The sequence below is a fragment of the Mariniflexile soesokkakense genome (assembly GCF_039650365.1).
Lineage (GTDB): Bacteria > Bacteroidota > Bacteroidia > Flavobacteriales > Flavobacteriaceae > Mariniflexile > Mariniflexile soesokkakense.
The window spans coordinates 1-115343 of sequence record NZ_JAZHYP010000002.1; the positions used below are offsets into that span (position 1 = coordinate 1).

General features: G+C 33.1%; 112 protein-coding genes and 2 tRNA genes. 75 read left to right on the forward strand and 39 right to left on the reverse strand.

All coding sequences use genetic code 11. The annotated features are described in order from the left end of the window. Nucleotides 1–256: 256 nt before the first annotated feature. Nucleotides 257–331, reverse strand: a tRNA-Pro gene (locus tag VP395_RS04010). Between the two features lie 156 nt (nucleotides 332–487). On the opposite strand from VP395_RS04010, the gene VP395_RS04015 reads away from it, so the two are divergent. The 15 genes from VP395_RS04015 to VP395_RS04085 all read left to right on the forward strand — a co-directional run bounded on the left by VP395_RS04015 (nucleotide 488) and on the right by VP395_RS04085 (nucleotide 15275). After that, the gene (locus VP395_RS04015) at nucleotides 488–2785 is read left to right on the forward strand and encodes a TonB-dependent receptor domain-containing protein (protein WP_346240435.1); all 2298 of its coding nucleotides are present in this window, start codon (nucleotides 488–490) and stop codon (nucleotides 2783–2785) included. A 26-nt stretch (nucleotides 2786–2811) separates the two neighbouring features. Next, entirely contained in the window at nucleotides 2812–3936 is a 1125-nt protein-coding gene (locus VP395_RS04020; protein WP_346240437.1) for a PQQ-dependent sugar dehydrogenase, read from the forward strand. Nucleotides 3937–3950: 14 nt separating this feature from the next. Then, nucleotides 3951–4349 (forward strand): c-type cytochrome, encoded by a 399-nt coding sequence (locus VP395_RS04025; RefSeq protein ID WP_346240438.1) that lies wholly within the window; start codon nucleotides 3951–3953, stop codon nucleotides 4347–4349. 64 nt (nucleotides 4350–4413) lie between these two features. Then, complete coding sequence (gene udk / locus VP395_RS04030) at nucleotides 4414–5019, forward strand: uridine kinase (protein WP_346240439.1); 606 nt, start codon at nucleotides 4414–4416, stop codon at nucleotides 5017–5019. A gap of 2 nt (nucleotides 5020–5021) precedes the next feature. Continuing rightward, on the forward strand, nucleotides 5022–5345 hold the full coding sequence (locus VP395_RS04035) for an FtsB family cell division protein (RefSeq protein ID WP_346240440.1): 324 nt from the start codon (nucleotides 5022–5024) through the stop codon (nucleotides 5343–5345). Further along, nucleotides 5338–6726 carry a methylmalonyl-CoA mutase subunit beta gene (locus tag VP395_RS04040; protein ID WP_346240441.1) on the forward strand — a complete coding sequence of 463 codons (1389 nt, stop codon included), beginning with the start codon at nucleotides 5338–5340 and terminating at the stop codon, nucleotides 6724–6726. The genes VP395_RS04035 and VP395_RS04040 overlap by 8 nt, the downstream gene beginning before the upstream one ends. Next, nucleotides 6719–7363, forward strand: a complete 645-nt coding sequence (locus tag VP395_RS04045; RefSeq protein ID WP_346240442.1) for a hypothetical protein — start codon at nucleotides 6719–6721, stop codon at nucleotides 7361–7363. The genes VP395_RS04040 and VP395_RS04045 overlap by 8 nt, the downstream gene beginning before the upstream one ends. Continuing rightward, on the forward strand, nucleotides 7363–9486 hold the full coding sequence (scpA, locus tag VP395_RS04050; RefSeq protein ID WP_346240443.1) for a methylmalonyl-CoA mutase: 2124 nt from the start codon (nucleotides 7363–7365) through the stop codon (nucleotides 9484–9486). Before VP395_RS04045 ends, scpA begins: the two co-directional genes overlap by 1 nt. 108 nt (nucleotides 9487–9594) lie before the next feature. Further along, nucleotides 9595–10359, forward strand: coding sequence for a ParA family protein (locus VP395_RS04055; protein ID WP_346240444.1), 765 nt, complete (start codon nucleotides 9595–9597; stop codon nucleotides 10357–10359). A 2-nt stretch (nucleotides 10360–10361) separates the two neighbouring features. Beyond that, nucleotides 10362–11273: a ParB/RepB/Spo0J family partition protein gene (locus VP395_RS04060; protein WP_346240445.1), complete on the forward strand. Its 912-nt coding sequence runs from the start codon at nucleotides 10362–10364 to the stop codon at nucleotides 11271–11273. Continuing rightward, a complete protein-coding gene (locus VP395_RS04065; RefSeq protein ID WP_346240446.1) occupies nucleotides 11263–11877 on the forward strand; it encodes a DUF5683 domain-containing protein in 615 nt (204 codons plus the stop codon). Before VP395_RS04060 ends, VP395_RS04065 begins: the two co-directional genes overlap by 11 nt. 40 nt (nucleotides 11878–11917) lie before the next feature. Further along, nucleotides 11918–12622 (forward strand): 4-hydroxy-tetrahydrodipicolinate reductase, encoded by a 705-nt coding sequence (gene dapB / locus VP395_RS04070; protein WP_346240447.1) that lies wholly within the window; start codon nucleotides 11918–11920, stop codon nucleotides 12620–12622. A 60-nt stretch (nucleotides 12623–12682) separates the two neighbouring features. After that, entirely contained in the window at nucleotides 12683–14254 is a 1572-nt protein-coding gene (lepB, locus tag VP395_RS04075; protein WP_346240448.1) for a signal peptidase I, read from the forward strand. 89 nt (nucleotides 14255–14343) lie between these two features. Further along, on the forward strand, nucleotides 14344–14967 hold the full coding sequence (locus VP395_RS04080) for a WbqC family protein (RefSeq protein WP_346241001.1): 624 nt from the start codon (nucleotides 14344–14346) through the stop codon (nucleotides 14965–14967). Next, nucleotides 14967–15275 (forward strand): DUF6122 family protein, encoded by a 309-nt coding sequence (locus tag VP395_RS04085; RefSeq protein ID WP_346240450.1) that lies wholly within the window; start codon nucleotides 14967–14969, stop codon nucleotides 15273–15275. The genes VP395_RS04080 and VP395_RS04085 overlap by 1 nt, the downstream gene beginning before the upstream one ends. 156 nt (nucleotides 15276–15431) lie before the next feature. On the opposite strand, the gene VP395_RS04090 is transcribed toward VP395_RS04085, so the two are convergent. The 7 genes from VP395_RS04090 to VP395_RS04120 form a co-directional block, all read right to left on the reverse strand. After that, on the reverse strand, nucleotides 15432–16496 hold the full coding sequence (locus VP395_RS04090; RefSeq protein ID WP_346240451.1) for an endonuclease/exonuclease/phosphatase family protein: 1065 nt from the start codon (nucleotides 16494–16496) through the stop codon (nucleotides 15432–15434). Next, entirely contained in the window at nucleotides 16462–17322 is an 861-nt protein-coding gene (locus VP395_RS04095) for a rhomboid family intramembrane serine protease (RefSeq protein WP_346240452.1), read from the reverse strand. The genes VP395_RS04090 and VP395_RS04095 overlap by 35 nt, the downstream gene beginning before the upstream one ends. Continuing rightward, complete coding sequence (locus VP395_RS04100; RefSeq protein WP_346240453.1) at nucleotides 17322–18110, reverse strand: rhomboid family intramembrane serine protease; 789 nt, start codon at nucleotides 18108–18110, stop codon at nucleotides 17322–17324. Before VP395_RS04100 ends, VP395_RS04095 begins: the two co-directional genes overlap by 1 nt. A gap of 3 nt (nucleotides 18111–18113) precedes the next feature. Further along, nucleotides 18114–19964, reverse strand: a complete 1851-nt coding sequence (gene mutL, locus VP395_RS04105; RefSeq protein WP_346240455.1) for a DNA mismatch repair endonuclease MutL — start codon at nucleotides 19962–19964, stop codon at nucleotides 18114–18116. Between the two features lie 3 nt (nucleotides 19965–19967). Next, nucleotides 19968–20255, reverse strand: a complete 288-nt coding sequence (locus tag VP395_RS04110; protein ID WP_346240456.1) for a riboflavin synthase subunit beta — start codon at nucleotides 20253–20255, stop codon at nucleotides 19968–19970. Between the two features lie 395 nt (nucleotides 20256–20650). Beyond that, entirely contained in the window at nucleotides 20651–21136 is a 486-nt protein-coding gene (gene ribH / locus VP395_RS04115; protein WP_346240457.1) for a 6,7-dimethyl-8-ribityllumazine synthase, read from the reverse strand. A gap of 1 nt (nucleotide 21137) precedes the next feature. Then, nucleotides 21138–21908, reverse strand: a complete 771-nt coding sequence (locus VP395_RS04120; RefSeq protein ID WP_346240458.1) for a tetratricopeptide repeat protein — start codon at nucleotides 21906–21908, stop codon at nucleotides 21138–21140. Nucleotides 21909–22048: 140 nt separating this feature from the next. On the opposite strand from VP395_RS04120, the gene recF reads away from it, so the two are divergent. The 6 genes from recF (at nucleotide 22049) to VP395_RS04150 (ending at nucleotide 25047) form a co-directional block, all read left to right on the forward strand. Then, nucleotides 22049–23128 carry a DNA replication/repair protein RecF gene (gene recF, locus VP395_RS04125; protein ID WP_346240459.1) on the forward strand — a complete coding sequence of 360 codons (1080 nt, stop codon included), beginning with the start codon at nucleotides 22049–22051 and terminating at the stop codon, nucleotides 23126–23128. 94 nt (nucleotides 23129–23222) lie between these two features. Next, the gene (locus tag VP395_RS04130) at nucleotides 23223–23774 is read left to right on the forward strand and encodes a hypothetical protein (protein ID WP_346240460.1); all 552 of its coding nucleotides are present in this window, start codon (nucleotides 23223–23225) and stop codon (nucleotides 23772–23774) included. A gap of 4 nt (nucleotides 23775–23778) precedes the next feature. Then, on the forward strand, nucleotides 23779–24075 hold the full coding sequence (locus VP395_RS04135; protein ID WP_346240461.1) for a DciA family protein: 297 nt from the start codon (nucleotides 23779–23781) through the stop codon (nucleotides 24073–24075). A gap of 98 nt (nucleotides 24076–24173) precedes the next feature. Beyond that, nucleotides 24174–24365 (forward strand): cold-shock protein, encoded by a 192-nt coding sequence (locus VP395_RS04140; RefSeq protein ID WP_034044451.1) that lies wholly within the window; start codon nucleotides 24174–24176, stop codon nucleotides 24363–24365. A gap of 156 nt (nucleotides 24366–24521) precedes the next feature. Continuing rightward, on the forward strand, nucleotides 24522–24713 hold the full coding sequence (locus tag VP395_RS04145; protein ID WP_346240462.1) for a cold-shock protein: 192 nt from the start codon (nucleotides 24522–24524) through the stop codon (nucleotides 24711–24713). A gap of 142 nt (nucleotides 24714–24855) precedes the next feature. Continuing rightward, a complete protein-coding gene (locus VP395_RS04150) occupies nucleotides 24856–25047 on the forward strand; it encodes a cold-shock protein (RefSeq protein WP_117175436.1) in 192 nt (63 codons plus the stop codon). 183 nt (nucleotides 25048–25230) lie between these two features. On the opposite strand, the gene VP395_RS04155 is transcribed toward VP395_RS04150, so the two are convergent. Further along, a complete protein-coding gene (locus tag VP395_RS04155) occupies nucleotides 25231–25650 on the reverse strand; it encodes a nucleoside-diphosphate kinase (protein WP_346240463.1) in 420 nt (139 codons plus the stop codon). A gap of 178 nt (nucleotides 25651–25828) precedes the next feature. On the opposite strand from VP395_RS04155, the gene VP395_RS04160 reads away from it, so the two are divergent. Genes VP395_RS04160 through VP395_RS04180 form a run of 5 tightly spaced genes read left to right on the forward strand, consistent with a single transcriptional unit; the run spans nucleotide 25829 to nucleotide 29970 of the window. Then, nucleotides 25829–26848, forward strand: coding sequence for a DHH family phosphoesterase (locus VP395_RS04160; protein ID WP_346240464.1), 1020 nt, complete (start codon nucleotides 25829–25831; stop codon nucleotides 26846–26848). Further along, nucleotides 26841–27389, forward strand: a complete 549-nt coding sequence (gene gldI, locus VP395_RS04165) for a gliding motility-associated peptidyl-prolyl isomerase GldI (protein WP_346240465.1) — start codon at nucleotides 26841–26843, stop codon at nucleotides 27387–27389. The genes VP395_RS04160 and gldI overlap by 8 nt, the downstream gene beginning before the upstream one ends. 2 nt (nucleotides 27390–27391) lie before the next feature. Continuing rightward, complete coding sequence (locus VP395_RS04170) at nucleotides 27392–28519, forward strand: peptidylprolyl isomerase (protein ID WP_346240466.1); 1128 nt, start codon at nucleotides 27392–27394, stop codon at nucleotides 28517–28519. A 43-nt stretch (nucleotides 28520–28562) separates the two neighbouring features. Then, the gene (gene lgt / locus VP395_RS04175) at nucleotides 28563–29492 is read left to right on the forward strand and encodes a prolipoprotein diacylglyceryl transferase (protein WP_346240467.1); all 930 of its coding nucleotides are present in this window, start codon (nucleotides 28563–28565) and stop codon (nucleotides 29490–29492) included. Nucleotide 29493: 1 nt separating this feature from the next. Further along, entirely contained in the window at nucleotides 29494–29970 is a 477-nt protein-coding gene (locus VP395_RS04180; RefSeq protein ID WP_346240468.1) for a DUF192 domain-containing protein, read from the forward strand. A 34-nt stretch (nucleotides 29971–30004) separates the two neighbouring features. Here VP395_RS04180 and VP395_RS04185 read toward each other — a convergent pair whose 3' ends face one another. After that, nucleotides 30005–30685 (reverse strand): uracil-DNA glycosylase family protein, encoded by a 681-nt coding sequence (locus tag VP395_RS04185; RefSeq protein ID WP_346240469.1) that lies wholly within the window; start codon nucleotides 30683–30685, stop codon nucleotides 30005–30007. A gap of 60 nt (nucleotides 30686–30745) precedes the next feature. Here VP395_RS04185 and VP395_RS04190 point away from each other — a divergent pair, with 60 nt between their 5' ends. Next, complete coding sequence (locus VP395_RS04190; protein WP_346240470.1) at nucleotides 30746–30880, forward strand: 30S ribosomal protein THX; 135 nt, start codon at nucleotides 30746–30748, stop codon at nucleotides 30878–30880. A 3-nt stretch (nucleotides 30881–30883) separates the two neighbouring features. On the opposite strand, the gene VP395_RS04195 is transcribed toward VP395_RS04190, so the two are convergent. The 11 genes from VP395_RS04195 to VP395_RS04245 all read right to left on the reverse strand — a co-directional run bounded on the left by VP395_RS04195 (nucleotide 30884) and on the right by VP395_RS04245 (nucleotide 44982). After that, nucleotides 30884–31522 carry a hypothetical protein gene (locus tag VP395_RS04195; protein ID WP_346240471.1) on the reverse strand — a complete coding sequence of 213 codons (639 nt, stop codon included), beginning with the start codon at nucleotides 31520–31522 and terminating at the stop codon, nucleotides 30884–30886. Between the two features lie 94 nt (nucleotides 31523–31616). Continuing rightward, nucleotides 31617–32375 carry a peroxide stress protein YaaA gene (yaaA, locus tag VP395_RS04200; protein ID WP_346240472.1) on the reverse strand — a complete coding sequence of 253 codons (759 nt, stop codon included), beginning with the start codon at nucleotides 32373–32375 and terminating at the stop codon, nucleotides 31617–31619. A gap of 191 nt (nucleotides 32376–32566) precedes the next feature. Then, entirely contained in the window at nucleotides 32567–33016 is a 450-nt protein-coding gene (locus tag VP395_RS04205) for a GNAT family N-acetyltransferase (protein ID WP_346240474.1), read from the reverse strand. Between the two features lie 18 nt (nucleotides 33017–33034). Further along, entirely contained in the window at nucleotides 33035–34330 is a 1296-nt protein-coding gene (locus VP395_RS04210; protein ID WP_346240475.1) for a phosphoribosylamine--glycine ligase, read from the reverse strand. Nucleotides 34331–34739: 409 nt separating this feature from the next. After that, entirely contained in the window at nucleotides 34740–37724 is a 2985-nt protein-coding gene (secDF, locus tag VP395_RS04215) for a protein translocase subunit SecDF (protein WP_346240476.1), read from the reverse strand. A gap of 175 nt (nucleotides 37725–37899) precedes the next feature. Next, a complete protein-coding gene (locus tag VP395_RS04220; protein WP_346240477.1) occupies nucleotides 37900–38517 on the reverse strand; it encodes a hypothetical protein in 618 nt (205 codons plus the stop codon). 148 nt (nucleotides 38518–38665) lie between these two features. After that, on the reverse strand, nucleotides 38666–39586 hold the full coding sequence (gene mdh / locus VP395_RS04225; RefSeq protein WP_346240478.1) for a malate dehydrogenase: 921 nt from the start codon (nucleotides 39584–39586) through the stop codon (nucleotides 38666–38668). A 252-nt stretch (nucleotides 39587–39838) separates the two neighbouring features. Further along, a complete protein-coding gene (locus VP395_RS04230) occupies nucleotides 39839–40873 on the reverse strand; it encodes a DUF6588 family protein (RefSeq protein ID WP_346240479.1) in 1035 nt (344 codons plus the stop codon). A 99-nt stretch (nucleotides 40874–40972) separates the two neighbouring features. Next, complete coding sequence (locus VP395_RS04235; RefSeq protein WP_346240480.1) at nucleotides 40973–43516, reverse strand: TonB-dependent receptor; 2544 nt, start codon at nucleotides 43514–43516, stop codon at nucleotides 40973–40975. Continuing rightward, entirely contained in the window at nucleotides 43506–44411 is a 906-nt protein-coding gene (locus tag VP395_RS04240; protein ID WP_346240481.1) for a FecR family protein, read from the reverse strand. Before VP395_RS04240 ends, VP395_RS04235 begins: the two co-directional genes overlap by 11 nt. 55 nt (nucleotides 44412–44466) lie before the next feature. Continuing rightward, nucleotides 44467–44982: an RNA polymerase sigma factor gene (locus VP395_RS04245; protein WP_346240482.1), complete on the reverse strand. Its 516-nt coding sequence runs from the start codon at nucleotides 44980–44982 to the stop codon at nucleotides 44467–44469. A gap of 272 nt (nucleotides 44983–45254) precedes the next feature. Here VP395_RS04245 and VP395_RS04250 point away from each other — a divergent pair, with 272 nt between their 5' ends. The 3 genes from VP395_RS04250 (at nucleotide 45255) to VP395_RS04260 (ending at nucleotide 47852) form a co-directional block, all read left to right on the forward strand. Then, the gene (locus tag VP395_RS04250) at nucleotides 45255–46298 is read left to right on the forward strand and encodes a hypothetical protein (protein ID WP_346240483.1); all 1044 of its coding nucleotides are present in this window, start codon (nucleotides 45255–45257) and stop codon (nucleotides 46296–46298) included. A gap of 170 nt (nucleotides 46299–46468) precedes the next feature. Then, the gene (locus VP395_RS04255) at nucleotides 46469–47242 is read left to right on the forward strand and encodes a membrane metalloprotease (protein ID WP_346240484.1); all 774 of its coding nucleotides are present in this window, start codon (nucleotides 46469–46471) and stop codon (nucleotides 47240–47242) included. A 31-nt stretch (nucleotides 47243–47273) separates the two neighbouring features. Continuing rightward, nucleotides 47274–47852, forward strand: coding sequence for a porin family protein (locus tag VP395_RS04260; protein ID WP_346240485.1), 579 nt, complete (start codon nucleotides 47274–47276; stop codon nucleotides 47850–47852). Between the two features lie 66 nt (nucleotides 47853–47918). Here VP395_RS04260 and gyrB read toward each other — a convergent pair whose 3' ends face one another. Next, entirely contained in the window at nucleotides 47919–49868 is a 1950-nt protein-coding gene (gyrB, locus tag VP395_RS04265; protein WP_346240486.1) for a DNA topoisomerase (ATP-hydrolyzing) subunit B, read from the reverse strand. A 613-nt stretch (nucleotides 49869–50481) separates the two neighbouring features. Here gyrB and VP395_RS04270 point away from each other — a divergent pair. The 8 genes from VP395_RS04270 (at nucleotide 50482) to VP395_RS04305 (ending at nucleotide 60687) form a co-directional block, all read left to right on the forward strand. Further along, on the forward strand, nucleotides 50482–50751 hold the full coding sequence (locus tag VP395_RS04270) for a hypothetical protein (RefSeq protein WP_346240487.1): 270 nt from the start codon (nucleotides 50482–50484) through the stop codon (nucleotides 50749–50751). A gap of 2 nt (nucleotides 50752–50753) precedes the next feature. Then, on the forward strand, nucleotides 50754–52154 hold the full coding sequence (locus VP395_RS04275) for an amidase family protein (RefSeq protein ID WP_346240488.1): 1401 nt from the start codon (nucleotides 50754–50756) through the stop codon (nucleotides 52152–52154). Further along, a complete protein-coding gene (gene gatB/aspS / locus VP395_RS04280) occupies nucleotides 52154–55492 on the forward strand; it encodes a bifunctional amidotransferase subunit GatB/aspartate--tRNA ligase AspS (protein ID WP_346240489.1) in 3339 nt (1112 codons plus the stop codon). The genes VP395_RS04275 and gatB/aspS overlap by 1 nt, the downstream gene beginning before the upstream one ends. A gap of 61 nt (nucleotides 55493–55553) precedes the next feature. Continuing rightward, nucleotides 55554–55979, forward strand: a complete 426-nt coding sequence (locus VP395_RS04285; protein WP_346240490.1) for an HIT family protein — start codon at nucleotides 55554–55556, stop codon at nucleotides 55977–55979. Nucleotides 55980–56187: 208 nt separating this feature from the next. Further along, complete coding sequence (locus VP395_RS04290) at nucleotides 56188–57891, forward strand: hypothetical protein (RefSeq protein ID WP_346240491.1); 1704 nt, start codon at nucleotides 56188–56190, stop codon at nucleotides 57889–57891. Between the two features lie 218 nt (nucleotides 57892–58109). Further along, complete coding sequence (locus VP395_RS04295) at nucleotides 58110–58460, forward strand: hypothetical protein (RefSeq protein ID WP_346240492.1); 351 nt, start codon at nucleotides 58110–58112, stop codon at nucleotides 58458–58460. A 96-nt stretch (nucleotides 58461–58556) separates the two neighbouring features. Then, entirely contained in the window at nucleotides 58557–60014 is a 1458-nt protein-coding gene (locus VP395_RS04300; protein WP_346240493.1) for an FAD-dependent oxidoreductase, read from the forward strand. 139 nt (nucleotides 60015–60153) lie between these two features. Continuing rightward, nucleotides 60154–60687 (forward strand): DUF2911 domain-containing protein, encoded by a 534-nt coding sequence (locus tag VP395_RS04305; protein ID WP_346240494.1) that lies wholly within the window; start codon nucleotides 60154–60156, stop codon nucleotides 60685–60687. A 167-nt stretch (nucleotides 60688–60854) separates the two neighbouring features. Here the strand turns inward: VP395_RS04305 and VP395_RS04310 are convergent, their stop codons facing one another. Then, the gene (locus VP395_RS04310; RefSeq protein ID WP_346240495.1) at nucleotides 60855–61484 is read right to left on the reverse strand and encodes a 7-carboxy-7-deazaguanine synthase QueE; all 630 of its coding nucleotides are present in this window, start codon (nucleotides 61482–61484) and stop codon (nucleotides 60855–60857) included. A 175-nt stretch (nucleotides 61485–61659) separates the two neighbouring features. Here VP395_RS04310 and VP395_RS04315 point away from each other — a divergent pair, with 175 nt between their 5' ends. The 6 genes from VP395_RS04315 (at nucleotide 61660) to rluF (ending at nucleotide 67226) form a co-directional block, all read left to right on the forward strand. After that, nucleotides 61660–62436 carry a hypothetical protein gene (locus tag VP395_RS04315; protein WP_346240496.1) on the forward strand — a complete coding sequence of 259 codons (777 nt, stop codon included), beginning with the start codon at nucleotides 61660–61662 and terminating at the stop codon, nucleotides 62434–62436. A 119-nt stretch (nucleotides 62437–62555) separates the two neighbouring features. Continuing rightward, nucleotides 62556–64100, forward strand: a complete 1545-nt coding sequence (locus VP395_RS04320) for a helicase HerA-like domain-containing protein (protein ID WP_346240497.1) — start codon at nucleotides 62556–62558, stop codon at nucleotides 64098–64100. A 30-nt stretch (nucleotides 64101–64130) separates the two neighbouring features. Further along, entirely contained in the window at nucleotides 64131–65102 is a 972-nt protein-coding gene (locus tag VP395_RS04325) for a YitT family protein (RefSeq protein WP_346240498.1), read from the forward strand. Nucleotides 65103–65139: 37 nt separating this feature from the next. Beyond that, the gene (locus tag VP395_RS04330) at nucleotides 65140–65508 is read left to right on the forward strand and encodes a cupin domain-containing protein (RefSeq protein WP_346240499.1); all 369 of its coding nucleotides are present in this window, start codon (nucleotides 65140–65142) and stop codon (nucleotides 65506–65508) included. Further along, nucleotides 65509–66333, forward strand: coding sequence for an alpha/beta hydrolase (locus VP395_RS04335; RefSeq protein WP_346240500.1), 825 nt, complete (start codon nucleotides 65509–65511; stop codon nucleotides 66331–66333). A gap of 107 nt (nucleotides 66334–66440) precedes the next feature. After that, entirely contained in the window at nucleotides 66441–67226 is a 786-nt protein-coding gene (gene rluF / locus VP395_RS04340; RefSeq protein WP_346240502.1) for a 23S rRNA pseudouridine(2604) synthase RluF, read from the forward strand. Between the two features lie 4 nt (nucleotides 67227–67230). Here the strand turns inward: rluF and folD are convergent, their stop codons facing one another. The 4 genes from folD to VP395_RS04360 form a co-directional block, all read right to left on the reverse strand. Continuing rightward, a complete protein-coding gene (gene folD / locus VP395_RS04345) occupies nucleotides 67231–68109 on the reverse strand; it encodes a bifunctional methylenetetrahydrofolate dehydrogenase/methenyltetrahydrofolate cyclohydrolase FolD (RefSeq protein WP_346240504.1) in 879 nt (292 codons plus the stop codon). Nucleotides 68110–68240: 131 nt separating this feature from the next. Then, a complete protein-coding gene (locus VP395_RS04350; RefSeq protein ID WP_346240506.1) occupies nucleotides 68241–68558 on the reverse strand; it encodes a four helix bundle protein in 318 nt (105 codons plus the stop codon). A gap of 31 nt (nucleotides 68559–68589) precedes the next feature. Beyond that, a complete protein-coding gene (gene ffh, locus VP395_RS04355; protein WP_346240507.1) occupies nucleotides 68590–69918 on the reverse strand; it encodes a signal recognition particle protein in 1329 nt (442 codons plus the stop codon). Between the two features lie 194 nt (nucleotides 69919–70112). After that, the gene (locus VP395_RS04360) at nucleotides 70113–71894 is read right to left on the reverse strand and encodes a hypothetical protein (protein ID WP_346240508.1); all 1782 of its coding nucleotides are present in this window, start codon (nucleotides 71892–71894) and stop codon (nucleotides 70113–70115) included. A gap of 170 nt (nucleotides 71895–72064) precedes the next feature. On the opposite strand from VP395_RS04360, the gene VP395_RS04365 reads away from it, so the two are divergent. From VP395_RS04365 to VP395_RS04385, 5 genes are all read left to right on the forward strand, one after another. Continuing rightward, nucleotides 72065–72580 (forward strand): RNA polymerase sigma factor, encoded by a 516-nt coding sequence (locus VP395_RS04365; RefSeq protein WP_346240510.1) that lies wholly within the window; start codon nucleotides 72065–72067, stop codon nucleotides 72578–72580. 102 nt (nucleotides 72581–72682) lie between these two features. Continuing rightward, a complete protein-coding gene (locus VP395_RS04370; RefSeq protein ID WP_346240511.1) occupies nucleotides 72683–73579 on the forward strand; it encodes a FecR family protein in 897 nt (298 codons plus the stop codon). After that, the gene (locus tag VP395_RS04375) at nucleotides 73572–75926 is read left to right on the forward strand and encodes a TonB-dependent receptor plug domain-containing protein (protein WP_346240512.1); all 2355 of its coding nucleotides are present in this window, start codon (nucleotides 73572–73574) and stop codon (nucleotides 75924–75926) included. The genes VP395_RS04370 and VP395_RS04375 overlap by 8 nt, the downstream gene beginning before the upstream one ends. 87 nt (nucleotides 75927–76013) lie before the next feature. After that, nucleotides 76014–78161 (forward strand): cation:proton antiporter domain-containing protein, encoded by a 2148-nt coding sequence (locus VP395_RS04380; protein WP_346240513.1) that lies wholly within the window; start codon nucleotides 76014–76016, stop codon nucleotides 78159–78161. Between the two features lie 130 nt (nucleotides 78162–78291). Then, nucleotides 78292–79113, forward strand: a complete 822-nt coding sequence (locus VP395_RS04385) for a hypothetical protein (RefSeq protein WP_346240514.1) — start codon at nucleotides 78292–78294, stop codon at nucleotides 79111–79113. A 95-nt stretch (nucleotides 79114–79208) separates the two neighbouring features. Here the strand turns inward: VP395_RS04385 and VP395_RS04390 are convergent, their stop codons facing one another. After that, the gene (locus tag VP395_RS04390; protein ID WP_346241003.1) at nucleotides 79209–81845 is read right to left on the reverse strand and encodes a valine--tRNA ligase; all 2637 of its coding nucleotides are present in this window, start codon (nucleotides 81843–81845) and stop codon (nucleotides 79209–79211) included. A 314-nt stretch (nucleotides 81846–82159) separates the two neighbouring features. On the opposite strand from VP395_RS04390, the gene VP395_RS04395 reads away from it, so the two are divergent. Then, nucleotides 82160–82585, forward strand: coding sequence for a DUF1573 domain-containing protein (locus VP395_RS04395; protein WP_346240515.1), 426 nt, complete (start codon nucleotides 82160–82162; stop codon nucleotides 82583–82585). 16 nt (nucleotides 82586–82601) lie between these two features. Here VP395_RS04395 and VP395_RS04400 read toward each other — a convergent pair whose 3' ends face one another. Further along, nucleotides 82602–83978: a PDZ domain-containing protein gene (locus tag VP395_RS04400; protein ID WP_346240516.1), complete on the reverse strand. Its 1377-nt coding sequence runs from the start codon at nucleotides 83976–83978 to the stop codon at nucleotides 82602–82604. Between the two features lie 125 nt (nucleotides 83979–84103). Here VP395_RS04400 and VP395_RS04405 point away from each other — a divergent pair, with 125 nt between their 5' ends. The 11 genes from VP395_RS04405 (at nucleotide 84104) to VP395_RS04455 (ending at nucleotide 95262) form a co-directional block, all read left to right on the forward strand. Continuing rightward, the gene (locus tag VP395_RS04405) at nucleotides 84104–85294 is read left to right on the forward strand and encodes a pyridoxal phosphate-dependent aminotransferase (RefSeq protein ID WP_346240517.1); all 1191 of its coding nucleotides are present in this window, start codon (nucleotides 84104–84106) and stop codon (nucleotides 85292–85294) included. Beyond that, nucleotides 85294–86307: a UDP-N-acetylmuramate dehydrogenase gene (gene murB, locus VP395_RS04410; protein WP_346240518.1), complete on the forward strand. Its 1014-nt coding sequence runs from the start codon at nucleotides 85294–85296 to the stop codon at nucleotides 86305–86307. The genes VP395_RS04405 and murB overlap by 1 nt, the downstream gene beginning before the upstream one ends. 66 nt (nucleotides 86308–86373) lie before the next feature. Then, on the forward strand, nucleotides 86374–86904 hold the full coding sequence (locus VP395_RS04415; RefSeq protein WP_346240519.1) for an RNA polymerase sigma factor: 531 nt from the start codon (nucleotides 86374–86376) through the stop codon (nucleotides 86902–86904). Between the two features lie 10 nt (nucleotides 86905–86914). Next, entirely contained in the window at nucleotides 86915–87703 is a 789-nt protein-coding gene (locus VP395_RS04420) for an anti-sigma factor domain-containing protein (RefSeq protein ID WP_346240520.1), read from the forward strand. A 238-nt stretch (nucleotides 87704–87941) separates the two neighbouring features. Further along, the gene (locus VP395_RS04425) at nucleotides 87942–88145 is read left to right on the forward strand and encodes a membrane or secreted protein (RefSeq protein ID WP_346240522.1); all 204 of its coding nucleotides are present in this window, start codon (nucleotides 87942–87944) and stop codon (nucleotides 88143–88145) included. 6 nt (nucleotides 88146–88151) lie between these two features. After that, nucleotides 88152–89264: a glycosyltransferase gene (locus VP395_RS04430; protein ID WP_346240523.1), complete on the forward strand. Its 1113-nt coding sequence runs from the start codon at nucleotides 88152–88154 to the stop codon at nucleotides 89262–89264. After that, a complete protein-coding gene (locus tag VP395_RS04435) occupies nucleotides 89255–89800 on the forward strand; it encodes an RNA polymerase sigma factor (RefSeq protein WP_346240524.1) in 546 nt (181 codons plus the stop codon). The genes VP395_RS04430 and VP395_RS04435 overlap by 10 nt, the downstream gene beginning before the upstream one ends. Further along, the gene (locus VP395_RS04440; protein WP_346240525.1) at nucleotides 89801–91045 is read left to right on the forward strand and encodes an NRAMP family divalent metal transporter; all 1245 of its coding nucleotides are present in this window, start codon (nucleotides 89801–89803) and stop codon (nucleotides 91043–91045) included. 50 nt (nucleotides 91046–91095) lie between these two features. Continuing rightward, on the forward strand, nucleotides 91096–91977 hold the full coding sequence (lipA, locus tag VP395_RS04445; protein WP_346240526.1) for a lipoyl synthase: 882 nt from the start codon (nucleotides 91096–91098) through the stop codon (nucleotides 91975–91977). 2 nt (nucleotides 91978–91979) lie between these two features. Beyond that, nucleotides 91980–92996 (forward strand): type I glyceraldehyde-3-phosphate dehydrogenase, encoded by a 1017-nt coding sequence (gap, locus tag VP395_RS04450; protein ID WP_346240527.1) that lies wholly within the window; start codon nucleotides 91980–91982, stop codon nucleotides 92994–92996. A gap of 28 nt (nucleotides 92997–93024) precedes the next feature. Beyond that, entirely contained in the window at nucleotides 93025–95262 is a 2238-nt protein-coding gene (locus VP395_RS04455) for an ATP-binding protein (protein WP_346240528.1), read from the forward strand. Here the strand turns inward: VP395_RS04455 and lpxK are convergent. Next, the gene (lpxK, locus tag VP395_RS04460; protein ID WP_346240529.1) at nucleotides 95259–96263 is read right to left on the reverse strand and encodes a tetraacyldisaccharide 4'-kinase; all 1005 of its coding nucleotides are present in this window, start codon (nucleotides 96261–96263) and stop codon (nucleotides 95259–95261) included. The genes VP395_RS04455 and lpxK overlap by 4 nt on opposite strands. 136 nt (nucleotides 96264–96399) lie before the next feature. On the opposite strand from lpxK, the gene VP395_RS04465 reads away from it, so the two are divergent. The 4 genes from VP395_RS04465 (at nucleotide 96400) to VP395_RS04480 (ending at nucleotide 99760) form a co-directional block, all read left to right on the forward strand. Further along, the gene (locus VP395_RS04465; protein ID WP_346240530.1) at nucleotides 96400–97494 is read left to right on the forward strand and encodes a Nif3-like dinuclear metal center hexameric protein; all 1095 of its coding nucleotides are present in this window, start codon (nucleotides 96400–96402) and stop codon (nucleotides 97492–97494) included. 3 nt (nucleotides 97495–97497) lie between these two features. After that, nucleotides 97498–98280, forward strand: coding sequence for a zinc ribbon domain-containing protein (locus VP395_RS04470; protein ID WP_346240531.1), 783 nt, complete (start codon nucleotides 97498–97500; stop codon nucleotides 98278–98280). A 124-nt stretch (nucleotides 98281–98404) separates the two neighbouring features. Beyond that, nucleotides 98405–99061 carry a peptide-methionine (S)-S-oxide reductase MsrA gene (msrA, locus tag VP395_RS04475; protein WP_346240532.1) on the forward strand — a complete coding sequence of 219 codons (657 nt, stop codon included), beginning with the start codon at nucleotides 98405–98407 and terminating at the stop codon, nucleotides 99059–99061. Between the two features lie 51 nt (nucleotides 99062–99112). Next, nucleotides 99113–99760, forward strand: a complete 648-nt coding sequence (locus VP395_RS04480; RefSeq protein ID WP_346240533.1) for a hypothetical protein — start codon at nucleotides 99113–99115, stop codon at nucleotides 99758–99760. Between the two features lie 133 nt (nucleotides 99761–99893). Here VP395_RS04480 and VP395_RS04485 read toward each other — a convergent pair whose 3' ends face one another. Further along, nucleotides 99894–100313: a (4Fe-4S)-binding protein gene (locus VP395_RS04485; RefSeq protein ID WP_346240534.1), complete on the reverse strand. Its 420-nt coding sequence runs from the start codon at nucleotides 100311–100313 to the stop codon at nucleotides 99894–99896. 116 nt (nucleotides 100314–100429) lie between these two features. Here VP395_RS04485 and kynU point away from each other — a divergent pair, with 116 nt between their 5' ends. From kynU to VP395_RS04520, 7 genes are all read left to right on the forward strand, one after another. Further along, nucleotides 100430–101701, forward strand: a complete 1272-nt coding sequence (gene kynU, locus VP395_RS04490) for a kynureninase (protein WP_346241004.1) — start codon at nucleotides 100430–100432, stop codon at nucleotides 101699–101701. Continuing rightward, nucleotides 101694–103094, forward strand: coding sequence for an FAD-dependent oxidoreductase (locus tag VP395_RS04495; protein ID WP_346240535.1), 1401 nt, complete (start codon nucleotides 101694–101696; stop codon nucleotides 103092–103094). Before kynU ends, VP395_RS04495 begins: the two co-directional genes overlap by 8 nt. Nucleotides 103095–103154: 60 nt before the next feature. Beyond that, complete coding sequence (locus VP395_RS04500) at nucleotides 103155–103475, forward strand: GIY-YIG nuclease family protein (protein ID WP_346240536.1); 321 nt, start codon at nucleotides 103155–103157, stop codon at nucleotides 103473–103475. A gap of 66 nt (nucleotides 103476–103541) precedes the next feature. Further along, entirely contained in the window at nucleotides 103542–104324 is a 783-nt protein-coding gene (locus tag VP395_RS04505; RefSeq protein ID WP_346240537.1) for an SDR family oxidoreductase, read from the forward strand. A gap of 156 nt (nucleotides 104325–104480) precedes the next feature. Next, on the forward strand, nucleotides 104481–105005 hold the full coding sequence (locus VP395_RS04510) for a 3-hydroxyanthranilate 3,4-dioxygenase (protein ID WP_346240538.1): 525 nt from the start codon (nucleotides 104481–104483) through the stop codon (nucleotides 105003–105005). A gap of 9 nt (nucleotides 105006–105014) precedes the next feature. Continuing rightward, a complete protein-coding gene (locus VP395_RS04515) occupies nucleotides 105015–106097 on the forward strand; it encodes an amidohydrolase family protein (protein ID WP_346240539.1) in 1083 nt (360 codons plus the stop codon). A gap of 36 nt (nucleotides 106098–106133) precedes the next feature. After that, nucleotides 106134–106775: an O-methyltransferase gene (locus VP395_RS04520; RefSeq protein ID WP_346240540.1), complete on the forward strand. Its 642-nt coding sequence runs from the start codon at nucleotides 106134–106136 to the stop codon at nucleotides 106773–106775. A 198-nt stretch (nucleotides 106776–106973) separates the two neighbouring features. Here VP395_RS04520 and VP395_RS04525 read toward each other — a convergent pair whose 3' ends face one another. The 4 genes from VP395_RS04525 to VP395_RS04540 all read right to left on the reverse strand — a co-directional run bounded on the left by VP395_RS04525 (nucleotide 106974) and on the right by VP395_RS04540 (nucleotide 111063). Continuing rightward, entirely contained in the window at nucleotides 106974–107261 is a 288-nt protein-coding gene (locus tag VP395_RS04525; protein WP_346240541.1) for a Sec-independent protein translocase subunit TatA/TatB, read from the reverse strand. A gap of 99 nt (nucleotides 107262–107360) precedes the next feature. Further along, nucleotides 107361–109667, reverse strand: a complete 2307-nt coding sequence (locus VP395_RS04530; protein WP_346240542.1) for a M1 family metallopeptidase — start codon at nucleotides 109665–109667, stop codon at nucleotides 107361–107363. 107 nt (nucleotides 109668–109774) lie between these two features. Then, complete coding sequence (locus tag VP395_RS04535; protein ID WP_346240543.1) at nucleotides 109775–110269, reverse strand: DUF6702 family protein; 495 nt, start codon at nucleotides 110267–110269, stop codon at nucleotides 109775–109777. Nucleotides 110270–110343: 74 nt separating this feature from the next. Further along, the gene (locus tag VP395_RS04540) at nucleotides 110344–111063 is read right to left on the reverse strand and encodes a peptidase associated/transthyretin-like domain-containing protein (protein WP_346240544.1); all 720 of its coding nucleotides are present in this window, start codon (nucleotides 111061–111063) and stop codon (nucleotides 110344–110346) included. A gap of 168 nt (nucleotides 111064–111231) precedes the next feature. Here VP395_RS04540 and pepE point away from each other — a divergent pair, with 168 nt between their 5' ends. Next, nucleotides 111232–111939, forward strand: coding sequence for a dipeptidase PepE (gene pepE / locus VP395_RS04545; RefSeq protein ID WP_346240545.1), 708 nt, complete (start codon nucleotides 111232–111234; stop codon nucleotides 111937–111939). 33 nt (nucleotides 111940–111972) lie between these two features. Here the strand turns inward: pepE and VP395_RS04550 are convergent. The 3 genes from VP395_RS04550 to VP395_RS04560 all read right to left on the reverse strand — a co-directional run bounded on the left by VP395_RS04550 (nucleotide 111973) and on the right by VP395_RS04560 (nucleotide 112521). Further along, a tRNA-Gly gene (locus tag VP395_RS04550) sits at nucleotides 111973–112045 on the reverse strand. Nucleotides 112046–112093: 48 nt separating this feature from the next. Further along, the gene (locus VP395_RS04555) at nucleotides 112094–112384 is read right to left on the reverse strand and encodes a GNAT family N-acetyltransferase (protein WP_346240547.1); all 291 of its coding nucleotides are present in this window, start codon (nucleotides 112382–112384) and stop codon (nucleotides 112094–112096) included. Next, entirely contained in the window at nucleotides 112351–112521 is a 171-nt protein-coding gene (locus tag VP395_RS04560; protein ID WP_346240548.1) for a hypothetical protein, read from the reverse strand. The genes VP395_RS04555 and VP395_RS04560 overlap by 34 nt, the downstream gene beginning before the upstream one ends. A 95-nt stretch (nucleotides 112522–112616) precedes the next feature. Between VP395_RS04560 and VP395_RS04565 the strand changes: the two genes are divergently transcribed. After that, nucleotides 112617–113057: a GNAT family N-acetyltransferase gene (locus VP395_RS04565; protein WP_346240549.1), complete on the forward strand. Its 441-nt coding sequence runs from the start codon at nucleotides 112617–112619 to the stop codon at nucleotides 113055–113057. Nucleotides 113058–113123: 66 nt separating this feature from the next. On the opposite strand, the gene VP395_RS04570 is transcribed toward VP395_RS04565, so the two are convergent. Continuing rightward, a complete protein-coding gene (locus VP395_RS04570; RefSeq protein ID WP_346240550.1) occupies nucleotides 113124–113513 on the reverse strand; it encodes an ankyrin repeat domain-containing protein in 390 nt (129 codons plus the stop codon). Nucleotides 113514–113761: 248 nt separating this feature from the next. On the opposite strand from VP395_RS04570, the gene gpmI reads away from it, so the two are divergent. Then, entirely contained in the window at nucleotides 113762–115279 is a 1518-nt protein-coding gene (gpmI, locus tag VP395_RS04575; RefSeq protein WP_346240551.1) for a 2,3-bisphosphoglycerate-independent phosphoglycerate mutase, read from the forward strand. Nucleotides 115280–115343 lie beyond the last annotated feature (64 nt).

Below are 115343 nucleotides of genomic sequence, written 5' to 3' on the forward strand. Positions count from 1 at the left end.
AATAATTGAAAAGGTACTGTTTGTCTGCATTTTTAACGGCTTTGGTTTGACATTTTAAAAAAAAAACGAAAGTCAAATTGCTTTTAAATGCTCTTTAAATTTACGACAATTTTGGTAAGATACTGCACACCTGATTGCACACCATTTATATGTTGTTTTTCGTTTTTATTTGGCATCAAACAAAATGCCTAAAAACAAAAAAACACTGATAATCATACAATTAACAGTGTTTTGATACTTCCTAAAACTAGGTTCGTCGGGGTGGCAGGATTCGAACCTGCGACCTCCTGCTCCCAAAGCAGGCGCGATAACCGGGCTACGCTACACCCCGAAGGTTATTTTATTCTAACGGGATGCAAATATACTTTTTTAAATAATATTCCTGTTAAATATTTTATTTAATTTTAAAAAATCTATTTTTAAATTTTTTTATAACAAATCAAGTTATATTAAGTTTTTTTTAAGCTCAAAAATTAATCAAATTTAAATGATTCAACCTAACTTATACATTTTAAAGAAAACAGTTTCCATAGTTATTTCCTTTATCTGTATTTCCTTTACCTATGCCCAACAAACTATAAAAGGCAGAATTATTGATAGCGAAAATGGCACGTCTATCCCAAATACAACAGTTATAAATTCCCAAAACAATACATCTGTAATTTCAAATAATTCAGGGGAATTTGAAGTGCAACAAACGGGAATTTATCAATTTACCATAACAGGTTACCAAGAAAAAAACGAGCTATTAGAACCTGGATATACAATTATTCAACTCCAATTAAATCCATCACAATTAAATGAAGTTATTGTTAACACAAATCATATTCCTCAAAAACTAAAAAAAGCAAATTCAACCATCGATATTATCACTTCTAAAGATATTGAGCGTGGAAACACAACAAACCTTAATGATGTTTTAAATAGAGTTCCTGGTGTATTTATGCAATCGGGGGCACTAAACACCAACAAAATTTCAATTAGAGGTATTGGTTCAAGAAATCTTTACGGAACTTCTAAAATAAGGGCATATTTTCAAGACATTCCGTTAACTTCTGGAACCGGTGAGACAACTATTGAGGATTTTGAATTAGGTTCCATCTCACGTTTTGAAATCATCAAAGGTGCTGGTTCCAGTATTTATGGTGCAGGACTTGGTGGCACTATTCATTTAATTCCACAAAGTGCATTTCTAAATCAAACCACTGCCGCAAGTGATATTTCTTTTGGATCATTCGGACTCATAAAAGGCATTTTAAATATTAACCACGGCACAGACAAAAACAGCTTTAGAGTCATTCACAGTAACACACACAGTAATGGATATAGAGACAATAACTCATACGACCGGCAAACAATTACAATTAATACAAATCATTTTTTAAGTAATAAAGACGATATCTCATTTTTAGCGAGTTATGTTGATTTAAAAGGATTTATACCAAGTTCTATCAACGAAAATGCTTATAAAAATAATCCGAAATCGGCAGCATTTACTTGGGCTCAATCTAAAGGACATGAAGATTCGCAACGTGGTATTCTAGGGGCTTCCTGGAACCATCAATATAATAGCAACATAAAACAAGTAACCAGTGTTTTTACTTCGTTTAAAAAAGCTTACGAACCTAGGCCTTTCGACATTTTAACGGAAAACATATCTGCAATTGGCATAAGAAGTCGGGTTTTGGGTACTTTTAAAAAACTAAATTGGACACTTGGTGGCGAGTTTTTTAAAGACTCGTATAAATCAATAAACTTTGAAAATTTATATCAAGATTATCCTGCCGGCTCCGGTAGTGTTGAAGGTGATAAATTCTCCGATTTTAAAGAAAAACGCAACTATTACAACCTGTTTTTTGAAACCAATTACAATCCTTCAGAGAAAACTACACTTTCTTTTGGATTGAATTTCAACAAAACATCTTATAATCTAATAGATCGATTTGTTACAGATGAAAACCCAGACCAATCGGGTGCTTACTCTTTCAAAGGCATATTATCGCCTAAGCTTGGAATTTCACATGTTTTCACAAACAATATAAGTGCGTATTCCAATATAAGTCATGGGTTTTCTCCGCCAACAACTGCCGAAACTTTACTGCCCGATGGTTTAATAAATACCAACATAAAACCAGAAACTGGATGGAATTTTGAAGTTGGTACGCGCTCATCGTTCATCAACAACCGCTTACAACTTAATTTGGCATTATACAGGTTATATATTCAAAATCTTCTTGTTGCCAGAAGAACGGGAAACGACCAATTTATTGGAGTAAACGCCGGAAGAACACTACACGATGGTTTAGAAATGGTTTTAAAATACCAATGGTTGCAGGCGGATTTTTTTTCTCTTAATCATTATACTTCATTCACCCTCAACAATTTTAAGTTTAAAGAGTTTATTGATGATGGAAACAATTTCTCTGGCAATAAATTAACAGGAGTTCCTTCAAATGTTTTAAATACTGGTATAGACTTTGATACTAAATTAGGATTATTTACAACCATTAATTACCAATATGTTGGGCGTATTCCTATGACAGACAGCAATTCACTTTTTTCTGATAGTTACAGTTTAACCAACATCAAATTAGGTTACAAAAACCAAATAAATAAGAATCTTAAATTAAATGCATACTTTGGTTTAGATAATATTTTTGACAAACATTATGCATCACAAATTCTAATCAATGCTACTGGCTTTGGTGGTGCTGCCCCTAGATACTATTACCCAGGCAATCCAATAAATTATTACACAGGAATAAACTTAAGTTATATCTTTTAACTAAATTTATATCAAAAACAAAAAAGATGAAACAACTACATACCGTATTCTCCATAATTTTAATCTCTTTAAGTGCTTGTGCCCAACAAACCGAATCTGAGGTAAAAGCCCAAGATCCTGAAAACGTAAACTATACAACAGAATTAGTTGTTTCAGATATAAACATCCCTTGGGGCATGGCCTTTTTACCAGATGGCAGTATGCTAATAACAGAAAAAGCAGGCGAACTTATTCATTTTAAAAATGGCACAAAAACCTTAATTGAAGGTGTGCCTGAAATTTATGTACGTGGTCAAGGTGGTTTTATGGGCATCAAATTACATCCAAATTACCAAACTAACGGATGGATTTATTTCTCATATGCTTCTGCTGAAGGTGAAGACGATGGTGGTAACACTGCTATTATGCGTGCTAAACTAAAAGACAATACTTTAGTTGAAAAAGAAGTGCTATACAAAGCTAGTCCTAACTCCAAAAAAGGTCAACATTTCGGTTCTAGAATAGAATTTGATAACGAGGGCTATTTGTATTTCTCTATTGGAGAACGTGGCGACCGCGATGTAAACCCACAAGACATTACACGCGATTGCGGTAAAATTTACAGACTTCATGAAGATGGACGCATTCCTACAGATAATCCATTTGTTAATTCCGAAAACGCAAAGCCAGCCATTTATAGTTACGGGCACAGAAATCCGCAAGGGTTACTAAAGAATCCAGAAACCGGAGATATTTGGGAGCACGAACATGGTCCACAAGGTGGGGATGAAATCAACATCATCCAAAAAGGAAAGAACTACGGGTGGCCAGTGATATCATACGGTATTAACTACAACGGAACATCTTTTACAGATATTACTAAAAAAGAAGGTATGGAACAACCTCTTTTTTATTGGGTACCCTCTATTGCTCCTAGCGGAATGGCATTTGTTACATCAAACAAATACCCCGATTGGAAAGGCAATTTATTAGTAGGCTCACTCAAATTTGAATATTTAGAACGCTTGGTTTTAGATAATAGAAAAGTTATTAAGCGTGAAAAACTAATAGAAAAAACTGGGCGTATTAGAGATGTTGTTCAAGCACCAGATGGTTATATTTATGTAGCCGTAGAAGGCAAGGGCATCGTTAAAATAGTACCTAAAAATTAAAACAATAAATAGTTATGAAGTTACTCCAGTTAAGTTTATTCGTTACACTTTCAATTACATTTACAAGTTTTTCACAAACAAGTGCTTTAAAATCCAGTATAGAACGAGGTAAAGAAATCTATACTGATTTTTGCGTATCCTGCCATTTACCTAACGGAAAAGGTGTTGAACGCATTTATCCGCCACTAACAAATTCAGATTATCTAAAAAACAGAGAAGCCAGTATTAAAGCTATCAAATTTGGACTTCAAGGTAGCATTGTTGTAAACGGTAAAAAGTACAACAGCGTTATGACTCCTCTAGGATTAAGCGATGATGAAATTGCCGATGTTATGAATTACATTAGCAACAGTTGGGGCAATAAAAACGACAAAATGGTTACCGAAACAGAAGTTTCAAAAATCAAAAAATAAAATAACTCACAGTATTTGATTGACATTTAACTAACTTTGTAATGCCTAATTAACAAAACTATCAATGCTTATTATAGGAATTGCAGGAGGAACAGGTTGCGGCAAAACAACCGTTGTAAATCAAATACTCAACCAACTTCCAGAAGGTGAAGTTGGTGTTATTTCGCAAGATTCTTATTATAAAGATACCACACACCTAAGTTATGATGAGCGTATAAAAATTAACTTTGATCACCCAAGGTCTATCGATTTTGATCTTTTAGAAAATCATCTTAAAAATCTAAAAAACGGTATGCCTATACACCAACCCGTGTATTCTTTCGTTAAACACAATAGAACGGGCGATACCATTTTTACACACCCTAGAAAAGTAATGATTGTGGAAGGCATTTTAATTTTAACACATCCCGAATTGCGAGATATGTTCGATATTAAAATATTTGTGCATGCCGATACCGACGAACGTTTAATAAGAAGATTAAAACGTGACATTTCTGAACGTGGTAGAGATTTAGATGAAGTTTTAACACGCTATCAAACCACATTAAAACCTATGCATGACCAATTCATAGAACCTATGAAAGAATATGCAGACATTATTATACCCAACAACAAACACAACACAGTGGCGGTTGATATTGTTCGTACCATTATTAATAACAAGCTATAAATATGACCTTTTTTAAGCATAAAATATTCAAACCGTTTAGAAATGTATTCATACTTATCTTAGCAGTATTTTTAGTTTGGATGCTTTTTTTTGATGCTAATTCGTGGTTAATCCATCATGAATTGAATACGGATATTGATGCTTTGGAAAGTGAAAAAGAATATTATCAAAAAGAAATTGAAAAAGATAACAAAGCTATTAAAACCTTAAGCACTGAAGAAGGTTTAGAAAAATTTGCACGTGAAGAATATTATATGAAACGTGATAATGAGGAGATTTATATAATTGAATACGAAGACAGTTTAAAAACCAAAGAAAATGATTAATGGTTTGTTTGATGAATTCAATTCGGTTTCAGCAAAACAGTGGAAACAAAAAATACAGTTCGATTTAAACGGTGCTGATTATAACGAAACGCTTATTTGGAAAAGCAACGAAGACATTTCGGTAAAACCATTTTACCATTCTGAAGATTTAAAAACCCTCCCAGAAGTTTCAAACACCAAAGCAACGCAATGGCAAATTTGTCAAACTATTTTTGTTGCCAATGTTGAAAAATCAAACCAAAAAGCCATTAAAGCTATTAAACGGGGTACAGAAAGCATCAAATTTATTATCCCTAACAAAGAGGTTTCTATTGAAAATTTATTGGAAAATCTTGATCATATTCCTGTTTTTTTTGAACTTCAATTTCTTTCAGAAACATTTATCAATAAACTAAACGAATGTTACCTTGAGCGCAGTCGAAAGGCAGCTTCAAAAAGCGAAATTTGTATTCAAACTGATATTATTGGAAACCTTGCAAAATCCGGTAATTGGTTTCATAACTTAAACGACGATTTCTCCAAGTTTAAAACTATCGTAAAACAAACCAAATCTTTTAATATAGATATCGCCTTACTTGAAAATGCTGGTGCCAACATGGTTCAGCAATTAGCTTATGCACTTGCTCATGCCAATGAATACTTAAATGCTATTGATAGCGAATTTGACTTAGAAACCAAACAAACTCTTCAAATAACTTTTGAAGTTTCTATAGGTTCCAACTACTTTTTTGAAATAGCCAAATTACGTGCTTTACGTTTACTTTGGAGTACTCTAGCTTCAGAATATCAAACTATTACTCGATGCCTTATCACAGCGTCACCCACAAAACGCAATAAAACCATATACGATTACAACACCAATTTATTACGTAGCACTACTGAATGTATGAGCGCCATACTTGGCGGCGCTAATACAGTTTGCAATTTACCATACGATGTTATGTATAAAAAAGCCAATGCATTTAGTGAACGGATGGCTCGTAATCAACTTTTAATTTTAAAGCACGAGAGCTATTTTAATAAGGTGAACAATCCGTCCGATGGATCTTATTATATTGAATCTTTAACCAATCAACTTGCTGAAAAAGCATTAGTTTTATTTAAGGATATTGAAACGAATGGCGGCTATTTAAAGCAGTTAAAAGAAGGTACCATTCAACGAAAAATTAAAGAAAACGCTACTAAAGAGCAGCAACAGTTTGATACTACTGAAATTGTTTTATTAGGAACGAATAAACACCCCAACCCTAATGATATTATGAAGGATGAATTAGAGCTTTATCCGTTTGTAAAAAGGCATCAAAGAAAAACCATAATAGAGCCAATTATTGAAAAACGACTAGCCGAAACATTAGAACAAAAACGACTAAAAAATGAATAAAAGCCGCTTCATATTATTTTTTCTAATTAGTTTTTTAACTCTGTTTAGCACTTCCTGTTTAAGTATTGCTAAAGACGTTAAAAGCTGGATAGAAGTTAGTAATATTGAAGACGTTCAAGGTAACTATCATTTTTTAAACGAAGACCAAATAAAAATTTATTTACCAGAGGCCTTTAAAAAATATTCAAGAGCAGGGTATGAAAAGCTTTTAGACTCTTTAGCTAGTAAAAAAGATTATGAACTGGAAATTAAACGCTTGGAATCTTTACGCAACATGGAGGGCAACTTTCACATTTTTTTCGATGAAGAAACCCGCTCTACATATACCATAAATACCATGCCGTATATGCCAATACACAAAGGTGATGCCCAATATATTTTAGGCATGATATCCATGAATAATGAAAAAATTTCAAGAACTACCGATTTAGAATTCACCAAAATAACTGCAAAATACACTACCAACAATGGCATTCAAATTTTTAAGGCAATTCATAAAATAGAAAACACTAAAAAACTAATTACAAGCTTTAACTCATCATACATTGTATCAGCAAATAAAAAAACTATATACGTCCAACTATTAACAGGTTTTGATGTGAATTTCGACCCATTTTTACAAAAAATGATTTTATAATGTCTAGAAAAAATCTTCAGCATATTAAAATAAAGACTGAATTCGGGAAACCGAAATTAGAAGCTTCTGAAACTTTTGTTACAGCTGAAGGGATTGAATTAAAATCAACCTATTCGAAACAAGACATTGAAAATTCAGAGCACCTCAACTTTGCTGCTGGAATAGCTCCTTACCTACGCGGACCTTATAGCACCATGTATGCTACAAAACCTTGGACTATTAGACAATACGCAGGGTTTTCTACCGCTGAGGATAGTAATGCCTTTTACAGGCGCAACTTAAAATCAGGACAGAAAGGACTCTCTGTAGCCTTCGATTTGGCAACACATAGAGGCTACGATAGCGACCACGAACGTGTTATGGGCGATGTTGGAAAAGCAGGTGTAGCCATCGATTCGGTTGAAGACATGAAACTACTTTTTGACCAAATTCCACTCGATAAGATGAGTGTATCTATGACTATGAATGGTGCTGTTTTACCCATTATGGCATTTTATATTGTTGCTGCACAAGAGCAAGGTGTTAAAACAGAACTGCTTTCTGGCACCATTCAAAATGATATTTTAAAGGAGTTTATGGTTCGTAACACTTACATCTACCCTCCTGCACCATCCATGAAAATCATCTCAGATATTTTTGAATATTGCAGTAAAAACATGCCCAAATTCAACAGCATCAGTATTTCAGGGTATCACATGCAAGAAGCTGGTGCCACCTGCGATATTGAATTGGCATACACATTGGCTGATGGTTTAGAATACATAAGAAAAGGATTGGATGCAGGCATGGATATAGACACATTTGCTCCGCGCCTTTCATTCTTTTGGGCTATTGGCATGAATCATTTTATGGAAATTGCCAAAATGCGAGCAGCACGTATGCTTTGGACTAAAATAGTAAAACAATTCAACCCGAAAAATGAAAAATCACTTGTTCTTAGAACACATTGCCAAACCTCTGGTTGGAGTTTAACAGAACAAGATCCATTTAATAACGTGGCTAGAACGACTATTGAAGCAGCCGCAGCCGCTTTTGGTGGTACACAAAGTTTACATACTAATGCTTTAGATGAAGCCATTGCATTACCAACCGATTTTTCGGCACGAATTGCCAGAAACACACAGCTTTATTTACGAGAAGAAACCAAAATCACAAAAACAGTCGACCCATGGGGAGGCAGTTTTTATATTGAAAAATTAACCCATGATATTGCTCAAAAAGCATGGACACTTATTGAAGAAATTGAAGCTCTTGGAGGCATGTCCAAAGCTATTGAAGCGGGCATCCCCAAAATGCGTATTGAACAAGCAGCAACAAAAAAGCAAGCTCGTATTGACTCAAATCAAGATATTATTGTGGGTGTTAATAAATTTAAGCTTACCAAAGAAGATTCTATCGTAACGCTTGAAGTTGACAACGAAACGGTGCGTAAGCAACAAATTGAGCGTTTAAAAACCATTAAAGCTAAAAGAAATTCAGAAAAAGTAAACATCGCTTTATCAAAATTAACAGAAGCAGCTCGCACTAAACAAGAAAATTTACTAGCTTTAGCAGTAGAAGCAGCTAGACAACGCGCCACACTAGGAGAGATTAGTGATGCACTTGAAGAAGTATTTGGTCGTTATAAAGCTGAAATAAAATCGTTTTCTGGTGTGTACAGTAAAGAAATAAAAAATGACGCCTCGTTTAAAAAGGCCCAAGAATTAGCCGATAGTTTCTCCAAACAAGAAGGCCGAAGACCCCGTATTATGATTGCTAAAATGGGACAAGATGGTCATGACCGTGGGGCTAAAATAGTTGCTACGGGTTACGCTGATGTTGGTTTTGATGTAGATATTGGACCCTTATTTCAAACCCCACAAGAAGTAGCAAAACAAGCCATAGAAAACGATGTTCATATTTTAGGTATCTCATCACAAGCGGCAGGACATAAAACCTTAGTCCCACAAGTTATTAAGGAGCTTAAAAAATACGGTCGTGATGATATTATGGTTATTGTTGGTGGTGTAATACCCAAACAAGACTACCTGTTTTTAAAAGATGCAGGTGCCACAGCCATATATGGCCCAGGCACTAAAATTAGTGATGCTGCTATTGAAATTTTAGAGATTTTGATCGGTTAATTTTAAGAATTTCATTTTCCTCGTTTTATTTAATCTAATGTTTGTAATTTGGGTTTTTATTCCTCATAAATAATTGTATTTTTACCGTTCATAAAACCAAATCATTTAATGGGTAAAATCATTGCAATTGCAAATCAAAAAGGAGGCGTTGGAAAAACAACAACATCCATAAATTTAGCCGCTTCACTAGGGGTTCTGGAAAAAAAAGTATTACTTATTGATGCTGACCCTCAAGCAAATGCAACTTCTGGAATAGGGATTGATGTAGAAAACGTAGAAATAGGCACCTACCAACTTTTAGAGCACTCTAGTTCAGCAAGAGAAGCCATCATAAAAACCGAAACGCCCAATTTAGATCTTATTCCTGCACATATCGACTTAGTTGCTATCGAAATAGAGCTTGTTGATAAAGAGGCTAGAGAATATATGCTAAAAAAAGCCTTGCAAGAAATTAAAGACGATTACGACTATATTTTAATTGATTGTGCACCGTCTTTAGGTTTATTAACACTAAATGCTTTAACAGCTGCCGATGCCGTAATAATACCCATTCAGTGTGAATATTTTGCACTTGAAGGTTTAGGTAAACTTTTAAACACCATAAAAAGTGTTCAAAAAATACATAATCCAGATTTAGATATTGAAGGTTTATTACTAACCATGTACGATTCGAGATTAAGATTATCAAACCAAGTAGTTGAAGAGGTTCAAAAACATTTTAACGATATGGTTTTTCAAACTATCATACAGCGAAATGTAAAATTAAGTGAAGCTCCAAGTTTTGGAGAAAGCATTATCAATTACGATGCCGCTAGCAAAGGCGCTAGCAATTACTTAAGTTTGGCTAAAGAAATTATCAATAAAAACGCTTAAATATGGCTAAGGCAATTAAAAAACAAGCTTTAGGAAGAGGTTTATCGGCACTTTTAAAAGACCCAAGTAACGACATTCAATCGGCACAAGATAAAAATGCGGATAAAGTTGTTGGTAATATTATTGAATTGGATATTGCTTTTATTGAAGTCAACCCATTTCAACCGCGTACCAATTTTAGCGAAGAATCGCTACGGGAATTAGCGTCATCTATAAAAGAATTAGGCATCATTCAGCCTATTACCGTTCGAAAATTAGGCTTTAACCAATACCAATTAGTTTCTGGTGAGCGTCGTTTTAGAGCATCAAAATTAATAGGTTTAGAAACCATTCCTGCATACATACGTATTGCAAACGATCAAGAATCGTTGGAAATGGCTTTGGTTGAAAATATTCAACGTCAAGACTTAGACCCTATTGAAATTGCCTTATCCTACCAACGTTTAATTGATGAAATCAACTTAACGCAAGAACAAATGAGCGAACGTGTTGGTAAAAAGCGTTCTACCATTACCAACTATTTGCGTCTATTAAAGTTAGATCCTATTATTCAAACAGGGATGCGCGATGGGTTCATTTCCATGGGACATGGTCGTGCTTTAATTACAGTTGAAGACCCAAGTATTCAATTAGACATTTACGAAAAAGTACTTTCAAACGAACTATCGGTAAGAGATACTGAAAATCTGGTTCGAAACTACAATACCACTCAAGAAGTAAAAGTAGTAACTAAAAAAGAAGAAAGTGAAGCAACCCCAAACCATATAAAAGAAGGTATTAAAGCCTTTTCGGAATACTTTGGGCATAAAATAGACGTTAAAGTCTCTAAGAATGGAAAAGGAAAAATTACCATTCCGTTTCATTCTGAAGAAGATTTTAATCGTATTAAAAAATTAGTTGAAGGTGCCAAATAAACTCTTTATAGTTAGCGTATTCTCACTATTATTTTGCTGCTTTCTATCAGCACAAGAAAAAAACAACAAAAAAAAAGAGCTACCCGAAGCCATTAGTGTTGATTCTGTTATTGAAATTAAAAACCCTTACAATCCGCTTTCTCCAGCAAAAGCCGCTTTTTATTCGGCTGTTTTACCTGGATTAGGGCAAGCCTACAACAAAAGATATTGGAAAATACCCATCGTTTATGGTGGATTAGCAACTGGTATCTATTTTTATTCAACCAATAATAAAGAATACAACCGCTATAGAGATGCCTACAAAAGCAGACTTGCAGGTTTTAAAACCGATGAGTTTTATTTTGATTCTCAAGGCAACCAATTATCAACGCCACGCGTTACGACCGATGGCTTACAACGTGGACAAAAGTTTTACCGAAAAAACAAAGAAATTTCACTTTTGGTAACACTCGGTATTTATGCCTTAAATATTATAGACGCCAATGTAGATGCACATTTAATGCAATATAATGTAGATGAAAACCTATCTTTGGCACCACATTTTAAAATCAATGAGATTGATGCAACAAGCAATCTTGGATTAACTTTAAATTTTAAATTTTAGCCCATAATGGGCATTTGGCAAATTAAAAAACTACAAACAAATGAACATTGCTTTACTTGGATACGGAAAAATGGGAAAAACCATTGAGCAAATAGCTATTAAACGCGGACATACCATTGTTTTAACCGTAGATAAAGGTGATGAAGGTTATGATATTACCAAAGCCGACGTTGCCATCGATTTTAGTATTCCTACGGTTGCTTTTAATAATATTTCAAACTGTATCAACAATGGTGTTCCTGTAATTTCTGGAACTACGGGTTGGTTACATGATTACGATAAAGCCGTAAACCTTTGCAAAGAAAAGAAAGGCGCTTTTATTTATGCTTCAAATTATAGTCTGGGTGTAAACATTTTTTTCGAGCTGAATAAAACCTTAGCTAAAATGATGAGCACTTTAAAACAGTACAATGTTTCTATGGAAGAAATTCATCACACACAAAAATTAGATGCACCAAGTGGAACTGCTATTTCTTTGGCAAATGATATTATTGCAAACAACGCTAATTTTGAAGCTTGGAAACTTGATGAAACAGCTGAAAAAACAATCCCTATTGTTGCGAAACGTATTGAAGATGTTCCAGGAACACACACCGTAAATTACGAAAGTGAAGTAGATACCATTACTATTGAGCATGTAGCTCATACCAGACAAGGGTTTGCTTTAGGTGCTGTTATTGCTGCAGAATGGATTGTTGGAAAAACAGGCGTTTTCACTATGAACGATGTGTTAAATATTGGTTAATCCTTACAAAACACGTAACAACTTGAGTAAGTTTAGCTACTAAAAATAAAAATTACGATTATGACATTGATGCAATGGTTTATTTTCATCTTGATTATTCAAGTAATACACGGTTTAGGTACTTGGAAATTATACATTAAAGCTGGAAGACAAGCTTGGGAAGCTTTTGTACCAGTGTATAATGGTATTATATTAATGAAAATCATCAATCGCCCTTGGTGGTGGATTATACTGTTATTTTTACCAATCGTTAATCTAATTATGTTAGCTGTGGTTTGGGTAGAAACCGCCAGAAGTTTTGGAAAAAACTCAACTTTAGACACGTTTTTAGCTCTTATATCCTTAGGATTTTACAATTTCTACTTGAATTATGTGGCTGATGTTAAATATATTGAAAATAGAAGTTTACAACCAAAATCCGGTGCGGGCGATTGGGTAAGTTCTATACTGTTTGCTATTGTAGCGGCAACCATTGTTCACACCTATTTTATTCAACCGTTTACCATTCCGTCGTCATCTTTAGAAAAATCGTTGTTGGTGGGCGACTTTCTTTTTGTTAGCAAATTTCATTATGGTGCCAGAGTGCCCATGACGACTGTTGGAGCACCTATGGTACACGATACCATACCTGGGTTAAAAAAGAAATCTTACTTATTTGACGACCATAAAGGAAGTAGTTCTTGGAAAAACAAACTGCAACTGCCTTACCTTAGAATTCCTGGGTTTGAAAATATTAAAAGAAATGAGATTGTAGTTTTTAATCAGCCAGCAGATACCTTGTTGGATATGAACGATTTTCATCCAGATAGAAACTACTATAAACCAATTGACAAAAAAACCAATTTAGTAAAACGTTGTGTTGGAGTTGCGGGTGATTCGTTAGAAGTTCGCAATGGTTTTGTTTACATAAACGGAAAACAGAATGTTTTACCAGATAGAGCACATTTACAATTCAGCTATTATGTTCAGCCTAAAACATCACAATTTAATCCCATATACCTTAAAGAGCGCTATGATATTACGGATGGTTTTGGCATTATAAATGATAAAAACACCTATTATTTTTCTGCGATTTCTGATGAAGCTTTAGCTAAGTTTAGAGATAATCCAAATGTGGTTAGTATTACACCAGCAAAAGCTACAAAAGGAGACCCCAACTCTAGTATGTTTCCCCACAACCCAGATTACAATTGGAATATTGATTTTTTGGGTCCTTTATACATTCCTGAAGCTGGAAAAACAATCGATATAAACCTAAAAGTTTTACCACTCTACAAACGTGTTATTACCGAATATGAAGGGAATACACTGCAAGTAAAAGGCAACCAAATTTTAATAAATGGTGAAGTAACGACCACCTATACCTTTAAGCAAAATTATTATTGGATGATGGGTGATAACCGCCATAATTCAATTGATTCACGCTTTTGGGGCTTTGTACCTTTTGACCATGTTGTTGGGAAACCCGTATTCATTTGGATGAGCTGGGATGGTAAAAAACCGCGTTGGGAACGTTTCTTTACAACGGTTAGTGGTGAAGGCAAAGCAACTTCATTTCTTATACCTTTCTTGGTTTTGTTATTTGGATGGATTGGTTTTAATAAATGGAGAGCGAGAAAGAAGACTAGTTAATTTGTCATTCCTGCGAAAGCAGGAATCCATTTTAAAATAATTCAGATTCAATGAAAGAGATTCCAGCTTTCGCAGGAATAACAGAACAAATGAACATTATCATCCACCCCACATACTTCCCAAACATTGCGCATTTTGTTGCCTTAGTAAATGCAGAAAGCGTGGTATTTGAAGTTGATGATAATTTTTTAAAACAAACCTATAGAAACCGCACTTACATTTATGGCGCAAACGGTAAACTGGCATTAAATATTCCTGTAATCCATACCCAAAAGAATAGACAGAAGTATCGGGATGTTAAAATTTTTAATGACACCAAATGGCAAGATTTACATTGGAAATCATTGCTTTCAGCTTATAGAACATCACCTTTTTTTGAATATTATGAAGATGAGCTTCATCCTTTATTTCATTCTAAAGCCGAATTCATTTTAGATTTTAATTTGAAAAGTTTTGATGTGATTTGCGATTGTTTACAGATGGATTTAGACACTTCAAAATCTAAAGTTTACCAAACGGAGATTATAAACACTGCTGATTTCAGACCCTTAGTAAACGCTAAAAAAGAAGCACCACAACAGTTTGATACCTATACCCAAGTTTTTAGTGATAAGCACGGATTCATCCCTAATTTGAGTATTTTAGATTTATTGTTTAATGAAGGGCCTAATGCGCTCAATTATTTAGAATCTCAAACCATAAACCTTTACTAATGTTACAAACTGTAGCACATTACGGTTGTCATTTTTTATTACCGCTAGCAGTTGCATTGGTTTTTTATAATTCGAATTGGAAATTTGCTTATCTCATCATGATTTTAGGGATGTTGATTGACTTAGACCATTTATTAGCAAACCCCATTTTCGACCCCAATAGATGCAGCATCAATTTCCATCCGCTTCACTCCTATTATGCCATTGGTATTTATATATTACTTTTAATTCCGAAGAAAACAAGATTAATTGGTTTAGGTTTGGTAATCCATATTATTGCTGATTTGGTGGATTGTGCTTTGATGTAATTAAAGCAGCAAAGATTCAGAGTCCTAAAGCCTCAAAGTTTTTGATTTTCAAAATTGTAAAGCTTCAAAGTTGCAAAGTTTTGAATTAAAATAGATTAACGAGCAACGATTTTTGATTTCTGAATAAAAACTGTGACTGAATACTGAGACTGTAAACTATTCTCCATCCAAACTCAAAGTTGCCATAAGCGGATAATGGTCGGAATAATGCTGATTATAAGATTTGAAACCATTTACCGAAAATGCTTTATCGGAAAAAATATAGTCAATCCTTACTGGGAAAAATTTAAACTCATACGTGCGACCAAAACCATTTCCAGCCTCTTTAAACGTGTCGTTTAAATCGCCTTTAATTTTTCTATACACGTACGAATAAGCGGTATTATTAAAGTCGCCACAAACAATAGTTTTAAAATGGCATTGTTTCTTATGCTCTAAAAATATCTCCGATTGGAATTGTTGCCGTTTGAATGTGTTTTCAACCTGTTTAAAAATACGGGAGGTACTTTCTTGCTTCAGCTTTTCTACATCGGTATCGATTTTCAACGATTGCAGATGAAGATTATAAACCCTAATGGTATCTTTTCCTTTTACAACATCGGCAAAAATAGCATTGTTGTAAGTGTTTGGAAACTCTAAAGAACCTGAATTTATAATAGGAAACTTTGAAAAAATGGCTTGACCGGTAAGTATTTTTTTTCCTGATACTTTTTCAAACTTATACTTATAAAAAGAAAAATTAGCATCTGGATTTGGGCGATAATCTTGAACACACAAAATATCTGGAGCTTCGGTTTTAACGAAATCGACTATTTTGGTTTCTATATTTTTTTCAGGAATCCAATCGTACAGATTAAACAGTCGTACATTGAAATTCATCACTTTTATATTGTTTGGGTTTTCAACTTTTTTTGATGCTGAAAACTTATATAGAGAGCCAAAAACCATCTGCCCAATTACAAGCACTACCAACGATATGAAGAGTTGTTTTCTAATTCCAATCAACCAATACAAGAAAAACAACACATTGCATAAAATCAAAAACGGCACTCCCAAGCTAAGTACCGATAACACAGAAAATGCACGTGGTGATAAAAAAGGTAAGGCATAAGCTAGTAATAGAACGATAGCAACCAAAATATTGATGACGTAGATGATTTTATTTATGGTGCTTAATTTTTTCATGCTACTTCCCTGCCCTAAATAAAAATTCTTTTTCATCTGCAGTTAAACTATCGTAACCGCTTTTGCTTATTTTGTCTAAAATAACATCAATTTTCTTTTGATTATTTAACTCGTTAAAATCGGCTTTAGTATATCCGCCCACCTTACTTTTATTTTTATGAACCGTTTTTAAGGGCCCTTTTTTTGAAAATTTAAACATATTGACAACTAAATCCATTAAACGTTCAAACCCTTTTCCTATATCATCCCCTTTCAACAATTGTTTTGCGTAAAAATAGCCCAATAATGCCCCTCCTAAATGAGCTAAATTCCCTCCTGCATTCCCTATTTCTGGGTTACTAATTCCTGTAAAAACACCAAAAACATCTAAAACTACAATGGCTAAACCAACATACCAAAGTTTAATATTAAAAACAAAAAAACGAACTTCTTGATTGGGCATATAAGCGCAAAGAAAAATTAACAAGGCCCTTACCGCTGCAGATGCACCAACCAAATTAGAATTAGCACCAAATACGGTTGGGAACAAGGTGTAGCAGAACATAAACAACAATCCGCCAGAAATGGCTCCAAGAAAGTAGATATTTAAAGCCATTTTAGCGCTAAATAAATTTAAAAACATTCGCCCTATAACATACAACCAAAGCATGTTAAAAAGGATATGAAAAAAATCGTAATGCACAAAAGCATACGTAATAAGTGCCCAAGGCTTTGCTATAAAACTACCTAAACTACTTGGCAACTCAAACCAGTTCAATTTTAAAAAAAATGCTAGAATGTATACAACTAAGTTAACAGCTATAATTTTTTCTAAAACATTAAGATGAGATAGTTTATACTTTATGTTGTTACTTAAACTCATTAATACCAACGGTTTTGGTTAAACTGATTTTTTTTCCAATACCAAGCCATTATAAAACCTATGAAAGCTCCTCCAATATGCGCAAAATGACCAACATTAAAACCAAACATAGAGTTTCCTCCAGAAATCCCTGAATAAATTTCATAACCCAAAAGTAATGGAATGAAATATTTAGCTTTTATAGGAATTGGCAAAAAAATTAACATTAACTCACTGTTAGGGAACATCATTCCAAATGCAACTAAAAGTCCCATCACACAACCAGAGGCACCTAAACTTGGAGATAAAAATATTTCTGCTATTTTTGAAACATTATCATCACCAACAATATTTGCCCATCTTGTATCAATCTTTCCTTCATTCAATAAGGATATTATACTGTTTTTACTAAAACCATTTTCTACTAAAGATTTAACAATTGAATCAAAATTTATATAATCAATTATAAAAGGTAATAAAACAGCCCCTATTCCACATGAAAAGTAAAAAAACAAGAACTTATTCCTACCCCATATTTGTTCTAAAGGACTTCCAAACATCCAAAGACCGAGCATATTAAATAAAATATGCAAAGGGAAAATAGTTGGTCCACTACCATAATCCACATACGAAGCGTGCATAAACATGTGCGTGATAACTTGCCAAGGTTTAAATTCATCATTAATAGGAAAATGCATTGCAAATAAATCACCAAAAACATTCCCAAATTGCCCAATTGTTAATGTCCCAATCCAAAAAACAATATTAATGATTATTAAATGCTTAACGGTTTCAGAAATTCGCATCATATTTTATATAAATTTTTTATCTAATTCGTCTACACTAATAGTTACAAATGTTGTTCGGTTAGTAGGTGATACATTGGGTTCTTTACACGCAAATAGTTTGTTCACCAAATGTTCTTGTTCATCTTTTTGTAACGATTGTCCTCTTTTAATGGCTAAACTTTTCGCCATCGATTTTGCTAATAAATCAGTAGCACTAAAATGAGTATCGGGTACTTCATTTTCAACATCGCCAATTAATTGTTCTAAAATAATGGATACTTCGCTTTCCGGAACCGACACAGGTACACCGGAAATTTCAATAGCTTCATTCGTTACGTTTGAAAACACAAAACCTGTATGTTCTAAATCTTCTTTTAATTGGCTAATAATTTTAATTTCCTGTGAAGAAAAATGCAATTCCAACGGAAATAACAATTGCTGGCTCGTCCCTACTTTAATGGTTAAATTATTGAGAAAATCTTCATACAAAATACGTTGATGTGCCCGATGCTGGTCAATAACCAACATACCCGATTTTATAGTACTTACAATATATTTATTATGAAGTTGGTACGTCGTTTTTGCTTGTTCAATTTTATTTTCGTCATTAAACGCCGATATAGTAGTTTCTTCACTTTCAAAATGAACTTCGCTAAAATCGTGGTCAGTTTTGGTGCTTTTAGATTCCAAACCCACATACAAACTATCCCAATTATTAACGGTTTGCTTTTTAAAAGCGGTGGTTTGCTTTCCTGATGTATAATTCTCCTTAAACGGATTGAAACTTCTATCTACCTCAATAACTGGCGTATTAGTTTCTTTATTACTGAAATTGTAAGGAGTATCTAAATTAGAATCGCGCTCAAAATCAAGCACGGGTGCAATATTAAACTGCCCCAAACTATGTTTTACCGCCGATCGTAATAAGGCATAAAGTGTATGCTCGTCATCAAACTTTATCTCTGTTTTTGTAGGATGAATATTAATATCAATAGTTTGCGGATTGACCGTTAAATTTAAAAAATAACTAGGATGGTTACCGCTTTTAAGCAAGCCTTCGAACGCCGATGCAATGGCGTGATTTAAATATGGACTTTTAATAAACCGATCGTTCACAAAAAAATACTGCTCACCTCTGGTTTTTTTTGCGTATTCTGGTTTTCCAACAAAACCTGAGATTTTCAAAACTTCAGTTTCTTCTTCAACAGGCACTAATTTCTCATTTGTTTTGTTTCCAAAAATATTAACAATACGCTGTCTGTAATTGCTAAAAGGCAGATTAAATGTTTCGCTGCCATTGTTATACAGAGCAAAACTAATAGTTGGATGTGCCAATGCCACCCGGTGAAACTCATCAAAAACATGACGTAACTCTACTGTATTCGATTTTAAAAAATTACGTCGTGCCGGAATATTAAAAAACAGGTTTTTTACAGAAATTGAAGTGCCTTTTGGCGTTACCACTACCTCTTGAGAAACAATATTACTGCCTTCAATAACAATACTATTGCCAACTTCATCTTGCTCTTGCTTCGTTTTTAATTCTACATGAGCAATAGCGGCAATACTTGCCAAGGCTTCCCCTCGAAACCCTTTGGTATTTAAGTGAAATAAATCGTCCGCAGTACGAATTTTAGAAGTTGCATGGCGTTCAAAACTCAATCGTGCATCGGTGGTACTCATACCTTTACCATTATCAATAACTTGAACGAGTGTTTTACCAGCATCTTTTATAATAAGCTTGATAATTGTAGCGTCTGCATCTATGGCATTCTCCAATAGCTCTTTAACAACCGAAGCAGGACGTTGTACAACTTCTCCAGCAGCTATTTGGTTGGCTACGTGATCTGGTAATAGCTGTATAATGTCTGCCATGTATTATTTAGAAAAGAATATAGATAAATCAAATTCGATGATTAGTAAAAATATAAAAACCAGCACCGCTATAATAATTAAAATACGCCTATCAGCTTTTTTATCTGGGTTGTTTTTTAGATCGTCTAAAGCGTTATTTAGTTTTGTTTTAAAACCTACATTTCCTCCAACGGTTTTTCTATGCTCGTCAAATTTATGTTTAATTTCAAACGGATTGCCTTCACCTTTATCGTCAAAATAACGTGGTGTGTAGCTAAATTTTTTGTTTTTTCGCGTTTTAAAAATTCCCATAATTTCTAAGTTTTTGGTTACATGTATTTCTTTTCTAACAAATACATGCAAATCAATAATAATACCAAAACTATGATGAGTGTTCGTATTGGCATAGCGCCTTTTACTTTTCGGCTTGTTTCACTGTTACGTTTCCACTTAGAAACAAAGTCTATCTTCTTAGAGTCATCTAAGTTACTATCTGATCTCTTTTCTTTTGAAAAAAAGGATTGGTAATTAAAGGTTTTATGTTTGTGCGGTTTCAACAAAGTGAATACGTTCTTATACCTCAAAAATACTTAAAAATAGGCAGAAACCGAAGATTGAAAAGCTAAAAAATTCCAAAAAAACAAATTCAAATTCCATACCGTATAACAATACTTTATTGGAATTTGAATTTTAAAATTGTTTTTTTACTAACTGTTTTTACGCAGTTCAGCCATTTTAATTGCAGCAATAGCGGCTTCTGTACCTTTGTTCCCATGTATACCTCCCGAACGGTCTATGGATTGTTGCATGGTATTATCGGTAAGTACACAGAAAATCACAGGTGTTTCGTGCAATACATTTAGGTCTTTAATACCTTGAGTGACACCTTCGCAAACAAAATCGAAATGTTTGGTTTCACCTTGAATAACACAACCAATAGCAATAACGGCATTTACCATTTGCTGTTGCATTTTTTTACTTCCGTAGATAAGCTCGAAACTCCCAGGAACATCCCAACGGATAATATTACCAGGCAACGCACCGTTTTCTATAAGTGCGTCATAAGCACCTTTGTATAAACCTTCTGTTATGGTATCGTTCCATTCTGAAACAACAATCCCAAACCGAAACTTGTTCGCATTTGGGATTGTTGTTTTATCGTAATCTGATAAATTTTTGTTTGCCGTAGCCATATTATTTATTTGCCAATACCTGAGCTTTCCCTATAAACACGTCTATGGTTCCCGCTTCAGACGAATTTGGAAACTCATCTTTAATTCTATTAAAATAAGTAAGTGCTTTATCGGCTTTACCTAAATCTAAAGCAATAGCACCTGCTTTATACAAATACATGGGTGTTGTGTATTCATTATTACGTAATTCTACAGCCTGCTCATAATAATCCAAAGCATCTTCAGATTGATTTAACTGTGCAAATGCATCACCTATGTTTCCTTTAGCTAAAGGTGCCAATATTTCATCCTCACTTTTAAAATTACTTAAATGTTCAATGGCTTTTTTATAATCCTTTAAATGCAAATAAGCAGTTCCTGCATAATAATTGGCTAAGTTAGCAGATGGTGTTCCACCATGCTCTTCAATTATATCCAACATACCAAATTTACCTTCACCACCTTTTAAAGCCAAGGTGTAAAGTGAATCTTTGGCAGTACCGTTTACAGCATCATTAAAGTATTTTTGAGCTTGAAACATATCGTTCATCGCTGTTACTTGCTTTGGTTTAGATACAAACTCGTTGTAACCTAAATAGCCTAAAACAACTACAGCAACAATACCTATTATAATAAAAATGTATTTTTGATTCTTTGCAACAAAATCCTCTGTTTTAGATGCAGATTCATCAAGTGTATTAAAAACTTCGGCCGTAGTAGAATGTTGCTCTACTTCCTCTACCTTTTCTTCTTTTGTTTTAGGTTTGTATCCTCTTTTATTATAAGTTGCCATGTATGTGGTCTAAAATTAATGCGCCGCAAAAATATAATTTTTCTTCAGAACTAAAAGGGTATTTATTTGATATTTTTCAATAATTTGCACATCCTTTTAAAGAGTTGCATCTTCTGTGTACCGTTTAAGTTAACTTTTTTATGATTTTAAAATCACTTTCATTACTCAATTATAAGAATTTCGATAGTAAGTCGTTCATTTTCAGCGAAAAAATAAATTGTATTGTTGGTAATAATGGTATTGGAAAAACAAATGTTTTGGATGCTATTTATCATTTATCCTTTGGAAAAAGTTATTTTAACCCAGTTGCTACTCAAAATATAAAGCACGATGAAGATTTTTTTGTAATTAATGGCGATTACGAAAAAGACAGTAAAACCGAAAAAGTAGTTATTAGCTTAAAACGCGGACAAACCAAAGTGATTAAGCGCAATGGCAAACCTTATGAAAAATTCAGTGAACACATAGGCTTTTTGCCGCTAGTTATTATTTCGCCAGCCGATAGGGATTTAATTATTGAAGGCAGCGATACCCGCCGAAAATTTATAGACAGTGTTATTTCGCAAAGCGACAAAACTTACTTAAGCAACCTAATTAGTTATAATAAAATACTAGCACAACGTAACGCGCTTTTAAAGTATTTCGCTCTAAACCATACCTTTAACAAAGACACATTAGATGTTTACAATACACAATTAAACGACTTTGGAACGGTTATTTTTGAAAAACGAGATGCTTTTTTAAAAACATTTATTCCCATTTTTAAAGCACGTTATGAAGCGATTAGCAATGGCAACGAAGCTGTTGAACTAAACTACCATAGCGATTTGTTTGAAGATAATTTAACCACGCTGTTACAAAAAAATATTAATAAAGATAAAACCTTACAATATACAAGTGTGGGCATCCATAAAGATGATTTACATTTTAATATAGAGGGGCATCCTATTAAAAAGTTTGGAAGTCAAGGACAACAAAAATCGTTTTTAATAGCTTTAAAATTGGCGCAATTCGATTTTATAAAAGCACAAAGCAATGTGAATCCCATCCTTCTACTTGATGATATTTTTGATAAATTAGATGAAAATAGAGTGGCTCAAATAATTAAATTAGTTGACAATGAAGATTTCGGACAGCTTTTTATAAGCGACACCCATGCAGAACGAACGGAAAATGCTGTGAAACAAGTACATCAGTCTTATGAGATTTTTAAGCTATAATGAGTTTCACGCTCTTTTGGTGAATAAAATAATCTATTTATAAAAAATAATCGTTTAATTAAAGACCAATAATTTAAATTTTAAAACCATAATCATGAAGCTTTTGATACTTCTGCTATTAATATCTTTTAATATATATATCACTAAATCATTTGGACAAAACATACCTGATAACGATTCAATTTCTAAGCAAGAATCAATCAAAGAAAGTGTCAGGTTTGAAAATCAACCATTAATGATATTTGATGATAAAATCATAAAATCTTCTAAAGAATTAAATTCCATCGACCCGAATACAATTCAAGAATTAACAGTTTACAAAACTGATCTTGATGAATTTATTAGTAAATATGGAGAAAAAGCCAAAAATGGCATTATTTTTATTTGTTCAAAACATTATGTTGCCAATAGATGGTTCAACGAATTATCTGTTTATAGCAAAAAATTAAAATCTTTAATATTAAAAAATAACATAGAATATACCAATTTTAAAATCTACTTAAATGATGAACTTTTGAAACTGGATTTTTTTGACAAACTAGACGATCAGTTAGAAAATCAAACAATTAAAAAAGTAAATCTCAAAAATTTCAAAAAAGATTCTAATAGCGGAATAATTATCATTAAAACTAAGAATAAGAATTAGTAATATGGCAAAACGCAACAACGAACATATAAGCATCTCGGACGCATTAAAAGAATTTGTTGAAACCAATAAACTGGAAAAAGGCTTAAACAAAGTAAATGTAGCCGATGCTTGGGCAAACCTTATGGGCAATGGCGTTAACAACTACACCACCGCTGTAAATTTAGAACGCGACACGCTTTATGTACAACTTAACTCGAGTGTTTTACGAGAAGAATTAAGTTACGGAAAGGAAAAAATAATAACCATGCTTAATGAAGAATTGGGAAAAGAAATTATTAAAAAATTGATTCTAAGATAATTACATATTTAAACATAAAGTAAAAAAAACACAAAAAACCATCGATGTGTAAAAAATTATACTACCTTTGTCCCTTAAATTTTTATAAATAAATTACAATGAGTAAAGGTACCGTAAAATTCTTCAATGATTCTAAAGGTTTTGGATTCATCACTGAAGATGACAACAACAAAGAACATTTCGTACACATTTCAGGACTTATCGATGAAATTCGTGAAGGTGATGCAGTTGAATTCGATCTACAAGAAGGTAGAAAAGGATTAAACGCCGTAAACGTAAAAGTAATCTAATACATATACTTTAACAATTACATTAAAAGTCTATCAATCAATTTGATAGACTTTTTTGTTGGATTTAACTTTAAAAATCAAAATAAACGTAAAATACATGATTTGCTATGATATTTAGCGGTACTTTTGAAGTAATTAATATTTAATATTTATAACATGAGTAAAGGTAACGTAAAATTCTTCAATGATTCTAAAGGTTTTGGATTCATCACTGAAGATGACAACAACAAAGAACATTTCGTACACATTTCAGGACTTATCGATGAAATTCGTGAAGGTGATGCAGTTGAATTCGATCTACAAGAAGGTAGAAAAGGATTAAACGCCGTAAACGTAAAAGTAATCTAATACATATACTTTAACAATTACATTAAAAGTCTATCAATCATTTTGATAGACTTTTTTGTTTTTATTAACTTTCTAAGAAAAACATTTTTTTTTTAATAATTTTTTACATTACATTTATACTATTAATTTAATAATTTAAAGTATGAGTAAAGGAACAGTAAAATTTTTCAACGATGCCAAAGGATTTGGTTTTATAGTTGAAGACGGTTCGAAAAAAGAGCATTTTGTTCACATTTCAGGTTTAATTGACGAAGTTCGTGAAGGCGACGAAGTTGAATTTGAACTAAAAGAAGGCAAAAAAGGATTAAACGCAGTAAATGTAAAAGTAATTTAATTGAGAAAAACACCTTGATATTCTATCTCAAGGATCCCAATAAAATTGTCATTCCCATGAAAATGGGCAACCAAATAAAAAATTTAAAACATTTTTTATTTCTACTATTTAATTTTTTTTTAAAGACACAAAAAATCCCGCAACATGGTTACGGGATTTTCTATTTATAAAGTTTATGAAGCTTTAAAACATCTCTCTTCCAGAAAAATGAAAAGCACTTTCAATAGCAGCATTTTCACCACTATCACTTCCATGAACCGCATTTTCACTTATAGAATCTGCAAATAATTTTCTAATAGTACCATCGGCAGCATCAGCAGGGTTTGTAGCACCAATTAAGGTTCTAAAATCTTCAACCGCATTATCCTTTTCTAAAATGGCTGCTACTATTGGACCACGTGTCATATATTCAACTAAATCTACAAAAAACGGACGCTCGTTATGTATCGCGTAAAAAGTTTGAGCGTCTTTAGTGGTCATTTGTGTTAATTTCATTGCAACAATTCTAAATCCTGAAGCTGAAATTTTCTCTAATATTGCTCCAATATGCCCTTTTTCTACAGCATCTGGTTTTAGCATTGTAAATGTTCTATTTGTTGCCATTGTCTTATTTTGATTTTATTCAGTTATAATAATTTGATAAATAGATTTTCATGAAATATTAAAAAATAACTTTTCAGAAAACAAACTAACAAACCTCTAGTAATTTTGCTGCAAAAGTAAGGTATTTATCAATAAAAACAAGTCTGTCAATTTTAAAAAAATTGTATCTTCGTCCTCTATGAATAAACAAGATATCTCGAATATTAAACAGTTATTATCAAACCCTAAAAAAATAGTAATTGTACCTCATAAAAACCCCGATGGTGATGCTATTGGTTCTACTTTAGGACTCTACCATTATCTTATAAAAAACAATCACCAAGTGCAAATTATAACTCCTAATGATTATCCTAGCTTTTTAAAATGGATTCCAGGGGAACAACATATATTAAAACACGATTCTCAAACAAAAGCCTGCGATCATTTAATTAATGAGGCAGATATTATTTTTACCCTAGATTTTAATGCGTTACACAGAGCAGGAAATATGGAATCTGTTTTAGCTGCTAGTAAAGCCATTAAAATAATGATTGACCACCACCAATCACCAGACGATTATGCAACATACATTTTTAGCGACGTAAGCATGAGCTCTACTTGTGAAATGGTGTACCATTTTATTGGTATGTTGGATGATTCAAATGGTATCGACTTCAACATTGCTACCTGTTTATACGTAGGCATTATGACAGATACTGGTTCGTTTAGATTTCCTTCAACTAGCAGTAAAACCCATAGGATTATAGCCGATTTAATTGATAAAGGTGCTAATGGTTCTGAAATTCACAATAACATTTATAATACCAATAGCTACAAAAGTTTGCAACTATTGGGCTGTGCTTTAACAAATTTAAAAGTCATTCCAGAATCTAGAACTGCATACATAACACTTTCTCAAGAAGAGCTAAACCGATACGATTACAAAAAAGGCGATACGGAAGGCGTTGTAAATTATGGTTTATCATTAGAAAATATAGTTTTAGCAGCTATTTTTATAGAAGACAAACAAGAAGGCATAATAAAAATATCATTGCGTTCAAAAGGCTCCTTTTCGGTAAACGAAATGTCTAGAGCACATTTTGAAGGTGGCGGTCATATAAATGCTGCTGGTGGAAAGAGCCATTTATCTTTAAAAGATACCGTTGAAAAATTTATTAGTATATTGCCTAGTTATAATAAAGCCCTAAACAATGAATAAACTATATTTAATAATTGTTATTTTACTAGCTTTTATTAGCTGTAAACAACCCGAAGCCAGACGTCCTGTCTCGGTGAGTTCTGGTTCTTTTATTAACGCTTCAGTAGAGCGAAATAAAAAACTATATGCCCAAGAACAATCTCAAATTCAAAAAATAATGAAGCTACACAAAGAGAATAATTATATAGCTTCAGAAAGTGGGTTTTGGTACTACTACAATACTAAAGTTGAAATTGATTCTTTAGAAACTCCTAAGTTTGGAGACATCGTAAACTACAATTACAATGTAAAATCACTAAATGGGGGTTTAATATATTCTAAAGAAGCCCTTAAAACCCAAAACTATGTTATGGATAGAGAAGAGCTATTTACAGGACTTCGGGAAGGTTTAAAACTTTTAAAAACGGGAGAAACGGCTACCTTTTTATTTCCATCTCAAAAAGCATATGGTTATTATGGCGACGAAAATAAGATAGGAAGCAACATGCCTTTAATTTGTGAAGTTACCATAAACTCTATTACCCAAAATCAAACAAATTAGTAATGACCCCATTCAAAAATTCTTTTAAAGTCTTATTTATTACATTATTAATAGCCATTACATCTTGCAAAGCTCAATATCCAGACCTTGAAGATGGTATCTATGCAGAGTTTATTACCTCAAAAGGCACTATGGTTGCTAAATTAGCATTTAATAAAACTCCAATTACCGTTGCCAATTTTGTATCGCTAGCCGAAGGCACCAATACGATGGTGGATAGTGCTTATAAAGGAAAAAAGTTTTATAATGGCACCATTTTTCATCGTGTTATTGATAGTTTTATGATCCAAGGTGGAGACCCAACTGGTACTGGTTCGGGAAGTCCAGGTTATAAATTTTTAGATGAATTTCACCCCGATTTAAAACATGACAAACCAGGCATTTTGTCTATGGCAAATTCGGGACCCAAAACCAATGGGAGTCAGTTTTTTATAACAGAAATCCCAAAACCACATCTAGATAATCGTCATTCGGTTTTTGGCGAACTTATAATTGGTCTAGATATTCAAGATAGCATTTCGAATGCAAAAACAGGACCGGGTAATAAACCTATTGAAGATATTGTTATAAAAGAGCTAAACATTATAAAAAAAGGGGCAGCCGCTAAAAATTTTGATGCACCAAATATTTTTATAGATCATTTTGCTAAAGCTGAAAAACTTGAAAAAGAAAAAATTGCTAAAGCCGAAGCACTTTTAAACGCCACAAAAGCTAAATTTAGTAACCAACAAGAACAGGCTACCACTTTAGCTTCTGGTTTAAAATATACCATTACCGAGAAAGGTACCGGTGAAAATTTAAAAGAAAGCAGTAAAGTTTTAACTAATTATACCTTGTATTTTGAAGATGGAAAAATACTCGACACCAATAAATTAGAAATAGCTGAAACATTTGGCATTGTAAATGACCACCGGAAAGAGGCAAATCAATACCAGCCCATAGTGGCCGATTTAAGCCCTAAAGCACAAATGATTGCGGGCTTTAAAGAAGGCTTGCAACAATTGCGTGTAGGCGACAAAGCAACGCTATTCATTCCTTACCATTTAGGGTATGGAGAAACAGGAAACAGAGCCATCCCTCCAAAAACCAATTTAATTTTTGAAGTAGAAATTTTAGAAATCCAAAAGTAAATTAAAGAAAACATACTAATTAAACACTGAAAATCACAACCTTATGTACCTATTAAAATTTGATTGGAACCCCCTAACAGGTATCGAGATTATTGGAAATTTCAAATTACACTTTTATAGCCTTATGTGGGTGGTTGCTTTTGTTTTTGGATGGTACATTATGAAACGTATTTTCACAAAAGAAAAAGTTTCGTTAGAATATTTAGACCCCTTATTTGTTTATACTGTTTTAGCAACCATGATTGGTGCGCGTTTGGGGCATGTATTATTTTATCAATCGGAGTTAATCTCTGAAGATTTTTTCAGCATTTTCCTGCCTTTTAAATTTAAAGGGGGTTTTGAATTTACAGGATTTCAAGGTCTTGCCAGCCATGGTGCTGCTATTGGCATTATTATTGGCATGTACTTATATCGAAAAAAATACAATTACAAATCGCTACTTTGGATTTTAGACCGTGTAGTTATATCAGTCGCTTCGGGTGCTATTTTTATTAGAATTGGAAACTTTATAAATTCTGAAATTATTGGAAAAACTACCGATTCTTATTTTGGCGTTCGTTTTATTCAAGATGAATATTATAAAAGTCAAATTGTACAATTAACTGGTATTAATGATGTTCAAAAAGCGTATAATGCCGTTACCGATAATCCTCAATTTGCAGAGTTATTAAATGCCGTTCCTTACCGTCATCCTGCACAATTATACGAATCGTTCTGCTATATTTTTGTGTTTTTAATTTTGTGGTATTTCTATTCTAAAACAACAAAAAGAGAACAAACAGGATTTCTTTTCGGTTTGTTTTTAATTCTGTTATGGACCGTTCGTTTCTTTGTAGAATTTGTAAAAGAACCACAAGGTGAAGAATATATTAATTGGTCTGGATTAAATACAGGGCAATGGCTAAGTATTCCATTTATACTTATTGGTTTGTATTTTATGTTTGTTTACAAACCAAAAACCACTGTTAAATAAAATGTTTTTTAAACACGTTATATTAGTTTCTATTGTAGTTTTAAGCACTTTTGCTTGTAAAAAAGACAAAAAAACCATCACACAAACAGATATTTCATTTAAAAAAGAAGGCGAGCTTACTATTTTTAAATTAACCGATTCTACCAAAATAAATTTAGACATTGAAATAGCAGATACCGACTTTGACATTCAAACAGGGTTAATGTATCGAGACTCCATGAAAAAAAACCAAGGGATGCTGTTTGTTTTTGATGATGTAACCAAACGTTATTTCTACATGAAAAACACTAAAATATCTTTAGACATTATTTATATAAATGATACTTTTAAAATTGTAAGTTTTCAGAAAAACGCCAAACCTTTTGATGAAACTTCGTTACCATCAAACGTACCTGCTAAATATGTTTTAGAGGTTAATGCGGGTTTGGTAGATTCTTGGTCGCTTTCAGTTGGAGACAGTATTGATTATAGTAAATAAATATTTTACTTAAAATTTCATTCAACAAAAGTCTTTAAAAAAATTCTTTATACTGCATCACTCTAAAATCGAATGTGCTAAATTGAGAGTTTTTAGCCTTTAATTGTTTATACAATGGCAGCTTACTTATTGAGATATTAGCAGCACCAGAACCCGAAGTTAATGAAACAGTTTTTACGATTCTAGTGGATGTTTTAACACAGCTAAAACTATCTGCTAATTCAAATTGATGAATTCTGGGTACTTCAGAAGAAATAACTTCTAACTTTAATCCAAAGTCCTTAAGATGTTTTCTAAAGAAATATTCCGGTCCATTTTTACTGTTTCCACCAGTAAATAAAAGTGTATCAACGTTTGGATATTTTTTTAAATACCCAAATAAATTTCTAAGTCTTATGTTTTTCATCCCCAAATCAGAGGCATCAATTTTATCACGTTCACAACTTTCAACAATATCACAAACACCAATTTTATGATCTATTAAAAATGATTTACGTTCATCGATTGCTTGTTGAGAGTTGTCATATTTTAAATTGAGATTATGAATTTTATCTATAAACAACCACAGAGAGTTATAGTAACTTCCATAACAAAAATCGACATCTTTTTCTAATAGTTTGCCCATTGAAAAACGCGGTGGCGGCAGTGTACCAACAATTAGCTTAGTAGTATCTGGCTGTATAAATGGTTGATATGGATGTTTATGTTTAAACAACTTTACTTTGATTTTAATATGAATTTTTGTAATTTAAGACTATTAAAAATACGAGAAATTATGGGAAAAGGAGATAAAAAAACAAAACGTGGTAAAATAAACAGAGGCACTTTTGGAGCTAGACGCCCTAGAATAAAAAAGAAACCCTCACTTGAAAGCAAAATTAGTATTGATAAAAAAGCCATTCCAAATTAATGACTATTGATTAAGTTCTGCCAAAAGTTTTTTAACCTCTTGAATAGTACCCTGGTAAATGCGTCTATTAGGACGTGTCATGTTTTGAGATTCAATAATGATTTCTTCTAATATATCTTTAGCATCAGGTGTCTTATCTCTACCTATTAAAAATTTAGCGAGTACTAAACGCTCATTATAAAAAGAATAACGAATATCAATTTTCCTTAAATTTGATTCTGCTTCTTCAAAATCATCTAACTTTTCTAAAGCTAATCCATATAAAAATTGTGCTCTCGATTTTTTAAATTCAAATTGATTTCGAATTTTTTCAGCATATAGAATTACTTTATTATAATCTTCTATATCAAAATAAGCTTCTATTAATTTATTAGTAACGTAAAAATCGTTTTGAGAACTATCCTCTAACGCCTCTAAATAATGCGGTATGGCTTTTTTATATTCCTTAATATCCAATAAAGCATCTGCTAAATTAACTCTGTTTTCGTAAGTCTCAGTAAATTGAAGACGCTGTTCTAAATCTTTAATTTTTTTAGTTGGATTGATAACTGACACGATCTCTTCTTGAATTCTTTCCGCATCCCGTTTATTATAAACTTGGGTTATTAAGTAAATAACACAACCAATAACGGGTAAAAACATGATTAAAAAATACCAATAATATGAATTCCTATATTTATACGCATGGTAAATACAATAACCCTGAAGTAATAAAATTAAATAATACGGCATAAGCTTATCTTATAAAAACCAATTCTGTTTCGGTAGACATTGGTTCGCTAAAATTATAACCCTCATAATTAAACCCTTTAATACCGTCTATAGTTTTTGCATTGGTATCTATAACATATCGTGCCATTAAACCACGTGCCTGTTTAGCAAAGGTCATAATCATTTTATATTCACCGTTTTTAAAATCTTTAAAATTAGCAGTAATTACAGGTACTTTTAACACTTTAACATCGATGGCTTTAAAGTATTCGTTACTTGCTAGGTTTAAAAACAACTCACCATCTTCCAGTTCCTCATTTAAAGCTTTAGCAATAGTTTTTTGCCAAAAGGCATAAAGGTTTTTGCTTTTTCCAACAGGAAATTTAGTGCCCATTTCCAATCGATATGGTTGAATTAAATCTAAAGGTTTTAATAAGCCGTATAAGCCAGAGAGGATGCGTACCGTATGTTGTAGCGTTTCAATTTTTTCTTTCGGAATTGTGTAAGCATCTAAACCTCTATAAACTTCTCCGCTAAAAGCATACATAGCAGGTCTAGCATTATCTTGTGTGAAGGGTAATTGCCACTGTTGGTTACGCTGATAATTTAATTGTCCCAAAGCATCTGAAATACTCATAAGTTTCGATAAACTTTTTGCCGATTTTCTTTTAAGTAATTTATTTAATCGCTCCGACTGGTCTAAAAATTGCGGTTCTGTATGTTGTAATATAGGCAACTTAGTTTCAAAATCGAGCGACTTTGCTGGTGACAATACTAATTTCATGTGTTTATATTATTTGCATTTTATTGGTCACATGTTACTTCCAATATAAATAATTGTTCTCTTTTTGTATCGAGACATCATAATGGAAGTTTCATTATCTCATTTTTTCATTATCTCAAAGTTACAACTACTAAGCAATAATCAAAACTTTGACAACAAGTATTTGTTAATGCTACAATAAGATAAATTAATTATAATAAAGCTTCAAAAACATAAAGCACCTCCTCTACTCCATTATTGTTTAAAGGTTTTATGCGCTCAAATCCATTTTTTACATAAAAGGCATCTAACCTTAAATCTTCAATTGTTAGCCAATAGTTTTGTTTTGGATGCATCGTTTTTAACTCATTCAACCAAAGTGAACCCAAGTTTTGTTGTCTTCTTTCTTTAATAACATAAATAAAACCCAAATACAAGTACCCTTTATGAAGCCATGTATTTGATTCATTTTGAGCATATAACATATCTGGAGGGCAGGTTGAAAACACCAAACCACCGGCAATTATTTGGTTATTTTCTAAAAGCACATAGCATTTGGTAGTTACTTTATAGCTTTCCCAAAAAGGCACAATGCCACTTTGCCAATCTTTGGGCAAAATTTTAAAAAATCCTGAAACTTCTGTACAGAGTTTAAAAGTCATTTTAGCAATAAAATTAAGTTACAACAAACCCCACGACCAAAGTTTATCGGAATCTTCAGTCCAACGGTCGCCTATATCGGTGCGGTAATAGCCGTTGTTAATTATAACATTGTTAATTCTATTATACATCATTTTTTGGGCATCTTTCATAGTATTTCCTGTGCCTGTAACTAAAACAGCAATACCTGTATTACCTGTAATTAACCATTCGTCGTTTACTTTTTTTAAGTGCATGGGGTGTACGCCTTCTTTTCCGTTTTTTTTAAATACCACGACGGCATCTTTAGAAAACAAGTTAAATGTTTTTTTGTCTTCATAAGGAAACGGTGGCACAACAATAAAAGCGCCAACCTGAAATCCTTTTTTAACATTGATTTTGAATTTCTTTTTTTCTGCTAATTTTAAAAACAATTCACCCATAGGCTCGTTAATACCAGCTCGTTGGATAAAAATTTGAGGATAACCAAACCGAGATGTAAACTCTAACGGATAAATGCCATGGCCATTTACAATGCAGTTAATATCAATATGACCTATAAAGTTATGTTTGGCGAGTGTACTTTGAAATTTTAATAAAGTGGTTTCAAAAATAGGCGAATCTTTGGTCCAAAACATACTAGTACCCATTTCTCCCGTAGAAACACCTAATTCTTTAGGAAAGAGTTTTTTATGTTCGAAGGTGATGTTGATAGGATAAATAAATTCGTTACCATTAAAAAAAGCCGCAATGGACACCTCAACACCTTTTACTTTTCTTTGCAATTGAAAGTTACCAAAATCGTTACCCCAAGATTTTTCATAGGCTTTTAAAACCCGAATGGCATCTAAACCTTCATCATCACTACCAACAAACAAGAGTTGTTTGAGTTCTTGGGTTTCGCCACAAGGTTTTATTACATAAGTGTTTGGGTAGGCTTCAATATATTTTATAGCATCACCAAAGGAGGTAAATTCTTTTGATGGTATAACTTTTATTTTGTGTTTTTGCAATTCAGATTGACCAAAATTTCTATCTAACTCTAAATTATCGGTATATTCTGTACCTCCAATTACCAATTTTCCTGAAGCTCTTAATTTGCTGGCTATTTTACCATAACCGGTATAATCAAAAACAATAATATCAGCCCAATCTATGTGCTTTTCCCATTGGGCTACTTTTTTCACAAAACCATAACCTATCTCTTTTGAGGCCTTATCTTCAATGAACATTTTAACATCATGCCCTTCTAATTTAATAGTGTTTATAATATCTAAAGATTCGCCCCAACGCGATACAAAAAGAAAGTTTTTGCTCAAGGGTTGTTGTGTTTTCACAGGAAATAAATATGGTTTGAATGAATGATTTGAAACATTAAAATCTGTATCAAAAATATATAATTAATTACTTTGTTGTATATCCATTTAAAAGTAAATTATTGATTATTTGATGGAACTATATATAATATAATTGAACGGGTTTTGGTTTAAAAATGGAATATGGTTAGGGATTAATGCATTTCGAATATCTGTTGACATGCTTAATCTTTTTAAAAATGCTATGCAATAACCATGGGTGTGCTAAATAATTAACAAGTTGCTTCGTCCTTTGTCCTCAATAACGTTTTAAAAAGATATGGCTGAAAACCTAACCTCCCGATAGCTATCGGGATGGGAATGCCCAAAACGCAAAAAAGCCTATCAATCTAAAGACGATAGGCTTCTTGTTATAAAGAAATAATTTGAGTTAGTCTTTCTTTATTTTTTTGTTTGCTTTATCGATTGTGTCGTACATTAAAGGTGTTGCAATGAATAATGATGAGTAGGTTCCTACTACGATACCCACTATTAATGCGAACATAAACCCTCTGATGGATTCGCCACCAAAAATAAAGATTGACAATAAAACAACCAATGTTGTGGACGATGTATTTAAAGTTCTTCCCAACGTACTGCTTAACGATACATCTACTACTTTTTCAAAATCCCAAGTGGTATGCTCATTTAAATACTCTCTTACCCTATCGAATACAATTACGGTATCGTTTAACGAATATCCAATTACCGTTAATATAGCGGCAATAAATGCTTGGTCAATTTCCATACTAAAAGGCATAAACTTGTAGGTTAATGAGAATACACCCAGCACGATTAATACATCATGAAAAACTGCCGCAACTGCGCCTAACGAGAATTGCCATTTTTTGAAACGGAATAAAATATAAAGGAATACAACTATCAAAGAACCTAAAATTGCCCAAAAAGATGCTTGTTTAATATCATCGGCAATTGTTGGACTTACTTTATAATATTTCATTAAACCAACAGACTTACCATCTGATTCGTTAATAAAATCCTCATAGGATAGACCTTCCAAATGTGGTTGCAATGTGGTATAAAGTGTTTTTCTTATAGATTCATCAATTTCAGAACCAGACTCATTTACTTTGTATTTAGTGGTAATTTTTAACTGATTTGCATCCCCAAACGTTTTAGCATCGGCACTACCAAAAGCACCTACTAATGTAGCTGTTATTTCTGAGGCACTAACGTCTTGCGGGAAACGCACTTGGTAGGTTCTACCTCCAACAAAATCGACCCCTTGATCTAAACTATTTGTAAATAAAGAACCTAAACTCACTAAAATAAATGCTCCAGAAATGATATAAGCAATTTTACGTTTCTTTAAGAACTCTATACTTAAGTTTCTGAATAAGTTTTTAGTAATTGCTGTAGAGAACTCTAATTTTCCTCCTTTGTTTACATACCAATCAACTAATAATCTGGTAATAAAAATGGCTGTAAATAAAGATGTACCAATACCAATTAACAAAGTAGTAGCAAAACCTTTAATTGGACCTGTACCAAAAATAAATAAGATTAAAGCAGTTAAACCTGTAGTAATGTTGGCATCTAAAATAGATGACAAGGCATTACTAAATCCATCTTGAATCGCTTCTTTTTGTCCCTTACCTTTGGCTATTTCTTCTCGAATACGTTCGAAAATAATTACGTTCGCATCAACCGACATACCAATAGTAAGTACGATACCTGCAATACCAGGCAATGTTAAAACGGCTCCTAAGCCCGATAAAATACCAAAGATTAATAATATATTTAAAATCATGGCAATATCAGCAAAACCACCGGCTTTACCGTAATAAAGTATCATCCAAACCAATACCAAAGCTAAAGCTATCATAAACGACATGGTACCGCTATCAATAGCTTCTTGACCCAATGATGGACCAACAACTTCACTTTGAATAATATCAGCAGAAGCTGGTAATTTACCTGCACGTAGTACGTTGGCTAAATCGACAGCTTCATTTAATGTAAAGTTTCCTGAAATTTCTGAATTTCCTCCAGAAATAGGTCCGGTAGTTACACCTGGAGCAGAATATACAACGTTATCTAAAACAATAGCTATTTGACTGCCTTGAGCATATGCCTTCCCAGTCATTTCTTCCCAAATCTTAGCACCTTTAGCATTCATTTGCATAGATACTGTTGGCTTATTGGTTTGACTAAAATCGTTTCGTGCATCTGTTACAACAGCACCACTTAATTGTGGAATATTATCCCTATTACCAACTAAAGCATATAAATCTACTATTTCACTATCTTTTTCTGGCTTACCGAAAGCAAACTTAGCATAACGCATTTCAACAGGAAGCAATGCTCTTACTTTAGGTGCATTTAAATAATTAAGAACTTTTGCTTTGTCTTTAATTTCGAATTGTGCGATAACCGGCCCACCTTGGTAACCTTGTCCGCGAATTAAATCGAAAATAGGGTTTACGGTTTTTACAGCTGTAGAATCGGTTGCTGCTTCACCTAAAAGATCGTCAATAGTAGAATCTTGTGCATTTTCTTCATCTTGAGGTTCTGCATTGAGTGAATCTTTTTCAACCTCAGCAGTTTCTTTTAAAACATCATTAGCTTGTGCTAAAAAGTTAAAAAATTGTTCCCCCTTGTAAGCATCCCAAAACTCTAATTGTGCGGTACTTTGAAGTAAACTTGTAGCACGTTCTACATCTTTAACACCTGGTAATTCTACTAAAATACGACCAGAAGTTCCTAAACGTTGAATATTTGGAGATGTTACCCCAAACTCATCAATACGCTTACGCAATACTTCAAAAGCCGAAACGATTGATTCATCAATTTTTGTTCTGATTATTGTTTTAACTTCATCATCAGACATGCTACCTTCAATCTCACCATCTAATGCTTTGGTATAAAATATATCTGGAGACGCTAATTTAGTATCACCCTTAATTTTATCAAATGAAATGAAAAAATCTTCTAAATAGGTGTTTTGACTATTTTTTTGAAGCTCTGCTGCATCATTTAAAGCTTTATTAAATACAGGGTTTTTAGTATTGTTAGCCAATCCTTTTAAGATATCCTTTACAGAAACCTGAAGAATAACGTTGATACCTCCTTTTAAGTCAAGGCCTAAATTCATTGCCTTTGCCTTCACATCGTTGTAAGTGAATTTAGCAATACCAATGTTAAATACAGTATCTGTAGCTACCGATTGCAGATAGTTTGCCTCTTCGGCACTTCGCTTTGCGCGATAATCTGGATCTGATTCTGGAATTTTGTTAATCGCTACTTCTTTAGCAGCATCTTCTATTTGATTTGCTTTAAATGTGAATGATAATTGGTAAATACTTACCAAACCAAACAAAATAGCAAATAACTTTACGAGTCCTTTGTTTTGCATTATGATTTTTTTTAGTCAATTTTTTTAAACCGAGCAAATATAAAATTTACCAGTAACTTGACAATTATTTTTTATGATTATAAATTATGGATGATTATAGTTTTTAAACTATTTTTTTTTGAGATCTCACAGGTTTAAAAACCTGTGAGATCTTATTCTTTGGAAAGAAAATTCCTTAACAGTTAGGTCCTGCCCTAACTTCAGGAATTTTGTGAGACGTATTATCTATTGTAAGTGCAACATTCTTTTGAAATTTATAAGCTTCTTTTTCAAGTTGCTCTATATTTTCAACATCATTTTCATTAGCTGGAACCGATGCAATAGGAATAAAAAAACGGTTGTAATCGTATTTTAGTTCTAAACCACATGTCCCGCCAAAACCTGTATTTGCATCTTGTTTATGAATTTCAAATACATCTAAATTGTATGGGCTAGATTGATCTTTTAAAGGGAATTTAGCTGGCTTTTCATTTCTATTGGAAGTTAAAACCCCCAATGCTAATTCTTTTTCTTCAGAAAGTATTTTTTTAACATGGGCTACGTCTGTATTGCTATAATATGAAATTTTATAGCTACCTGCGGCTTGTTCTTCTACTTGAATGTTATTAACACCAATGTTCTGTAATTGCTTTTTAACAATGGCAATGGTGTTTTGGGCTTGGTTAGATGAGGCGTCTAGTTGGGCAAATTGCAATACAATTTCCTGATTAGGCACTGGAACTTGTTGGTGACTTGCAACACCCAATAAAGTAAAAATAAAAATTAAAGCACTAATGCACCATTTTGCCTTCATGCGCCAAATATATGATTTTAGGTTATATTTTAACAACTTTTATATTTTAATTTGAAAGTTGAAAGCCCTAAAAAAGCAAAGTGCCTAAACTTGAAGCTTTAACCACAACTTTAGGCACTTTTAATTTTAAGATTCTTAATCTTATATTTTACAATAAATCGTTAACAGCTTTAACACCTTTTGCACTTTCTTCAAAAGTTGCTTTTTCGGCATCGTTTAAATTGATGTTTATTATCTCTTCAATACCATTTTTACCTAAAACTACTGGTACACCAAGACAAATATCATTATATCCATATTCACCTTCCAACAACGCTGAAACAGGGAATACTTTTTTTGTATCGCAAAGAATGGCTTGAACCATTCCAGATACCGCTGCTCCTGGAGCATACCATGCTGAAGTACCTAATAATTTGGTTAATGTAGCACCACCAACTTTGGTATCTTCTAAAACTTGGTTTAATCTTTCTTCACTTAAAAATTCTGAAACTGGCACACCATTTCTAGTTGCCAAACGTGTTAAAGGAATCATACCAGTATCACTATGACCACCAATTACCATACCATCTACATCGCTAATAGGCCCACCTAAAGCTTCAGCTAATCTGTATTTGAAACGTGCAGAATCTAAAGCTCCACCCATACCAATAATTTTATTCTTTGGTAACTTAGTAGATTTGTGAACTAAATAAGTCATCGTATCCATAGGGTTACTTACTACGATAATTATTGTTTTTGGAGAGAATTCAATCAAGCTTGAAGACACAGATTTAACAATTCCTGCATTGATACCGATTAATTCTTCACGAGTCATTCCTGGTTTACGAGGAATTCCTGAAGTTATTACACAAACATCGCTATTAGCTGTTTTGCTATAATCGTTTGTGATACCTGTTATTTTGGTACCAAAACCATTTAATGAAGCTGTTTGCATTAAATCCATAGCTTTACCTTCTGCATAGCCTTCTTTAATGTCTAATAAAACAACTTCTGAAGCGAAATTTTTAATGGCAATATACTCCGCACAACTTGCGCCTACTGCTCCTGCACCTACTACTGTTACTTTCATTTTTTAGTTTTTAATAATTTTTTAGTTGTTTGATATATTTTCCTTTTAAGGATACAAATTTGCATTTACAAACTTCAAAAGGTTAACTTATATGCTTTTAAGCATGCTAAATTACGAATTAAAATACACTAAATAAAAAAAGTGCAAGATTAAATCTCGCACTTTTCAATTAACTAAACATTATTAAAACTAACTAAAACTAAACAATTATATATTTCGAATTCATTAAAAATTTTCTTGAAAAACTAAGGATTATCTAAACCCAAAATTGATACCAACGGAAAAGGCATTAAATTCTGCCAAATGGTATTCAGCATTCAATCTAAAAAAACCTAATTTTAATTTTGTTCCTAAAGTTCCTCTAACAGATGAAACTTCACTTGAAACAGAAAATGGATCGGTAATCGTTTGAGAAAATAAAGGTCCATTGGACACCGTGTATGTCCCCAATAAATCAGACTCTGATTTCCCTTTAATATAACCAACACCACCATAAAAGTTAATTACGGGCAATTTTGTTGATGCTATTAACTGGAACAACCAAGTGTTAGTACCATTTTCTAATCTTTGATTATCACCGTTTATACCAGAAGAATCTGTTAAGTCATAACTACCATCTAAATGCGTATAAGCAACCAACCCTGAAACAGCTACTTGTAATATTTTATCTGCAGGCAGCCATTTTGTAAACTCTACTTGTAACCCAGCTCCATACATACTTAAATCTATATCTTCTGTATCAATTTTAGGTACAAAACGTGCTTTCAACTCAATACCGCTACCAAATCCTAAGGCTCCTTGTATAAAAGCTGTTGGCAATAAATTAGCGCTAGCAGAACCAATACCACTAGGCAATGTAATTCTTTCCTGTTGCTCACCTAGAAAAGCATCCTCATATCTAACAATAATATCTATATCAGGATCATTTTCCCCCAATGCAGTAGCCACTAACTTTGAGCTAGATTGATCTGTAAATTCAACAGTAAAATCTTGATCAGGATCACTATTATAATCAGCTATATTCATTAAAAAAGATTTATGGTCATTCTTAATACTTGCTGCATTCGCAACTATTGAAATTTCAAAACCACCCAATGGTTTTGCATCAGCCGTATTAAACCAATTGGCATTCATACTATGCATTAATCCATTAGTTCCTGGCATTAAATAATCGTTTGCAAAGCGTTCTGCATTTTTCACACCTGCCGTTAAAAGGGCATCTATGTCTTGAGCTTTTGAGGAAATTGTTGTTATACAAAACAACATAAGTAGGCTAATTTTTTTCATTTTTTTAATTTTGGGTTCAACAAATATATATAAAAAACTACACAAACAAACATTTAATCGTAAAAATTTGCTTTTAAACGGCATTTATTTTTAGAACACCTAAAAATCAACTCTAAAACTAATGTTTGGAGTTAAACTTAAAGAAGCGTTATTTATTTGAATGGTAGATTCAGAATCGTTGGGGTTTACTTTATAATAACGATTTATTATATTTTTAGTATTCATTAAGTTTAACACACCAATCTTTAAAGAGGCTTTAATGGACTGATAAACATCAAACTTATAACTTAACGAAGCATCTAACCGCTTAAATTCATCTAGGTTTTTACTATTAGGTGCACCATAATTCACATAGGTTACATTTCCCGAACGCACTGTTTCATTTCCTTCAACCGGAGACGTGTAAGGCTGTCCGGAGCGCCACATACCACCAACCGATACTTTTAAATTTTCTAAAACATCATAATTAAAACCAATAGAAACAGAATGTCTGATATCTACATTGTTTGGAAATATAGACGGTGTAAAGGTTTCAAACTTATAATCGTTTATGGAATAGGTATAACTTACCCAAGTACTGTATTTAACAGCGGTTTTGTTTGCTAAAAACTCAAGTCCTTTTGCCGTATAATCCCCAATGGCGTTTATATATTGAAAATTATTATAAAACCCTTGGTTGCTTGCTGTAATGCCTTCAACCGTTTTGTAAAAACCAGTAATATCTATATTTAAATTATTTTGGTTAAAATCAATTCCAAACGACCCTTGTTTACTTGTTGAAATAGGAATTGTTTGCTCATTGGCTAAAATCCAACGTCTATTTTCAACCCCTAAAAAATCGTCTTGAAAATCTACAATTTGTGTTGCAGATTGGTTTTTAAATTCACCCTCTAGTTTTACGGCAAATTGGTTGGATATTTTTTGTCTTACATTCAATCTAGGTTCAATTATTGACTTTTGAAATTTTTGAAAGTAATTAGCCCTCACACCAATTCTAAAAAAAGTAGCACCTTTGTTATACTGGGCTTGTGTGTAAAATGCATGATTTAACAACACGTCTTTTTTTGCTCTATCGTACAATGGTTTTGTAACTGAAGTTTCGTTTAAAATACCTGTTTCGTTAAATTGATAACCATTTAAAATGGTTAAAAAATCATTTGGCTTATAATAGGTATTAAATTTGAAACCTGTTTCCAACACTTCGTTGGTTTGGGTTAATAATTGGTCGCTTTCAATTCTGTAATCATTGGCATCTACATTATACTTTGAATAATAAGCGGTAAAATGAGAGCTTATTTTTGAATTCCAATTAGCCACCCAATGCCCACCAAAGCCCAAGTTTTTTTGAGCTAAATTGCTCAATTTAGATTTGGTTTCATTGTTATTCGTGATACTTTCATAATAATCTAAATTATTATCGATGCCAATTACATTAGCTCTAAACTTATGATTATCGTTTAAATCGAATAATATTTTAGCGGTGTAATCATAAAACACAAAATCGGAAGTCGTAGTTTGGTTTTCAATGTTTTCGCTATTGGTTTTAATATCGCTATCCTGAAAACTTCTATCGAAATAATTATCGTAGGTTGGTGTGTTAAAAACATCGGTAATGGATCTTCTACCCGAAATATGAAACTCTATTTTTTTGGTAATAGGTATTTCAAAAAAAACATCGGCATTTATTAAATTCGCACCAGCACCACCAGAAAACTTCCCTGTTAACTCGTTTTTAGTAAACATGTTTATAGTACTGGAAACCCCATCGCTAAACTCGCTGCTCGTTCCATTTTTAGTTACAACAACTTTATTGGTAAGATTGGGATTGTAAGCTGAAATTAAACCAAAAAAATGCCCAGAATGATACATTTTTATCCCATCCCAAAGCATTAGATTTTGGTCGTTAGTCCCGCCCCTCACATTAATATTTGCAATACTTTCGTCAGTACTTTCAACACCTGGTAAGGTTTGAATTGATTGAAGAATATCGGGGTCGGTTAACCCGGGTAAAATACCGAATGCTTTGGTGTTTAACACCGTGCTTCCATCTATGAGTTTTTGAAAACCAGTGGTTAAAAACTTAGTTATAAGGACTTGATTCAACTCTTCCTTATTTTCAACTAGAACAATTTGTTTGCAACTGGCTATTTCAGAAAAGAATTGTTGTACCGGAAATTGCCTACTATTAAATCCTAGATATGAAATAGTTATCATGGTATTTAGTGGGACTTCATCTAACTGAAACTTTCCGCCTTCGTTTGTAATCGCTCCTTTTTTACTATTATTCACGACTACTGAAGCTCCAAATAACGGTTCTCTGTTTTCAGAAGCGAACACAAAGCCACAAATAGAAATGGCTTTTTCGATAACCGATACCGTTATATACCTATTATCCAAAGTTTTAAAATTCAATAATGTTTTAGAATTAAGGTAGGTAATGGTTTGCTCTAGGCTAAACTCTGGGTTTGGTTGCTCTATAAACACATTAGCAACATCATCAAAAGCATACGAAAACTTGACATTAAATTTTTGTTCTACTCCTTCAATTATTTCTGTAAGGGGCCTTTTAGCTGCGTTATTTTGAGCAAAACAAACATTAACAACGAATAGAATTATGTAAATAATGCATTTATTATTTTTCATATTTATACAGCGTAACTTGATTACCTTCTATTCTATAACTTAGTTTTAAAGGAATCGTGATTGATTGCAATGCTATATTTTTGTCTTTATGCGTAAAAGTACCTGTGAATAATTGAGAAGCATCAACCGTTTTTAAAGACACCTTTAATTTGTATTGTCTTTCAAGTTCAGCTACAACTTGACTTAATGGGATTTTTTCAAAGCTTGTCTCTGCCTGCATCCAAGATGGATTTTCTGCATTAAAATCATCAACTGTTTCAATATCACCATTTACAACTCTAAATGTTTTCCCTTTAGGAAGTTTAACTGTTTCATTATTAAAAGTAACACTCACTAACCCTTCATAGCATTGTACCTCAAAATAATTGTCGCGTTCTTTCACATTAAACTGGGTTCCTAAAACCTGAACGGTTCCAGCATCGGTTGATACGGTAAACTTTTTTCCTTTACTTACTTTAAAAAAGGCTTCACCGTCTAATTCTAAATCGCGTTTGTCTTCCCAGGTTTTTTTATTGTATTTTAATTTTGAAGCGGCATTTAAAATAACTTCAGAATTATCGGGCAAGGTTAAAGTTTCATTTTGTGCAATTTGTGTTTCAAAAGATACATTATTATTAAAAAACAAGAAGTAAGAAGATGCAAGCATTACCACAAACATAGCAGCAATTCTTAAAAACATTTTAAAATTAAGCGGAATCACTTTAGGTTCATTTTTAGTAAGCTTTCTTTCTTTAAAAGCTGTTAATGCTTTTTGCGCATCTACTTGAGGCGCTTGCATTTGTTTGCTATAAAAAGCTATTTTATCAAGAGTACTTTCAGATTGTTTCAAATCTTTAATATCTTGCTCTGTAAGCTCGTTATCAAACCACTTCAATATGTTTTTCTCGTTTTTCATCTTTTATATCCTCCAATTACAAGACAACTTAAAATATGTTTACCCTACCTAAATATTAAATATTTTCAATATGTTCTCGTAAAATTTTTAAAGCTCCAGACATTCTTTTCTCAACAGCCTTTTGAGAAACATCTAATAATTCGGCTATTTCTCTATATTTCTTACCTTCTATTCTATTTAATAAAAACACTTCGCGTTGCGATTCTGTTAATAAGGAAATGGCATTTTGTAGTTTCTTTTTAAACTCTTCTTCTTCTAAAATATATTCAGGACTTTCATTTGTTCTATCTAAATAAGGTGAAGTTTTTGCGTACTCTAAAACTACTTTATTGTGCTTAATAGTATTTAAGAACAAATTATTAATGGTAGTAAATAAATAAGTTTTCGCTTTTGTGAAATCTATTTTAGAACAATTTTCCCAAATTTTAGAAAAAGCATCTTGCACTAAATCTAAAGCACCATCTTTATCTCCACATTTATAATAAGCAAAGTTACTGGCAGATTGCACATGCTCTATATAAAACGTATTGAAGTAGATTTCTTCACACAGTTTATGGTCACTATTATTCATTTAAAAATCTATTTTTAGGGCTTGATGAATTATATACATTTGCAAAAGTAGGGTAAATTTATTTTAAGTTGTCTTAATAGTACATGAAAGCAAAACGTAAGTTTTTAACTCGATCTTTAAAATATTAACTATCAAATTTCAGTAAAAATAAATTAATTGAAATTATTTTAAAAAAAAGGTAGGGTAAAAATAAATATGGTTGTCTTACATATACAAAAGCGAAAAAAAATCGCTATGAAAAAGAAAATATTATAACCCAAAAAATTATTATCATGAAAAATTTAAAATTAATTACAAGTCTAGCCTTAACAGCACTATTATCATTCACATCATGTCAAGATGAAATTGATACTGAAAACGGACAAAATCCAAACACAAATAATTCAAACTCTGAAACTGCGAGTAATCTAGAGCGCACTTCAATGTATGATGGAAGTTTTGACGACTTTTTAGATGGCGCATCATGTTCATCCATATTGTTACCAGTTGTTGCAACGGTAAATGGGTCTCAAGTAAGTATTGTTAGTCAGTCTGATTATCAAACAGTATTAAATATTTTAGGACAATTTACTAATGATAATGATACCGTTACACTACAATTCCCTTTAAGTGTTAGATTAAGTAATTATACAGAAGTGGTTGTTACAAACCAAGGCGAATACGATGCTATTATTGATGCCTGTGAAGACGCTGAAAACGCTGGAAAAGATGCTATTTCTTGTTTAGACATCAATTTCCCAATAACAATTTTAACCTATAGCTTAAGTTTAGAACAAACTGGAAGTGTGGTTATTCAATCTGAACAACAATTATATGCTTACATGAACAATATGGACAATACTGAGTTGTTCTCTGTAAAATATCCTATAACAGCTACCTTATCAAATAACTCTGCAGTAACCCTTACCAGTGATTTAGATTTAAAAAACAGCATTAACGATTGTTTAGGTGTTGAAGATGCTGAAGATGAAGCTGAAAAAGAAGCTGAAAATTTAGAAACTGTTTTAGTTAACGGAGCCTTTAAAGTACAATCGTTTATAAACGCAGGTGTAAACAAAGCCTCAGACTATGCAAACTATACAATAGACTTCGCAAACGATTTTACCTGTACTGCCGTAAACTCAACCATTAACACTGTAGAAGGCACTTATAAAGTAACTTCTGAAACTGAAGTATTTTTAAACTTAACTTTTTCAGGAAACGCAACCTTTAATTTATTAAATAACAACTGGGAAGTAACAAGTTTTAGTAACACATCTATTTCATTAAAAAGCACAACAAATGCAGCAGTAACCCTTGTTTTGTCTCAAATATAGTACCTACTTGATTTTTGGTTGGTTACCATTATGTTTATGGTGAAGCAGCTGTTGGGAAACTAACAGCTGCTTATTTTAAATAATATTAAGAACCAACTTATTAAATTTACAGCAATCAAAACGGTTAAAAAACATAGAGTATCTAATTTCTAAACAATAAATATAAAAAGATGAAAAAAACAACAACTCTATTACTGCTTTTTGTTCTTCTAGCTTCATGCTCGACAGAAGAGGCAACAACTAATACAGAAACACCTGCAGATACTAAATTAGCAAATAAAAAAAACACCGGAAGTTCTTCAAACGATTTACTTTCAGAAGCTACTTTTAAAAGTATGGTAATTGAATTAGTTTATGTTGAAGGCTTTAAGCCTACACAAAACAGTATTAATAACTTTGTTAGTTTTTTAGAAGCGCGCACTTTTAAACCTAGCGGCATTACGGTAGAAACAAGAGCTATTCCTTCACCAGGAAATGCAACCTATACCAATGAAGAAATTATCGCCGTAGAAGATGCCAACAGAACCAAATACAATACCAGCAACCAAATAGCTGTTTGGGCCTTTTTTGCCGACGGTGCATCTGCAAGCAATACCAATTCAGGTGTGGTTTTAGGAACTGCCTATAGAAATACATCCTTTGTAATTTATGAAGAAACCATTCAAGATTTAAGTAATAGCCCATTTGAACCTAACCGTACTATTTTGGAAACCACAGTCATCTCTCATGAGTTTGGTCACATTTTAGGTCTTACTAATTTAGGTGCAAACATGGTACAGAATCACGAAGACACCGAACACGCCAAACATTGTAATGTTGAAAGTTGTTTAATGTATTGGTCTGCCGAAAGCGGCTCTGGTTTAGACAACTTAGTTGGTGCTAATTCAGCACCTCAATTGGATGCACAATGTATTGCCGATTTACAGGCAAACGGTGGTAAATAAATAACGTATAACCCAAAAACAAATATCTAAAATGAAATCAATTTTTAAAATCTTATTCCTTTTTACAATAGCATTAACAACTAATGCGCAAACACAAAAATCTAACGCAGGTTTAAAAGGCGGTTATAATTTAGCTGCTGTAAGCTTTGATGGTGAAACCGAAACTGGACAAAGACATGGGTTTCATATTGGATTTTATGGTGAATCGTTTATTTCTGAAAGTGTAGCAATGCAAGTAGAAGTACTTTACTCACAACAAGGCTACGAGTTAAAAGATAATGGAGGCACATTTACCCAAAAACTAGATTACGTCAACCTTCCTTTATTGCTAAAAATTTACCCTGATGAAGCTTTCTTTTTAGAAGTTGGACCACAAGTTGGGTTAGCTGTCTCTCACAAGGAAGAGTTTGACAGTAATTTTGGCTTGTTTGATACCTCTCAAGAATTTGACCCACAAAGTTTTGATTGGGGCATGAACTTTGGTGCAGGATTTAAAACCGAATCCGGTATGTCTTTAGGTGTTAGGTACCATTTAGGATTAGGTAGTGTTTATGATGAAGGCAACCCAAAAAACCGCGTTTGGCAATTCTCGGTTGGATTTGATTTTTAATCGAAAAGCATAAAAAAACAATGCCGCTCCAATTGGAGCGGCATTGTTTTTTTATTAGAATTTTATTTAAGCATCAATTTTAGCATAAACAGCATTCTTTTCTATAAACTCTCTACGGGGTGGCACTTCATCGCCCATAAGCATAGAGAAAATCCTGTCTGCTTCCGTTCCATTATCTATTTGAACTAAACGCATGGTTCTAAACTCAGGATTCATTGTCGTATCCCAAAGTTGTTCTGCATTCATTTCTCCAAGACCTTTATAACGCTGTATGCTTACACTGCCTCCAAACTCTTCAGCAATAGCATCACGCTCTTTATCACTCCAAGCATATTCCTTTTTTTGACCTTTTTTAATTAAATATAAAGGAGGCGTAGCAATATAAATATGACCGTTTTCTATTAACTCTTTCATATATCTAAAGAAGAATGTCAATATTAATGTAGCAATGTGGCTACCATCAATATCAGCATCACACATAATCACCACTTTATGGTAACGTAATTTTGAAAGATTTAATGCTTTACTATCTTCTTCTGTTCCAATGGTAACCCCTAAAGCTGTGAAAATGTTTTTAATCTCTTCGTTTTCAAAAACTTTATGAGTCATCGCTTTTTCAACGTTCAAAATTTTACCTCTTAATGGCAAAATAGCCTGAAACGCTCTATCACGACCTTGTTTTGCTGTACCACCTGCTGAATCTCCCTCTACAAGGAACACTTCACATTTTGCAGGATCTTGTTCAGAACAATCACTTAATTTCCCTGGCAAACCACCAATACTCATAACGGTTTTACGCTGAACCATTTCACGAGCTTTTTGAGCTGCATGACGCGCTTGTGCTGCCAATATTACTTTCTGAACTATTGTTTTAGCATCGTCTGGATGTTCTTCTAAATAATCGGTTAACATTTCAGATACTGCTTGACTAACCGAAGCAGATACTTCACGGTTCCCTAATTTGGTTTTGGTTTGACCCTCAAATTGTGGTTCTTGAACTTTTACTGAAATAATAGCTGTTAAGCCCTCACGGAAATCATCACCAGCAATTTCGAATTTTAAGTTTTTCAACAATCCAGAATCGTCAGCATACTTTTTAAGAGTCATGGTCAACCCTCTGCGGAAACCTGATAAATGCGTTCCTCCTTCATGCGTGTTAATGTTATTTACATACGAATGTAAATTTTCCGCATACGAGGTATTATAAACCATAGCCACCTCAACAGGCACGCCGTTTTTCTCGCCTTCAAAAGCAATAACATCTTTCATTAAAGGCTCTCTATTTCCATCTAAAAACTTGATAAATTCTTTTAAACCTTCTTCAGAATGAAACGTCTCTCCCTCAAAAGTACCATCGTCTTTTTTAGATCTTTTATCTACCAAGTGAATGGTAATTCCTTTATTTAAATAGGCTAACTCACGCAATCTGCTTGCTAGTGTATCATAATTATACTCTACCGTTTGGGTAAAAATGGTTGAATCTGGCCTAAACGTTACAGTTGTACCTCTTTTATCGGTTTCTCCAATTTGTTTTACAGGATACATGGCTTTACCTCGCTCATATTCTTGCTCATAAATTTTTCCATCCCTATATACGGTTGCACGTAAATGTTCTGACAGTGCGTTAACACAACTTACACCAACACCATGTAAACCACCTGATACTTTATAAGAATCTTTATCAAACTTACCACCTGCTCCAATTTTAGTCATTACAACCTGTAAAGCCGAAACGCCTTCCTTTTTATGTAAATCTACTGGAATCCCACGACCATCATCTTCGGTTGTAATGGAGTTATCCTCATTAATTATAACCGTAATATTATTACAATGTCCAGCTAAGGCTTCATCAATAGAGTTATCCACGACCTCATAAACCAAATGGTGCAATCCTCTGGTGCCAACATCACCAATATACATGGATGGACGCATACGTACATGCTCCATACCTTCTAATGCCTGAATACTATCTGCCGAATAATTGTGCTTGTTAAATTCTTCTTTAGGTTCGCTCATATTATAATTTAATATTGTTTATTTCTATTATTTTTTTACACAAAAAAAAGATGCATTTAGCATCCTTTTGAACACAAACAAATATACGAAATTATCATGCTTTTAAAAAGCATTTCATCGACTCATTCGCATAATTATCAACATTTGTTAATTACTTAAAAGTGCCTTAAATCGCTTTAAAAGTGCCTTAAATCGCATTTTTCGATTTATTTTTTCTTTTGAATTTTTGAAAAAACAAAAAATTGATTAAAACTCATATTTTGAGGTTCTGTCATTACTGTTTTCTAACAAAAAAATTCAAAACTTTTAAATTATGTTGACGAATTATCAATTGAATGTTTTACTTAAATGAACAATAGTTAGAGATAAATTGTAGAACTACTAACTTAACTTTAAGTTTTTTAGTAATCTGACAATTAAAATAAGGATATTGGAAAAAAAAGTGTGTAGTCAATTTATTCTATATATATTTGTCAATATAAAAAAAACAATGTTGAATAATAACAATAATAATTTCAATAATCCTAATTTTTAGGACAGGAAGGTTGTTGTTTAAAAATATATAAAGCCTTCCAAATACGGAGGGCTTTTTTTTAATTTAAAAATTCATAAAATGAGTAAAATTATGACAGTCGACATCTTGTCGAGTATTAAAGGAGCACAACCCAGTGAGGCAGTGAACAAATTATTTGAGGTGATTAAAAATGCACAACCTACAAATAACAACTCTTTTAATATTAATCATAATAACAGCGTGTCGTTAAACGATTTAAGAGACGATGTCGTGATTGAAAGTCCTGCATTGGAAAAGCAAATCATTATTGAAAATTTCCCAAAAGAGAAAAAAGGCTATTTAGTGGTTTCTAAAGTTATAGAAGAATAATTATGAATTCTCAAATAAAACAACTTCATCAACAATTGGTGAACAAAGAAATAACTTGTACTGCTTTAGTTCAAGGAAAATTAGATGCTTTAAAAGCCAACACTAACAACACTGTAAACTCTTTACTAGACACCTTGGCGTTGGATTTAGCAGCAAAAGTAGATGCTAAAATTGCAAACGGCGAAAGCATTGGTTTGCTGGAAGGCATTCCGTTTGGCATCAAAGATGTGTACATGGTGCAAGGCACTTACACAACAGCGAGTTCAGACTTACTTAAAAATTACAAATCGGCGTACACAGCAACGGCCATTCAAAAATTATTGGATGCGGGTGCTATTCCGTTAGTAAAAGAAAACTGCGATAGTTTTGGTCATGGTTCTTCTTCTGAAAACACCATATTTGGCGCTGTAAAAAACGCGATCAATCCCAATTTAGTGGGTGGTGGTTCTAGTGGTGGTTCTGCGGTAAATGTAGCGAAAGATTACACCGCTTTTTCTATTGGTGGCGATACGGGTGGATCGGTGCGCCAACCAGCTGGTTATAACCATGTATATGGTTTAAAACCGACTTACGGACGCATTTCTCGCTACGGATTGATGGCTTATGCTTCATCAACCGACTGCGTAGGGCCTATCGCCAAATCGGTTGAAGATATTCGCATTGTGTTGAATGTGATGAGTGGTAAAGATGCCAAAGATCAAACCACTTACGCTTCCGAAGAAATTAAAGAAGAAAGCATTTCAAATTCAAAAGACATTAAAACCATCGGATATTTTAAAAATTTCATTGAAAGTGATGCAATTGATTCTAAAATTAAAGCTGATTTTTTAGCATCTATTGAAAAAATAAAAGCAGAAGGTATTGAAGTAAAAGAACTGGATTTCTTTAAATCCGATATTCTGGTTTCTACATATTATACTTTGGCAATGGCTGAAACTGCTTCTAACCTTTCACGTTTAGATGGTAGTAATTACGGAAATCGCATTGAGGATAAAAACCTAAAAGAATCTTACGCGATTACCCGTTCTGAGAATTTTTCAGAAGAAACAAAACGACGTATTGTTGGTGGAAATCAAGTATTATCTCAAGGATTTTCAGATGAAATCTATTTGAAAGGTTTAGCGCTTCGAGATTCTATTTCCGAAAATTTTGAAAACGATTTTAAAGAAGTCGATATCATTTTATCTCCGGTAACTCCGGGAACACCTCCGAAAATTGGTGACAGCTTAAAAGACCCACACGCCATGTATTTAAGCGATGCGTACACGGTTGGGTTTAGTTTGGGGCAATTGCCAACTTTAACTATCCCACAAGGCACAGAAACTGGCTTACAAATTACAGCCGCTAAAAATAACGACGAACTTGTTTTGAAGTTTGCTAACTTCTTAAAAGACATGATATAATGGAACTAGAACAATTAGACTCAGCACTTAAAGCACACGATTTAGAGTTAGTTATCGGACTGGAAACACACGTTCGATTAAATACAAAAACCAAGTTGTTTTGTTCTTGCCCAAATCAAGAAATTGAAACACCTAACCATAATATCTGTTCTGTTTGTACAGGACAAATGGGCGTTTTACCTGCCATAAACAAAGAAGCCATTACCAAGGCCATTTACTTTGGAAAAGCGGTAAAATCATCCTTTGAAAATGAAGTTATTTCTTGGGACAGAAAGCATTATGAATACCCAGACAACCCAAAAAATATACAAATTACACAGTTTCATAACCCTGTAATTCCAGACGGACAAGTATCTTGTTTCCGAAATGATGGGTCGCAGTTTACGGTTAATTTAACGCAAGTCCATATTGAAGAAGATGCTGCAAAATTGATGCACGAAAAAACAGTTTCGTTAGTCGATTTTAATAAAGCAGGCGTTCCGTTAATTGAGATTGTTACCGAACCTTGTATTCGTCACATTGAAGACGCTTCCATTTATGCCCAATATATTCAGCGTATTGTTCAAAATTTAAAAATCTCGGAAGCGAATCTTGAAAAAGGTGAGTTTAAATCAGATGTTTCGGTGTCACTTCGCAAAAAACATAGCTACACTTTAAATCCACGTACCGAGATTAAAAACTTGAATTCGTTTAAGTTTATGGTGGAGGCGTTAAAGGAAGAAGTTGAAAAACAGTTCAATTATTATATTGAGCATAAAGAATTCAGACCCGACCAAACCACTGTGCTTTGGGATGCCGATTTAAAGCAGACCAAAACCATGCGTAAAAAGGAATTTGAAGCGGATTACCGCTTTATTTCAGAGCCCGATTTACCATTTGTAAACATCAAGTCTGCGGTAGAATCTATTAATGTGGATATCCAATCACTTCCTTTTGCGGTGGAATCAATTTTGATAAATGGTGGCGTATTACCTCAAGATGCTAAGTTTTTTACTGCTGATTCGTTGCGTTCTAAAACATTTGTAACTATCAACAATGTACTTCAAGACCCATCATTTGTTGCTAAAACTTTGGTGAATAATATTGGTGCCGATGATTATGCTGACATCCACAGAATTGAACATCTTATTGAAATTTTTCAACTCTTTAAAGATGAAAAAATAACGTCTGTTTTGGTTCAAAATGCAATTACTTCCTATTTGAAAGATAGAAGTTTTGACTACAACCAATATTTTGAAGACAACACCATTTCGGAAGAAAAAATTCAAGAAGCGATCGCTAAGGTCATTTCAGAAAATGAAGCTATTGCCAGCGAAATCAAAGCTGGAAACCAAGGAAAAGCGGGAATTCTTGTTGGAAAAATTATTGCCATTATTGGTAAAGGCGCTTCAGGTAAAGTGATTCGCAAAGGGATTTTAAGTCAGTTGGATAGTTCAAAGTTACAAGTTGAAAGTTCTAATGACAGGCTGAGCGCAGTCGAAGCCCAAAAATCAACTTCAACAAAAGCCAAAGAGGAAGAAGCTTTACCGCAAATTCCAATCATTGTTAAGGAAGAATATCGAACCCATTTAATTACTGATATATCGGAAGAAAACATTACCAATAACGTAACGTTTGCAGGTTGGGTTTCCAGTGTACGCGACCACGGTGAATTAATTTTTATCGATTTACGCGATTCGAGTACCGAAGTGTTCCAAGTGCGTTTAAGCAGAGAATCGTTCCCGAATTTAGATGAGTTGGTAAAACTAAAACCAGAATCGGTTATTACGGTTACTGGAACCATTGTGCAACGTAAAGAGGACGATTATAACACTAATTTACGAACTGGAAAAATAGAATTAGAAGCTAATAATTTAGATATTTTAAATTTATCTAAAACGCTGCCTTTCGAAATAAAACGTGCTACAAAAACCAATGAAAACACACGTTTTCAATACAAATATTTAGATCACAGAAACGACGATGTGCGACGGGTGATTGTAAACCGTCACAAGGTTATCAAGTTATTGCGCGATATTTTAGATGAAGAAAATTTCTTGGAAATTGAAACGCCTATTTTAAGTGCAGGAACCGATGAAGGTGCCCGCGAGTTTATTGTACCGTCAAGAAAACAAGCTGGCGCATTTTATACCTTACCACAAGCACCTCAGCAGTTTAAACAAATGTTGATGGTAAGTGGGTACGAAAAATATTTTCAAATAGCACGTTGTTTTAGAGATGAAGATTCTCGTGGCGACCGTCAACCAGAATTTACACAGTTAGATATTGAAATTGCGTATGCGAGCATGCAACAAATCATCGATTTAAACACCAAAATGTTTAATGAAGTGGTTAAAAAAATATACGGTAACAAATGGATTTTACGTCCGTTTGAAGTGATTACCTACCAAGATGCCATGGATTTTTATGGTTGCGATAGACCCGATTTACGTTTCGGATTAAAACTTCAAGACATTACAGACATTGTTAAAGACACCACCTTCCAAGTATTCAGTAAACCCATTGAAGATGGGGGTATTGTAAAATGCATCAAAGTTTCTGCAGAAGAACAAGGTAACAAACGTTTATCGAAAGGGCAAATTGAAAAACTGACTGCTATCGCACAACAACACGGTTTAGGTGGTTTAGCATACATTATAGTTAATGAAAACGATTTACAATCGCCTATCATCAAGTTTTTAGGGGAAGAAATCGCTGCAGGCATCATTAAAGCAACCAATGCACAAATTGGTGATATTGTATTCTTCTCAGCTGCCGATTATGCCACTGCTAACAAAGCGTTGGATGCGGTGCGTCAAGAACTTGGTAGCATGTTGCATTTAATCAATCCAAAGGAATTACGACCTGCTTGGGTAATTGATTTCCCAATGTTCGAAAAAACCGATGAAGGCCGTTGGACCTTTACACATAACCCATTCTCGATGCCTGCGGTTTACGATATTGACAAGCACATGAATGGCAAGGAAGAAGAAATTGGAAGCATTATAGCACAACAATACGATTTAATATTGAACGGTTACGAAATAGGCGGTGGCTCGGTGCGTGCGCATAAACCAGAAATCCTAGAAGCAACTTATAAAAACATGGGCTACAACAAAGAGGAAATGCTAAAAAGTGTTGGCACTATGTATAAAGCATTCCATTATGGTGCGCCACCACATGGTGGTATTGCTTGGGGCGTAGACCGTTTGATGATGATTTTAGAGAAAAAAGCATCTATCAGAGAAGTGATGGCATTCCCGAAAACAGGCACCAGTGATGATTTATTATTTGGTGCGCCATCTATGTTATCTGACAAAAAAGTGGAGGAAATGAATGTGAAGGTGATGCGAAAATAAGTTGATTTAAAACACACTTATTCTTGGATTATAAAATTAATAATACACACCACAAATTAATATGAAAACATCGAGTTCAGAATGTTTGTATTGCCAAAACAATGACACGCTACATAGTTTAATGATTAAAATTTGTGATTTAGAAGTTTCACAACTATTTCTATTTAAAGAGCAGTCCTATTTGGGTCGTTGCAATGTAGTTCATAAAGATCATGGAGTTGATTTTCATGAATTAAGCAATGCACAGCGCGATGCCTTTATGCGCGATGTGGCAAACGTAGCGAAAGCCATAACATCGGCTTTTAACCCAACTAAAATTAACTATGGCGCTTATGGCGATACCTTATCGCATTTACACTTTCATGTGGTGCCAAAATATAAAGATGGTTATGGTTTTGGAGGTGTTTTTGAAATGAACCCACAAAAAACGACGTTTTCTGATACCGAATATAGTGAGGTTATTGAAAAAATTAAAGCGGCCTTATAAAATAAATAGTTTACTTATTGTAGTGAATAAATAACAAATCTCGATAGTTTTCTATCGGGATTTTTTTGTTTTATTGTAGGAAATATTAATTATATTTGTGTGATAACAGTAGCAATAAGCTTACTATATCCTGACATATTTAAGGGATACGAGTAACAAAAGTTACTATATGACGAGTTACCAGCAAGCTGAACTCAACAAAACGCAAATGAAAAAACAATTATTTACTTTAATAATTCTAATAGTTTCAATCTTAACTTTTGCACAGGAAAAACTTGAACCAACAATTCTAATACTTTCCCCAAATGAAACAAAATACGAGAAATCATTCAAGAAAGAAGTAACGGAATACAACAACAGTCTTGTTAAAAACAATAATACTTCAGAAACAGAATCTCACCTTAAATCTGAAGATTTTTTTTCAAAACCCGAAAACATTCGAGAAATGATAAAAAGTGAAATGGAATTTTCTAAAAATATCGATTTTTTCAAAAATGCAAGTTCCATTACCGAGCAATTTTTAGCATATCGTTTTTTTGAAAAATTCCCAAATCTATTAATTATTCTAAAAGACAAAAAAAGTAATGGTTCTTTAATTAATTTAAAAAAAATATCTGAAACCGAGAAATTTCAATATGTTCTTAATTTCTCAAAAATTGAGTTGTACAAAAAAGACAATGTTGCCTATGCTGAAATCAAAATTCAATTATTTGACAACATATCAAACTCAATAACATTAGACAAATCTTATATTGGAGACTGGAATAATCCCGGATTTGAGTTTGGCTGTACTAATGAGTCAATTAATTGTACAATCAACAATGCTTTGTCCAAAGCATTAAACGATATTATTTACACAATTGCAATTAACAGTCCGAAATTAAAAAAAGAAAAGCAATTAAGTCAAGAAAGATTAAATCTTCTTTCAAATGAATATTTAAGACAAGATTTTGATGAACAATTTTTAAAAACCATTTTATCCAATAGTAATGATGAACCTTTTCAATTATTGCTAAATGATAACAAAACAAAATTTGTAGCTTTTTTTATTGAGCAAGTTTCTTCTCAAGATTTTAAAGAATTAACTAAAAATAAGAAAGATAAAAACGTAAAAATCATTTCGCCAAATAACATAAAGGACAAGGAGTTTCTCGAAGAAATTCCAAGAACATACGCTTACATTATAAAAGCTGTGAAATACAATGATAAATGGTATTACGAAAAATCAAAAGTCACTTATTTTCAAGCAAACTCAATAAATGACGGAGAAGAACAATATTTTAATAATCTTCAACAATGGAATTTTTTCAAAGAAAATTCAACAGAATTAAATCCTGATTTTTGGGAAACTAGATTATTTGAAAAAGTCCCTGATTTAAAAAAAGACCCAGATTGGGATAAATATGGAGAATCTATTTGGAAAACTGATGAAATTAATAATCGAAATTATATTGGGCTATACGAAATTGTAGCAGATTCTTTAAGGAAAGAAAAACAATCAAAAAACACTTCATTTGAAGAAAAATTAAACGAAAACGTTTTTAAACCAACTTATGAAATTTTAAAGAAAAACAATCCTAACGATTATTCTAAATTATCTGTTCATTCTTTAATATATTCAGAAAATAGAGATTTAGCAATTAACCCAGTATTAGTAACCAACAAAGAAGGAATAAAAAAGCTTCACTATTTTGTGGCTTTTAATGATTCCCGAAAATTATATGAATGGAACTATTTTGAACCTTTAGCTATTGAAGGTAATTTATTTGGAAGCAAAGTTGTTGACCAAATTGGTTTTCTAACCGAATGGAATTTTTCTGTTGACAATCTAAATGACAAAAATTTTTGGAATCAATATGTTTTAATAAAAAAAGGAAATAATTATAAATATTTAAAGGAAATAAAAGAATAAAGCCAGTTGGCAACACCCTATAAAAATAATGCTAACTTTAGTTCTTAATTAAGATTCAGTGCATTTTTATTAGCTTCTGATTTTTAATTAGAAAATCCTCGTACAAACACGCAACTTTCCTTGGTCTCAAAGAACTATACTAAATAACACTAAAAAAAGTGGGGTTTGTCAAGAAAATTGAGATTAAATCCTCTAAATACATAAACGTAAAATTAACTATGAGAAAATTTATAATTTTAATTTTTATCTTAATATTTGTTGGATGTTCTTCAACTCGCAAAATTAAAAATAGTGATGTTGTAGGAATATGGGAATACCCAGGAACAATGGTTTGGATAGAAATAAAACCTAATAATTTTGTATATCAATGTCGAGTTGATAAAAATGGATCCATATATAATGCTGTTGGAACTTTAAAAAAAGGAATAATTTATTGGGAAAAAAGATGGGATAAAGACACCATAATAATGAAAAATGGCACCATGCGCTTAAAGGGCCTTTATGGTAATTTTGGTTACATTAAGAGTAACGATAAAATGGTTGAAAAGTGTCTCAATCCAATTAATTAAAAAACCTTATTTGTTTGTGAATACCCCTTTAGGGATTACTCATGCATTTTTATTGTTAAATTTTGAAATCGTGAATGCTTCGCATTCGGAGAAGAAATGAAAAAGAAGGAAAATGAAAAGGCTAGTTGGACGTTTTGTCTAGAATGTAAAGGGCTGGGTAGAAAAAAGCGGAGACTTCGCAAAAAAGCACGACTCAACTACCAAAAAGCCTTGGAAGCATTTGAAAAATCGAACGGTGAAAAGGAAGTTCCTTTGCGACCCAAAGCACATTTTGACACCTGCTTAACCTGTTCGGGTTCGGGTTTGGTTCCTGCGGCATATCCTCCAATTCCCAATACAGAAAACTACCCACATGTTGCCATTATTGGTGGTGGTATAGGCGGAATGGCTCTAGCGGTGGCATGTTTACATCGCGGCATTCCGTTTACGCTTTATGAGCGCGATAATAGTTTCGAAGCACGATCTCAGGGTTACGGACTCACCTTGCAGCAAGCCAGCAAAGCCATTGAAGGGTTTGGTGTTTTCACTTTAGATGAAGGTGTTATTTCCACACGACATGTGGTTCATACCACAGATGGCAACGTGATTGGTGAATGGGGCATGCGAAAGTGGATGCAACAGGATGAAAAAAAATCACCAAAACGCAGTAATATACATATTGCACGCCAATCGTTACGCTTTGCTTTAATGGAGCAACTTGGTGGACATGATGCAGTACATTGGGGGCACCAACTTATAGATTTCAAAGAAACCACAGGTGAAGGTGTTATTCTAAATTTTGAAGTGAACGGAGAAATAAAAAACACCAAAGCAGATCTTGTGGTGGGAGCCGATGGCATTCGAAGTTCGGTGCGAAAGTTATTAATTGGTGAAAATACCACGCCGTTACGCTACCTCGGCTGTATTGTGATATTGGGCATTTGCCCTTTAGAACTTCTAGAAGATCTTGATAGTGACCTACTGGATTCGGCAACGGTATTTCAAACCGCTAATGGCAATGAACGCATCTACATGATGCCTTATGCTAGCAATTCCTTGATGTGGCAACTTAGTTTCCCTATGCCAGAAGATGATGCTAAGACATTAAGTACTCAAGGCACTAAAGCCCTAAAAGAAGAGGCTTGTAAAAGAACCCAGTGGCATAACCCCGTTCCCCAAATTTTAGCGGCTACTAAGGAAACTCAGATTTCTGGTTATCCCGTATATGACCGAGAATTACTGAAACCTGAATTTTTAGAAAATGCAGGTTCAGCAACACTTATTGGAGATGCGGCACATCCCATGAGTCCGTTTAAAGGCCAAGGTGCCAACCAAGCTTTGTTGGATGCGCTTGTATTGACTAGAGGCATATTTAAAAAATGTAGACCTTTATCTCCATGGAGAGACACCGGAATAAGAGATACATTACTAACTAAATTCGAACTAGAAATGATAAAACGCAGTACTTCCAAAGTGAAAGATTCGGCAGATGCTGCGCAGTTTTTACATTCTGACATTGTACTGCATAAAGGTGACGAACCAAGAGGGCGCTATTTAAAAAGAACAGACAAATAACAATGTTTTTATTCACATGTAAACTTTAACATTCATAGTCGACTTTTATAAAAACTTTAAGACTTTTTAAGTTTAACTTTAAAACTTACTATTAACAATCAATTTCCTCTTTTGTGGAAATTAAAAACACTAATTAAATATGAAAAAATCAACCTTTATTACAAGCATTGCTTGCATTTTTATCATGCTTTTATCTGTTAACATAGAGGCGCAAAAATTTAGTTCTTTGGACAAAAGTCCGTTGGATGTAACCGCTTATCCTAACAGCAATAAAGAAACCAGTAAACTTGTAAAAGTAGTTTACAGCAGACCGCAACTTAAAGAAAGAGACTTGAGTACTTTAGCTCCCAATGGAAAAGTATGGCGTACTGGCGCTAACGAAGCTACTAATGTTACTTTATATAAAGACATGAAAGTTGGTGGAAAATCGGTAAAAGCTGGTGAATATTCTTTATTTACGATTCCTGGTGAGAAGGAATGGACTATTATTTTAAATAAAGACATCAATGTTTGGGGTGCGTATTCGTATAACGAAGCTAATGATGTTATTAGAGTTAAAGCACCTGTAAGTTCTGGCGATTCGTTAGAAGCTTTCTCGATTGCTTTTACCGATGAAGGCACTATGTATTTAGGCTGGGGAACTGTTAGAGTTGGCGTACCCTTTACTAAATAATTTTGTCCTGTTTTTAAAAAATAAAACGAGGCTGATTAAAAAGTGTAGTTCGATGCCATATTGAGCTTGTCGAAATATTTTAACTTACTGATAGTTAATATTGGTTTTATCATAGAAATCAACCTGACAAACAAAACACAATTCACTTTTTAGTCAGTCTCTTTTTTTTAAGGAATATTTAAGTACTTATGTGTTTGTAATGATACTTTCCATTTAGGGTTTGCCATCACATAATCTACAATTTCTGGAATCACTTTATCGCGCTTGCTCCACTCGGGTTGCAAATACAAAATACAGTCTTTGTTTACTTTGGCTGCTTGTTCTTCTGCGAAGCGAAAATCGTCTTTATTATATACTATTACTTTAAGTTCGTGGGCTTTTGCATACACTTCTTTAGTAGGAAGTTTCATTTTTTTGGGAGACAGACAAATCCAATCCCAAACACCTGTTAATTTATAAGCACCAGAAGTTTCAATATGTATTTGAAACCCTTCCGCTTTTAGCTTTGTGGTTAGGGGCGTCATATCCCAAGTTAATGGTTCTCCACCTGTAACTACTATGGTATTGCTATGTTTTTTGGCATTTTCAACAATTTTTGAAATATCGGTTGGTGGGTGTAAATTGGCATTCCAACTTTCTTTTACATCGCACCAATGGCAACCCACATCACAACCACCTATTCTAACAAAATACGCAGCAGTTCCTTTATGAAAGCCTTCACCTTGAATGGTGTAAAACTCTTCCATTAACGGCAACATCTCGCCTTTATTCACTAAGCTTGATAGCTCCTTGTTCATTTTTAAATAATTAGGCTGCAAAGGTACATTTATTTAGAGAAACTGAGCTAATTATAAAAATTAGTAACATATTATACTATTTATAATAATTACACATTTCATCGATTAATTTGGTGCTTAAACATGTTTTTATTACATTTGGTCGGTAAATGTAAATTGTTTTCTCTCTCTCAATATGAAAAAAATTTTATTCCCCGTAATAATGGTATTATGCCATTATTATAATTTTGCTCAAGTTGGTATAGGCACCACCAACCCGAACAGTTCTTCTATTTTAGATGTTGAATCTACAACCCAAGGTATTTTAGTGCCTCGATTAACGAATGTGCAACGAAATGCCATTTCAAATCCCGCCAATGGTTTACTAATTTATAACGTAAACACTGATAAATTTCAATTTAATTCTGGCACACCAGCTTCACCAATTTGGTTAACCGTTGCAACAAACCCAGTTATAAGTGCTGATACAGGAAATTTAATTTCTACTGGCACAGATTCTGGTGCTTATTTAGCTTCTACCGTTCACATGGGGAAATTTATAATTACAGGTACTGGCAATCAAACCATTTCCGGTTTGCCTTTTAAACCGAGCCAAATTAAATTTACTGCCTATGCGAATATTGAAACATATACTATTAATGCCGACAATGGAGTAGGCAACAATAATAACACCTACCAAAATGTTTTTGGCTCGATGGATGGGTATGCAACTAATTATGGAGGCATCATTAACCAACAAGTTGTATTTAATGGAGGTAATGGAAACTCCATTAATGATATTTCTAGATATGCATCTAGCAGTCAAGCTATAAGTATTAGATACTGTAATCAAAATGGTGATTTACAGGGCTTAACTGCTGCCTCTGTAACAAGTTTTAATACCAACGGGTTCTCCATTAATGTTACCAACCACACAGAAAACATTGTTGTAATTTACGAAGCCTTTAGATAGGCAAGCAAAAAAGCTTTATTTTCTATGTGAGTTAAAATGTTATTTCATTGGTTTTTAATTAGAAAAACCGATTTTTTTCTTCTTTATTTTTCATGTATTTTTATGAAAAATTATAGTAAATGAGCACGAAGGAAACTTTTTTTAAATACATCACAGAAGGTAATGTTTGTAAAGGCGACTTTATATCTGTTGGTGCCGCCATGTTAAATGGAGAAACCGTAACCAATGCCTTAGTAAATATTCCTTTAAAAACCCTAAATCGTCATGGTTTAATAGCTGGCGCTACTGGTACGGGAAAAACCAAATCCTTACAAGTTTTAGCTGAAAATTTAAGTAACAAAGGCATTCCTGTGTTATTAATGGATATTAAGGGCGATTTAAGTGGTCTAGCACAACCAAGTCCTGGGCATCCAAAAATTGATGAGCGCCATGCTCAAATTGGCATTCCGTTTGAAGCTAAGAATTTTCCTGTGGAGGTTTTAACGCTTTCTGAACAAGATGGGGTACGCCTTAGAGCAACTGTTAGCGAATTTGGTCCTGTTTTATTGTCTAGAATTTTAGATTTATCAGATGCTCAATCGGGGGTTGTGGCTGTTATTTTTCAATATTGTGATGACAACAAACTGCCCATTCTCGATTTAAAAGATTTTAAAAAGATATTGCAGTACGCTACCCAAGAAGGAAAAGCTGAATTTGATGATGCTTACGGACGCATTTCAACCGCATCAACAGGTGCTATTTTACGAAAAGTAGTAGAATTGGAACAGCAAGGTGCCGACTTATTTTTTGGCGAAACCTCTTTTGATGTAGATGATTTATTACGTATTGATAACAGCGGTAAAGGCTATATCAACATCATACGATTAACCGATATTCAAGATAGACCCAAGTTATTTTCAACCTTTATGTTGAGTTTGCTTGCTGAAATATATTCCACATTTCCTGAACAAGGTGATAGTGATAGACCAGAACTTGTTATTTTTATTGATGAAGCCCATTTAATTTTTAATGAAGCCTCAAAAGCACTTTTAAATCAAATTGAAAGCATTGTTAAATTAATTCGTAGTAAAGGAGTTGGCTTGTATTTTGTAACCCAAAACCCTACCGATGTGCCTGAAGCTGTATTAAGTCAGTTAGGTTTAAAAATTCAACATGCACTAAGAGCATTTACGGCTAACGATAGAAAAGCCATCAAATTAACGGCGCAAAATTACCCAGATTCTGAATACTACAATACAGTAGATGTTTTAACATCGCTTGGTACAGGAGAAGCTTTAGTTTCTGCTCTTGATGAAAAAGGACGCCCTACTCCACTTGCAGCTACCATGATGCGTGCACCTATGAGTAGAATGGATATTTTAAGCGATGATGAATTAAAGACATTGAATTCAAAATCGAAACTTGTCAAAAAATACAACGAAACCATAGACAGAGAAAGTGCTTACGAACTTCTAAATAAAAAAATAGAACAAGCTGAAGCCGAAGAAGCTAAAGAAAAAGCAAAACAAGAAAAGGAAGCTCTTGAAAAAGCAACTTCTAAGGAACGTTCTACAACTTCTTCAAGAAGAAAAAGCACTGCAATGAACCCCATAGTAAAAGTACTTACAAGTGCAACATTTATTCGTAGTGTATTTGGTATTTTAACCAAAGTGATGAAGAAATAGGTTAATAATAGACCTTTAAAAATTGGCTTAATGAATCCATTCATATCAAAACTGTTGGTTGATATTGCTCGAAAACGACTTCAATCTAAACAGAAAAATCAAACCGTAAGCAAAAAACAGATAGTTCCTTTAGTTAGGAAATTTCAGGTTGAAGTATCGCATGCCATTAAAGAATATATTTTCATTATAATAGGCGTATTTTCTGCTGGATTTGGCTTAAAAGGCTTTTTATTACCAAACCGCTTTATTGACGGTGGTGCTACGGGGATTTCGTTATTACTTCAAAACATTACCAGTTTAGATTTAAGTTATTTTTTAATTTTAGTGAACTTGCCATTTTTAATTTTAGCATCAAGAACCATCAATGTTAAGTTTGCCATACGTAGTATTGCTGCTATTTCGCTTTTAGCATTTATAGTTCACTTTGTTGAATACCCAACTGTTACCGAAGATAAATTATTAATTTCGGTTTTTGGTGGTTTCTTTTTAGGTTTGGGAATTGGAATGTCTATGCGAGGTGGCAGTGTAATTGATGGTACCGAAGTATTAGCTATATTTTTAAGTAGAAAATTATCACTAACTATTGGAGACATCCTTTTATTAATCAACATTTTAATATTTTCAGTTGGGGCGTATGTCTTATCTATTGAAACGGCGCTTTACGCTATATTAACCTACTTAGCTGCTGCTAAAACAGTCGATTTTGTAGTAGATGGCGTTGAAGAATATGTGGGTGTTACCATCATTTCTACTAAACACGAAGATTTACGCATTATGCTTACAGAAAAATTGCGTAGAGCCTGCACTATTTATGCTGGAAAAGGCGGTTTTGGTAAAAGTGGAGACAGCTACGATAAAGATATTATTTATACCGTTGTTACCCGATTAGAACTTTCTAAATTACAGACCGAAATTGACAAAATTGATAGAAATGCCTTCATTATTATGGGCATTGTTAAAGATTTAAAAGGGGGCATGATTAAGAAGAAACCGCTAAAATAATTAAGAATGAAAAATTTATAATGAATAATTTAGATTCATGACTGATAAAAAATACATCATCCAAGATAATCCTTTTGTTGTTCCTACAACCGATGGCAAAATTATTAAAGAACATTTTGGAGAAGCGACCAATGGCAATTCTCAAATAAGCATTGCGCACATGAAAGCTCCTGCCGGTTGGAGCGAACCTTTTCAGACACCCGAATTTGATGAATACACCTTTATAATTCGTGGCAAAAAACAGTTTATAATTGAAAATGAAACCGTTGTTTTAGAAGCTGGTCAATCCATAAAAATTTTAAAAAACACTCGTGTACAATATTCCAATCCGTTTACCGAAGTTTGCGAATATATTGCCATTTGTATGCCCGCGTTTTCTATGGATTTAGTAAACAGAGAGCATTAAATGAACAAATATCTTATTAAAACTATTGGAGGTTTAATAAACTTCGTTAGCTATGTTTCACCCAATTATGCTGCATATATAGCAGTTTTTATATTTTCAAAACCAAAAAAAGGAAAAATTAAAGATGATGAAGTACCATTTTTAAACACAGCTACACAAGAAACCGTTTTTTATCAAAACATTCCCATTGCAACCTATCACTGGATCGGATCAAAAGAAACTGTTTTATTAGTACACGGTTGGGAAAGTAATGCGTTTAGATGGAAAGACCTCATCGAGATTTTACAATCCCATAATTATAATATCATTGCTATAGATGCGCCTGCTCATGGCAATTCTGGGAATAACATATTTAATGTCTTTATATATTCTGAATGTATCCATGCCATTACAAATTCATTTAAAATTGACATCATCATAGGGCACTCTGTTGGCGCAACGGCTTCAGCAATTTCATTACATAAATACCATTCTTCTATTAAAAAACTAGTGTCGTTAGGAGCCCCTTCAAACTTTGCTGGAATCATCAATAATTATATTCAAATGATGGGGTACAGTAAAAAAGTTTCAGAAGCCATGAATCAATATTATTTAAAGCATTATGGCCATGAACCAGATTATTTTTCTGCTAAAAACTTCCTAGTCGATATCCAAGCCAAAGGACTCATTATTCACGATAAAAAAGATAGAATCATTTCTTATAGAGATGCGTTGGATATTTCTAAGCATTATAAGGATTCTAAACTGATACGAACCACAGGACTTGGTCATGGCTTAAAAAACGAACAAGTATATACCCATATATTAGAGTTTTTAAACGACTAGATTTGTTGTACTTTTGAAGCATGAAGCCCATAATGGGCATTTGGTAACGAAACCATTGCTGTTGTATTATTGAATGATTATAAATGGTTTTTTGATTTTTTATTCAAATGGAAATAGAATTAAAACGTATTAATAAATTTTTAAGTGAAGTTGGTTATTGTTCACGACGGGAAGCCGATAAACTAATTGAAGCAGGGCGTGTAACCATAAACGGTGTTATCCCAGAAATGGGCACAAAATTAGCGCCCAATGATGTGGTTCATGTTGATGGAAAAGAAATCATTAATTCAAAAGAAGCCTTTGTTTATTTAGCGTTTAACAAACCCGTAGGTATTGTTTGCACAACCGATACCAGTGTAGAAAAAGATAATATTATCGATTTTATAAATTACCCAAAACGGATTTTTCCTATTGGAAGATTAGATAAACCAAGCGAAGGTTTAATCCTCTTAACCGATGATGGCGATATTGTAAATAAAATTCTTCGAGCCAGTAACAATCATGAAAAAGAATATGTTGTTACGGTAGATAAACCCATTTCCCAAACTTTTATTGAACGTATGTCTAGTGGGGTTCCGCTAGAGGAATTAAACAAAACTACCAGAAAATGTGTGGTAGAAAAACTGGGGACTTATGAGTTTAAAATTATTTTAACTCAAGGATTAAATAGACAGATACGCCGTATGTGTGAATATTTAAATTATGAAGTACAAACACTAAAACGTGTGCGGATTATGAACATTAATTTAGATATGCCTCTAGGAGAATATAGAGAATTAACTAAAACTGAGTTTAGTGATCTAAAAAAACTGCTTAACGATTCAACTAAGGAATTTATACCTAAACAGTTTGTTCCTAAAGTTGAAAAACGCGCCCGCCGAAAAAAGAATTAAGTTTCTAAGCGTTTCTTCGTTCGCGAGCTAACAAAGTATTTTTCAACAACATAGCAATCGTCATAGGGCCAACACCACCTGGTACTGGTGTAATATAACTTGCTTTTTTGCTCACACTTTCAAAATGCACATCGCCCGCCAACCTGTAACCACTTGTTTTGGTTGCATCTGGAACACGTGTAATTCCAACATCAACAATTACAACGTCTTCTTTAACCATATCACCCGTTAAAAACTCCGAAATACCAATGGCAGCTACAATAATATCTGCAGCTTTGGTTATTTCTGCCAAATTTTTAGAACGACTGTGCACAACTGTTACTGTTGCATCACCAGCTTTTCGTTTTTGACTCATCAAGATACTCATGGGACGACCCACAATATGGCTCCTTCCCATTACCACCACATTTTTACCAGAAGTTTCAACTTGATAACGCTCCAATAATTCGAGTATTCCGTATGGTGTTGCTGGTAAAAAAGTAGGCAAATCCAAAGCCATTTTACCAACATTTACGGGGTGAAATCCATCCACATCTTTATCAGGATGTACTGCCATCAATACTTTTTGTTCATCAATATGTTTTGGCAATGGCAACTGAACAATAAACCCATCAATTTCGTCATTGGTGTTCAGTTCATTAATTTTTGCCAATAACTCTTCTTCTTCTGTATATTCAGGTAAATCTATTAAAGTAGATTTAAAGCCTATTTTTTCACACGCTTTTACTTTTGCGTTTACATAAGTCATACTTGCGCCATCGGTTCCAACTAAAATAGCTGCCAGATGTGGCACTTTTTGATTTTTAGAAACCATGTCGCTTACATGTTGCGCAATTTCTTCTTTAATATCGTTACTTACTTTTTTACCGTCTAAAATTATCATAATCTTAAGTTTTCAGTCACAGTCGCAGTCGCAGTTAATCACTCTACCGACTTACTCTTGCTTTTTTTGTTTTCAGTTTACTCAACCTTTACTCCAAATTTGTTTGGATTATTAATCATATAATTTATGAGTTAACCAACTTCTATACCTAGTTCGGTCAACTCCAAATGTTTTTCTTTATCTAAATAATTACATGCTAAGGCAAAATCTAACCATGTACTTGTTTCTGAATTTTCACCATCAGCAACAATAAGTTTGCTTGTAAAATGTTTTGGATAGATTCTTTTTCTGTAAGCCTCAGCTACGTTTTCTGAAACCGACCTAGAACTTCTTCTTATTTGATCGGTCAAAGAATATGTTTCCTCTTTTGGAAAAGATTTCGAAACTTCAAAAATAAACATAGCCAATTCAAAATATTTTTGATAAGCTAATAGTTTCTTGAAATCCATAAATTTTATTTTTTTTCGACTGAAAACTAAATTACTTCATTCCTTTCATCATCTGCATCATCTTTTTGCCACCGCCGCCTTGCATCATCTTCATCATTTTACTCATTTGGTCAAATTGTTTTAGCAATTGATTTACCGCTTGCACAGAAGTTCCAGAACCTTTACCTATACGCTGTTTTCTGCTTGCATTTATTACAGATGGATTACTTCGTTCTTTTGGTGTCATAGAATGAATAATAGCTTCAATACCTTTAAACGCATCATCATCAATATCCACATCTTTTAACATTTTTCCAGCACCGGGAATCATACCCATAAGGTCTTTCATGTTTCCCATTTTTTTGATTTGCTGAATCTGTTTTAAGAAATCGTCGAATCCAAATTGGTTTTTGGCTATTTTTTTTTGAAGTTTTCTAGCTTCTTCTTCATCAAATTGTTCTTGAGCACGCTCCACTAACGACACCACGTCACCCATTCCTAAAATACGGTCTGCCATACGTGCTGGATAGAACACATCAATGGCTTCCATTTTCTCACCCGTACCAATAAACTTAATAGGTTTATTTACAACAGATTTAATAGAAATTGCCGCTCCTCCACGAGTATCTCCATCTAATTTAGTAAGGATAACACCATCGAAATTCAAGACATCGTTAAAGGCTTTTGCTGTATTTACTGCATCTTGCCCCGTCATAGAATCTACAACAAACAAGGTTTCTTGGGGCTGAATAGCTTTATGTATGTTCGATATTTCGGTCATCATTACCTCATCAACAGCTAAACGACCTGCAGTATCTATAATAACCAAATTATATCCATTCGCTTTAGCATGGGCAATACCTGCTCTTGAAATGGCTACCGGATCAGTATTTCCTCTATCACTAAAAACCTCAACGCCTATTTGGTCTCCAACTACGTGTAATTGGTCAATCGCCGCTGGTCTGTAAACGTCACAGGCAACTAATAAAGGTTTTTTAGATTTTTTTGTTTTAAGATAATTAGCCAGTTTACCCGAAAAGGTAGTTTTTCCAGAACCCTGTAAACCAGACATTAAAATAACACTTGGGTTACCAGAAAGGTTAATACCTTCAGCATCGCCACCCATAAGTTCGGTTAACTCATCTTTTACGATTTTAACCATTAATTGCCCAGGCTGTAACGTTGTTAATACGTTTTGACCAAGTGCTTTATCTTTAACTCTTACGGTAAAGTCTTTTGCAATTTTAAAGTTAACATCGGCATCTAACAAAGCACGACGTACTTCTTTTAAAGTTTCGGCTACGTTTACTTCGGTAATACTTCCGTGCCCTTTAAGTACATGTAAGGCTTTATCTAATTTATCGCTTAAATTATTGAACATAATTTTTATTGAAATTTTAAGAACTGCAAATTTAAGTATTTGATATGTATAATAGAAGCAGTTCTTACAAAAAAGACAAACAAAAAAAAAGCTGTCAAAAATATTTTATCTGACAGCTTTTAAAAAAGGAACTTTATTTAATAATTAACCTAACCAACCAAATATATTAAGTTCCTTTTTTAACTAAAGCATACTTAATTTTTCTTTTCAAGGACTAATATTCTTTCTGCATTACCTGTAGAACTTAAATCTTTTAATTCTATTCTATTTGCAGATACGTTTACAATTTTCCATCTAAAATTTAATTCATTAAACGGTGTTTGATCTTTAAAATACAATCCAAGATATAATCCGTTATTCCTATAAGTTAGCCAAGAACCTAGAATTAACTTATTATACGGCGTTGTGTTAGGGTCTACAGTATTAGTAACTTCTACCCTTCCATTTATCATGAAGTTCATTGTATAATTTTTGAATTGTTCTGTTGGATCTACAACATGTACCAAACCATCATCATATTTTGCAACTTCCCATTTACCGTTGATTAATATCACATCAATGTGTTTTAAATCGTCATCTGCATCCAAACAATGTCTCTCTAGTACCATTTTATTGTTAGCATTTTCAAGTTTTATTAAACCTGGCTCTAAAAATGTAATTAACCATTCTAGTTTTAAATCTGGTCTGCCATCAAGAGTAATTCGCAAAATAAACCCAATGTTTCTTACACCAACTTCGTAAGTTCCAGTAACAAACTCGCCATTTATTCTTAACTTAACTTCGTTGTTTGGCAAGAACTTTAATGGTGTTCCTATGTAATCCTTTTCATTATCGGCACCATTAATACTTAAACGTGCTATTCTCCAATAGCATTCTTGCAAATAGTTTTCTATACGTTCTTTAGTAATATCTACCACCACATCGCAGTTTTTCTTTAAGATGATTTTGTTTCCGCCTGCTTGATATAATTTAATTCTGCCTGGTTCTAAATCGTAAACAAACCATTCTAAAGTAAAGTCTACAAGGGTATCGAACTCCAGCTTTATTAAAGCCCCTCTATTGGTAACACGAGTTGTCCATTTACCCGTTAGCATATCACCTTTTCTTGTACGCACTTTTACAACATTATCATCTTTAAACACAATAAGATATTCTCGGTAAGAATCGCTTAAACTCGACGCATTACGTTGAAATTCGTGTACAACCCAAGGACATGTTTTTAACAGGGTATCTAAACGTTCTTTGGTAAAATCATCATCATGATAATCATTATTATCATCTTCATTACAAGCGTTTTTTGCTTCTTTAATAGTTGCGGCTAACTCTGCATTATTGTTTACTGTAACAGTAGTACCATCTGCTAAAACCATAGTAACAGGAAAGTTAAGACTTGCAAAAACTTCGGCATTAATCACACGTTTAATAAATCTGTGTAACTGCCTGTCGTTTTCAATTGTTACCACATTAACAACTTGAAATTGTGCATTATAAACCGAAAATGATATTGGGTATTGAAAATCGATGCATTCAATATCGTCATCTTCTTCGTTTTCACCTTTACATTCTTTAACTAAATTTTCTAATGCATCACGGTTTTGTATCACAACCTCATCATGATTTGCGAGCACAATGGTGATTGGGAATACAATTTCCAGCTTATCGTCGTCATCTTCAAATTCATTGTAAATCGCTTCAATAGTTTTATAGTCTTCCTTGGAATCTATAATAACTTCTTTTCCATTTACCTTAACAGTAACAGGCAATTCAACAAACAAACAACTTGCCCTGTCAATAATATTATCGACAGATCCGTCCATTTTAGACGTGGCACTTATCATACTTGTCAACTCAGAGGCTGCAACAAGCGCTTCCTCTTGCGTAGGTTCTGTAATATCAATTACTTCATCTTGACAAGAGGTAAACAATAAAAGGGCAAAAAAAGGAATTAGTAATAGTGTTCTCATTTTAGTTTTCATGATTCTTGATTTTTGGGTTCAACATAGCTTTTTTATTATAAAACAGGATAACTTTAAAAATCCCTACCCTCTTTTTAAAAAAAAGTTAAATTCAAATACAAAATTTGTCACACCGAGCACAGTCGAAGTGTCAAAAAACCTTATTTTAGTGGCACAATCAAACAATTATAATGACTAAACAACTACATGAAAATATTTGCGAAGAGCATTTGTTTTCTACTATATTCAATAAATATGCTAAAGATTTACACAACTTTTTATATTATAAGTATGGTGATTTGCTAAACCCAAAAGATAAAGTTCAGGAAGCTTTTATTAAACTTTGGGAAAATTGTGCTAAAGTAAGCCCCGAGAAAGCAAAGAGTTTTGTGTTTACTACTGCCAACAATTTAATGCTAAATGAAACTGCACACCAAAAGGTGGTATTAAAACACCAACAAACCAAACACAAAACCTATACCAACGAAAACCCTGAATTTATAATGCAGGAAACCGAGTATATGGAGAAACTGCAAAAAGCACTTTCTAACTTAACCGAAGCACAACGTGAAGCCTTTATGATGAACCGTGTGGAAGGCAAACGCTTTAAAGAAATTGCTGAAATATTAGACATCTCTACCAAAGCTGTTGAAAAACGTATTTACGGGGCGTTGGAAAAATTGCGGAAAGATATTAAGGAGTTATAATGATTTCAGATTGATTATTTATGAATTTGAAATTTAAAACTTTTTAAAAGTCAGGGTAGGAAAAAATAAAAGTTAACTGTTATATAATTGAATACATAAATAATGAACAGAGAAGAGTTAATATCGAAATGGTTAAATAACGATCTAAATGATCAAGAACTTGAAGCGTTTAAAACGCTTGAAGATTATAATGATTTAGTTAAGTTAAACAGTGGTGTACAAGCTTTTAAAGCTGCAGATTATAATGTATCTGCTGAATTAGAAACTGTTTTAAAAACCATTAAGACCACTAAAAAGCAACCAACTCATTGGGTAAAACCATTAATACGCATTGCAGCTATACTTGCTATTTGTTTCAGCTTATACTATTACACAACAACACTGGATACTACGGTCACTACCCAATTTGCACAAAAAACGCTCATTGAATTACCTGACAACTCTAGTGTTAATTTAAACGCAAAATCCCTCTTGGCATTCAATAAAAGTTCATGGAAAAACGAACGCGATGTTACCCTTGAAGGTGAAGCCTTTTTTAAAGTTGCCAAAGGGTCTACATTTAATGTTATAACAAAATCAGGAACCGTTACGGTTTATGGTACTCAATTTAACGTAAAACAACGGGACAATTATTTTGAGGTTATTTGCTACGAAGGTTTAGTTGGGGTTAGTTACAATTCTCAAGAAACGAAATTAAAACCTGGTGACAGTTTTTTAATTATCGATGGGGAACAAATTGCTAAAGAAAAAGAAAACCGCTCAACACCTTCGTGGCTAAATAACGAAAGCTCCTTTAATAGCATGCCTTACAAAGAAGTGGTTGCAGAATTTGAAAGACAATACCATGTAAATATTACGCTTTTAAATATCGATTCCAATCAGCTATTTACTGGCAGTTTTGCACATAACAATTTGGACGTTGCTTTAAAGGCCATTACATTACCTTTACACGTAACCTATAGTAAAACAAACCGCACTATAACATTAAAACGTGAGTAGAAAAGGACTCCTTTCTATTTTTTTATCATTGTTTTTTTTGAATGTTGCCACCCTAACAGCGCAATCTATTCAAAAAGAAAAGCAACCACTTGTAACCATTTTAAAAATTATTGAAGAAAAATACAGCATTCGTTTTTCTTATATAGATGAAACCATAAAAGAAATAGAAACACCCCTACCCGACTCTCATTTGGTATTAGAAGACGTTTTAGAATTTCTAAAAACAGAAACTTTATTAGATTTTGAATTGTTAGACAACCGATTTGTTGTTATCAAAAATAAAACCGTTACCCAACCCAGCGGTTTTAAAATGCAACGTTTAGAAGAAGTTACCATTAACAACTATCTCACCACCGGTATTACAAAATTAAATGATGGTTCTATTGCCATAAAACCCGAAACTTTTGGAATTCTTCCCGGTTTGATAGAACCTGATGTTTTACAAACCATTCAGGCACTTCCAGGTGTTTTAAGCACCGACGAAACCGTTTCAAACATTAACGTACGTGGTGGTACGCACGACCAAAACTTGCTTCTTTGGGATGGCATAAAAATGTATCAATCGGGTCACTTTTTTGGGCTAATTTCCGCTTTCAACCCTCATACCACAAAACGCATTCATATTTATAAAAATGGCACCAGCGCAAAATATGGCGATGGAATTTCGAGTATTATTGATATGCAATTGCCTAACGAAATTGACAACCAATTTAAAGCTGGCATAGGTTTTAATTTAATTAATGCGGATGGATTTGCTAAAATTCCGCTTTCAAAAAAAACCGAGTTACAATTATCTTCCCGCCGTTCGGTTACCGATTTAGTTTTAACCCCTACTTACGACCAGTATTTTAAACGTATTTTTCAAGATTCCGATTTAACCAAATCTAATAGAAATTCCATTTCACAAAACGAACAATTTTATTTTTATGATGTTACCTTAAAATTTTTATACGATATTTCTGAAAAAGACAAAATTCGACTTCATTTCTTAAATGTAAGCAATCGCTTAAACTACGACGAGCAATCTACTATTAACGATAGAAGTGAAGCCTTAAACAGCAAACTATCGCAACAAAACCTTGCCACTGGAATTACTTATACCAGAAATTGGAGCAAATCACTTTCTACAAGTTCACAAATTTGTGTATCAAATTATGATTTAGATGCCACCAATTACGATATTACAAACAATCTACGTTTAATTCAAGAAAATGAAGTTTACGATGGTTCAGCAAAAATGGATATTAATTTTGCACCCCACCATCAACTTAAAATAAATGGCGGTTATCAATTTACCGAAGTTGGCATAAGTAATTTAGAAGATGTCAATAACCCTGTTTTTAGAAGCTATATTAAAGAGGTGATTCGCAGTCATGCTGTTTATGCCGAAACAAATTTGCTATCTACCAACACAAAAACAAATTTAAAATTAGGTGCCCGATTAAATTACATACAAAAATTCGACATGCTTTTTGCCGAACCGCGATTAAGCTTTAGCCAGCGTTTTTTTAATAATTTCAGACTTGAAATTTTGGGTGAATTTAAAAGTCAGACTACCACGCAAATTATCGATTTGCAAAACGATTTTTTAGGTATAGAAAAGCGCAGATGGGTTTTGGCTAATAACAATGATGATCTTTTTATTGACGATGATGGCAGAACGATATATCCTGTTCCCGTTTTAAAAAGCAAACAGGCATCGGCAGGTATTCATTTCAATAAAAACAAATTACTCATCAGTGCAGAAACTTATATAAAAAAAGTAGATGGTATTACCACTCGTAGCCAAGGATTCCAAAATCAATATCAATTTGTAAATAGCACGGGCAGTTATGAAATTAAGGGTGTCGATGTGCTTTTAAACAAACAATTTACCAATATAATAAGCACATGGGTTTCATATTCATACAACACAAACAATTACAGATTTGACACTTTAAACAATGGAAAATCCTTCCCTAACAATGCCGATATAAAACATGCCGTTACATTTGGAGGCACATATACTTACAATAGCTTCAAATTTGCATTAGGTTTAAATTGGCATTCTGGAAAACCTACTACTACGCCAAGTTCAAATGACACCCCAAACGATGATGTGATAACTTATCAAAACCCCAATAGCTCAAATTTAAAAGATTACTTACGCACTGATTGTTCCGCAACTTACCTATTCAATATTTCCAATACTTCTAAGGCAACTGTTGGAGCTTCAATTTGGAATATTTCAAACGAAAAAAACATTTTAAACACCTATTACACCTTAGATAGTGAAAACAATGTTACTAAAGTGGAAAACCATTCCTTAGGCATCACCCCAAACATTAGTTTTAGAGTTCATTTTTAAACCCTGTTGAAAATAAAATAGGCAACTATTTTATTTTGAAAAACGGAACAAACCATTTCATATATTTGGTTAAAAATTATGAGGGTCATGCTACTAATAAACATTTTAGACAACTCACTTCCGTTCACCAATCCGGTATTAAAGTTTCTTATTATTTTAATCATCATCTTGCTAGCTCCAATACTTCTTAATAAATTAAAAATCCCACATATTTTAGGACTTATTGTAGCGGGTGCAGTTATTGGCCCTAACGGATTTAATTTATTACTACGCGATAGCAGTATCATTCTATCGGGTACAGCAGGCTTGCTCTACATTATGTTTCTAGCTGGTTTAGAAATAGACATGAACGAATTCAAAAAAAACAAATTTAAAAGTTTGTTGTTTGGATTGTTTACATTTTCAATCCCCATGACTTTCGGTATATTAGTAGGTGTTTTTATACTCAAATTTTCTGTGCTCACATCCGTATTACTTGCCAGTATGTTTGCTTCACATACCTTAATAGCTTACCCCATTTTAGGAAAATTCGGCATTACTAAAAACCGCTCAGTTAACCTTGTGGTTGGTGGCACTATGATAACCGATACGCTAGCGCTTTTGGTACTCGCCATTATTGTTGGCATGACTAAAGGCACAACAAATTCAGAGTTTTGGATTCAATTATTTATATCGGTTATTGTTTTTGGCTTTGTTGTTTTACATATATTCCCAATTATTGGCAGATGGTTTTTTAAGCGATGTCACGACCATATTTCACAATATATTTTTGTTTTAGTCATTCTATTTCTAGGTGCTTTTTTAGCTGAAGTGGCGGGTGTGGAAGCCATCATTGGTGCATTGCTTTCCGGTTTTGCACTAAACAGATTAATTCCACCAACATCGCCATTAATGAACCGCATTGAGTTTGTTGGAAACGCCATTTTTATTCCATTTTTCTTAATTGGCGTTGGTATGTTAATAGATTACCGTGCCTTTTTTACGGATTTTGAAACCATTTTAGTTGCTATTGTTATGACGATTGCCGTAACCTTAGCCAAGTTTATAGCAGCTTGGGCAACACAAAAATCGTTTAAATTCTCTGTAGATGAACGCCGAATTATTTTTGGCTTAAGCATTGCACATGCTGCCGTAACCTTAGCAACCGTATCGGTGGGATACAACATAATTATTGGAGAAACCGCCACAGGAGAACCTATAAGATTATTGGGGGAAAGCATTTTAAATGGAACGATTATTATGATTTTAGTAACCTGTACCATTTCAACTTTCGTAGTTCAAAAAGGCTCTAGAAATCTATCGTTACTCCAATCTACCGCAAAAGACAAAACAAATGTGGCCAACAAAGAAAAAATACTCATTGCCATTAACAATGTCGATACTGTTGAAGAATTAATTAGTTTAAGTACCATTATAAAATCGAAAGAAAACAAAAACGCGCTATTTGCATTACATGTAATTAACAACAACACTACCGATGTTAATGCTGAAACAAATGCTGTTAAAATATTGGACAAAGCCCTGAAAATTGGTGCATCCACTGATATAAAACTTAATAAATTGCTACGCTATGATTTGAATATTATGAATGGTATTTTAAACGTTGCCAAAGAAAAAAAGGCAACTGATTTAGTTTTGGGTTTACACGTTAAAACAAATATCTCTGAATCGTTTTTAGGCAGTTTAACCGAAGGTGTTTTATCTAAATGCAATGCCACCAGCTTTATATACAACCCATCGCAACCCATTGCGACTATAAAAAGACATATTGTTATTATGCCAAACCATGTAGAAAATGAAATTGGATTTCCTTTTTGGCTGGATAATATTTGGAATATCTCCTATAATACCAGTACTAAAATAATTTTTTATGGTACCGAGCAAACCATAAAAGTGATTCAAAATATTCATGAAGAACACCCTATTGATGCCGATTTTATAACTTTCGACAGCTGGAATAATACAAAAGCGCTATCGAGCAATATTAAGTTAGATGATAATTTAATATTCATTTTAACAAGAAAAGACGAACCTTCCTATAATAAGAACATAAAAAACATTTCCATTTACCTAAACCGCTATTTTAAATCGAATAATTTTATTTTGGTTTGCCCCATTATGAAAACAGACAGTATTAATGATACTATTGAGTTTAACAACCCTTCTTTATTAGAACCGATAGAAAAACTAGATGAAATTGGAAAAACTATTGCAAGTGTGTTTCGTAAAAAGTAATATTTTGATTAGCAGTAAAAATTGAAATTAGATAATTCAAAACTATATAGACATTGTAAATAATCATTTCTTCTTAAATATGATTTTCACTTTTAGCCTATTTAATATAACATCTTATATTTAAAAACTTATGCATAATAAAAAATTCATCATTCTCCTGTTGTTATTCTCAGCGTGTAAAAACTATAAACATTTTTATAATCCTGAAGCTATTAAATCTGATGCAAAAAGAATTGAATCCATTAGTTATTCATTTGTTATAGATGATACTACCAACACATTTAGCCCTTCTGTTAAATCTGAAGAACTATTTGACAAAAAGAGACGAATAGTCAAGACTTTGATTTTTGACACAAAAGGAAACTGTAATTTGTGGATTGACTTTAAATATTCAAAAAAAGGAACTTTAATTAAGAAAACCTGTTTCAACAAAGATAGTTCCATAAATAATTTTAGCTCGTATGAGTATGAAAAAAATACAATGCGACTAAAAAAATACACTAAACAAAAAAAAGAAACTACGTATTTCCTTAATGAATATGATAAAAAAAGAAACTCATTAGAAATTCGGCAAATTTATAACGATTCTTCAGTTATTAACAGTATTATATCCTTTGATAAAAAAGGTAGAATAATAGAAATCAAAAGGTATAAAAATCCAAATCAACTATCTTCTATCACGAATAACACTTACGATATTAATGGAAATCTAATTGAGAAATCTAATAGGAATATTTCAAAGAAAATATTATATCTAAACACTTACAGTTACGACACCAATGACAATCAAATTTCTGTAAAAAGCCACAAAATTAAAGACAATGATACTACGCTTAGATTTATAAAAGAGATAGAAAATACTTATAATAAAAAACAAAAACTTGTTAAATCAACAATGAAAACAACTCAAAAAGCAACAACTTATGTCGATGAATGGTCATATTTTTATTAGTTGATCAAAATTAAAACAATTAATTCTTAAGTTTTGCTTATTACCTTTTCATAAATAATCCATTTAACTTTTCAGCAAACAAACATCCAAAACTCTTACCCCAAACTAGCTAAACTGGCTTTCAACGTTTCAATTTTGGCCAAAGCATCAGCTTCCTTATTGCGTTCGTTAGTAATTACTTGTTCAGGCGCACCAGCAACAAAACGCTCGTTTGAAAGTTTCTTTTGTACTGATTTCAAAAAGCCTTCCGTATAATTTAATTCTTCAGTTAGTTTTTTAATTTCTGCCTCCACATCAATACTTCCAGCCATAGGAATAAAATACTCATTCGATTTGACTCTAAAACTTAAAGCACCATCAACCGCTTCATTCACATAGTTGATGCTTTCAAGGTTACCTAATTTGCTAATAATCGCATCAAAAGACGTGCTTGTTTTATCATTATTTATCACCGAAAAACCAATAGCATCTTTAAACGCAATGTTCTTTTCTTTTCTAATATTTCTGATGCCTGAAATAACTTCCGAAGCAAATTCAAACTCGGTTATCAACGTTTCATTAACAGATTTCGCTTTTGGCCATGATGACACAATTAATGCTTCTTCCGGTGTGCGTTCTGCTATATAATGCCAAATATCTTCAGTTAAAAATGGCATAAACGGATGTACTATTTTTAAATTTTCTTCAAAAATAGCAATGATAGATTTATACGTTACCGCATCTATTGGTTGTTGGTAGGCTGGTTTTACCATTTCTAGTAACCAACCACAAAAATCGTCGTAAATTAATTTGTAAATAGCCATTAATGCATCCGATAATCTGTATTTACTAAAATGGTCTTCAATTTCTATTAAGGCCTTTTGGAATTTTGACTCGTACCAATCAATCGCTATTTTACTAGAATTTGGTTGTGAAATGGCATTATCAATGTCCCAACCATCAACCAATCGGTAAGCATTCCAAATTTTGTTTCCAAACCCTTTTCCTTGCTGGCAAAGCGTTTCATCAAACATTAAATCGTTTCCTGCAGCACTACTTAAAAGCAAACCAACACGAACACCATCGGCACTGTATTCTTCAATTAATTTTAAAGCATCCGGCGAATTCCCTAAAGATTTGCTCATTTTTCGGCGTTGCTTATCGCGAACCAAGCCTGTTAAATACACGTTATTGAATGGCTTTTCGCCTTTATATTCGTAACCAGCAATAATCATACGGGCTACCCAGAAAAATAAAATATCTGGACCAGTAACCAAATCGTTGGTTGGGTAATAGTATTTTATATCGACATTTTCTGGATTTCGAATGCCATCAAACACGCTCATTGGCCATAACCATGAGCTAAACCAAGTATCTAACGCATCGGTATCTTGACGTAAATTGTCTATTGATAGCTGTTGATTATTGGTTTTTTGTTTTGCTAATTCTAAAGCAGTTTCAATGGTTTCAGCAACTACAAAATCTTCTTTTCCATCACCATAATAGTATGCTGGAATTTGTTGTCCCCATAATAATTGACGTGAAATATTCCAGTCTCGGATATTTTCCATCCAATGACGATAGGTGTTTTCAAACTTCTTTGGAAACAATTTAATTTCAGAATCGTCACCTAAAACCGCCTCAATAGCTGGTTTTACTAAATCTTGCATTTTCAAAAACCACTGGTCGCTTAATCGTGGTTCAATAACCGCTTTGGTTCTTTCTGAAGTTCCAACTTTGTTAATATGCGTTTCGGTTTTAACCAATACACCACTTGCTTCTAGCTCTTGAACAATTTCCTTTCTAACAACAAATCGATCTTTACCCTGATAATGCAAACCAAAACTATTTAAACTAGCGTCCTCATTAAAAATATCGACAACTTCTAAGTTGTGTTTATCACCTAAATTCTTATCGTTTTCATCGTGAGCCGGCGTTACTTTTAAGCAACCTGTACCAAATTCAACATCTACATAGTCGTCTTCAATAATAGGAATGATGCGATTGCAAATAGGCACAATGGCTTTTTTACCTTTTAAGTGTGTAAAACGTTCATCATTCGGGTTAATGCAAATAGCGGTATCACCAAAAATAGTTTCCGGACGTGTTGTAGCTATGGTTAAAATATCGTTACTGCCTTCAATTTTATAGTTTAAATAGTACAGACTCCCTTGTTTTTCCTCATATATCACTTCCTCATCAGAGAGTGTTGTTTTGGCTTCAGGATCCCAATTTACCATACGGTAACCACGATAAATGAGTCCTTTGTTATGTAAATCAACAAAAACCTTAATTACCGCTTCACTCATATCGTCATCCATGGTGAATTTGGTTCTATCCCAATCGCAAGAACACCCTAGTTTTTTAAGTTGCTCAAGGATTACACCTCCATATTCGTGCGTCCATTCCCATGCATGTTTTAAAAATTCCTCGCGCGATAAATCATTTTTATCAATGCCTTGCTCCTTAAGTTTAGCAACAACTTTTGCTTCAGTAGCAATAGATGCGTGATCGGTTCCAGGTACCCAACACGCATTTTTTCCTTGTAAACGCGCTCGACGAATCAATACATCTTGAATAGTATTATTCAACATATGCCCCATATGCAATACACCAGTAACGTTTGGCGGCGGAATTACAATGGTATATGGTTCTCTTTCGTCTGGTTCTGAATGAAAATAATTATGTTCCATCCAGTAGTCATACCACTTAGATTCTACCTGACTTGCATCGTATTTTGAAGGCATTTGCATACTTTGGAATAGTTTTTGAATAATAATTTGCAAAAGTACTTATATTTCTTTTTCTATAAAAGATATAATACAGATTGATAAAGCCAATACTGTATTATTTTAACAATTTTTAAGAATTATAATAGAAAAGTTATATGTACATTTAACCAACGATTTTGCGTAAAACAAGCGCTTTATCTATTTTTTTTGCTCTTTATAGAAAAAATAAGTATGTTTGGAGTGAATTTTAATGCAAAAAAGATTATTTAAATAGCTTAAATGACTGAGTTATTAACATATAAAAGAAGCAAAACAACAAAACAAATACAATAACAATGAAAAAATTATTTACAATTTTATTTATCGGATTAATAAGTTTAGCTATTAATGCACAAGACAAGGTAGCTAAAATAGAATTTAAATCGGACACAATAGATTATGGAACTATTGAAAAAGGTTCTAACGGTGTACGTGTTTTTGAATTTACAAACACAGGGAATGCACCTTTAATTATATCTAATGTTACTTCTAGCTGTGGTTGTACTATTCCAAAAAAACCCGAAGGGCCAATTTTACCTGGAAAAACTGGAGAAATTGAGGTAAAATATGACACCAATAGAGTTAACCCTATAAGAAAAACAATTACGGTTATCTCAAATGCAGATACACCAACTGTGGCTTTAAAAATTAAAGGTGAAGTTGTTGATACCAAAAACGCTAGTGTACTAGAAAAAACCAATAAAAGCATCGTACAGCAATAAAAAAATAAATTCCAATTTATAAAATCCCTAAGTACTTAGGGATTTTTTTTTTTTTAAATGGGTTTTCCAAATTAAAGCTAAAATTCAACACTTTTCCGTTTCTATCTACTTTCAATCGTATATGTTTTCCGGAATCATCGTAAAACTCGTGCATAACGTCCTGCAATGAAAACTGATGTGTTGGTTTATTATTAATTCTTAAAACTACATCTCCAATAAGCAAACCTGCCTTTTTAGCCGGAGAATCGTTGCGCAATTCCACAATAGTGTAGGCTGGTTTTAATGACATTTTGTACTGGGTATCGATAACAATTTTAGTGCTGTTTATAGCATCATGGTTCCTTATCAACCCCGTTTTTTCTTTTAATATCCTATCATCTATTTCTTTAACAAACCTAACACCATCGTGTGCTAGTTCTATACCGCTTTTATTATAACTGAACTTTTCCTTAAACAAAGCATTTTTTTTAAGTGTGATAATCGCTTTTTGATAGTCGAAAATAATATTAAATCGTTTTAAAACATTTCCTGCCAAACTACCATTTCTATCCTTAAATTTTCTGGCAATTGAAATTGATGCACTATCTGGATAGGCAACATTGGCATTTTCTAAAACAAAACTCTTTAATGATAATGCATCAATTTTAGTACGCTTACCATACACACTCCCACTTAAACCATGTCCCAAAAAATCGTTAAAAAAAGCATTGCTTGATTTAATACCTAAAGAGTCGTTTTCAAACAACCAAAGTACATCACTTCCCCCAGAATCTATTAATAGTTTTACAGGTATTTTTTTACTATCAATAGTAACTTCTGCATTTATATATGGTTTCCCATTGTAGAATTCCAAATTAAAGGTCTCGCACTTTCCGCATTTTTTATATTTATAGGCTTCAGGTTCTGTTAATTTTAAATATTCCTTTGAATAATTCACTTCAACTATAAGATCACTAAAAATATCATTACCTATAATACCGTGCACGGGAAACCCTAATTTGGGAGCTAAATCTAAATTAGCCTCAAATATGGCATACAAATCCTGACTTAAATTTATAGCTTCACCTATTCTAATAATATTATTATTAGATTTTAATGCTTCAACCAATTCACCTTCTCCCAAGCCTCTTAAAAAAATAGTCTCAGTATTTTTTATTTTTAAAGTATCGGACACATTTAAAAAATTAAAAATAATGGGCTTACTCACCCCAGTATCCAATAAAAAAGATAGTGTAACGCCATTAATTTTTACTGGAATAATAATTAAATTATTTATAAGCTTAAACTTTATCTTATCTGATCTGTGTTTATTTTGAATAGTAAACCGCCCTTGCGAAAAAACAAGGTTACTTAATAATAAAACAAACATTATAAAAATCACAAACCTTTTCATAGTTGAAAACTAGGCTTTACATACACTTAATTTACAAATCTTTATGATACTAAGTTTATTTTAGTCAGCTTTTTAAAAAAACTTTAAGATAATTTTCTCAACTTTGCGCCTTATAATTAATAAAAATGCCAACTATATCTAGAAAAGGGCTTTTAATGCCCGAATCACCTATACGCAAATTAGTACCTTATGCAGAACAAGCTACTAAAGATGGAAAAACTATTTACTATTTAAACATAGGCCAACCTGATATAAAAACACCTGAAGTCGCCTTAAATGCAGTTAAGGAAAATGATATAGAAATACTTTCATATTCACGCTCTGAAGGGTCTGACACTTACAGAAAAAAATTAGCCGCTTATTATAATAAATTTGATATTAATGTGTCCCAAGAAGACATTATAGTAACTACTGGCGCTAGTGAAGGTTTACTTTTCTTGTTTAGCAGCATTATGGATCCGGGAGATGAAGTTATCATTTCCGAACCTTTTTATGCCAATTACATTGCGTTTTCAACCTCATCGGGCGTTAATGTTGTGCCTGCTATTTGTAGTATTGATGATAATTTCGCATTGCCTTCCATAGAAACTTTTGAAAAACTAATCACCCCAAAAACTAAGGCTATTTTAATTTGCAACCCAGGCAACCCAACAGGTTATTTATATTCAAAAGAAGAAATAGAAAAACTGGCTAAATTAGCAATTAAACACGATTTATTTTTGGTGGCTGATGAAGTGTACCGTGAATTTGTTTACGATGGCAACACCCACTACTCCATTATGCAGGTTGATGGATTGGAAGAACACGCCGTAGTAATAGATTCCGTTTCAAAACGATACAGTATGTGTGGTGCACGTGTAGGCTGTTTGGTTTCTAAGAACAAAACCGTTTTAAAAACGGTTTTAAAATTTGCTCAGGCACGTTTAAGTCCGCCAACATACGCACAAATTGCTAGTGAAGCAGCTTTAGACACTCCACAAAGTTATTTTGACGATGTTATTGAAGAATATGTGGGCAGACGCAACACGCTTATTAGTGAATTACAAAAAATAGACGGAGTAAAAGTAGCTAAACCAAAAGGTGCTTTTTATTGTATTGTGGAATTGCCTATAAAAAATTCGGATCATTTTGCACAATGGCTTTTAGAAAAATTTGATATTAATGGCGAAACCGTAATGGTTGCTCCTGCTGGCGGATTTTATTCCACACCAGGTTTGGGATTAAACCAAGTAAGAATTGCCTATGTTCTTAATAAAGAAAGCTTAATTAAAGCGGTTCATATTTTAAAAGAAGCTCTTAAAGTGTATAAAGACTAGTGCTAATAGAACAAAACATATCACTAAAATCTTATAATACTTTTGGTATTGATGTAACTGCAAGCCATTTTGTTTCGGTTTCCAATGTTGAAGAATTAAAACACATTTTATCTTTAAAAGAATACTCCAATAAACTTGTTTTAGGCGGTGGCAGTAATATGCTATTAACCCAGAATTTTAACGGACTTGTTATTCATATTAATTTAAAAGGTATAGAAATCGTTTCAGAAACTGAAGATTCTGTTTTAATAAAAGCTGCCGCGGGTGAAAACTGGCACGAGTTTGTACTTTGGTGTATCAACAACAATTTTGGAGGTCTTGAAAACTTGTCGTTAATTCCTGGTAATGTAGGTACAACTCCCATTCAAAACATTGGTGCTTATGGCGTGGAAATTAAAGATACTTTTGAATCTTGCGATGCTATTTCTATAGAAAACCTAGTTATAGAAACTTTCAAAAAGGAAGATTGCCAGTTTGATTATAGAAATTCCATTTTTAAAAATGAAGCCAAAGGCAAATATATCATCACTAATGTAATCTTCAAACTTAGTAAACAAAACCACAAGCTTTATATCAATTATGGCACAATTGCTTCTGAATTGGAAGCTATGAATATTAATGAACCCACTATTCAAGATATATCAAAAGCTGTCATTGCCATTCGTGAAAGCAAATTACCAAACCCAAAAATTATTGGCAATAGTGGTAGTTTCTTTAAGAACCCAGTAGTTTCAAAAGTACATTATAATAAACTACTTGAAAATTTTAATGATATTCCCAGTTACCCTGTTTCAGACAATGACGTAAAAATTCCTGCAGGTTGGCTTATTGAAAAAGCAGGTTTTAAAGGCAAGCGTTTTGGTGATTATGGCGTTCATAAAAACCAAGCTTTGGTACTTGTAAATTATGGAAATGCTAAAGGTTCAGACATTTTAAATCTTTCAGTTTTAATACAAGAAACCATTAAACGTCTTTTCGATATTTATATAGAAGCCGAAGTAAATATCCTATAATACCAAAGAAATTTCTAACTTTGACATTATAAACAGTACGTTTTTAACTTTTTAAACCTATTCACCTTGATTTCATCTATAGAAAAAGAAATAGTTGGTTTATTGGAACGTGGCGACAAAAAAGCCATTACCATACTGTATGAAAACTATGCAGATGCTTTATACGGTGTTATAAAAAAAATTATAGCCGACGATGATACGGCACAGGATGTACTTCAAGAAAGTTTTGTAAAAATATGGCGCTACTCAAAAAAGTACGATTCCAGTAAAGCTAAATTATTCACGTGGCTTTATAGAATTGCCTATAATACTGCTATAGATAAAGTTAGGTCGCAAAAAAACAAAGGCGGCAAGGAAGTCCAACTAGAAGATTCTAACGTATATAAGATATCGGCGGACGAATTAAATCAGGATGTTATGGATATGCAAAAACACCTGGGCAGTTTGGACGAAAAATATCAAATAGTAATAAATGCTCTCTTTTTTGAGGGCATGACCCAACAAGAAGCCAGCGAAGAATTAGATATTCCACTGGGTACTATAAAATCGAGATTAAAAATTGGATTGCGTGAATTGAAAAAAATTTATCATCCTTAAAAAAACAGTCATGAATGCGAAAATAACTACTTTTTTAAGTTCTGGCCTACTAGAAAAATATCTATTAGGTGAAACTACTTCTGCAGAGACAGATATGGTTGAGTCTTATATTTCAAAATATCCGGAAGTACAGAATGCATACAACACATTACAATACAACTTAGAAATAGTTGCTAAAAGCAATGCAGTTGAAGTCCCTAAAAGCATCTTAAATAATATTTTAGTTGAACTTGATGAAGCGCCTGTTGTAAATATGAACACTGCAACAAAACAAAAATTATGGTATAAATTTAGTGTAGCTGCCAGTATCGCTGCTCTAATATTTGCCGGAAATTCTTATTTTTTACATCTAAAAAACCAAAAGCTGGCCGATGAAAACCAAGTGGTTGTAGATGAAATTTTTGATTTACGTAGCGACATTGATGCCAACAACAAAAAGCTAGATGACATTATGAACCAATTTATGGAACTTAATGACCCTAATACTTATAAATACATTATGCAAGGCAATAGTCGTGCAAAAAATTTAAAAACGGTTGCTTATATAAATCCTAAAGAAAAAACATCGATGATCGATGTGGTGTCTTTACCAAAATTACCAGAAGACCAATGCTACCAAATATGGGCAGAGTTACAAGGCAAAATGGTAAGTCTTGGTATTTTAAATGAAGCCGATAGGCAACTTAGATTTTTACCTTATACTGAAAATGCACTAGCCTTAAACATCACTATTGAACCTAAAGGCGGAAACACAAGAGCGTCTCTAGATAATATGGTAGCCGAAATAGATTTACAATAGATTTAATAGCAAAATCCCTCAAGAAAAGCCTCATTTTAAATATTGAATGAGGCTTTTTTTTATGACTACATTTAATTCCTCATCAATTAATAAACTTTTATAAATTATTATCTAAATACTTTATCTTTGCAGTAAATTATAAAAAAACAGATAAAACATCCATTACTAAAATTTCAGCATACATAAGAATGGTAATATGGATGCAACATCTAACCTATAAAAAAACAATAAAAAACAGATGAAACTTCTTTTAATAACAATCGCCTTATTGGGATTAGGAATTGCAGGAATTGCCATAAAAATTTGGGCTAAAAAAGACGGCAAATTTTCTGGCACATGTGCAAGCCAAAACCCCATGCTTAATAAAAATGGTGATAGCTGTGGTTTTTGCGGAAAAACACCGGAACAATTTGGTGATTGCAACGAACCTCAACACTCATAGTTTTATATGGGTTTTCTTGATTTTGTTTACTATAGCTTTATTGCTGTAGTAGTTATTCAAGTTGTTTATTATGTTTTTTTCTTCTCTAAGTTTGCATTTATAAAACCCGAAAAAGAACAAACAAAAAAACTTTCTGTTTCGGTAATTATTTGTGCTAAAAACGAAGCTAAAAATCTTCAAAATTTTTTACCTTCAATTATTTCCCAAATTTATCCCGATTTTGAAATTGTTTTAATTAACGATGCTTCTACAGATGACACACTTGAAGTTATAGAAGCCTTTGCTGCAGAACACAACAATATTAAAATTGTTGATGTTAAGAATATAGAAGCATTTTGGGGCAACAAAAAATATGCCCTAACACTTGGGATTAAAGCTTCAAAAAATGATTATCTTTTATTTACAGATGCCGATTGCAAACCTGTTTCAAAATATTGGATACACAATATGTGTACTCATTTTACTGATAAACAAAGCATTGTTTTAGGATACGGCGCTTATTCAAAAATAAAAAAATCATTTTTAAATAAACTTATTCGATTTGAAACTTTAGTTACAGCGGTTCAATATTTTTCGTTTGCGAAAGTTGGTATTCCATATATGGGGGTTGGTAGAAATTTAGCTTATGCAAAAAAAGAATTTTTTAATGCCAATGGCTTTATTAACCATATAAAACTACGATCGGGTGATGATGATCTATTTATAAATCAAGTCGCAACCAAAGACAATACAGCCATTTGTTTTTCTGAAAACAGTTTTACTCTATCATTACCAAAAACAAACTTTAAGGACTGGATTAAACAAAAAAGACGCCATATTTCAACAGCTAAATATTATAAATTAAACCATAAAATCTTATTAGCCCTGCTTTACAGTACTCAATTAATATTTTGGGTAATTGCACCCATTCTCCTTATTACCACATTTAAATGGCAAATTGTAGTTGGTTTAATATTAATAAGGCTTACGCTGCAATACACGATTTTTGGCTTATCATCGAAAAAATTGGGAGAACAAGACCTTTTAATCATGCTTCCATTTTTAGAAGTTTTTTTAATTATAACGCAATTAACTATCTTTATAAACAATCTTATCTCAAAACCCAATCATTGGAAGTAAACGAAGCTATTAAACGTGCAAAAGAAAACGACCAAAAAGCGTTTAATTTTTTGTTAGACACCTTTTGGGATGACGTTTATGGTTTTCAATTAAAGCGGATTCAAAATGAAAATGATGCAGAAGACATAACCATTCAAACATTTTCGAGAGCCTTTGACCGAATTGAAACCTTCGACAGTAATTACAAGTTTAAAACCTGGTTAATTACCATTTCAAAAAACATCCATATAGATTTATTGAGAAAGGAAAAAAATTCTATTTCACAAATCATTTCTAATGATGATAAATCGGTATATCAAATTTTAGATGAATCGCCATCGCCCGAAGATGAACTTATAACCGAGCAACACTTAGCCAAACTTCTTCGTGATATTAAAAAATTGAAGCCACATTATCAAGAAATTATAAATTTACGTTACTTTCAAGAGTTGAGCTATAAAGAAATTTCTATTCAACTTAAAGAGCCAATAAATAATGTAAAAGTGAAGCTATTGCGGGCAAAAAAATTATTAGCTGAAATTATTCAGGAAAAGTAGATGGTTACGAAACTTAAAAACCTAGGACCTGGTTTATTATTTGCTGGTGCGGCCATTGGTGTTTCACATTTAGTACAATCAACACGTGCTGGTGCCGATTTTGGTTTGGGTTTAATATGGGCATTACTTTTAGTAAACATATGTAAATACCCGTTTTTTCAATTTGGTCCTCGCTATGCAACCGCTACAGGCGAAAGTTTATTGGAAGGTTACAACAAATTAAGCAAAGGTGTTTTAGCTACCTATTATATTTTGAACTTAGCGGTTATGTTCACCATTCAAACAGCAGTAACCATTGTAACAGCAGGTTTAGCCTCTAGTCTTTTTGGCGATTTTAAAGCTTTTTCTATTGGAAACAAAACAATAACCAGTATTGAAATATGGACAGTCATTATACTTTTTATCTGTTTAATTATTTTAACCTTAGGCAAGTATAAAATACTTGATAGGTTAATGAAAATCATCATTATTACTTTAACCATTAGCACCATTTTAGCAGTTGGTATCGCACTAACAAATAACACCGAACCACTTTCATTTCAACAAGTGTTACCAACAAATACTTTAGAAATTGGGTTTCTTATAGCTTTTATGGGGTGGATGCCAGCACCTTTAGATGTTTCAGTATGGCAATCACTTTGGGCAATTGAAAAAAACAAAGAGACTAAAGAATATTCACCAAAATCGGCACTATTCGATTTTAATTTGGGTTATTTAAGCACCATAATTATAGGTATTGGCTTTTTGCTTTTAGGCACTTTAGTTATGTTTCATAGTGGGGAAACATTTAGCAGTTCGGCCAGTGTATTTTCAGGACAATTAATAAATATGTACACCAAAAACCTTGGAAACTGGGCATATATTGTAATTGGTATCGCTGCATTTACAACCATGTTTAGCACCACGTTAACAACCTTAGACGCGTCGCCAAGAGCTATGGCAAAGACCTCCAGTTTATTATTTAAAAAATCTTCAAAATTTAATTACACGTTTTGGATTACTTTATTATTCATTGGAACGGTTTTCATTTTTCTATTCTTAGCTTCAGAAATGGGTTTACTCATTAAAATAGCCACTATTCTTTCGTTCATTACAGCACCTTTTTATGCCATAATAAATTACACTTTAATTTCTAGCAACCACACGCCAAAAGAATGGCATCCATCAAAAAAACTACATCTATTAAGTTTATTAGGTATTGCTTTTTTAATAGGATTTAGTGTGTGGTATCTCATGTCTTTATAAGATACTTTTAAAAGAATACTTTGTATCTTTGTGCTTTATTTTAAATACATATGGATTCAGAAACCGTTTTAAATATTTTACCAGAAGAACGACTAGCTAAACCCAAATGGCTACGTGTAAAACTTCCGACCGGAAAAAAATATACCGAATTAAGAGGCTTAGTAGACAAATACAAACTAAACACCATTTGCACCTCGGGTAGTTGCCCAAACATGGGTGAATGTTGGGGTGAAGGCACTGCTACCTTTATGATATTAGGAAATGTTTGTACCCGTTCTTGTGGGTTTTGTGGTGTAAAGACAGGAAGACCAGAAACCGTAGATTGGGATGAACCAGAAAAAGTAGCGCGTTCCATAAAAATAATGAATATCAAACACGCTGTTTTAACAAGTGTTGATAGAGACGATTTAAAAGATATGGGAAGCATTATGTGGGCTGAAACCGTAAAAGCAGTACGCAGAATGAACCCAGAAACTACTTTAGAAACTTTAATTCCAGATTTTCAAGGTATTGAACAACATATTGATAGAATTGTTGATGTAGCACCAGAAGTTGTATCGCATAACATTGAAACTGTTAGACGCTTAACCCGCGAGGTACGTATTCAAGCACAATACGACAGAAGCATGGGTGTTTTAAAGTATTTAAAACAACAAGGACAACGACGCACAAAATCTGGCATTATGCTTGGTTTGGGAGAAACCCGAGAGGAAGTTATTCAAACACTTCAAGATTTAAAAAATCATGAAGTAGATGTAGTTACAATTGGTCAATACCTGCAACCAAGTAAAAAACACTTACCTGTTAAGCAATTTATCACACCAGATCAATTTAATGAATACGAAACCATTGGTTTAGAATTAGGTTTTCGCCATGTAGAAAGTAGTGCATTAGTACGTTCTTCTTACAAGGCTCAAAAACACATCAATTAATTATGATTAATATTGCTATCAATGGATTTGGTAGAATTGGAAGACGCGTTTTTAGACTTCTTCAAGATTATAAAGATATTCAAGTTGTTGCTATAAACGATTTAGCCGATGCTAAAACGCTAAGCCATTTACTTAAATACGATAGTGTACATGGCGGTTTTAATGGTATTGTTACACATAACAACACACACATAATTGTTAATGACAACAAAGTGGTGCTTTTAAACCATAAACATCCAAAAGACATTAATTGGAAACCTTATCAAGTTGATTTTGTTATTGAAGCCACTGGAAAGTTCAAAACCAAATCAGATTTACAAAATCACATAAATAATGGTGCCAAAACTGTTATTTTAAGTGTACCTCCACTTGAAGACGATATAAAGACTATTGTAATGGGTGTAAACGATGATAGTATTGATGGTACGGAAACCATTATTTCCAACGCCTCGTGCACCACTAACAATGCAGCACCAATGATTGATGTTATAGATAAACTGTGCGGCATCAACCAAGCATATATTACTACGGTTCACTCCTACACTACGGACCAAAGTTTACACGACCAACCACATAGAGATTTACGTCGTTCGCGAGCTGCAAGTCAATCTATAGTACCTACAACTACTGGAGCAGCAAAAGCATTAACAAAAATATTCCCAGAACTTTCAAATGTTATTGGCGGTTGCGGTATTAGGGTACCTGTTATAAATGGCTCTTTAACCGATATCACTTTTAATGTAAAAAAGAGCGTTTCTATAGAAACCATAAATAATGCATTTAGAGAAGCTGCTAAAAATAAGTACAATGGCATTATAGAATACACCGAGGACCCAATTGTTTCCATTGATATTCTTGGCAACACACATTCTTGTATTTTCGATTCTGATATGACATCCGTTATAGGAAATATGGTAAAAATAATAGGCTGGTATGATAACGAAACAGGCTATTCTAAAAGAATTATTGACTTAATATGTAATTTATCGAAGAAAAAGTGTGTTTTGTCGATAAAATAATTATATTTGCCTGTAATATTTATTTAAAATGTCCCAAATCAAAAACTACATATATATTGCATTGATGCTTTTAAGCATAACGGTTTCATCACAAAAAACAATAAGTGACGACCCAGAATTGCTTCAAAATAGCATTAACTATCATATTTCGCAATCGCAAACAGAGTTGGAAAACTTCAACTACTTCAAAGCGCAAAAAAATCTTGATGATGCTTTAACTTTAGCAGAACAATCTGATAACAAAAAAAGTATCGGTATCATTTACGCTATTAAAGGTAGGCTTCAACTTACAATAGACGACAGTGATAAAGCTATAAAATCGCTTACAAAAGCCATAGAAGTGCAACGTCTTATAAACGATAACAAAAATCTAGGGAACTCTTACAAAGTATTCGGTGATGTTTATGTTGCCAAAAAAGATTACAATCAAGCTTTAGATTATTACCGGTCTGCAAAATCAAAATTTGAAGAAGAAGCTTTGAACGCAGAATTGGCAGATGTACTATTGTGCGAAGGCAAAACATACTTCAAGTTAAAAAACCACAAAAAAGCCAGAGATATTATAGAGCAATCTTTAGCCTTGGCAAAAAAAGACGATTTATTAAAAACACAAAGCGATGCTTTAATTGCCCATAGTTTAGTTCATGCTAAATTAAACAACAACGAAAAAGCGTTAACCTATGCACTAGAAGGTGTTAAACTTGCAACTGACAATAAATTCTCAAGCATTCTCAATGATGGTTATTTGGCTTTAAGTGAGATTTACAATAACATACAAGACTATAAGTCGTCAAGAGATTATTTAAATAATTATGTTAAACTTTCAGATTCTCTAACTAATTTAAAACGTGCTAATTATTCAAAAGACGAAGAAACACAATATCTTTTAAACGATGCCTTAGAGAAAAACAATGAAATGTTTCAAAAATTAGAAAAAGCCGAAGACGATAATAGTTTAAGTACATTAATCTCTATTTTAAGCGTTGCATTAATTACCATCTTGTCTTTATTAACGCTGTCGCTTTACAAAAACAATAACATCAGACTAAAAACAAATAATATGCTTCATAAAAAAAATGGAGAACTTATTATTGCCAAAGAAAAAGCAGAATTAGCATCAAAAACCAAAGCAAACTTCCTATCTACCGTAACCCATGAGTTAAGAACACCTCTATATGCCGTAACTGGCTTAAGCAATATGTTGTTGGAAGAAAACCCAAAACCAGAGCAAGTTCAGCATTTAAAATCGTTAAAATTTTCAGGAGATTATTTACTGACCTTTATAAACGATATTCTTCAAATTAATAAAATTGAAGCCAATAAAGTAGATGTTGAACCAGAACCTTTCAATTTAAAGAAAAAAATAAATAATATTGTTTTAGCCTTAAACAATTCGGCTCAAGACAATAATGTTAAAATTCATTTAGAATTCGATAAAAATTTACCAGAAAACTTTATAGCTGACCAACTAAAAATTTCTCAAATACTCATCAATTTAATAGGAAACTCCATTAAGTTTACTAAAGATGGTGATATCTGGATTCGGATTTATAAAATTGAGGAACAAGGTAAAATTTACACCTTACGTTTTGAAGTTGAAGATAACGGTATTGGTATTAGCCAAGAAAAACAGGACAACATGTTTGAAAGTTTTTCTCAAGGCTCAATTCAAATTAACCGAAAATATGGAGGTACAGGTTTAGGCCTTTCCATAGTAAAAGGTTTAATCGATATTTTAAAAGGAAAAATATATGTGAAAAGTGAGCTTGAAAAAGGCACAACATTCTATTTTGAAATTCCTTTAGAACACTCTCCCATTGAGGAAGCCAAAGAAACTAAAACAACATATTTTAGTGGCAATGCTAGCGATTTAGATTTAACAAATGTTAAAATATTGGTGGTTGAAGACAACAAAATCAACCAAATGATTACCAAAAAGATTTTAACAAAAATGGCTCTTAAATGCGATATTGTAGATAACGGTGAAGACGCCGTTGATATGATAAAAGCCAACAAGTATGATATTGTTTTAATGGATATCCATATGCCAGGTATTAGCGGTATTGAAGCTACAAAAATTGTTAGGTCGTTTGATAAAGAACAGATTATTTTTGCATTAACTGCGGTTACTATTGAAGATAAAATGCATGAGTTTGAAGAAGCTGGATTTACAGATATAATTCCTAAACCATTTAAACAGGAAGAGTTTGAGAAAAAACTTTATAATGCATTGGCATCAAAAAACAATACATCAGCAACCACTTAACAAGTTGCAAAGTCTTTAATAAGCTTATTTATTGTAGCCTCATTGCTAATTGAAACGGCAATGGGCAAATAAAAGAGTTTATCTTTTAAACTTGTATAATGTTTCAATCGCATAAAATCTTTTTCGGTAGTAACAATAAATTCCTTTTTTTCTAAAGCCAAAATATCTTGTGCCGAAAACTCATGGTGGTCTTTAAAGTTTAAATGCTCGAACTGCAACCCTTTTTCATTTAAAAATTCAACCAAAGGATTTGCATTTGCAATACCAGTTACCAAACAAAAACTGGTTATAGTATCTAAACTTTTTTTACCTTCTAAAGAAAGAACATCATTAGAATAGTTTATAGAGCTAAAAAAAACTTGCTGATAGGTTTTAGGAGCAATTTTCTTTAAAAAATCACTTTTTTCTTCATCTCTTAAATTATTGGGGCATTTGGTAACGATTATAATATTTGCTCGTTTGGCACCATTTCTGGGCTCCCGCAAGTTACCCGTTGGCAATACATAATCTGAAAAATAAGGGTTATTATATGTAGTTAACAAAATATTTAATCCGGCTTTTACCCTTCTATGCTGAAAAGCATCGTCTAGCAAAACAACATTTGGCGCATTGTCAAGCTGTCTTAATTGGTTAATTCCATTAACCCTATCAGAATCTACAGCAACAAGAATGTCTGTTTTAAACTTATTATAAAACTGAAATGGCTCATCTCCTAAACTTTCAGCGGTAGAGAATTCATTAGCTAACTGAAAACCTTTCGTTTTTCGTTTATATCCCCTACTTAAGGTTGCAACTTTATAATCAGCTTTCAATAAATCAATTAAATACTCAATCATAGGTGTTTTACCCGTTCCACCAACGCTTAAATTACCAACACATATTACTGGAAACCCATATGAAATCGATTTTTTTATACCCAAATCGTACAATCTGTTTCTTAAACTGGTAATCGCATAATACACAGGTACAAAAGGAACCGATATGTTTCTAATTAATTTCATGTGCTAAAACTTATTCCTTTTTAAAGGTCATACGCAACATCCAAATAATCATTCTTCTGGATGATTAAATTTTTAGTTATGGATGTTTCACCATAGCGAAAATAATATTTTATCTTTGATACAAACAAATTAATTCATGATTGTTCAAGACGTCATCAACCATTTAGAAGAATTTGCGCCTTTAGCTTACGCTGAAGACTTTGACAACGTTGGGCTTTTAGTAGGCAATAAAAACACTAAAATAACTGGAGTTTTAGTTGCTTTAGACACACTTGAAGCCGTTGTAGATGAAGCCATTGCTGAAAACTGCAATCTTATCGTTAGCTTCCACCCTATTATTTTTAAAGGTTTAAAAAAACTAACTGGTAAAAGTTATGTAGAACGTGTGGTAATGAAAGCCATTAAACATGATATTGCCATTTATAGCATACACACCGCTTTAGACAATGCTTTACATGGCGTAAACGATATGATTTGTAATATTTTGGGATTAACAAATAAACGCATTCTTATTCCACAAAATGAAACCATAAAAAAATTAACCACCTATGTTCCAAAAAATGAAGCTGAACACCTTAGAACAGCTTTATTTGGCGCTGGCGCTGGCATTATTGGTAATTACTCCAATTGTAGTTTTAATGTAGAAGGTTATGGTACTTTTAATGGCAACGAAAACACAAATCCCGTAAAAGGACAAAAAGGGACTTTACATACCGAAGCGGAAACTAAAATAACCATCACATTTCCTAAACATTTAGAATCTAAAATATTGCAAACACTTTTTAAATCGCATTCTTATGAAGAAGTGGCTTACGAAGTCATAACTTTAGAGAATAAAAATCAGAATATTGGCTTAGGAATGGTGGGCGAACTAGAAGATTCTATAACAGAATTGGACTTTTTAGCCTTTGTAAAAGATAAAATGAACACCAAATGCGTGCGTCATTCTGCATTTTTAAATAAAAACATAAAAAAAATTGCTGTGTTAGGTGGTTCGGGTAGTTTTGCTATTGAAGCCGCTAAAACCACTGGTGCTGATGCTTTTATAACTTCCGACTTAAAATATCACGACTTTTTTACAGCCGAAAACAGCATTCTATTAGCCGATGTAGGGCATTATGAAAGTGAGCAATTCACAAAAAATCTTTTAGTTGCATATCTTACAGAAAAAATTACTAATTTTGCAATCATTTTATCGAAGACAAATACAAATCCTGTTAAGTATTTTTAAAATATGGCTAAAACTAAAGAATTAACTGTTGAAGAGCGTTTAAGAGCGTTATACGATTTACAACTTATCGATTCTCGAATAGACGAAATAAGAAATGTTCGCGGAGAACTTCCATTAGAAGTGCGCGATTTAGAAGATGAAGTTGCTGGATTAAACATCCGATTAGAAAAATTAGTTGCAAGTTTAGAAGTAATCGATAATGATATCGTTTCCAAAAAAAATCAAATTGAAGAGTCCAAATCTTTAATTAAAAAATACAGCGAGCAACAAAAAAATGTTAGAAATAACCGAGAATTTAATTCTTTAACTAAGGAAGTTGAATTTCAAGAATTAGAAATTGAATTAGCCGAAAAGCACATTAAGGAATTTAAAGTTCAAATAGAACAGAAAAAAGCTATCATTTCTGAAACTAAAGAACGTTTAAAAGAGCGCGAAAATCACTTAAAGCATAAAAAAGGTGAATTGGATGCAATCTTAGCCGAAACAGAAAAAGAAGAACAAGCTTTAATTGGAAAATCTCAGGAATACCAAGAGCAAATTGAAGAGCGCTTAGTTGCTGCTTACAACAGAATTCGTAAAAACGTAAAAAATGGTTTAGCAGTTGTGCCAATTGAAAGAGGTGCTTCTGGAGGATCGTTCTTCACCATTCCACCGCAAATTCAAGTAGAAATTGCAGCTCGTAAAAAAGTGATTACAGATGAACACAGTGGACGTATTTTAGTTGATGCACAATTAGCTGAAGAACAAAAAGAAAAAATGGCAAAATTATTTACTAAATTAAGCTAAGTAACTGCCAACAACATAATTAAAAAAGCCTTCACACATGTGAAGGCTTTTTTAATTCCCTAAATTTTTTAAGTAATTTTTTAAGGTATTGAAAATTTATTCGTCTATGTAGAAAAAGAAAAACATGAAAAATATAATTCTCACTTTATGTATTGCAGTATTGTTTAGCTGTCAAAACTCCGCACAAACAAACAAAAAACAAGAAGCTGTAATTAATGCAAATCCCATAGAAGTTCCTTTAAAAAACGGAAAAGCCAAAGCTTATTTTGCTAGTGGTTGTTTCTGGTGTGTTGAAGCTATTTACGAACATATAAAAGGTGTAAGCGAAGTAATTAGTGGTTATTCTGGGGGACATACTAAAAATCCAACTTACGAAGCCAGCAATACTGGCAAAACAGGACATGCCGAAGCTGTTGAAGTTATTTACGACCCAAAAGTTGTAAGTTTTGAAACTTTGGTAGATGTTTATTTTGGTTCACAAAACCCAACACAAGTAAACGGACAAGGGAATGATAGAGGTACACAATACCGTTCTATCATTTTTTATCAAAATGAAGAACAAAAACAAATCATTCTCAAAAAAAAAGAAACACTTGCTAAAAAATTAAACGCTACAATAGCTGCTGAAGTATATCCATTTCAAAAATTCTGGGCAGCTGAAACTTATCATCAAAACTATGAGCGTCTTCACCCAAATAATAGTTATATTCAAAATGTTTCTGTTCCTAGATTAAACCGTTTTAAGACTAAATTTCCTGAATTACTAAAAGAGAAACATTAAGTTAATATAGTTTTGAATACTTGTTTTCTATCTTTACTAAAAATCTTAGTCATGAAAAAACCACTTATTTTACTTATTATTTTAATTACAAATGTTTCCTGCAAACAAAAGCAAGAAACTAAAGTTGCTGAAAAAGAACTTTCGATAGCAGAAAAAATTGCAAATGCTCATGGCTATGAAAACTGGAAAAAAGTTTCTGAAATAGCTTTTAATTTTAACGAAAAAAGAAGTTGGATATGGCATCCTAAAACTAACGAGGTTACTTTAATTACTGATAATGACACCATTAATTACAACAGGAAATCTATTGATAGCATTTCAAAAAATGCAGATAAAGGTTTTGTAAATGATAAGTTTTGGCTATTAATTCCTTTTCAATTGGTTTGGGATGCAGGCGCAACAATTTCCGAGCCTGTAAAAACTGAAGCTCCTATAAGCAAAATTGAAATGAACAAAATCACTTTAACATATTCTAATGAAGGAGGGTACACGCCTGGTGATGCTTATGACATATATTATAACAACAATTATATTATTAAAGAATGGGCATTTAGAAGAGGTAACAAACCCGAAGCCAGCCTTGTAAATACTTTTGAAAACTATCAAGATTTTAATGGTATAAAAATAGCTTTAGAACATAAAAAAGCAGAAGGCGATTGGAACCTTAAATTTACTGATGTGAAAGTTACGTTGGATTAATTTTAGAATTTTTATACTTTGAACATCCAAAACACTTACTAAAAACGTATATATAAATGTAAACAATGAATATTCCGCGTTACGCGTCTCTATATATCCAAAGAGCTTCCACTAATAAGTAGAAGCTCTTTTTTTATCCAATAAAATTTTCTTTGGTATGGGTGCCATCACAAAACGGCTTATTACTTGAAGCACCACATCTACAAAATGCCGTTGTTTTATTCTTAATTTCTTTTCTGCCATCTTTATGGGTTACATGCAGTGTGCCATAAACCAAAAGTGGTCCATTTTCCAATACCTCAACTTTAGTTTCTAAAACCTCAGCGCTCCTATCATTTTTATTATTCATGTAAAAACTTAAAGCGCCAGATGGGCATGCCTTTACTTGCTTTATCAAAGCCTCTGTTTTTGCTGCATCAATTTTTATCCAAGGGCGTTCTTTAGGTTGAAATACCTCAGGCAAGCCTTTAGCACAAATAGCCGAATGTATACATTTTTCAGCCTCCCAAACAATGGTAGTTTCTCCGTTTGTATATTCTTTTATCTTGCTCATAATTTCATGTTTTCATTAAATATACAAAAAATCCAGCAGTAAATTAAGTGAGAATATTAACTTCATTCCTAACTTTAGAATTCTTATTTTTGTTAGAAACCGAAAACAATCACACCTTGTCAAATTATAAATTAGGTCTCGATTTTGCTTTAGAATTAGACAAAGCCGACACATTATCATCCTACCGAAATCAATTTCACATCCCAAAAGATATAGATGGTAACGATTGTATTTATATGACTGGCAATTCGCTCGGACTCCAACCAAAAAAAACAAAAGCCTATGTGTATCAAGAATTAGAAGATTGGGCAACTTTAGGTGTTGAAGGGCATTTTAATGCTAAAAATCCGTGGTTGAATTACCATGAATCTTTAGGTGAACACATGGCAAGAGTAGTTGGCGCAAAACCTGTTGAAGTAGTGGTTATGAACACTTTAACAGCAAACCTTCATTTTATGATGGTTTCTTTTTACCAACCAACTAAAACCCGCTATAAAATTTTAATTGAAGCCGATGCCTTTCCTTCGGATAAATATGCGGTAGAATCGCAATTGAAACATCATGGATTTGATGCTAAAGACGGATTAATACTTTGGAAAGCTAGAAAAGGTGAAGAATTAGCCATTTCCGATGATTTAGAAGCGATTTTAGAAACGCAAGGCAATGAAATCGCCTTAATCTTGATTGGCGCTGTTAATTATTACACTGGACAGTATTTCGATTTAAAACGCATCACTCAACTCGGACATAAACACGGATGCATGGTAGGATTTGATTGTGCACATGGGGCTGGAAATGTCGCTTTAAATTTACACGATTCTGGAGCCGATTTTGCTGCATGGTGCACTTATAAGTACCTCAACTCCGGTCCAGGAAGTATTGCAGGTTGTTTTATACACGAGCGTCATGCCTATAATAAAAACCTCAATCGATATACAGGTTGGTGGAGCCATAATAAAGAAACGCGTTTTAAAATGCGTGATGAATTCGACCAATTACCTGGTGCAGAAGGTTGGCAATTGAGCAATCCACCTATTTTATCCATGGCTGCCATTAAAGCTTCATTAAATATTTTTAATGAAGTTGGCATGGAAAAACTCATTAAAAAATCTAAAAAACTAACAGGGTATTTAGAGTTTCTTTTGAAAGATTTAGGTGAAGACACCATCAAAATAATCACTCCACATAATCCTGAAGAACGCGGTTGTCAGCTTTCAATAGCGGTAAAAAATGCAGACAAATCATTACATAACAAATTAACCGAAGCGGGTGTTATTTCTGATTGGCGCGAACCCAATGTGATTCGTTGTGCTCCTGTTCCGTTATACAATTCGTTTCAAGATGTCTATTATTTGGTAGAACGATTGAAAGCTATTTTAAATGACTAAACAACAAAACATACTCATTATTGGAGCAGGACTTTGTGGTTCACTCCTAGCCTTACGCATGGGGCAACGTGGTTACAACGTATCGGTTTGCGAAAAACGCCCCGATTTACGCAAAGTAAATTTGGATTCTGGGCGTTCCATAAATCTGGCATTTTCAGATAGAGGCAATAAAGCTATGAAACTGGTTGGAATTGAAGATAAAGTGAAAGCCCTTTGTATTCCTATGAATGGTAGAATGCTTCACGATATAGAAGGCAACACGGTTTTTGCACCCTATAGCGGTCGTGAACACGAATATATAAACTCTATTTCACGCGATCAACTTAATGCTTTATTATTAGATGAAGCGGAAAAGCACAAAAACGTAAACGTCTATTTCAACAAAAAATGTAAATCGGTAGATTTTGAAAAAACCACAGCCTTATTTCATGATTACGAAACCAAAAACGAATTTATAGAAGATGCTGATGTTATTATAGCTACCGATGGCGCAGGTTCCATCATGCGTCAAAGTTATTATTTGGGTAAAAAATTCCTGTTTAGTTTTTCGCAAGAGTATTTAACACATGGCTACAAAGAACTAAGCATTTTACCTACCAAAAAAGGCGATTATAAAGCCTATAAAAATGCATTGCACATTTGGGGTCGCGAAGCATTTATGCTTATTGCACTTCCAAATTTAGATGGCAGTTTTACAGTCACGCTATTTTTAAGTTATGCTGATGGCGAATACAATTTCAACAACCTAATCACCAAAGAACGTGTTATTGAATTCTTTAACAAGTACTTTAAAGATGCTTTAAATTTAATGCCAAATTTGGCAGATGATTTTTTCAAAAATCCTACATCACCACTTGGCACAGTAAAATGTTCTCCTTGGCATTACAAAGGAAATACGCTTTTAATGGGTGATGCCGCCCATGCGATTGTGCCGTTTTATGGACAAGGCATGAATGCCTCTTTTGAAGATGTCGTGGAGTTTGACAAAGTTTTAGAAGAACATGAAGGCAACTGGGAAACCGTTTTCAAAATCTACGAAGCATCACGAAAAAAAGACACCGATGCCATTGCAGAATTAGCAATCGATAATTTTCATGAAATGAAAGGGCATGTAAACCAAGCTGTTTTTAGAGAAAAACGTAATTTAGAAATGACTTTAGAAAAACATTTTCCAAACGAATATTCATCTAAATATTCGTTAGTAACTTTTAACGTGAATATAGGTTATAGAGAAGCCATGTTACAAGGTCGCGCACAAGACAAAGCCATTTTGAATATGTTATCAGACGGAAAACTAGATTTAAAGGACGATTTAAAAACCATTTTAGAAAAAGTAAAAACAGCCACCAATGCTATTCTTGAGGATGATAGAATTGCTGGGTTGAAACAATAATGAAAAACAAAACATCAAATTAACAAATTTGTCCCCTCGAGCGCAGTCGAGAGGTTTGCTATGAAATCCTATTTCGTTTATATATTAAAATGTTCTGATGGTTTGACCTATACAGGAATGACTAACAATATTTCAAGACGATTTGAAGAACACAAAAATGGATTGAATAAAAATTGTTTCACTTACAAACGAAGACCTTTAGAACTCGTTTTTTATCAAGAATTTAATGATGTAAATCAGGCAATATATTTTGAAAAGAAAATTAAAAATTGGAGTGGAAAGAAAAAGTTAGCATTAGCAAACGGCGATTTTGATATGTTACAAATTTTAGCAGAATGCAGAAATGCGACACATTCAAAATATAATCCCGATGTGGAATAGGTCTCGACTGCGCTCGACCTGACAAACAAATTAGATAACATCCAACATACGAGAAATTAAAACATTATGAACCTAAACCTAAAAAACAAAAATGCCTTAGTATGTGGAAGCACGCAAGGTATTGGAAAAGCAACAGCCTTTGCATTGGCTAAAGAAGGTGTAAACGTAACGTTGGTTGCCAGAAATAGAGATAAACTCAAACAAGTTTTAGCGGAATTACCAAATAGCGAAAACCACCACTTTATTGTTGCCGATTTTTCAAACCCAAGAGAGTTACAAGAACAGGTGATAAAATTTATCGATAAAAATCATGGTTTTCACATACTGATAAATAACACAGGTGGTCCAAGAAGTGGCGATATTGTAAACGCCAGTTTAGATGAATTTGACAACGCTTTTACTATGCACGTAAAATGCAACCATATATTGGCACAAGCCTCCATTCCGTTTATGAAAGAAACTGGTTTTGGCCGCATTATCAATGTGATTTCTACATCGGTAAAAGAGCCTATTCCAGGGCTTGGGGTAAGCAACACTATTAGAGGTGCTGTTGGTAACTGGAGTAAAACTTTATCTGTTGAATTAGGTGCTTTTGGTATTACCGTAAACAATGTATTGCCTGGTTTTACAGATACCGAACGTTTGGCTGAAATTATTAAAATTAAAGCTTCCGCTGAAAACACAACTATTGAGGAAATGACCGAAATAATGAAAAACTACACTCCAGCGAAACGTTTTGCACAACCTGAAGAAACCGCCAATGTTATTACATTTTTAGCAAGTGAATGTGCCAGTTATATTAACGGAATTAACGTTCCTGTTGATGGTGGACGTACCAAAAGTTTGTAATTATTTAACGTGTTAAAATCATTATAACTTTTTAGGTATTTGTATATTAGTAAAGAATTTGCGTTAGGGATTGCAGTGGAAAGCCCACAGCGAGGTACGAGCGAGGACTTGTAACGTAAAGCCCGACCCTTGTGGTAACGCCAAAATAAGTTTTATATGAGCAAATTGGTTTCGCCCTTAAATTTTAAAGATTGGATTGAAGAAAATAGACACCTTTTAAAACCGCCTGTTGGCAATAAAGTGGTTTGGGAAGATGGTGAATTTATTGTGATGGTGGTTGGCGGCCCCAATAACCGAAAGGATTACCATTATAACGAAACGCCTGAGTTTTTCTATCAGGTTGAAGGCAATATGATACTGAAAATTATGGATGGAAATAAGCCAAAAGACGTACATATTAACGAAGGTGATATGTATTTGCTTCCCGCAAAAGTGCCGCACTCGCCACAACGTCTTGCCAACACTGTGGGGTTGGTTATTGAGTATCCGCGTTCTAAAAAAATGAAAGATGCTTTGCAGTGGTACTGTGAAAAATGCAACAATTTACTATATAGAAAGAAGTTTAAATTGGAAAATATTGAAACCGATATGCCTAAAATTTTCGATAAGTTTTATGGCGACGAAGAAAAGCGTACGTGTACCAAATGCACATATGTTATGGAGCCTCCCAAGAAAATTTAAACCTGTTTTATGACACGTAAACTTCGCATTAACGGGCATTCACACTTGCTTCCTTATCCTGAGGAAATACCCGATTTCATGCGAGAAAAAGGGATTTTTTGGGTTGATAAAGACCGAAAATTTATGCTTCAAAAAGATTGGAGTCGACCTGTAACCGACTCAAGTTTCTTTTTACATGATAAACTAGAATGGATGGCGCGTTACAACATAGACCATGCTGTGGTTTTAAACCTATCGCAACTTTATGGTAATGGGTTGCGTGTGGAAGAAATGAAGCAAGCCTTACGCTTTCAAAATGATTTTAATGCACGTATGCAGCATGAAAACCCAAGTAAATTTACTTGCGGTTTTGTGGTTCACCCAGGTTTTGTGCGTAGTGCTTGTTGGGAAATTGAACGTTGCGTAGAAACACTTGGTTTACAACTACTTTGTTTACCTACGCATTACATGGATTCTATTGGCACATGGCGTTGTGTTTTTGATGTTGAAAACGAGCCTATTTTTGAATTGGCAAATAAATATAATTTAGCTGTTGAAATTCACCCGTATGATGGGGAGAAATTTATTAAATTAGAAAATACATCATGGCGCTTTCACTTAATTTGGATGTTGGCGCAATGTGCTGATGCGTATCATTTTTTTACTTTAAATGGTTACCAAGAGAAATACCCAAACATGCGAACTTGTTTTGCTCATGGCGGACAATTGGCGCAGATTAATTTAGGCAGACGCATACAAGGATTTGATGGCAGACCCGATTTATTTGAAGGCAAACACCATCCTAGAAAAGCAGTTGGGCATAAAAATATTTTCTTTGACACGCTAGTTCATGATACTGGAGGTTTGCAATTATTAATTAAAAACCAAGGCTACAAACAAGTTTTAATGGGGTTGGATGATCCGTATCCTTTAGGTGAAATGGAAAGTGCCAAACAATCGTCATATCCCGGAAAAATACTAGATTTGGCCATAGAACAAAACCTTATTACCGAAGTAGAACGTGATGCTATTTGGCAGGACAACGTGATACAGTGGCTTTGTGGCGATGATGAAGCAGCGAAGAAGAAGTTGATTAATAGAATTTTGAATTAAAAATAGGTCTCGACCGCACTCGACCTGACAAAAAATATGCACTTTTTACCCGAAGAATTAGACGATTATGTAGTAGCACACTCGGAAGCAGAACCAGAATTGTTACAACAACTTACCCGTGAAACCTATCAAAAAATATTACAACCCATTATGCTTAGTGGTCCTTACCAAGGACGTATATTAAGTATGATTTCCAAGCTAAAACAACCTAAAACCATTTTGGAACTTGGTACTTTTACAGGGTATGCTACCTTATGTTTAGCTGAAGGTTTGCAAAAAGATGGTGAAATACATACCATTGACATTAATGAAGAACTGGAAGATTTTCAGAGGAAATATTTTGATAAATCGGAATACGGGCATCAAATTTTTCAGCATTTGGGTGATGCTTTAGACATTATTCCAAAGCTGGATAAAACCTTTGATTTGATTTTTATTGATGCCGATAAACCTAACTACGTTAATTACTTTCATTTAATTATTGATAAGTTGAATTCTGGTGGTATTATTTTATCTGACAATGTATTATGGCACGGAAAAGTGGTGGAGCCTTTAGACTCGAAAGATGTTTCGACCAAGGCGGTTTTAGATTACAACACACTTTTAAAAGAAGACCCTAGAATTGAAACGGTTTTATTACCTATAAGAGATGGATTGACTATTAGCAGGAAACTATAGCTAAATAGATTAATTTTTGAAATGCTTTTTGTTTGCTGATGAGTTGCGTTAGGGATTGCAGTGAAAATCCTTTTTGCCATAGGAAGATACAATTGCTTCAAATTAAGAGATTGCCACAGAAAATTTAAAAATTTTCTCCGCAATGACACAAAAAGATTGTAACGTAAAGCCCGACCCTTGTGGTAACGCCCAAATGATTTACATGTTTCGTTTTACGGAACCTGTGAAATCACCTAAATCGTCTTTTACACTGTCCAATTCTTTTTTAACATCAGAAACAATACTGGTATCGATGCCATTTTTGTCGGCAGATTTGGTTATTTCGTGCTTAATATCGTTGGTGGCGTTTTTAAGTGTACGCATGCCTTTGCCTAAATTTCGTGCTATTTCTGGCACTTTATCGGCACCAAAAACCATAACAACAATAAATAGTATGAAGGCTATTTCTGCACCACTAATGAATAAAAATGTAGCTTGTAGTATCACGTTACAAATATAGTAAGTTGTTTGCTCACTTTTAAAAATGGGGCGTTAAAAAAAAAAAATAAAAAAGCCAACTTATTTAGTTGGCTTTTTCTGTCTGTTTTATTTCTTTGCTTTTTGCTTGAACTTATCAAAATCTGTTACAACTTCTTTTTGAGGCCAAGAATTATTGGAGGTGTCTATATCGGCGGTTTCTAAATTAGGGTCTATTTCTATACCTGTTATTTCTTTATCTGAAGCAATGGCTTTACTTACTTCGTTATCGTTTAATCTCCAAATTTCAGCAGGATAGGTTTCCATTTTCGAAGTACCATCAGCATAGGTGTACTTAACAATAATTGGCATTACAAGTCCGCCTGGTTTATTGAAGGTAACGTTATAAAAATATTTAGGCGTTTTTATGTTTTTACGTTCAGCTTCGGTAAAATTATCCATTAAATATTCTTTAAGTGGTTTTGAATTATCTAATAGACTTCCTTTTTTAAGTTCTTCTTTAAATTCATAGCTTCCTTCTTCAACCATAAAAACTAAAGGCACTAGGTTATTTATAGTTCTACCATTTTTTTCTAAATAGTTTTTAATATATTGGTTAGGTTCCGATGATACATAGTATTTTTTCACTTCTTTAATTCCTATATCAACCCAATCGGTGGTATAAAACCAACCTCTCCAAAACCAGTCTAAATCCATTGCCGAAGCATCTTCCATAGTTCTAAAAAAGTCTTCTGGGGTTGGATGCTTAAACATCCAACGTTGTGAATATTCTTTAAATGCATAATCGAACAACTCGCGCCCCATAACGGTTTCTCTTAGAATATTTAATGCCGTAGCGGGCTTTCCATAAGCATTGTTACCAAATTGATACACGTTAAGACCTTTACTCATAATTGGGGCAATAAAATCTTGATCACCTCCCATATATGGCACAATCAAACGTGCAGGACCACGATCGAAAGGGAACGTTTTATCCTCTGGAGATAGCGCATTTGGGTGTTTATCGCCAAACTCCTGTTGAGCAACGTATTCCAAAAAAGTATTTAAACCTTCGTCCATCCATGTCCATTGGCGTTCATCGCTATTTACAATCATTGGGAAAAAGTTATGCCCCACTTCGTGAATTATAACTCCCATCATACCGTATTTTACACGGTCGCTATAGGTCCCATCTTCGTTTGGACGACCATAATTCCAACAAATCATGGGGTATTCCATGCCTTGATTTTTGGCGTGAACTGAAATTGCTTTATGATATGGATAATCGAATGTCATTTTAGAATACGTCTCTAATGTACTTGCTACAGCTCTTGTTGACCAATCTTCCCAAAGTGGGTTTCCTTCTTTTGGGTACATGGAAACTGCCATAATATCTTTACCGCCCACTTTAACCGCCATCATATCCCAAATAAATTTTCTTGAGGTTGCAAAGGCAAAATCACGAACGTTTTCGGCTTTTAGCTTCCAAGTTTTGGTTTTATCTGAAAAACTTTTTTCAGCAGCTTCTGCTTCAGCTTGTGTAACAATTAAAACTGGTTTATCGTATGTTTTTTTAGCTAATTCATAACGATCCATCATGGTTTTGGAGAACATTTCTTTTCTGTTCAATAATTCCCCTGTACCATCTAAAATATGATCTGCTGGCACTGTAATATTTACTTCGTAATTCCCAAAAGGTAGTGCAAACTCATCGCGCCCCCAAAATTGCGAATTTTGCCATCCTTCTACATCATTGTACACCGCCATTCTTGGGAAAAATTGTGCTATAACATATGCTCTATTGCCATCCTTTTCAAAATATTCATAACCAGAACGATCTCTTAAAGGAACATGATTATTTATGTTATACCACCATTTTATTGAAAATGAAAACTTTTCGCCTGCTTTTAATACTTTTGGCAATTCAACACGCATCATGGTGCTATTAATGGTGTATTTGAGCGGAATACCACTCGCTTCTTTAACTTCCTCAATATGAAAACCGCCATCAAATGGATCTGTTAAATGGTCTTTTACAAAATCTTCAGGTCTTTTAACTTGAGAAATTTCACTTTCCTCAATTAAAGGACTTTTAGAATCTTTTGCTCGCTTATTTTGGTCTAACTGAACCCATAAGTATTTTAAATCGTCTGGCGAATTGTTATAATACGTAATAATCTCAAAACCAGAAAGTTTTGTGTTTTTATCATCTAAAACAATATCCATTTTATAATCGGCCTGTTGTTGGTAGTAAGCTGGACCTGGAGCTCCAGAGGCAGAACGATACATATTGGGTGTTGAAAACACATCATACAACTGCCTAAATTTATTGGTGTTGGTATGTCCTGGTTTACGCTCTTGCTTTTCTTGATTTTGTGAAAATAAGGTTGTCGATATAAAGAATATTGACAAGAAATAGTACTTGAATTTTATCATTATAAATTTTTAGGCTTTAAAAAAATAACAGCTTTTTGCAATAATAATTATTTTATTACTACAAAAAACCAAAAATTACAAAGAATACTAAAATAATTAACTTTTTTTTAGTTGAATTTTAACAAAGCACTTCGGTTTTGAGGAATAAGAATAACGCTTTTTTGTTGCGAATTAATTTTTGTTTTAATGATGTTTTGTTGGTCGGAATATAAATCGAATAATATTTCATTACTAATTTCAAACGATTCAATTTTTTTTACGCCTTCAATCTCTAGATAACATTTCACTAAATCAACATCATATTCTTTTCCTATAAAAGACAAGTTTGCTTCTTTATTATTAATCTTTATTTTTATTTTTTCGTTCAAATAACGTTCAATATATAAATCTGCGGTGCTTTGTTCTTCATTTCCTTCTAATGTTATAGATTCATCATAACGTTCTCGTAATAATTTTTCTAAATCATCAATAAAAATTCTAGTTGTAATTTGAACCGATTGCTTGTTTTGCAAATAATCAATTTGAGTAACACTTATATAATATTTATGAATGGCGGTAAACGCGAAAAGCGGAATTATTAACAGTATTAATAGACGTTTCATGTGGCTAATCTAAGTATTTGTATTTTGCTAAAGTAATTATTTTACAATGTTTGTTTCAAAAGCATTCCAAAAAGTTACGGTCCATTTAGTTTCAAATTTTCCATATACTGCTTATACTTATGGCTTAAAAAGATTAATATTTTAAAATCGGTTTCATTTTTACAATACTTAATAAAGTTTTCATCATCGGCACAGAAATAGAAAAAATCCATTTTAAATTCTTCTTCCATAGGGTTTGAAGCAAAAAAATCTTTAGCTAATCGACCTTTTATACTTTGCATTAACTCCTCTTTTTCCTCTATTTTTATTTGATTTTTCAATTGTTTTGTTCTACCTGAAATAGCATTCAAAATTGGGTTTAAAGGTATAAAGCCTCCTCCAGTAGTCGCTTCATACAACTGTCGTTCACTTTGTGTTGCGGGTTTACCAGTATATCCAGCAATACCAACATCGTAAAAATTAATGGGCGCATTACCTTCAACATTCTTTATATCCGAAAGTAAATTCCCTGTAAGCACTTTACCCACCAACACCTCGTCTAACTCATTAATTTGCTCATATAAAGTAATTCCAATAGCTTTAAACAATATCATGTTTTTATCTACAACCACTATTTTTGGCTGGTATTGTATTGATGAAAAACTTAGTGTGTCATTTAAACTCGCCGAAATTCTAAATTCACCTTTACTATTTGTTATAGTAAAAACCTGTGCAGATTTATTAATAACATGAATATTTTCTGCTCCCACTTTATTATCTACTTTTCCAGAAATCTCAACTGTTTGTGAAAGCATCGATTGACAAAAGCAAATACAAAATACAACAATATTACCTTTAAAGATTGACATGTTTTTGGTTTGACACGATAAATAACGCATACAAATTCTTAATTAAAATGAAAAACAGCTTTAAACTTTTGTTAAAACCCTTAATTGGCTAATTTTACCAAATAAACCTATCGAATGAAAAATCTAATTATTGCCAGCACATCAACCATTCATGGTAGCGGTTATTTAGAGTATATTTTAGATCAATTAACTGTTTTTTTTAAAAATGCAAACAGCATTTTGTTTATTCCCTATGCAAGGCCAGGGGGTATTTCATACGAAGATTACACAAAAAAAGCATCTGATGCTTTTTCAAAAATCAACAAAACCGTAAAAGGTGTTCACGAATTTGAAAACCCAAGAGAAGCTATAAAAAACGCACAAGCTATTTTTGTTGGTGGTGGCAATACCTTTGTTTTAGCCAACCAGCTTTATAAAAACAATTTAATTGAAACCTTACAAACCGCTATAAAAAACGGAACACCTTATTTAGGAACCAGTGCAGGTAGCAATATATGTGGTCTCACTATAAAAACCACTAACGATATGCCTATTGTATATCCGCCAAATTTCAATGCCTTGGCGTTTGTACCTTTTAACATCAATCCCCACTACTTAGACCCCGATACCAACAGCACTCACATGGGCGAAACTAGAGAAACCAGGATAAAAGAGTTTCACTATTACAACACTCCACCTGTAATTGGCTTGCGTGAAGGCAGTTGGTTACAAGTAAAAAACAATTCCATCGTTTTAAAAGGAAACCTAACTGCGCGTATTTTCGAATATAACAAAGCACCTTATGAAGTTAAAACTGGCACAGAATTAAACCATTTAAAATAAAAAAAAAGCCTCATATTACTATGAAGCTTTTTGAGCGGGAGACCAGGTTCGAACTGGCGACATTCAGCTTGGAAGGCTGACGCTCTACCAACTGAGCTACTCCCGCATTTCTGGCGCAAATATATAAAAACAGATTCTTAAGTAGCAAAAAAAATCACAGCTTTTTTAAAAAATGATAACCTAAAATTTTAAAGCCTTCATTGTAATAAAATTTGTGCGACGCATGATTACTTACATAGGTGTTTAATTCAACTGATTCATAGCTTTTCTCTTTAGCATAACTGAAAATCCATTTAAAGAATTCTTTACCCAAACCTTTATCTCTATAAGCACCTTCTATATATACATGGTCTACTTCTACACTTTTTCCTGAGTAATGCCTTGTACAAAACCATAGGCCGCAAATACCAATTAATGTTCCATTATCATATATATACCTGCACATTCATAATTTTGAGTTACCATATCATTAAAACGTTCTTTTAAATCATTTACAGAAACCTTATAATCATTCAACTTTTCAACCAAAGGAATTATAGTATGTATTTCATCCTTTTCAATAATTTTAAATATAAAAGACATCACTTTTTTATGTGAAGATAAATAATTCAGAAGTGTTCAATCCATCAAAATATAATTTTGTTTAAGTTTGAATATATTCTTCAATAAGCGATATTTTGAATTACACAATAAAGCACATAACCGCAACAGAAACATATATAGTAAGGCATCCTGTTTTACGCACTGGAAAACCTATTGAAACTTGCACTTTTGACGGTGATGATTTAAATACTACGTTTCATTTAGGTATTTACATTGAGGATAAATTGGTTGGCGTTTGTTCTTTTTTTAAAAGCAAACACCAATTACTCACCGAAGAATTTCAATACCAACTTAGAGGAATGGCTGTTTTAGATGAATACCAAGGTTTTGGTTTAGGTAAATTTATTTTAACACATGGTGAGAACTTGCTAAAACAAAAAAACACTCAAGTTATTTGGTGCAATGCTAGAGAAAACGCTGTAGAATTTTATAAAAAAACTAGTTATAAAATCATTGGAAATCCTTTCAATATTGAAGATATTGGTTTGCATTACATAATGCATAAAACTTTATAAATATAAAAACCCTGAAATTCAGGGTTTTTATTAGTGACTAACTCAAAATAATTATATAGTTTCTAATTATTTTTTTGATAATGCTTGCTCAATAATGGCATGGGCATCGGTAGCACCATGTAGTTTAGCATAATCGGATGCAGTCATTTTCTTATCGGATTTGGTCTTTAAATCGGCGCCTTCAGCAATTAAAAGCTCTAAAATTTCTGTTCTGTTGTACTTAGCAGCATACATAACTGGGGTCATGCCGTCAGATTTCTGATTGACATCTTCGCCTAACGACAGTAGCTTTTTTACCGTTTCAATATCGCCTTTAGCAATAGAAACACAAAATGAATTTACTTTCAAAACGGTTACTACGTTGTGATTATCAACGTTAAAATTAGCAGATTTTGCATTAACAGTTCCCAACGAGAAACATAACGCGATTGCGGAAAAAATGATTGTTTTTTTCATGATGAATGATTTTGATTTGATTAATGATTTATTTTTTGATATACTAAAGAGACGACAAAAATCACAATCTGTTACATACAAAATGTTTTATAACAGATTTTTAACGTTTAATTCACATATTTTTAAGGGATTCAATATTTTTTAAGTTTCTTTTAAAAATCAATACTTTCAGCGGTTTTTTGATTAGTTTTCAATTGTATTATACCAAACTTCAGTATCTTTGAATTCTGTTAAAAATGTTAAAAAAAATGAATAAAAAAGTTATCTTAATGATACTTGATGGTTGGGGAAATTCTCCAGACCCAAAAGTTTCCGCTATCGATTATGCCAATACTCCATTTATAGATTCTTTATATAAAAAATACCCTTTCGCCACTTTAAGAACCGACGGTTTACATGTTGGCTTGCCCGAAGGACAAATGGGAAACAGTGAAGTTGGCCACATGAATTTGGGTGCCGGTAGAATTGTATATCAAGATTTGGTTAAAGTTAATTTAGCGGTTGAAAACAAAACTTTAAATACTGAAAAGGTTTTAGTTGATGCTTTCAGCTATGCCAAAACCAATAATAAAGATGTTCATTTTTTAGGATTGTTAAGTGATGGTGGTGTGCATTCGCACATAAAACATTTATTCGGTTTAATTGATGCTGCCAACGATTTTGGCCTTAAAAACACCTACATACACGCCTTTACAGATGGTAGAGATGTTGACCCAAAATCTGGATTCGGTTTTTTAACTGCTTTAGAAAATCATATAGAAAATACAAACACCAAATTAGCAACTGTAACTGGCCGTTACTATGCTATGGATAGAGATAAACGCTGGGAACGTGTTAAGTTAGCTTATGATGGATTAGTGAATAGTATTGGAGAGAAATCGACTAACGTTACAAAAACCGTTCAAAATAATTACGAAAATGATGTAACCGATGAGTTTATCAAACCAATCATTATGGTTGATAAAACAGGTGAACCTGTTGCCAAAATTAAAGATGGTGATGTGATTATCTTTTTTAATTTTAGAACAGATCGTGGGCGCGAATTAACCGAAGCTCTATCGCAAAATGATTTTCATGAGCAAAACATGCATAAATTAAACTTACACTATGTAACGCTTACAAACTACGATGACACTTATAAAAACGTAAACGTTATTTTTAATAAAGATAATTTAACTGAAACCTTAGGTGAAGTTTTAGAAAAATACAACAAAAAGCAAATCCGAATAGCAGAAACCGAAAAATACCCACACGTTACCTTCTTTTTCTCTGGTGGACGTGAAGAACCCTTTAAAGGCGAAACCCGTATTTTACGCAACTCTCCAAAAGTAGCCACCTACGATTTAAAACCAGAAATGAGTGCTTATGAATTGCGCGATGCCTTAATACCCGAATTAAAAAAAGGTGAAGTCGATTTTGTATGTTTAAATTTTGCCAATGGCGACATGGTTGGACATACGGGCGTTATGGAAGCCGCCATTAAAGCGTGTGAAGCTGTAGATGTTTGTGTCAAAGATGTGGTAACAACAGCTTTAGAAAACGGGTACACTACCCTACTTATTGCCGACCATGGCAACTGCGAAACGATGATAAACCCAGATGGGTCTCCAAATACAGCACATACAACAAATCCAGTTCCTGTAATTTTAATTGATAACGATTTAAAATCTATAAATGATGGTGTTTTAGGTGATGTTGCTCCAACAATTTTAAAACTTATTGGTGTAGAACAACCTGCAGCTATGACACGACATCCTTTAGTATAGATAGTAGGTTTTCTGAAAATAAATTATTGTACTTTTGCGTTAAACTCAAGTCTATTATAATTTA

What these genes read in the sequence shown, in the direction of transcription:
- VP395_RS04015 (WP_346240435.1), top strand. Translation starts at nt 488, where the DNA reads ATGATTCAACCTAACTTATACATTTTAAAGAAAACAGTTTCCATAGTT.
- VP395_RS04020 (WP_346240437.1), top strand. Translation starts at nt 2,812, where the DNA reads ATGAAACAACTACATACCGTATTCTCCATAATTTTAATCTCTTTAAGT.
- VP395_RS04025 (WP_346240438.1), top strand. Translation starts at nt 3,951, where the DNA reads ATGAAGTTACTCCAGTTAAGTTTATTCGTTACACTTTCAATTACATTT.
- udk (WP_346240439.1), top strand. Translation starts at nt 4,414, where the DNA reads ATGCTTATTATAGGAATTGCAGGAGGAACAGGTTGCGGCAAAACAACC.
- VP395_RS04035 (WP_346240440.1), top strand. Translation starts at nt 5,022, where the DNA reads ATGACCTTTTTTAAGCATAAAATATTCAAACCGTTTAGAAATGTATTC.
- VP395_RS04040 (WP_346240441.1), top strand. Translation starts at nt 5,338, where the DNA reads ATGATTAATGGTTTGTTTGATGAATTCAATTCGGTTTCAGCAAAACAG.
- VP395_RS04045 (WP_346240442.1), top strand. Translation starts at nt 6,719, where the DNA reads ATGAATAAAAGCCGCTTCATATTATTTTTTCTAATTAGTTTTTTAACT.
- scpA (WP_346240443.1), top strand. Translation starts at nt 7,363, where the DNA reads ATGTCTAGAAAAAATCTTCAGCATATTAAAATAAAGACTGAATTCGGG.
- VP395_RS04055 (WP_346240444.1), top strand. Translation starts at nt 9,595, where the DNA reads ATGGGTAAAATCATTGCAATTGCAAATCAAAAAGGAGGCGTTGGAAAA.
- VP395_RS04060 (WP_346240445.1), top strand. Translation starts at nt 10,362, where the DNA reads ATGGCTAAGGCAATTAAAAAACAAGCTTTAGGAAGAGGTTTATCGGCA.
- dapB (WP_346240447.1), top strand. Translation starts at nt 11,918, where the DNA reads ATGAACATTGCTTTACTTGGATACGGAAAAATGGGAAAAACCATTGAG.
- lepB (WP_346240448.1), top strand. Translation starts at nt 12,683, where the DNA reads ATGACATTGATGCAATGGTTTATTTTCATCTTGATTATTCAAGTAATA.
- VP395_RS04080 (WP_346241001.1), top strand. Translation starts at nt 14,344, where the DNA reads ATGAACATTATCATCCACCCCACATACTTCCCAAACATTGCGCATTTT.
- VP395_RS04085 (WP_346240450.1), top strand. Translation starts at nt 14,967, where the DNA reads ATGTTACAAACTGTAGCACATTACGGTTGTCATTTTTTATTACCGCTA.
- VP395_RS04090 (WP_346240451.1), bottom strand. Translation starts at nt 16,496, where the DNA reads ATGAAAAAGAATTTTTATTTAGGGCAGGGAAGTAGCATGAAAAAATTA.
- VP395_RS04095 (WP_346240452.1), bottom strand. Translation starts at nt 17,322, where the DNA reads ATGAGTTTAAGTAACAACATAAAGTATAAACTATCTCATCTTAATGTT.
- VP395_RS04100 (WP_346240453.1), bottom strand. Translation starts at nt 18,110, where the DNA reads ATGATGCGAATTTCTGAAACCGTTAAGCATTTAATAATCATTAATATT.
- mutL (WP_346240455.1), bottom strand. Translation starts at nt 19,964, where the DNA reads ATGGCAGACATTATACAGCTATTACCAGATCACGTAGCCAACCAAATA.
- VP395_RS04110 (WP_346240456.1), bottom strand. Translation starts at nt 20,255, where the DNA reads ATGGGAATTTTTAAAACGCGAAAAAACAAAAAATTTAGCTACACACCA.
- ribH (WP_346240457.1), bottom strand. Translation starts at nt 21,136, where the DNA reads ATGGCTACGGCAAACAAAAATTTATCAGATTACGATAAAACAACAATC.
- VP395_RS04120 (WP_346240458.1), bottom strand. Translation starts at nt 21,908, where the DNA reads ATGGCAACTTATAATAAAAGAGGATACAAACCTAAAACAAAAGAAGAA.
- recF (WP_346240459.1), top strand. Translation starts at nt 22,049, where the DNA reads ATGATTTTAAAATCACTTTCATTACTCAATTATAAGAATTTCGATAGT.
- VP395_RS04130 (WP_346240460.1), top strand. Translation starts at nt 23,223, where the DNA reads ATGAAGCTTTTGATACTTCTGCTATTAATATCTTTTAATATATATATC.
- VP395_RS04135 (WP_346240461.1), top strand. Translation starts at nt 23,779, where the DNA reads ATGGCAAAACGCAACAACGAACATATAAGCATCTCGGACGCATTAAAA.
- VP395_RS04140 (WP_034044451.1), top strand. Translation starts at nt 24,174, where the DNA reads ATGAGTAAAGGTACCGTAAAATTCTTCAATGATTCTAAAGGTTTTGGA.
- VP395_RS04145 (WP_346240462.1), top strand. Translation starts at nt 24,522, where the DNA reads ATGAGTAAAGGTAACGTAAAATTCTTCAATGATTCTAAAGGTTTTGGA.
- VP395_RS04150 (WP_117175436.1), top strand. Translation starts at nt 24,856, where the DNA reads ATGAGTAAAGGAACAGTAAAATTTTTCAACGATGCCAAAGGATTTGGT.
- VP395_RS04155 (WP_346240463.1), bottom strand. Translation starts at nt 25,650, where the DNA reads ATGGCAACAAATAGAACATTTACAATGCTAAAACCAGATGCTGTAGAA.
- VP395_RS04160 (WP_346240464.1), top strand. Translation starts at nt 25,829, where the DNA reads ATGAATAAACAAGATATCTCGAATATTAAACAGTTATTATCAAACCCT.
- gldI (WP_346240465.1), top strand. Translation starts at nt 26,841, where the DNA reads ATGAATAAACTATATTTAATAATTGTTATTTTACTAGCTTTTATTAGC.
- VP395_RS04170 (WP_346240466.1), top strand. Translation starts at nt 27,392, where the DNA reads ATGACCCCATTCAAAAATTCTTTTAAAGTCTTATTTATTACATTATTA.
- lgt (WP_346240467.1), top strand. Translation starts at nt 28,563, where the DNA reads ATGTACCTATTAAAATTTGATTGGAACCCCCTAACAGGTATCGAGATT.
- VP395_RS04180 (WP_346240468.1), top strand. Translation starts at nt 29,494, where the DNA reads ATGTTTTTTAAACACGTTATATTAGTTTCTATTGTAGTTTTAAGCACT.
- VP395_RS04190 (WP_346240470.1), top strand. Translation starts at nt 30,746, where the DNA reads ATGGGAAAAGGAGATAAAAAAACAAAACGTGGTAAAATAAACAGAGGC.
- VP395_RS04195 (WP_346240471.1), bottom strand. Translation starts at nt 31,522, where the DNA reads ATGTTTTTACCCGTTATTGGTTGTGTTATTTACTTAATAACCCAAGTT.
- yaaA (WP_346240472.1), bottom strand. Translation starts at nt 32,375, where the DNA reads ATGAAATTAGTATTGTCACCAGCAAAGTCGCTCGATTTTGAAACTAAG.
- VP395_RS04205 (WP_346240474.1), bottom strand. Translation starts at nt 33,016, where the DNA reads ATGACTTTTAAACTCTGTACAGAAGTTTCAGGATTTTTTAAAATTTTG.
- secDF (WP_346240476.1), bottom strand. Translation starts at nt 37,724, where the DNA reads ATGCAAAACAAAGGACTCGTAAAGTTATTTGCTATTTTGTTTGGTTTG.
- VP395_RS04220 (WP_346240477.1), bottom strand. Translation starts at nt 38,517, where the DNA reads ATGAAGGCAAAATGGTGCATTAGTGCTTTAATTTTTATTTTTACTTTA.
- mdh (WP_346240478.1), bottom strand. Translation starts at nt 39,586, where the DNA reads ATGAAAGTAACAGTAGTAGGTGCAGGAGCAGTAGGCGCAAGTTGTGCG.
- VP395_RS04230 (WP_346240479.1), bottom strand. Translation starts at nt 40,873, where the DNA reads ATGAAAAAAATTAGCCTACTTATGTTGTTTTGTATAACAACAATTTCC.
- VP395_RS04235 (WP_346240480.1), bottom strand. Translation starts at nt 43,516, where the DNA reads ATGAAAAATAATAAATGCATTATTTACATAATTCTATTCGTTGTTAAT.
- VP395_RS04240 (WP_346240481.1), bottom strand. Translation starts at nt 44,411, where the DNA reads ATGAAAAACGAGAAAAACATATTGAAGTGGTTTGATAACGAGCTTACA.
- VP395_RS04245 (WP_346240482.1), bottom strand. Translation starts at nt 44,982, where the DNA reads ATGAATAATAGTGACCATAAACTGTGTGAAGAAATCTACTTCAATACG.
- VP395_RS04250 (WP_346240483.1), top strand. Translation starts at nt 45,255, where the DNA reads ATGAAAAATTTAAAATTAATTACAAGTCTAGCCTTAACAGCACTATTA.
- VP395_RS04255 (WP_346240484.1), top strand. Translation starts at nt 46,469, where the DNA reads ATGAAAAAAACAACAACTCTATTACTGCTTTTTGTTCTTCTAGCTTCA.
- VP395_RS04260 (WP_346240485.1), top strand. Translation starts at nt 47,274, where the DNA reads ATGAAATCAATTTTTAAAATCTTATTCCTTTTTACAATAGCATTAACA.
- gyrB (WP_346240486.1), bottom strand. Translation starts at nt 49,868, where the DNA reads ATGAGCGAACCTAAAGAAGAATTTAACAAGCACAATTATTCGGCAGAT.
- VP395_RS04270 (WP_346240487.1), top strand. Translation starts at nt 50,482, where the DNA reads ATGAGTAAAATTATGACAGTCGACATCTTGTCGAGTATTAAAGGAGCA.
- VP395_RS04275 (WP_346240488.1), top strand. Translation starts at nt 50,754, where the DNA reads ATGAATTCTCAAATAAAACAACTTCATCAACAATTGGTGAACAAAGAA.
- gatB/aspS (WP_346240489.1), top strand. Translation starts at nt 52,154, where the DNA reads ATGGAACTAGAACAATTAGACTCAGCACTTAAAGCACACGATTTAGAG.
- VP395_RS04285 (WP_346240490.1), top strand. Translation starts at nt 55,554, where the DNA reads ATGAAAACATCGAGTTCAGAATGTTTGTATTGCCAAAACAATGACACG.
- VP395_RS04290 (WP_346240491.1), top strand. Translation starts at nt 56,188, where the DNA reads ATGAAAAAACAATTATTTACTTTAATAATTCTAATAGTTTCAATCTTA.
- VP395_RS04295 (WP_346240492.1), top strand. Translation starts at nt 58,110, where the DNA reads ATGAGAAAATTTATAATTTTAATTTTTATCTTAATATTTGTTGGATGT.
- VP395_RS04300 (WP_346240493.1), top strand. Translation starts at nt 58,557, where the DNA reads ATGAAAAAGAAGGAAAATGAAAAGGCTAGTTGGACGTTTTGTCTAGAA.
- VP395_RS04305 (WP_346240494.1), top strand. Translation starts at nt 60,154, where the DNA reads ATGAAAAAATCAACCTTTATTACAAGCATTGCTTGCATTTTTATCATG.
- VP395_RS04310 (WP_346240495.1), bottom strand. Translation starts at nt 61,484, where the DNA reads ATGAACAAGGAGCTATCAAGCTTAGTGAATAAAGGCGAGATGTTGCCG.
- VP395_RS04315 (WP_346240496.1), top strand. Translation starts at nt 61,660, where the DNA reads ATGAAAAAAATTTTATTCCCCGTAATAATGGTATTATGCCATTATTAT.
- VP395_RS04320 (WP_346240497.1), top strand. Translation starts at nt 62,556, where the DNA reads ATGAGCACGAAGGAAACTTTTTTTAAATACATCACAGAAGGTAATGTT.
- VP395_RS04325 (WP_346240498.1), top strand. Translation starts at nt 64,131, where the DNA reads ATGAATCCATTCATATCAAAACTGTTGGTTGATATTGCTCGAAAACGA.
- VP395_RS04330 (WP_346240499.1), top strand. Translation starts at nt 65,140, where the DNA reads ATGACTGATAAAAAATACATCATCCAAGATAATCCTTTTGTTGTTCCT.
- VP395_RS04335 (WP_346240500.1), top strand. Translation starts at nt 65,509, where the DNA reads ATGAACAAATATCTTATTAAAACTATTGGAGGTTTAATAAACTTCGTT.
- rluF (WP_346240502.1), top strand. Translation starts at nt 66,441, where the DNA reads ATGGAAATAGAATTAAAACGTATTAATAAATTTTTAAGTGAAGTTGGT.
- folD (WP_346240504.1), bottom strand. Translation starts at nt 68,109, where the DNA reads ATGATAATTTTAGACGGTAAAAAAGTAAGTAACGATATTAAAGAAGAA.
- VP395_RS04350 (WP_346240506.1), bottom strand. Translation starts at nt 68,558, where the DNA reads ATGGATTTCAAGAAACTATTAGCTTATCAAAAATATTTTGAATTGGCT.
- ffh (WP_346240507.1), bottom strand. Translation starts at nt 69,918, where the DNA reads ATGTTCAATAATTTAAGCGATAAATTAGATAAAGCCTTACATGTACTT.
- VP395_RS04360 (WP_346240508.1), bottom strand. Translation starts at nt 71,894, where the DNA reads ATGAAAACTAAAATGAGAACACTATTACTAATTCCTTTTTTTGCCCTT.
- VP395_RS04365 (WP_346240510.1), top strand. Translation starts at nt 72,065, where the DNA reads ATGACTAAACAACTACATGAAAATATTTGCGAAGAGCATTTGTTTTCT.
- VP395_RS04370 (WP_346240511.1), top strand. Translation starts at nt 72,683, where the DNA reads ATGAACAGAGAAGAGTTAATATCGAAATGGTTAAATAACGATCTAAAT.
- VP395_RS04380 (WP_346240513.1), top strand. Translation starts at nt 76,014, where the DNA reads ATGCTACTAATAAACATTTTAGACAACTCACTTCCGTTCACCAATCCG.
- VP395_RS04385 (WP_346240514.1), top strand. Translation starts at nt 78,292, where the DNA reads ATGCATAATAAAAAATTCATCATTCTCCTGTTGTTATTCTCAGCGTGT.
- VP395_RS04390 (WP_346241003.1), bottom strand. Translation starts at nt 81,845, where the DNA reads ATGCAAATGCCTTCAAAATACGATGCAAGTCAGGTAGAATCTAAGTGG.
- VP395_RS04395 (WP_346240515.1), top strand. Translation starts at nt 82,160, where the DNA reads ATGAAAAAATTATTTACAATTTTATTTATCGGATTAATAAGTTTAGCT.
- VP395_RS04400 (WP_346240516.1), bottom strand. Translation starts at nt 83,978, where the DNA reads ATGAAAAGGTTTGTGATTTTTATAATGTTTGTTTTATTATTAAGTAAC.
- VP395_RS04405 (WP_346240517.1), top strand. Translation starts at nt 84,104, where the DNA reads ATGCCAACTATATCTAGAAAAGGGCTTTTAATGCCCGAATCACCTATA.
- VP395_RS04420 (WP_346240520.1), top strand. Translation starts at nt 86,915, where the DNA reads ATGAATGCGAAAATAACTACTTTTTTAAGTTCTGGCCTACTAGAAAAA.
- VP395_RS04425 (WP_346240522.1), top strand. Translation starts at nt 87,942, where the DNA reads ATGAAACTTCTTTTAATAACAATCGCCTTATTGGGATTAGGAATTGCA.
- VP395_RS04430 (WP_346240523.1), top strand. Translation starts at nt 88,152, where the DNA reads ATGGGTTTTCTTGATTTTGTTTACTATAGCTTTATTGCTGTAGTAGTT.
- VP395_RS04440 (WP_346240525.1), top strand. Translation starts at nt 89,801, where the DNA reads ATGGTTACGAAACTTAAAAACCTAGGACCTGGTTTATTATTTGCTGGT.
- lipA (WP_346240526.1), top strand. Translation starts at nt 91,096, where the DNA reads ATGGATTCAGAAACCGTTTTAAATATTTTACCAGAAGAACGACTAGCT.
- gap (WP_346240527.1), top strand. Translation starts at nt 91,980, where the DNA reads ATGATTAATATTGCTATCAATGGATTTGGTAGAATTGGAAGACGCGTT.
- VP395_RS04455 (WP_346240528.1), top strand. Translation starts at nt 93,025, where the DNA reads ATGTCCCAAATCAAAAACTACATATATATTGCATTGATGCTTTTAAGC.
- lpxK (WP_346240529.1), bottom strand. Translation starts at nt 96,263, where the DNA reads ATGAAATTAATTAGAAACATATCGGTTCCTTTTGTACCTGTGTATTAT.
- VP395_RS04465 (WP_346240530.1), top strand. Translation starts at nt 96,400, where the DNA reads ATGATTGTTCAAGACGTCATCAACCATTTAGAAGAATTTGCGCCTTTA.
- VP395_RS04470 (WP_346240531.1), top strand. Translation starts at nt 97,498, where the DNA reads ATGGCTAAAACTAAAGAATTAACTGTTGAAGAGCGTTTAAGAGCGTTA.
- msrA (WP_346240532.1), top strand. Translation starts at nt 98,405, where the DNA reads ATGAAAAATATAATTCTCACTTTATGTATTGCAGTATTGTTTAGCTGT.
- VP395_RS04480 (WP_346240533.1), top strand. Translation starts at nt 99,113, where the DNA reads ATGAAAAAACCACTTATTTTACTTATTATTTTAATTACAAATGTTTCC.
- VP395_RS04485 (WP_346240534.1), bottom strand. Translation starts at nt 100,313, where the DNA reads ATGAGCAAGATAAAAGAATATACAAACGGAGAAACTACCATTGTTTGG.
- VP395_RS04495 (WP_346240535.1), top strand. Translation starts at nt 101,694, where the DNA reads ATGACTAAACAACAAAACATACTCATTATTGGAGCAGGACTTTGTGGT.
- VP395_RS04500 (WP_346240536.1), top strand. Translation starts at nt 103,155, where the DNA reads ATGAAATCCTATTTCGTTTATATATTAAAATGTTCTGATGGTTTGACC.
- VP395_RS04505 (WP_346240537.1), top strand. Translation starts at nt 103,542, where the DNA reads ATGAACCTAAACCTAAAAAACAAAAATGCCTTAGTATGTGGAAGCACG.
- VP395_RS04510 (WP_346240538.1), top strand. Translation starts at nt 104,481, where the DNA reads ATGAGCAAATTGGTTTCGCCCTTAAATTTTAAAGATTGGATTGAAGAA.
- VP395_RS04515 (WP_346240539.1), top strand. Translation starts at nt 105,015, where the DNA reads ATGACACGTAAACTTCGCATTAACGGGCATTCACACTTGCTTCCTTAT.
- VP395_RS04520 (WP_346240540.1), top strand. Translation starts at nt 106,134, where the DNA reads ATGCACTTTTTACCCGAAGAATTAGACGATTATGTAGTAGCACACTCG.
- VP395_RS04530 (WP_346240542.1), bottom strand. Translation starts at nt 109,667, where the DNA reads ATGATAAAATTCAAGTACTATTTCTTGTCAATATTCTTTATATCGACA.
- VP395_RS04535 (WP_346240543.1), bottom strand. Translation starts at nt 110,269, where the DNA reads ATGAAACGTCTATTAATACTGTTAATAATTCCGCTTTTCGCGTTTACC.
- VP395_RS04540 (WP_346240544.1), bottom strand. Translation starts at nt 111,063, where the DNA reads ATGCTTTCACAAACAGTTGAGATTTCTGGAAAAGTAGATAATAAAGTG.
- pepE (WP_346240545.1), top strand. Translation starts at nt 111,232, where the DNA reads ATGAAAAATCTAATTATTGCCAGCACATCAACCATTCATGGTAGCGGT.
- VP395_RS04555 (WP_346240547.1), bottom strand. Translation starts at nt 112,384, where the DNA reads ATGTGCAGGTATATATATGATAATGGAACATTAATTGGTATTTGCGGC.
- VP395_RS04560 (WP_346240548.1), bottom strand. Translation starts at nt 112,521, where the DNA reads ATGTCTTTTATATTTAAAATTATTGAAAAGGATGAAATACATACTATA.
- VP395_RS04570 (WP_346240550.1), bottom strand. Translation starts at nt 113,513, where the DNA reads ATGAAAAAAACAATCATTTTTTCCGCAATCGCGTTATGTTTCTCGTTG.
- gpmI (WP_346240551.1), top strand. Translation starts at nt 113,762, where the DNA reads ATGAATAAAAAAGTTATCTTAATGATACTTGATGGTTGGGGAAATTCT.